Here is a 93,024-nt window from a genome sequence, read left to right as displayed (position 1 = left end):
CGGAGAGCAAGGACGGGCCGGTGATCTGGGAAGACCATTTCTATCCCGAGATCATCGACCCCGACACGGGCGAGGTGCTGCCCGATGGCAGCGAGGGCGAGCTGGTCTTCACGTCGCTGTCCAAGGAAGCCATGCCCATCGTGCGATATCGCACGCGGGACCTGACGCGGCTGCTGGCGCCGACCTCGCGCAGCTTCCGGCGCATGGGCAAGATCGTGGGGCGCAGCGACGACATGATGATCATCCGCGGCGTCAACGTCTTTCCGACCCAGATCGAGGAAATCGTGCTGGCCAATGCCAGCCTCACGGGCCTGTACCAGATGCACATCAGCCGTGAAGGCCTGCTGGACACCGTCGAGGTGCACTGCGAGCTGCAGCCGCAGCGGCGCGGCCTGGGCGATGCCGAACGCAGCGAGATCGCGCAGTGGGTGCAGCAGCGCATCAAGACCCTGGTGGGCATTTCCACGGCGGTGCGCGTCTTCGATCCCGACACCATCGAGCGCACGCAGACCGGCAAGGCCCGGCGCGTGTACGACAAGCGGCCGCGCTGAGGCACCGCCGGCCGTCGTCAACCATTTCATTGAAGGAGATCGCACATGTATACCCAGGCCATGGACACCATGGGCAAGGAAGCGGGCGATGGCGGCAAGGCCGTGCGCTCGGCCGACGAAATGCGCCTGCAGCAGCGCTTCGACGAGCGCATCGATGCCGGCGAATTCATCGAGGCCAAGGACTGGATGCCCGACAACTACCGCAAGACGCTGCTGCGCCAGATCAGCCAGCACGCGCACAGCGAGATCGTCGGCATGCTGCCCGAGGGCAACTGGATCAGCCGCGCGCCCACCCTCAAGCGCAAGGCCATCCTGCTGGCCAAGGTGCAGGACGAGGGCGGCCATGGCCTGTACCTCTACGCGGCCGCCGAGACGCTGGGCAGCAGCCGCGACCAGATGCTGCACGCGCTGCACACGGGCAAGGCCAAATACAGCTCCATCTTCAACTACCCCACGCTGACCTGGGCCGACATGGGCACCATCGGCTGGCTGGTGGACGGCGCGGCCATCATGAACCAGGTGCCCATCTGCCGCTGCTCCTATGCGCCCTACGCGCGCGCCATGGTGCGCATCTGCCGCGAGGAGAGCTTTCACCAACGCCAGGGCTACGAGGCGCTGCTGACCATGATGCAGCAGGGCACCGAGGCGCAGAAGGCCATGGTGCAGGACGCCGTCAACCGCTGGTGGTGGCCGTCCATCATGATGTTCGGCCCGCCCGACGACCAGTCGCCCAACAGCGCGCAGTCCATGCGCTGGGGCATCAAGCGCATCTCCAACGACGCGCTGCGCCAGAAGTTCATCGACGCCACGGTGGACCAGGCCAAGGTGCTGGGCGTCACCCTGCCCGATCCCGACCTGAAATGGAACGAGGCCCGCCAGGCCCATGACCATGGCCCCATCGACTGGGACGAGTTCTGGCGCGTGATCGCCGGAGACGGCCCCTGCAACCGCGAGCGCCTGGGCGCACGCGTCAAGGCCTGGGACGAAGGCGCCTGGGTGCGCGAGGCCGCCCTGGCCCATGCCCGCAAGCAGACACAGAGAAACCAGACCCGCAAGGAGGCCGCATGACCGCCGTCGAACAGAACATCACCAACGAATGGCCGCTGTGGGAAGTCTTCGTCCGCAGCAAGGCCGGCCTGGACCACAAGCACTGCGGCAGCCTGCATGCGGCCGACCCGCAGATGGCGCTGCAGATGGCGCGCGATGTCTACACGCGGCGCCAGGAGGGCGTGAGCGTCTGGGTGGTGCGCTCGGACCAGATCGTGGCCAGCGACCCCGGCGACAAGGACATGTTCTTCGACCCGGCCCAGGACAAGGTCTACCGCCATCCGACCTTCTACCAGCTGCCGCCCTCGGTGGACCACATGTGAGCGGGGTGCAGCCATGAACGCTTCCGCCTCGGCATCCTCCATCGCCATCGACGCCCGTCCCGAGGTGCAGTACCTGCTGCGCCTGGGCGATACCTGCCTGATCCTGGCCCAGCGCCTGGGCCAGTGGTGCGGCCACGCGCCCATCCTCGAAGAGGACATCGCCATGACCAACATGGCGCTGGACCTGGTCGGCCAGGCGCGCGCGCTGCTCACGCGCGCCGGCCAGCTCGAAGGCCGCGCGCACGACGAGGACCAGCTCGCCTTCCTGCGCGACGAGCGCGACTACTTCAACGCCACGCTGGCCGAGCTGCCGCGCGGCGACTTCGCCTTCACCGTGCTGCGCAACGCCATGGCTGCCACCTGGCTGCGCCTGATGTGGGAGCGTCTGGTGCACTCCAGCGACGCCGAGCTGGCCGCCATCGCCGCCAAGGCGCTCAAGGAAGCGCGCTACCACGAGCAGCACGCGGGCGACTGGGTGGTGCGCCTGGGCGACGGCACCGAGGAATCGCGCCAGCGCATGGAGGCGGCGCTGGCCCAGCTGTGGCGCTATGCGGCTGAGCTGTTCACCGACGACGCCACGGACGCCGCCGCACGCGCCAGCGGCCTGGGCCCGGCCTGGTCCGAGCTGCGCGAGCCCTGGCAGGCCGAAATGGCCGCCCTGCTGCAGGAGGCCACGCTGGACATGCCGGCCAAATCCGCCTTCCGCAGCACGGGCCGCAACGGCGTTCACAGCGAGCACATGGGCTTCATCCTGGCCGAGATGCAGCACCTGCAGCGCGCCTATCCGGGCGGGGTGTGGTGATGGCTGCCGCACGGCTGGTGGCCGTCACATCCGCCTCGGCCGAGCGCGAGCGCCTGGCCTGGGCCGCGCTGCAGGACGTGCCTGATCCCGAGGTGCCCGTGATCTCGGTCTGCGAGCTGGGCATCGTGCGCGAGGTCCATGCCCTGCCCGAAGGCCAGGGCATGGAGATCGTGCTCACGCCCACCTACTCGGGCTGCCCGGCCACCGAGGTCATCGAGCGCAGCGTGCTCGAGGCCATCGAGGCCGCCGGCCTGGGCCCCGCGCGCGCCGTGCTGCGCCGCGCCCCCGCCTGGACCACGGACTGGATCAGCGACGACGGCCGGCGCAAGCTGCGCGAGTACGGCATCGCGCCGCCCGGGCGCTGTGGCGACGCCGGCCTGCCGGAAGGCACTTCGCCCATCCGCCTGGTGCGCCGCCGCCAGGGCATTGCCGTGCCCGAGCCCGTTGCCTGCCCGCACTGCGGCAGCGCGCACACCGAGCGGCTGTCGGCCTTCGGCGCCACGGCCTGCAAGGCCCTGCACCGCTGCCTGGACTGCCGCGAACCCTTCGAACACTTCAAGCCGATATGACCACGACCACGATGTTCCACCCGCTGCGCGTGCGCAGCATTGCGCCCGACACGGCCGAGGCCGTGGTCGTCTCCTTCGACGTGCCGCCCGCGCTGCGCGAGGTCTTCGGGTTCACCCAGGGCCAGTACCTGACGCTGCGCCACCAGATCGACGGCCAGGACCTGCGCCGCAGCTACTCCATCTGCGCAGGCGTGGATGACGGCGAGCTGCGCGTGGGCGTGCGCAAGGTGCGCGGCGGCCAGTTCTCCAACTGGATCAACGAGCATCTGCGCCCCGGCGACACGCTGCAGGTCATGGCGCCCCAGGGCCGCTTCTTCGTGCCCATCGAGCCCGGGGCCGCGCGCCACCATGTGGGCATCGCCGGCGGCAGCGGCATCACGCCCATCCTGTCCATCATGAAGACCGTGCTGGCGCGCGAGCCCGCCAGCCGCTTCACGCTGATCTACGGCAACCGCCAGCTGCAGTCCACCATGTTCAAGGAGGAGATCGAGGACCTCAAGAACCGCTACATGTCGCGGCTGTCGCTGCAGCATGTGTTCTCGGACGAGCACACCGACCTGCCGCTGAACATGGGCGTGATGGACCGAGCCAAGATCGCCGAATTCCTGCAGGGCGTGGTGCCGGCCGCGCACATCGACCATGTCTACATCTGCGGACCCTTCCAGATGAACGACGAGGCCGAGGCCGCCCTGCTGGCCGCCGGCGTGCCCGAGGAGCGCATCCACATCGAGCGCTTCGGCGTGGCCCTGCCGGCCGCAGGCCAGGGCACGGTGGGCGCCGTGGTGCACGAGGCCCAGCCCGGCGACGCCGCCACCGCCCGCATCACCCTGGTGCGCGACGGCCTCTCGCGCGAGATCCCCTTTACGCGCGGCCAGGCCAGCATCCTGGACGCGGCCTCCTCGGCCGGGCTGGAAGTGCCCTATTCCTGCACCTCGGGAGTCTGCGGCACCTGCCGCGCCAAGGTGGTCGAGGGCGAGGTGCGCATGGAGCGCAACTTTGCCCTCGACAAGAACGAGGTCGCCTGCGGCTTTGTCCTGACCTGCCAGGCGCATCCGCTGACCGAGCGCGTGGTGCTGTCGTTCGATGAGCGATGAGGGCGCCTGCGTTCTGGAGCAGGGCAGGAAGACTCAGGGAAACAGTGTCGAAAGCATGTGCTTTGGCACTGGCAGCCCATCAGATGCTTCGATGAAATGCAGACCCTTGGATGCGGGCTGTATGGACTGAAACGCGGAAGGAAAGCGCGGCAGCTGCACATGGTGCTTGCTCTTGCATTCCTCGCAGGCGTGGAACTGCGGCTGGAAGACTTTGTTTTTATGGCTTCCCACGGGACCGTTGGCATCCCAGACGGCCAGCGATGCCTCGGTGGAAACCGGCTTGCACAGGTTCTTCCAGTCCAGTGCCCCGTGCACGACCATGTAGAAGCCAATCAGGTTGGAAACGAGGTCTTCCTGGCTGAATCCACTGTCTGTGAGGAGCGACATGGATGCCTGCAGGCTCTCGAAGCCCATGGAAACCTCCATGAATATGGCCAGGGCCACGGAGCGCTTCGCTGAAAGAGACAGGCCTTTCTTGACGAGATAGAACTTGGCAAATTCCTGGGTCAGGCCAAAGCGCCCCATGGATTGCTTGTATTGAATCAGATGGCTGTCGGAGTGACCGGGAATCCCGATGCCACGCTCATGCAGTATGTCTTTCCAGAGATAGGCCGCACTGGCGTAGCGATTGCGATGGCTCTCGACCGATTGGAGGTGGCCCAGGTCAATCCATCCGCAGTTGCAGGTATAGATGAGTCTTCGGGGTATGTGGGATCTGCTGGACATGTTCAGTCGTAATGGGTGAGCGTGACCTTGCACAGGCCTGTTGCGATTGCCTGGGTGACCGCCAGTACGGCAACTTCGCCGGCCGATGACGCGTATTGCGCGTATTGGACAAGGCGCTCTCCCTCGGGGACAAACGATGCGGCGGCATTTTCGGCTTCGATGGATCTCTGGTGGAAATCCTTCTGGCGCAGGTAGCTGGTGAGGGCCGCAGTGGCCTCGGTGATGTCCTTGGCGCTGGTCTCGAAGGTCATCTCGGACTGCGGGGGCTTGTTGCCATCACCGACGGAGCCGAAGTAGGTGGGCTGCGCCATCGTCCCTGTCGCTGGCGCATTGCGTATCAGGGAAGAGATGCCTACGTAATATCTGAGCGATCCCCGCTCAGGCGAGTAGTCCTCCTGGGAGATGAGAAACCCATACACGGCCAACCAGGATGCGGATGCGGCAAAGACCAGGAGGACAAGGCCCAAGATAACGGATCTGAGTCGCATGGAAGAGATGGAACGGGTTCGGGGAGGTGACAGCGGTCCAGATCCTAAATGAGCGGGCTGAAATCTTTATTTCAAAAGAGTAACTCTTTGAAATAGAGAATTTTCTGAATGACCCATTCGATATTTGACGGATTTCTCTTTGCGAAAGAGCAGACCGCGTCTGCCCCAGGAAAGCAAGCGGTCTGCCAGCGCAGGGAAACCATGCCCGGGGCAGGTTTCCTACTCGATGCCGATATCCAGCCGCGACACCAGTGCCCGGCCGTGTTCGTTCAGGCCCGTCACCTCGACCGTGCTGCCGTGCTTGCGCAGGCGCTGGCAGACCTTATCCAGCGCATTGACGGCCGTGATGTCCCAGAAATGGGCGTTGGTCAGTTCGATGCGCACGGGCCGGCCTTCGATGTCCCGCACGTCGAAGGCATCGACCAACTGATCGGCCGAGGCAAAGAAGACCTGGCCCGAGACGCGGTAGGTCAGGCCTGCGCCGTCCTGCGTCTTCTCGACGGACAGCAGCCTTGAGACCTTGAAGGTGAAGAACACCCCGCTGAGCAGCACGCCGACGCCCACGCCGGCGGCCAGGTTGTCCGTGGCCACGGTGACCACCACGGTGGCCAGCATCACGGCGCTGGACAGCTTGGGGTGCCTGAGCAGGGCGCGGGCCGATCCCCAGTCCAGCGTGGAGGCCGACACCATCACCATGATGGCCACCAGCGCCGCCACCGGCACCTGCGACACCCAGGGCTTGAGCAGCACCATCAGGATGAGCAGGAAGGCGCCCGCGAACAGCGTGGACAGCCGGCCGCGGCCGCCGTAGCGCACATTGCCCACGGTCTGGCCGATCATGGCGCAGCCGGCAATGCCGCCGAACAGGCTGGCCGCGATGTTGGCCACGCCGATGCCGCTGCACTCGCGGTTCTTGGAGCTGGGCGTGTCCGTGAGTTCATCGACCACGCTGGCCGTCATCATGGACTCCAGCAATCCCACCATGGCGATCGCCAGCGCGGGCAGGGCGATCAGGCGCAGCGTCTCCAGCGACCACGGCACCTGCGGCAGCCCGAAGCTGGGCAGGCCGTCCGGCAGCAGGCCCAGGTCGGCGACCGTCTTCAAGGGCAGGTCCAGCCAATTCGCCGCCACTGTCAGCACCACGATGCAGACCAGGGGCGAGGGCACGACCGTGGTCAGCCGGGGCAGGCCGTAGATGATCAGCAGGCCGGCGCCCACCATGGCCCAGGTGGCGGCATTGGCGCCGATCAGGTGCGGCATCTGGGCCGAGAAGATCAGGATGGCCAGCGCATTGACGAAGCCCGTGCGCACCGAGCCCGACACATAGCGCATCAGCACGCCCAGGCGCAGCAGGCCGAACAGGATCTGCACGGCTCCCGCAAGAATGCCGGCCGCAAAAAGGTATTGCACGCCATGCGCATGCACCAGCGGAGCGGCCACCAGGGCGACCGAGCCCGCTGCCGCCGACACCATGGCCGGGCGCGCGCCGGTGAAGGCGATGACGATGCTGATGATGAAGGAGGCGAACAGGCCGACGGCAGGATCGACGCCAGCCACGAAGGAGAAGGCGATGACCTCGGGGATCAGCGCAAAGGTGGCCACGGCGCCGGCCATGAGCTCGCGCGGAATGCTGGGCGCCCACTCGGCGCGAAAGGTATGGGGGTGTTTCGACATGGAAATGGCCGGCCCCGCCGCGCTGGGTGTGACAGGGCGGGGCGGGATTTTGTAGACGGGAATGAACATGCCGGGCGTCGGGCGATGCCCGAAACCTGGCGGCTTGTACGGTTCGGCCGTGCTACGGCGGCGCCAGGCGGGTGCAGCCCGAGCGCCGGCTCTGCGAGCCGCGCGCGATGCGGGCCAGCGTGAAGCTGTGAAGGCGTGCGGCATCGCGGCTGCGCGCTTGGCGAGCCTCGGGTTGACGGTGCCGGTGGACTGAAATCACGGGCGCGATTGTACGAGGGGGTGCTGCCTGCCGCGGGATGGACCCCTGGCCGCAATCAGTCGTAGTGCGCCATGGTGGCGCGGTAGCGCACAGGGCCTTGCTCGGCCGACGAGGCCTGCACCACTTCCACGTAGACGACTTGGCCCGAAGCCGCCGTGTACCTGGCATGGCGAACGCGCCGCCCCATGCCGTAGGAGGGGCCGGGCGTTTCGTCGTCCGCACTCCGGGAATAGCCTTTGCCGAGCAGGTAGGCATCGAAGGCGTGCGTGGCGGGGCCAATGCTTGCGAACTCCACGTCATAGGACACCAGGCCGTGTGGCGGCTTGTTGCCGTCGCCCACGGTGCCGAAGTACTCCGCCTTGCCCAGCGCGCCCACCAGCGGCGCATGGCGCACCAGGGACGAGATGCCGATGTAGTAGGTGAAGCTGCCGGGCTCGGGCGTGTAGTCCTCCTGCGAGATCAGGCACAGGGCTGCAGCCAGCCAGCCGAACACGGCCAGCGGCAGGCACAGGACAAGACTCCACAACAGGGTTCTGGCACGCGGCAGGAGCATGGGATTTGTCGTCGGGCGCCTGGAAAAACAAAACCCGCTTTCCGGGGAAAGCGGGTCTGGATGCTCAAGAACCTTGATGGTCCGAATCAAAACGGAATGTCGTCATCCATGTCGTCAAAGCCCGAGGCTGCGCGCTGCGGCGGGGGAGCCATGGGTGCGGGAGCGGGGCGCTGGGCAGGGGCCTGGCGCGGTGCGGGCGCTGCCATGGGGGCAGGGGCCGGGCGGCGCTGTTGCTGCTGGGGAGGGGCGTCGTAGCCGCTGTCGCCATAGCCTTCATCGCCATAGCCGCCGCCTTGCTGGCCACCGCCGCCGCCTTGGCGGCTGCCCAGCATCTGCATGGTGTCGGCGCGGATTTCGGTGGCGTAGCGTTCCTGGCCGGAGGCCTGATCGGTCCACTTGCGCGTGCGCAGGCTGCCTTCGACATAGACCTGGCTGCCCTTGCGCAGGTACTGGCCCACGATTTCGGCCAGGCGGCCGTTGAAGACCACGCGGTGCCACTCGGTGGCTTCCTTGTTCTCGCCCGTGTTCTTGTCGCGCCAGCGGTCGGTGGTGGCGATGGTCACGTTGGCCACCTGATCGCCACTCGGGAAGGTGCGCATTTCGGGGTCGCGCCCGAGGTTGCCGACGATGATGACCTTGTTGACGGATGCCATGAGTGAAATACCTTTACAGAGAGAAGTGGCCCGGGCATAGAAGGATGGATCCCGGGCCAGACGCGCCATTGTGCCGCAAGCCGTCCGCCGTTGGCAGGGGGCGGATATGCCGGTGCAGCGGCTGGCTGCAGCAGTTTGTAACCGTCGGAAAACTGCCGTTCAGCCGTGGCGGCCCACGGGGCGCAGCGGCCAGGTGACGACCAGCCACAGCACGGCCAGGACGCTCGTCAGGGTGAACAGGCCCGGCATGCCGGCCCATTTGGCGACGGCGCCGCCCAGCGCGCCGCCTGCGAACAGGCCCAGCGATTGCAGCGTGTTGTAGGCGCCCAGCGCCGCGCCGCGCAGCGGGGCCGGCGCCATGCGCGAGACCAAGCTGGGCTGGGTGGCCTCCAGCGCGTTGAAGCCGCAGAAGAACACGAACATCAGCACGGCCATGGCCCACAGCGGCGGCTGCGTGCCGCCGGCCGCCAGCAGGCCCAGGCCGATCTGCACGAGGGTGATCAGGGCGATGGCGCCCAGCAGGGCCGCGCGCAGGCGCCCGCGCCGCTCCATGGCGAACAGGCCGCCCATGGCGGCGAAGGACAGCACCACGGCCGGCAGGTAGACATGCCAGTGCGCCTGCTTGTCCAGGCCTGCCTGCACCAGCATGGCGGGCACGGCCACCCACATGGACATCTGCACGGTGTGCAGCACGAAGACGCCCAGGTTCAGGCGCACCAGGTCGCCATGGCGCCACAGCTCGGCCATGCGGCCGCGCGGCTGGTCGGCGTGGCGCGCGGGCTCGGGCGGGACGACCCAGAGCACGACGGCAATGCCCGCCAGCGCCAGGGCGCAGGTCAGGCCGAAGATGCCGGGCAGCCCGCCCCATGCCGCCAGCAGGGGACTGAGCACCAGGGCCAGCGCGAACATGAGGCCGATGCTGCCGCCCACCATGGCCATGGCCTTGGTGCGCACGCTGTCGCGCGTGAGGTCGGCCAGCAGCGCGGTCACGGCGGCCGAGACGGCGCCCGCGCCCTGCAGGCCCCGGCCCCACATCAGGCCCAGCAGTGAGTCGGCCGTGGCCGCCAGCAGGCTGCCCGCGGCAAAGACCAGCAGCCCGGCGACGATGACGCGCTTGCGCCCGAACCGGTCCGAAGCCAGGCCCAGCGGCAGCTGGAACACGGCCTGGGTGAGCCCGTACAGGCCCATGGCCAGGCCGATCATGGCCGGATCATCCCCGCCCGGGTATTTGCGCGCCTCCAGCGCGAACACCGGCAGCACCAGGAACAGGCCCAGCATGCGCAGCGCAAAGATCAGCGCCAGGCTGGCGCTGGATCGGCGTTCCTGCGAGGTCATGCGGCCCGATGCGGCCGAGGAGGGGGCTGGCGCCTGGGCGCCGTGGACGGGTGTGGGGGAATCGAGCACGGGGTGCACTGTTGTGGGGGCAAGCAATCCGCCATTCTCGCCCATAGGCCGGCGCTGCGGGGTGGCTGGGTTATGCAAGGCAGTGCAAGACAGTTTTGTGAAGGGGCGCCGCAGAAGGCCCTGCCGCCCCGCAGACCGAGCCGCCATGCGGTGGCACGGGTTCTGACCTATCATGGCGGGTTCGCCTTCGCAGGGGTTTTCCCGATGCCTGGTTCCCACACGATTTCCGAAGACGGCGGCCTGGACCGGGCCGCCGACTCCCGCTCCCAGCCCGACGACCGCTACCTCGGCCAGGCGCTGGCGCAGTCACGCATCGCCATCCGCGGTGCGCGCACGCACAACCTCAAGAACATCGACCTGGACATTCCGCGCAACCGGCTGGTGGTGATCACCGGGCTGTCGGGCTCGGGCAAGTCCAGCCTGGCCTTCGACACCCTGTACGCCGAGGGCCAGCGCCGCTATGTGGAGAGCCTGTCGGCCTATGCGCGCCAGTTCCTGGGGCGGCTGGACAAGCCCGATGTGGACCTGATCGAGGGCCTGTCGCCCGCCATCAGCATCGAGCAGAAGGCCACCAGCCACAACCCGCGCTCCACCGTGGGCACGGTGACCGAGATCAACGACTACCTGCGCCTGCTGTTCGCACGCGCCGGCACGCCCTACTGCCCCGACCACAACCTGCCGCTGCAGTCCCAGACCATCAGCCAGATGGTGGATGCGGCCCTGGCCCTGCCCGAGGACACGCGCCTCATGGTGCTGGGGCCGCTGGCGCGCAACAAGAAGGGCGAGTTCGCCGAGCTGTTCGCGCAGATGCAGGCCCAGGGCTATGTGCGCTTTCGCATCGACGGCAAGATCCACGAGTCCCATTCCCTGCCCGCGCTGGAGAAGAACGAGCGCCACGACATCGACGTGGTGATCGACCGCCTCAAGGTGCGTGCCGACGCCCAGCAGCGCCTGGCCGAGAGCTTCGAGGCCGCCCTGCGCGCGGGCGGCGCCGACGCCGGCGGCCGCGTGATCGCCCTGGAGATGGACAGCGGCAAGGAACACCTCTTCAGCGCCAAGTTCGCCTGCCCGCTGTGCAGCTATTCGCTGCCCGAACTGGAGCCGCGCCTGTTCTCGTTCAACTCGCCCATGGGCGCCTGCCCGGGCTGCGACGGCCTGGGCTGCACGGAGTCCTTTGATCCCGAGCGCGTGGTGGCCTTTCCCACGCTGAGCCTGGCCAGCGGCGCCGTCAAGGGCTGGGACCGGCGCAACGGCTACTACTTCTCCATGCTGGAGAGCGTGGCGCGCCACTATGGCGCCGATGTGGAGCTGCCCTTCGAGGAGCTGCCCGAGAAGGTGCGCAACGTGATGCTGTGGGGCTCGGGCGAGGAGGAAATGCCCTTCACCTATGTCTTCGACAGCGGCGCGCGCAAGGGCGAGACCCTGGTCAAGAGCCATCCCTTCGAGGGCATCATCCCCAACATCACGCGGCGCTGGCGCGAGACCGAGTCCAGCGTGGTGCGCGACGACCTGGCGCGGCTGCGCAGCGTCGCCGTCTGCCCCGACTGCGGCGGCACGCGGCTGCGCCGCGAGGCGCGCTTCGTGCGCATCGGCGAGGGCGAGCAGGCCCGCGCCATCTACGAGGTGGGCCATGCCACGCTGGCCGAGGCCCATGCCTGGTGCGCGTCCCTGCAGCTGTCGGGCGCCAAGGCGGAGATCGCGGGCAAGGTGGTGCGAGAGATCGCCTCGCGCCTGCTGTTCCTCAACGACGTGGGCCTGAGCTACCTGAGCCTGGAGCGCGGGGCCGACACGCTGTCCGGCGGCGAGGCCCAGCGCATCCGCCTGGCCAGCCAGATCGGCAGCGGCCTGACGGGCGTGATGTATGTGCTGGACGAGCCCAGCATCGGATTGCACCAGCGCGACAACGACAAGCTCATCGGCACGCTGCAGCACCTGCGCGACATCGGCAACAGCGTCATCGTGGTCGAGCACGACGAGGACATGATGCGCGCGGCCGACCAGATCATCGACCTGGGGCCGGGCGCGGGCGTGCATGGCGGCCGCGTCATGGCCCAGGGCAGCTACGAAGAGGTGCGCGCCAACCCCGATTCGCCCACGGGCCGCTACCTGGCGGGCACCCAGCGCATCGAAGTGCCTGCGCGGCGCACGCCCTGGCAGCCCGTGGTCGAGGCGCCGGCCGAGGGCGAGGTCCGGTCTCCTGCCAAGGGCTTCCCCGCACGCACGGGCCAGCATCCGGCCGAGGCCGGTGCGGCTGCGCCGCAACTGCAGGCCCTGCGCGTGGTGGGGGCACGCGGCCACAACCTCAAGGGCGTGACGGCGGACTTTCCCGTGGGCCTGCTGACCTGCGTGACCGGCGTCTCGGGCTCGGGCAAGAGCACCCTGGTCAACGACACGCTCTATACCGAGGCCGCGCGCCAGATCCACCGTGCCGGCGGCGAGGCCGCGCCGCACGACGACATCATCGGCATGGGCTATTTCGACAAGGTCATCAATGTGGACCAGTCGCCCATAGGCCGCACGCCGCGCAGCAACCCGGCCACCTACACGGGCCTGTTCACGCCCATCCGCGACCTGATGGCCGAGACCAACACCGCCAAGGAGCGCGGCTACGGCCCCGGGCGCTTCTCCTTCAACGTGGCCGGCGGCCGCTGCGAGGCCTGCCAGGGCGACGGCGTGGTCAAGGTGGAGATGCACTTCCTGCCCGATGTCTACGTGCCCTGCGACATCTGCAACGGCCAGCGCTACAACCGCGAGACGCTGGAGGTGCAGTGGAAGGGCCGCAACATCTCCCAGATCCTGGAGATGACGGTGGAGGACGCCCATGCCTTCTTCAAGGACGTGCCCACCATCGCCCGCAAGCTGCAGACCCTGCTGGACGTGGGCCTGTCCTATATCCGGCTGGGCCAGAGCGCGACCACGCTGTCGGGCGGCGAGGCGCAGCGCGTCAAGCTGGCCCAGGAACTGTCCAAGCGCGACACGGGGCGCACGCTCTACATCCTGGACGAGCCCACGACGGGCCTGCACTTCGCCGACATCGCCCTGCTGCTCAAGGTGCTGCAGCAGCTGCGCGATGCGGGCAACACCATCGTGGTCATCGAACACAACCTGGACGTGATCAAGACGGCCGACTGGATCATCGACATGGGCCCCGAAGGCGGCTCGGGCGGAGGCCAGGTGGTGGCCACGGGCACGCCCGAGGACGTGGCGGCCAACCCGGCCAGCCATACGGGGCGCTACCTGCGGCCCTATCTGGAGGCAGCGTCGGTGTCGGCTCCTGCAGCGGCCAAGGCTGGTCGCCGGAAAGCACAGTGAGGCCGGCCATGGACAGCAGCATCCTTGATTTCGTGGTGGTGGGCGCGGGCATGGCCGGTGCCTCGGTGGCCTGGCAGCTGGCGCGCGATGGCGGCGCCTCGGTGCTGGTGCTGGAGCGCGAATCCCAGCCCGGTTACCACAGCACGGGCCGCTCGGCCGCGCTGTATGAGGAGCACTATGGCCCGCTGCAGGTCCAGGCGCTGACGCGCGCCAGCCGCGCCTTCTACGAGCAGCCGCCGCAGGGCTTTGTGCAGGCGCCCATCCTGGCGCCGCGCGGCGTGCTCTATGTGGGCACGGCCGCGCAGAAGGACCTGCTCGATGCCGCCCATGCCGAGGCGCTCCTGCACTCGCCCCAGGCGCGGCGCCTGGGCCCCGATGAACTCAAGGCCCTGGTGCCCTGCCTGAACACCGCGCTGCTGGTCGATGGCTTTGCGGACGACGGCGCGCGCGACATCGACGTGCATGGCCTGCACCAGGGATTCCTGCGCGGCCTGCGCCAGTGCGGCGGCGAGCTGCGCTGCAGCGCCGAGGTCCGCGCGCTGGCGCAGGACGGCGGTGTCTGGACCGTGGACCTGGCCGACGGCAGCCAGGTGCGCGCGCGCTGCGTGGTCAACGCGGCCGGCGCCTGGGCCGATGCGCTGGGCGCACTGGCGGGCGCAGCGCCCATCGGCCTGGTGCCCAAGCGGCGCAGTGCCTTCACCTTTGCCGTGCCCGAAGGCATGGACGCCGCGCACTGGCCCGCCGTGATCAGCGCCGACGAGGGCTTTTACTTCAAGCCCGATGCAGGCCAGCTGCTGGGCTCGCCCGCCAACGTCGACCCCGTGGCGCCGCAGGACGTGGCGCCCGAGGAACTGGACGTGGCCACGGGCATCTGGCGCATCGAGGAAGTGACCACGCTGCAGATTCGCCGCCCCTCCCACACCTGGGCCGGGCTGCGCAGCTTCGTGGCCGACGGCGAGATGGCCATTGGCTGGGATGCCTCCCCCGTGCCGCTGCCGGGCTTTTTCTGGGTGGCCGCCCAGGGCGGCTACGGCATACAGAGCGCCTTCGGCTACAGCCTGCTGGCGCGCAACCTGCTGCGTGGCGAGCCGCTGGATGCACGCCTGGCCGCGCAGGGCGTGCAGCCTGAACGGCTGTCGCCTGCGCGCTGCCAGCGCGGCTGAGGTTCGGTTGAAGCGTGCCGCTCAGAGCGGCGAGCGCCGAGCAAAGCGCACCACGGTCACGCCCGCGCGCGCCTGGCGCACCGAGGGCATGACCAGCACGCAGTCGCCATAGGGCGTGATCACCGGCTCGCCATCGTTGTCGCCGATCACCGTGCCGGCCTTCTCGAAGCGCTCCAGTCCCGTGAACGGCGCCGTGAAGCGAAAGCCGCTGCTCTTGGCCACCACGGGCGCCGTGACTTCCAGCGCCCACTGGGCCGGTGCGTCGGCCTGCTTCCAGCCGGGCAGGGCGGCGTGCAGCGCGCCGTTGTCGAAGATGGCGGCCACTTCGAGGAAACGCAGGCATTGGTCGTGTGCCACGTCGCGGCTGGCCAGATCGCCATGGAAGCCGCATTCGATCAGCAGCGAGCGCGAGTCGCCGGCCTCGGCGTCGGGCAGGCCGAAGCGCCCGTAGTCGCGCAGCCGCGTGCCGTCCTTGTGGCCGGCATCCACGACGATGTTCGCCGGCGCGCCCATCTGGCGTGCCAGATCGCGGTTGCGCGGCTGCATGCCGGTCAGCAGCAGCGGGGCCGAGGGCTCGTGCATGGAATGCAGGTCCAGCAGCCAGTCGGCCTGCTGCACGAAGGGGCGCAGCGCGGCGGCTCGGCGGCGTTCGCGGGTGCTGCCCTCGTCGATGCGTGCGTCTATCCACTGGCGGTTCATGTCCTCGTCCACGAAGCGCGAGGCATCGTGGCTGGCCGCGTCGAAGCGGTCGAAGGCATCGAGGTTGGCCAGCACCAGGGTCAGGCGGCCGTTGTCCAGCGCCAGGCCGTTGTGCAGGGCCTGAAGCAGCCCGGACACGGCCCAGGCGCCGCAGATCTCGTTGCCGTGCACCAGCGCGGAAATCATCACGTGGCGGCCCGGGCGTCCCGAGTCGAATTGCCACACGCCCTCGGTACCGGTATTGCCTGCGCGCCAGGCGCTCAGGTCGGGCAGGGGAAGGTCAAATCGCAAAGCGTCCATGGCTGGCTCAGTTCTCGATGTGGGCAAATTGGACGATCTTGGTGTACTTGGCGATCTCGGCGTTGATGTACTTGCCGGCATCGGTCTTGGGATCGGCCACGACCGAGCCCGACTCTTCCATCTTCTTGCGGAACTCGGGCGAGGCCATGGTCTCGTCCAGCGCCTTCTTGACCTTGGCGGCCACGGGTGCGGGCAGGCCCTTGGGCGCCATCAGCGCGAACCAGACGTTGATGTCCACGTTCTTGTACTGGGGCAGCTCGGACAGGGCCGGGATGTCGGGCGTGATGGCCGAGCGCTTGGCCTCCGTCGTGCCCAGGGCGATGACCTTGCCCGCGCGGATCTGGGGCAGTCCCGAGGACAGCACGAACATGCCGAACTCGATGTTGTTGCCCACCAGGTCCGTGGTCAGGGGCGCCACGCCACGGTAGGGGATGTGGGTCATGTGCAGCTTGCCCTGCTCCTTGACCATCTCGCCGGCCAGGTGCAGTGCCGTGCCCACGCCCGAGCTGCCGTAGCTGAACTTGCCCGGGTTCTTGGCCACCAGGGCGCTGAACTCTGCGGCTGTCTTCACGCCGGCCTTCTGCGAGGCCACCAGCACCATGGGCTGGGAGCCGATCATGCCGATGGGCGTGAAGTCGCCGATGGAGTACTTGATGCTCTTGTTGATCAGCCGGGCGATGGCCAGCTCGTTGTTGGCACCCACGAACAGCGTGTAGCCGTCGGGCGTGGCCTTGACGGCCTTTTGCGCGCCGATGGCGCCGCCGGCTCCTCCCAGGTTCTCCACCACCACGGGCTGGCCCAGGCGCGAGGCCAGGCCATCGGCCACGAAGCGGCCCACCAGGTCGGTGCTGCCGCCGGCGGGGTAGCCCACGATCATGGTGATGGCGCGGTTGGGGTAGCTGGCGGCGTCGTCGGCCAAGGCGCTGCCGGTGGCGGCGATCAGCAGGCCGCAGGCCAGGGAGGTGCGGCGCAGGAGGGAGTTGCTGGGCATGGGGTTATTCCTGAAATGTATGAGATTGATTGTGCGAAGGACTACCCAGGCATTTGGTGCTGATTCGGCACGAGGCGGAGCCGTTGCAGCACCAAAACCCGCTTGTTCCACAGCGCGGTGCGGGTTTGCACCAGGAGGGCGCATGCATGCACCCGTCAGGCGCCCGTGATGTCGCTCCAGAACTGCTCGGCCGCGGGGCCCAGGTGGCGCTTTGGACGGTACAGGCGCACGTCGAAGTGCACTTCCAGGCCCGGGTCGCCGGCCACGGCCAGGCGGCCGGCTTGGCAGTCGCCGCGCACCATGGACCACGGCATCCAGGCCAGGCCCAGGCCGCGCAGCACGTATTCGTAGTGGGCGTCGGCCGAGTCGCAGTCCACGCAGCGGCGCAGGCGCGGCGCCAGCGGATGCCGGGCCAGGTGGTCTTCCACCAGCCGGCCCAGGGCCATGCTGTGGGAGAAGGCGAGGTAGGGCACGGGAGCGACGGGCTGGTGGCTGGCCGACAGCTCGTACATCGGACGGCCCCGGGCATCGGCGCGGGCCACGGGCACCAGCCTGTCCTGCATCACCGTCAGGTAGCTGAACTGGCGGCCGTCCAGGCGCACGCCAATGGCGGCGTGGTGGTAGACCAGCGTGAAGCTGACTTCGCCGCGCTGCAGCATGGCCACGGTCTCGTCCAGCGTGCGTGTGACCACGCGCAGCTCGGCCGTCTGCAGCACGCTGCCGTGGCGCGTCAGCCAGTCGGCCACGATGGTGCGCGCCAGCGTGCGCCCCGTGGCCAGGGTGATCACGCGGGCCTGGCGCCCGGCCACGGCCTGCAGTTCGTCATGCGACTGGGCCAGCGTGCGCACCAGTTGCTCGGCCGTATCGCGGAAGGCTTCGCCGGCCGGCGTCAGCCGCACGGGGCCGCCGCCGGGCTCGACCAGGGGCGTGCCGGCCCAGGCCTCCAGCGCGCGGATGCGCCGCCCGAAGGCCGGATGGGTGACATGGCGCAGCTCGGCCGCGCGCGTGAAGCTGCGCTCCTGGGCCAGCAGCAGGAAGTCTTCCAGCCATTTGCCTTGCATGGCCGGGCTTCCCTGCCGTCTCAGGCGGCGGCTGCGTCTTGCAGCGTCTGGCGCGTGGCCTGGGCGGCGGTGCGCGCGGCGGCAGCGAAGTCGTCGCCCTGCGATGCATAGAGCACCGCACGCGAGGAATTGATGATGATGGGGCCGCCGCCGATGCGCGCCGCCTTGACCGTGGCCACGGCATCGCCCCCCTGGGCACCCACGCCGGGAATCAGCAGCGGCAGCGAGGGCGCGAATTCACGCACGCGCTCGATCTCCTGCGGGCGCGTGGCGCCCACCACCAGGCCGAGCTGGCCGTTGGTGTTCCAGGGGCCTTGCGCCAGGCGCGCCACATGCTCGAACAGGTGCGGCTGGCCCGGCAGGTCGGCCAGGCGCTGCGCCTGCAGGTCGTCGCCGCCGGGGTTGGAGGTGCGGCACAGCAGGAAGGCGCCCTTGCCCTCGTACTGCAGGTAGGGCGTGATGGAGTCGAAGCCCATGAAGGGCGACAGGGTGACGGCGTCGGCGCCGTAGCGCTCGAAGGCTTCCTTGGCGTACTGCTCGGCGGTGGAGCCGATGTCGCCGCGCTTGGCGTCCAGGATGATGGGCACATGGGGCGCGACGGCGCGCATGTGGGCCATGAGCTTTTCCAGCTGGTCTTCGGCGCGGTGGGCCGCGAAGTAGGCGATCTGGGGCTTGAAGGAGTTCACCAGGTCGGCCGTGGCCTCGACGATGGCGGCGCAGAATTCGTAGATTTTGCTTGCATCGCCGCGCATGGCCGCAGGAAAGCGGCTGGGTTCGGGGTCCAGGCCCACGCACAGCATGGATTGGTTCTGGGCGGTGGCATTGCGCAGCATGTCGAGAAAGGTCATGGGGCGCGATTTTAGCGATCGGCCCTTCCCGGGGCCTGTCGCCGGGCATCCAGCGGGTTTGGCGGCCCATGGGCACAATCGGCGGCCTATGCCTGCCTTCACCGCCCGACAAATCCTTTTGCTGATCGCGCTGACCCTGATCTGGGGCATCAACTGGCCGGTGATGAAGCTGGGCGTGCAGCATTTCCCGCCGCTGAGTTTCCGCATGGCCTCGATGTGGGTGGGGCTGCCCATCCTGGCAGCCTTCGTGGTCTGGCGCCGCCTGCCGCTGGCCGTGCCGCGCGCCTATTGGCCCCGGCTGGCGCAGCTGACGCTGTTCAACATGGTGCTGTGGAACAGCCTGATCATCATTGCCATCCCCATGCTGTCCAGCGGGCGGGCGGCCATCCTGGGCTACACCATGCCCATCTTCTCGGCCGTGCTGGGCAGCCTGTTCTTCCACGACCGGCTGGCGCCGCGTGCCTGGGCGGGTGTGGCGGCGGCCTTGGCGGGCGTGCTCCTGCTGCTGTGGCACGAGGTCGGCGCCCTGGGCAGCCGCCCCATCGGCGTGGGCCTGATGCTGGCCGCCGCGCTGAGCTGGGCCTTCGGCACGCAGAAGCTGCGCCGCGCCGAGGTGCCCGTGCCCCTGCTGACGATGACGCTGTGGATGGTGGCGCTGACCGCGCTGACGCTCACGGTGCTGGCCTTCGTCTTCGAGCGCCACCTTTGGCACTGGCCCGACGCCCAGGCCACGGGCGCCATCGTCTTCAACGGCGTGCTGGTGCTGGGCTTTGGCCAGACGGTCTGGTTCTTCCTGGCGCGCAGCCTGCCGCCCGTGGCGTCCACGCTGAGCGTGATGATGATCCCCGTGCTGGGCGTGTTCAGCGGCGCCTGGTGGCTGGGCGAGGTGCTGCACTGGCAGGACTGGACGGCCGTGGCGCTGATGGTGGTGGCCATCGCATCGGTACTGTGGCCGGCGCGCGGCCGCTGAGGGCAAGCAGGGGAAGGTCGGGAGAAGAAGACGCAGCCTGACTGCGCACACGAGCGCAGTCAGGCTGCAGGGCCTCAGCGTTGCGCCGTGGCCGGGGCGCCCAGCAGGCGCTGGATGTCGATGTTGTTGGGCAGCGCGTAGTCGTGGCTGCGCACGATGCGGCTGTCGTCGGTGCGAACCAGCTTCAGGCTCACATAGGTGTACTTGGCAGCCGCCGAGTACGTGCCCACCAGGACCAGGGCCGCATTGTGGTTGCGGGCGATGTCCTTGATCTCGCGCGACAGCAGCAGCTCGCCCGTGCCTTCCTTGACGTACACATCGCCGCGCAGCTTCAGCTCCTTGACGTTGTAGCCCTTGGCGGACAGCTGGGAGGCGTACAGCTCGCTGAGCGTGCGGCCCAGCGGGGCCGAGCGCGTCAGGTCGTTGACGTTGACCACGGTGGCCACGAGCACGGGCGCCTCGCCCAGTTCCTCGGTGTTCAGGCCCTTGACCAGCTCGTCCACAGCAGCGCGGCTGCTGGCGATGAAGGGGTTGGCTGCGGCCGACTGGTAGGTGGGCTCGCCACGGCGTGCGGCCGAGAACTCGGGCGAAGGCGCGGGGGCGGGCACGGCGCAGGCGGACAGCAGGGCTGCCGCAGCCAGCGCGGCCGGCAGGAGGGGCGTGCGCAGCGTCATTGGCCCACCACCTTCAGGTTCTTGGTGGGGAATTCGGGGCGCTCATCCTCGGCCGTGAACAGCACGGCGTCGCTCTTTTCGAGGTAGTAGACGTCGGTCTTGCGCGCCAGGTACTGGTTGTTGCGCACCACCGTCGTCGTCAGCACGAGTTCGGGGTTGGGCAGGCGCTTGCCGTGGCGCACGACCTGGGCGCCGTAGCTCACCTGCAGCTGGGCCTGGGCCGGTTGCAGCATGACGGTCACGCCGCTTTGCACGAGCTTGGTGATGATCAGCTCACGAAAGCCCTTGTCGAACGGGCTGGGCTCGGCCGGCAGGGCCACGTGGACCGGCGTGGTGCGCTCGATGCCGGTCTTTTGCAGTGTCTCCAGCGTCTTGGCGACGACATCGTTGGCCACGGAGTCCCAGTGGCCGGCAGCGCCGATCTTGGGCTGGGCCGTGGCTTCGAAGTAGCTGGTCATCGGTGCATTGACGCAGCCCGCCAGGGCCAGGCATAGGCCCGCCAGGGCCAGGCCGCTGGCGGATTTGAACGATCGCATGGATTTCTCCTCGGTGCGGGGGCGCGCTGCGGCGGATTGCTGCAGCTGCGCAAAGTGTCGATTGTGGCTTCGCCGCGAGGCACTGACAAGAAAGTGCCCCGTATCCGGATGTTGCCGTGCTCAGCCGTTGGCGCGCTTTTGCAGGATCTCGAAGGCAGGCAGGGTCTTGCCTTCCAGCACCTCCAGGAAGGCGCCGCCGCCCGTGGAGATGTAGCCGACCTTGTCCTCGATGCCGTACTTGGCGATGGCGGCCAGGGTATCGCCGCCACCGGCGATGCTGAAGGCGTCGGACTCGGCAATCGCCTGGGCCACGACCTTGGTGCCGTTGGCGAACTGGTCGAACTCGAACACGCCCATGGGGCCGTTCCAGACGATGGTGCCGGCCTTGCGCAGTTGCTCGGCCAGGCGGGCGGCGGTCTCGGGGCCGATGTCCAGGATCATGTCGTCGTCAGCCACTTCGGTGGCCTTCTTGACGGTGGCGGGCGCGTCGGCCGCAAAGGTCTTGGAGACCACCACGTCGGTGGGAATCGGCACCTCGGCGCCGCGTGCGGCCATGGCGTCGATCACGGCGCGGGCCTCGCCGACCAGGTCGGCCTCGGCCAGGCTCTTGCCGATCTTCAGGCCCGCCGCCAGCATGAAGGTGTTGGCAATGCCGCCGCCCACGATGAGCTGGTCCACGTTCTTGGCCAGCGACTGCAGGATGGTCAGCTTGGTCGACACCTTGGAGCCGGCCACGATGGCGGCCAGCGGGCGGCGCGGGTTGGCCAGGGCCTTGGTGATGGCGTCGATCTCGGCCGACAGCAGCGGTCCCGCGCAGGCAATGGGCGCGAACTGGGCGATGCCGTAGGTGGTTCCCTCGGCACGGTGGGCAGTGCCGAAGGCGTCGTGCACGAAGATGTCGCACAGCGCGGCCAGCTTGCGGGCCAGTTCTTCCTTGTTCTTCTTCTCGCCCACGTTCACGCGGCAGTTCTCCAGCAGCACGACCTGGCCGGGCGCCACCTGCACGCCGTCCACCCAGTCGGCGACCAGGGGCACTTCGCGGCCCAGCAGCTCGCCCAGGCGGCGGGCGACGGGCGCCAGCGAATCGGCGGGCTTGAACTCGCCTTCGGTGGGACGGCCCAGGTGGCTGGTCACCATCACGGCGGCGCCGGCCTTCAGTGCCATCTCGATGGCGGGCACGGAGGCGCGCACGCGCGTGTCCTCGGTGATCTCGCCAGCATCGTTCAGGGGCACGTTGAGGTCGGCGCGGATGAAGACGCGCTGGCCCTGGGCCTTGCCCTGGGCGCACAGATCGGAGAAGCGGAGAATGTTCATGACGGCGGCGTTGCGATCGGTGGCGATCGCCATGGAATTGAAACGAAAAAGAGGTAAAGCGCGGCCATTGTAGGCGGCGTGCCCGCCCCGGCAGCGGGCGGGCGCACCGGCGATCCGGGGCATCGGGAGCGCCTGTAATCCGGTTTCAGCCGGGCAGCCGGGCGCTCTCGGTCGCTCTCGGCCGCGCTGCGCCTACCAGCCCAGGCCGATATGCAGTGGCAGATAGACCGCCATGCCAAGCGCGATCGTTCCCATGATGCTGCGCTTGTAAAAAAAATACATGACCGCGCAAGCCAGGGCCGGCAGGCGCGCATCGACCACGGTGGAGATCAGCCGGCCGTTGGTCATCACGATCTCGGGCGCAATCACGGCCGCCAGGGCCGCCAGCGGCGCGTACTTGAGGCCGCGCTTGAGCCATTGCGGCAGGGGCACCTCGCGCTCTGGAATCAGGAAGAAGGCGCGTGTGAACAGCGTGATGGCCGCCAGGCCCACGCAGGCCAGCCAGGGCCACAGCCAGGACAGATCCATCAGAGCGTTTCCTTTTCCTTGGTTGTTTCCACGGGTCGGACGTCTTCGTCCAGCGGCAGCCGGGCATGGCGCTCGCCATGGGCTGTATCGGGCGGGAGAATCACCGGGCCCGACTCCCCTTTTTCAGGCGCCTGCAGGGCGCGCAGGCGCTGCTGCAGCGTTTCCGCCAGCAGGCCTGCGGCCACGGCTGCAGCGATGGCCACGAGGATATTGAGCTTGAGCGGCAGCGCAAAGGCCGCCACGGCCGCGCTGGCCGCAACCACGCCTGCCACCCAGGTGGCCCGGTCGTTGAGCATGGACAGCAGCACGCCCATCAGGGCCAGCACGCCCGCAAAGCCCAGTCCCCAGGACAGCGGCACCTGGTCGGCCAGCAGGATGCCCAGCGTGGACGGGATCTGCCAGGCCAGCCAGTTGGTCGAGGCGGCACCCCAGAAATAGGGCAGCTGCTCGGGCTGGGGCCGGGCATCGGGGTAGCGCTTCATGAAGCCCACGAAGATCACGTCGCCGCTGAAATAGGCGATGGCCAGGCGGTGGCGCAGGCGCAGGTGGGCAAAGTAGCTGCGCCACATGCTGCTGAGGATGACGAAGCGCAGGTTCACGCAGATGGCCGTGAACCAGACCACCCACATGGGCGCGCCCACGGCCATCAGCGGCAGCACGGCCAGCTGGGCACTGCCGGCATAGACCAGCAGGCCCATGAACAGCGCCAGGGGCAGGGACATGCCGCTCTTGATCATGGCCACGCCCGTGACCAGGCCCCAGGCGCCTATGCCCAGCGCGGTGCCCGACATGTCGCGCACGCCGGTCATGAAGGCGGGATCGCGCGCAATGCCGCGTGCGCGCTCCACCAGGGGCTGCAGGTTCATGGCGTGCCGCCGCTGGCAGCACCGTCCAGAACGGCTCCTTCAGGCAGATCGAAGCCGCGCAGGAAATCGCCGGCCGCCAGCCGCTTGCCGCCCGCGCGCTGCAGCAGCGTCATGCACAGCACGCCATGGCCGCAGGCCACGCGCACGCCGTCGGCGCCTGCGGACAGCACGGTGCCGGGGGCTGCCGTCCCCACGGCGATGGCGGGGTCGGCGTGAGCCTCCCAGACCTTGATGGATTCATCGCCGTACTGCGTGGCGCCGCCCGGGAAGGGGTTGAAGGCGCGCAGGCGCCGGGCAATGGCCTCGGCATCCTGGTGCCAGTCGATCTGGCTTTCGGCCTTTTCGATCTTGTGCGCGTAGTTCACGCCCTCGGCGGGCTGGGGCGTGCGCGGCAGGCCGCCGCAGGCGCTCATCTCCAGTGCCTCGACGATGAGGCGCCCGCCCAGGTCGGCCAGCTTGTCGTGCAGGCTGGCCGTGGTGTCGTCGGCGGTGATGGGCAGGCGCTCGACCAGGCACATGTCGCCCGTGTCCAGGCCCGCGTCCATCTGCATGATGGTGACGCCGGTCTCGGCATCGCCGGCCTCGATGGCGCGGTGGATGGGGGCGGCGCCGCGCCAGCGCGGCAGCAGGCTGGCGTGGATGTTCAGGCAGCCGCGCGGGGGCGTATCGAGCACCCACTGCGGCAGGATCAGCCCGTAGGCGGCCACGACCATGACATCGGCCTGGGCCGCTTCGATGGCGGCGCGGGCGGCGGCGGCCTCTTCGGGGTATTTGCCGTCCAGGCGCAGGCTGCGCGGCTGGGCCACGGCAATGCCATGCTCCAGCGCGCACTGCTTGACGGGCGAGGCCTGCAGCTTCATGCCACGCCCGGCGGGACGGTCGGGCTGGGTCAGCACCAGGGGAACGGTGAAGCCCGCGGCGAGCAGGCGTTCAAGGGCAACGCGCGCGAACTCGGGCGTGCCGGCAAAAATGACTCTCATGCAATCCAGTAGGGACGGTGGGGACGGTGTGCAGGCTCAACGCCGATCGTCGTCATTGAACACTTCGTCGGTGAACATCACGCGGCGCACCACGCCGGCGGGGTCGATATGCACATGGGCCTGGCGGCGAATGCCATTTTCCAGGATACGGTAGGTCCAGATGTCGCCGTTGAAACTGTAGACCCTCTCGATCAGCGCAGGCGGGCCGAAGAGCTGGCGTACGCTTTCCCGGGTGTCCTCGCCATTGCGCAGGGCGTGGAAGCGTTCGATGGTGAGCGCCTGCTCCACGCGCACCAGGCGCTGGCTGGCGTCGAAATCCATGTGATAGACCTGCTGGCCTGCAGGCTGCCAGCTGTAGACCAGGCGCGTGCCTCCGCCGTCCAGCGGCAGGCTCAGGGTCGGGCGGCCCATGGAGCGCTCGATGTCGGCCCGTGGCGTGCCGGGCTTTTGCCACTCGGGTACGGTGCAGCCGACCAGCAGCAGGGACAGGGCCAGCAGCGCCCAGGCAACGAGGCCCGCGCCGTCCATCTTCCAGCGCGGCATGAAGCGAGGCGCTGGCAGGCGGGTCATGCGCGTTCTGCCTGTTTCTGCTGCTTGAGCAGCTTGGTCTTGATGCGGTTGCGCTTGAGCGGCGACAGGTATTCGACGAAGACCTTGCCCATCAGGTGGTCCATCTCGTGCTGGATGCAGATGGCCTTGAAGCCTTCGGCCTCGATGATGCGTTCGTTGCCGTTCTCGTCCAGCGCCTTGATCTTGATGGCCGTGGAGCGTTCGACACCGTCGTAGATGCCGGGCACGGACAGACAGCCTTCCTCGCCCAATTGCTTCTCGTCGCTGGCCCAGAGCAGCTCGGGGTTGATCAGCGCAAAGGGCTCGTCGCGGCCTTCGGAGACATCGACCACGACCACGCGTTCATGCACATTCACCTGGGTGGCGGCCAACCCCACGCCCTGGGCGTCATACATGGTGGCGTACATGTCCTGGACCAGTTGGCGAATGCGGTCATCGACCTTGGCGACCGGCTTGGCGACGGTGTGCAGGCGGGGGTCGGGATAGCAAAGAATGGGCAGAATGGACATGGCGTGGTCGGTGAATGTCGTTATTTTCGCCACTTTTCTGCCTGGGCGCAGCGGGACGACGCAATAAGCGTTGCCCTCTCATGGCCTTGCACGCAGAATCTTTGCTGATTTGTAAGACCTGTATGGCCGTTCATGACAAGATCGGCCGTGCCGCAGTGCCTAGGAGGGACGCTGTGTCAGACACAAGAAGAGGAATTCCATGACTGCATTCGCCACAGCTCGTACCTGGACTGTTGCCTCGGCCCTGATCGCCGCGTGTGCGGCGGCCCACGCGCAGCAGTATCCGGTGACGCCATCGCAGCGCTCGGCAGCCCAGCAGGTGGCGCAGCAGGGCGTTCCCGTGGGTGAGCTGGCGCCCGATGCGCCCGACAGCTACACCGTCAAGCGTGGCGACACGCTGTGGGGCATCTCCGGCATGTTCCTGCGCCGTCCCTGGCGCTGGCCCGAGCTGTGGGGCATGAACATGCAGGCCATCGCCAACCCCCATCTCATCTATCCGGGCCAGGTGCTGTACCTGGACAAGCGTGACGGCTACGCCCGCCTGAGCACGGCCCGCCCCATGGGCGATGGCGGAGAGCCCGGCGTGGTCCGCATCACTCCGAGCACGCGCAGCGAATCCCTGGCCCAGGCGGCCCTGCCCACGCTGCAGCCCCATCTGATCGAGCCCTTCCTGGCCGAGCCCCTGGTCGTCGATGCCGAAACGCTGCTGCGCGCGCCACGCCTGATCGCCACCACAGACGAGCGCGTGCTCATGGCCAGCGGCGACCGCGCCTATGCACGCGGCACGGCCGAGGCGCCGCTGCGCAAGGGGGACGGCCTGCCGCGCCAGTACCGCGTCTTCCGCGATGCCGTGGCGCTCAAGGACCCCATCTCCGGCGAGGTGCTGGGCTATGAGGCCAAGTACCTGGGCCTGGCCGATCTCATCGAGGGCGAGACCACGCTGGAGATCGTCGACAGCAAGGGCGAAAAGCACCAGCAGAACTCTCCCGCCACGGTGGACCTGTCGCGTTCCAAGACCGAAATGCGCGCCGGCGACCGCCTGCTGCCCGCGCCCGAGCGCACCTACATGAACTACGCGCCCCACGCGCCGCAACAGGCAGTGAAGGCCCATGTGGTTTCCCTGTACGGTGATCAGGCCGTGCGCTGGGCGGCCAACAACCAGGTCATTGCCATCAACAAGGGCACGCAGGACGGCATGGACGTGGGCACGGTGCTGGAGCTGATACGCCGCGGCGCACGCATCGTGGACAAGACGGGCGAGAAAAAGGAAGAGGTGCAACTGCCCGACGAACACAACGGCCATGCCATGGTGTTCCGGACCTTCGATCGCGTCTCCTACGCGCTGATCCTGGAGGCGCGGCGCGGTGTCGAGGTCGGCGACAGCCTGACCTCGCCGGCTCCTTGAGCCACCACGGCCTGCCGGCAGCGTCATGGCGGCCGCCCTGCAGTCCACGGACCGGTTGGCTCCTGACGAACTCTCTGCCTGGCTCCGGCTGCTGCTGACGCCCGGAGTGGGCCGCACCACGGCCCGGCGTCTGTTGGCGGCCTGCGGTGGTGCGCAGGACATCTGGAGCGGCCCGCCGTCCGCCTGGCACGGACTGGTGACCGCCGCTCAGGCCCATGCCCTGCAGACCGTGCCCCAGCGCCTGGAGCAGCTTGTGGCGGCCACGGCGCAATGGCTGGACCAGCCCGCTTCCGGGCAGTTGCATGCCGTGCTTGCGCTGGGCCATCCCCAGTATCCGCAGGCGCTGCTGCAGACCGAAGATCCGCCGCTGCTGCTGCATGTGCAGGGCAGCGAGCGCTGCATGACAGGTTCTGGCCCCTGGTTCCCCTATCCACAGTCCCTGGCCATGGTCGGCAGCCGCGGGCCGACGGTCCAGGGCGCGGCCAACGCGCGTGCCATGGCGCAGGCGCTGGCCGAGGCCGGCCTGTGCATCGTCTCCGGACTGGCGCAGGGCGTGGATGGCGCGGCCCATGAAGGCGCGCTGCGCGCGGCGCCACGCCTGGGCGGGCTGGGTGCTCCCATCACCATTGCCGTCGTCGGCACGGGCCTGGACCAGGTCTACCCGCGGCGCCATGCCGCCCTGGCCCGCGAAGTGGCCAGCCACGGGCTGATCGTCAGCGAATATCCGCTGGGCACCGGCCCCATGGCCGCGCACTTTCCGCAGCGCAACCGCATCATCGCGGGCCTGTCCCAGGGCACGCTGGTGGTCGAGGCGGCCCTGCAGTCGGGCTCGCTGATCACGGCCAGGCTGGCCAGCGAACAGGGCCGCGAAGTCTTTGCCATTCCTGGCTCCATCCACGCGCCCCAGTCGCGCGGCTGCCATGCGCTGTTGCGCCAGGGCGCCAAGCTCGTGGAAACGGCGCAGGACGTGCTCGATGAGCTGCAGGGCACGGCCGCGCGCCTGCCGCTTCCCAAGCCTGTATCGGCAGCGGTAGCTGTCCAGTCCGCCCAGTACCCTGAGAGCGACGCCACCCTGCGCGCCCTGGCCCACGACCCGCTGTCGCTGGACGAGCTCATGGACCGCACAGGCATGGACGCCGCAGCCCTGCAGGCCCACCTGCTGGAGCTGGAACTGGAAGGCCGCGTGGAACGCCTGCCCGGCGGCCTGTTCCAGCGCCTGGCCCAGGCCTGATCTCAAAAACTGGCGCGTCCCCAAGCGGGAGATGCCGAGCAAGAGCCGCCTCGCGGTAGGGGCGCCTAGCCGAGGGCATCGTCCCCCTCCCCCGCGAAGCGGGTAGAGAGGCGCCGTGCCCCGGGGGGAAGGCGCGTAGCGCCTCAGGGGGAGCTTAGCCTTTCAGGGTTCGCCTGAATCTTCTGCAGCGCATCCCGCGTCGCGCGCACGGTGAGCGCCTCCTCGTCATGCACGGCCAGCAGTCCGGACTGCAGGTAGGAGGCCATGCGCCGCAGCTGCAGCAGGTGGCAGGTGCCATCGAGCGCGGCGAACAGGTGCAGTTGCTTGCGGCGGCTGCGCCAGGTGTATTGCACCTGGATGCGCGCGCCGTTGTGGTCCAGGGTGAACCAGCGGCCCGTCTCCAGAGAGGCCGCCCATTCCAGCATCACCGGCTCCACGGCCGTGTTCGTGCTCGGGATGACGTTGAGGCCGGCCGTGTCCACGCCCAGGATCATCTCGATGTTCTCGGGCGACAGCGGCATGTCCTCGTCGAGCATGCCGTCTTCATTGATGTACTGCTCCAGATGGGCCAGCCGCTGCGCCATGGCCTCGATGCGGGCCGGGGCGATGGTCGCGGTCTTGGAGACAAAGGCCTCGGCCAGCGTGTCGGTGACCAGCTTGATGCGCGTGGACTGGGCGTCGCCCGTGACACCGATCAGGGCCAGTCCTTCGCGCAGGGTCTGCAAAAGCGTCGGCAGCGTCTGGATCACGCGCGAGCGTTCCTGGCGCGTGGGCTTGGCGCTGGCGGCCCAGACCAGTTCGCTGGCGGCCTGCTTGAAGCGCATGGTGCGCGCGTCCTTGGCGCCGTGGCGCACGGCGGCCAGGGCCAGCACCTCGGTCCAGGTCTTGAACAGGAACTCGCGGATCTCCTTGCGCACCGGCATGTCGGTGAGCAGGTGGCGCAGCTCGATCGTGTATTGGATGGCCAGGGTTTCCTTTTGCTCCACCTGCTGGGCCACGGTGACGATCTTGGCCTTGTCCTGCGACTGGGTCAGGTAGCGCGCCAGGAAATCCTCGAACTCGCGCAGCACCAGCACGAACACTTTCTGGCCCGTTTCGGGGTATTGCTCGATGACCTGGACGATGCGCCGGATCTCGGACTCCAGCGCGCTGCCGCTGATGCTGGAGGCGTCGAATCCCATCACGCAGGAGCCCAGGCGGTCGATCAGCAGCCGGGCCGGATGGCGCAGGTTGCTGAAGAATTCCGGCTCGGCCAGTGCCACGCGCAGCACCGGCACCTGCAGCCGGGCAAACCAGACGCGCACCGAGGGCGGGATGCGGTCCTCGGTCAGGATGGCCTGGAACATCAGGGCCACGATCTCGATGGTGGCCTTTTCGCCCGAGGTGGTGGCCTTGCGCTTGAGGTCGGCCGAACGTTCGCGCACCTGCCCGACCAGCTGGCCGATGGCAGCCGGACTGACATCGATGTGCAGCGTGGTCAGGCCCTGGGCCAGCATCTGCTGGTACTGCGTCTGGGCCACCACGCGCTGCTCCAGCAAGGCCTGGGTCAGCGCGGCCGATGCGGGCGCCTGGGGCATGCCTGCGCCCACACCGGGCACCAGGCCCTGCACGCCCACGCCCGGCTGCATGAGCAGGCGGCGCAACTGGCCCACGACTTCCTGGGCGCGGTGGCGTGCGCGCGAAAGGGTTGTCAGGCCTACGGGCATGACGGGCATCGCCGGCATCTGGCCATGGGGGGGCGCCGCAGTGTCGGGCGGGTAGGCGGCAGCGCCGGGCACGCCGCCCATCTGCGTGGGCGCATAGGCCGAGGAATGCTGTGATGCAGTGGCATGCTGCGATGCCGCAGCAGGTGGCGCGGCGGTCTGGCCCAGGCCCATGGCGCGCGTGGAGTTGCCTGCCTCGGTGCGCCGCACGCGCATGGCCACGTCCTGTGAGCGGGTGACGCCCAGGCCGTCCAGCAGCACATGGGCGGCCTGGTACTCGGTCACCAGCACGGGCGCCAGGGCCGTCTGCAGCAGGTCCAGCACGCGCTGCAGATCACCGCGCTGCAGGCCCGTGGCCAGCCATTGCTCGACCAGGTGCCGGCACACGGTTTCGGTGCGCAGGATATCGTCCGAGGGCAGCTCGCGGCCCTCGATGAACTGCATGCGCAGACGCAGCGTGTCGAAGGCCGGCGCTGCGGTCTCTCCCATGGCCAGGGCCATGCGGGAGGCCAGGATCTTGTTCTCCACCACATCGTCGCTGAGCAACTCGAACTGCAGCGCGCCGCGCTGCGGCACGGCGGCAGGCGCGGCTTTGGCCGGCTGCAGCGCGCCTTGCAGGGCCTGCATGCTGGCGTTCAGCCAGGCGTTCTGGTGCTGGCGGTAGTTGCCCCAGGCTTCACGCCGCTCCTGCATTTCGCGCTGCGTGCCCACGGCCTGGGCCTGTTGCTCCATCTGCGCCAGCAGCTGCTGGGCCACGCCGGGCAGGCCCTTGCACAGTCCTCGCACCCAATGCAAACGCGCCTGCTGGCCCAGGGAGGACTGGGGGCCAGCAGGCGCGTTGGAAGGGTGGGGCAGGGAGGGCATGCCCGGGAGTGTAAGCCGGTCCAGGGCTAAAACATCCGCTTACACGGTGGCGCCGGCGTTGGGGTCGTTGGGGTCCGAGGAAGCCTTGGGCGCCTTGATCAGATCCTCGCGCTTGACGCCCAGCCACATGGCGATGGCGGCGGCCACGAAGACCGAGGAATAGATGCCGAACAGGATGCCGATGGTCAGCGCCAGCGCGAAATAGTGCAGGCTGGGACCGCCGAAGAAGAACATGGACAGCACCATGGCCTCGGTGGAGGCGTGGGTGATGATGGTGCGGCTCATGGTGCTGGTGATGGCGTGGTCGATCACCTCGGTGGTGCTGAGCTTGCGGAACTTGCGGAAGGCTTCGCGGATACGGTCGAAGATCACGACCGACTCGTTGACCGAGTAGCCCAGCACGGCCAGCACGCCGGCCAGCACCGACAGCGAGAACTCCCATTGGAAGAACGCGAAGAAGCCCAGGATGATGATCACGTCGTGCAGGTTGGCGATCACGGCGGCCACGCCGAACTTCCACTCGAAGCGCATGGCCAGGTAGATCACGATGCCCAGCACCACGAAGCCCAGGGCCATCAGGCCGTTGTGCATGAGCTCGTCACCCACCTGCGGGCCCACGAACTCGGTGCGGCGCAGCGTGACTTCGGCGTCTTCCTTCTTGAGTGCCGTGAGTACTTGCTCGCTTTGCTGGGCCGAGGTCACGTCCTTTTGCACGGGCAGGCGGATCATCACGTCGCGCGATGTGCCGAAGTTCTGCACCGTGACATCGGCGTAGCCGAGGCCGGCGACCGTGTCGCGCACCTTGGCGATGTTGGCGGGCTGGGTATAGGCCACCTCCATCACGGTGCCGCCCGTGAATTCCACGGACAGGTGCAGGCCGCGGGTGAGCAGGAAGAACACGGCCAGCGCGAAGGTGATGAAGGACACCGCGTTGAGGATCAACGCGTACTTCATGAAGGGGATGTCTTTGCGGATGCGGAAGAACTCCATGGTCTTCCCCCTTTCAGTTGTTGGCGCCGGAATCGGCGACGCTGGATCCCTTGGCCGTCACCGAGCGCAGCTGGCTGGTGTCTTCAGGCTTCCAGACCTGGCCGATGGAAATGCTCTTGAGCTTCTTGCGGCGGCCGTACCAGAGGTTGACTAGGCCGCGCGAGAAGAACACGGCCGAGAACATGCTGGTCAGGATGCCGATGCAGTGCACCACGGCGAAGCCGCGCACCGGGCCGGAGCCGAAGGCCAGCAGCGCCAGGCCCGCGATCAGCGTGGTCACGTTCGAGTCCAGGATGGTGTGCCAGGCGTTCTCATAGCCCGCATGGATGGCCGCCTGCGGCGACGCGCCGCCGCGCAGTTCCTCGCGGATGCGCTCGTTGATCAGCACGTTGGAGTCGATGGCCACGCCCAGCGCCAGCGCCATGGCGGCGATGCCGGGCAGGGTCAGCGTGGCCTGCAGCATGGACAGGATGGCCAGCAGCAGCAGCACGTTGACCGACAGGGCCACCGTGGAGATCACGCCGAACAGCAGGTAGTACACGCACATGAAGGCCGCGATGGCCACCAGGCCCCAGACCACGGAGTGGATGCCGCGGTTGATGTTGTCGGCGCCCAGGCTGGGGCCGATGGTGTATTCCTCGATGATCTCCATGGGCGCGGCCAGCGAGCCGGCGCGCAGCAGCAGGGCCGTGTCGTTGGCTTCCGCCGTGGTCATGCGGCCCGAGATCTGCACGCGTCCGCCGCCGATCTCGGTGCGGATCACGGGAGCCGTCACGACCTCGCCCTTGCCCTTTTCGAACAGGATGATGGCCATGCGCTTGCCCACGTTCTCGCGCGTGATGTCCTTGAAGATGCGTGCGCCCTTGGCATCCAGCACCAGGTTGACCGTGGGCTCCTGGGTCTGGCTGTCGAAGCCGGGCTGTGCGTCGGTGAGGTTCTCGCCGGTCAGCACGACCTGCTTTTGCACGATCACGGCCTGGGCGTTGCGGTCCAGGTATCGCTCGGAGCCGAAGGGCACGGGGCCCGAACCCAGTTCGGCGCCGCGCGCCTCGGAGGATTCGTCGACCAGGCGCACTTCCAGCGTGGCCGTGCGGCCCAGGATGTCCTTGGCCTTGGCCGTGTCCTGCACGCCGGGCAGTTGCACGATGATGCGGTCCAGGCCCTGCTGCTGGATCACGGGCTCGGCCACGCCCAGCTCGTTGATACGGTTGTGCAGGGTGACGATGTTCTGCTTGAGCGCCTGCTCCTGCACCTTGCGCAGGGCTTCGGGCTTGATGGAGGCCAGCAGCTTGAAGCCTGCGCCATCCGGCTCGGAGGTGGCTGCCAGATCGGGGAACTGGTCGGAGACCAGGTTGCGCGCGGCCGTGAGCATGGCTTCGTCGCGCACGCGGATCTCGACGGTGTTGCCGTTGCGCGAGACGCCGCCGTGGCGGATGTTCTTGTCGCGCAGCGAGCTGCGCAGGTCGCCGGCAAAGGAGTCGGCCTTCTTGGTCAGGGCGGCGGCCATGTCCACCTGCAGCATGAAGTGCACGCCACCGCGCAGATCCAGCCCCAGGTACATGGGCTTGGCGCCGACGGCCGTGAGCCATTGCGGCGAGCGCGACACCAGGTTCAGGGCCACGATGTAGGCCGGGTCGTTGGCATCGGGGATCAGGGCCTTCTGGATCACGTCCTTGGCCTTGAGCTGCTCGTCGGGCGTGTTGAAGCGCGCGCGCACCGAGGTGCCTTCGATGGACAGGACGTCGGGCTTGACATCGGCAGCCTTCAAGGCCTCTTCGACTTTATGCAGCACGGCGTTGTCCACCTTGATGGTGGCCTTGGCCGAGGAGACCTGCACCGCAGGCGCCTCACCGAAAAAATTGGGCAGGGTGTAGAGCACCCCTACCAGCAGCGCGATCACGATGATCGCGTACTTCCAGACCGGATATCGGTTCATGATCGCGCTCTTCGCTCTTTGTAGACAGCAACGCACAAAAGGGTGTGCTGCCGCCTGCGCGGTCCGCACACCCGCAAGACAGGGACAGCGCTTACTTCAGCGTGTCCTTGGGCAGCACCTGGACGACGGCGCTGCGCTGGATCTGGACTTCCACACCCGAGGCGATCTCGATGTGCAGGAATTGCTCGGACATGCGCGTCACGCGGCCGATGATGCCGCCGGCCGTTGCCACTTCGTCACCCTTGGCCAGTGCCTCGATCATGGAGCGATGCTCCTTCTGGCGCTTCATCTGCGGACGGATCATCACGAAGTACAGCACCACGAACATCAGCGCCAGAGGCGCCATGCCCATCAACTGCGACATGAAGTCGCCACCGGAGGCTGCTGCTGCGGGTGCGGTCTGGGCAAAAGCGGAAGAAATAAACACGGGCAAGACTCCAGGATTGGAAGGTCGAAAAAGGGTCGCTGCGCACGCCGATATGCACGGGCCCGCGCAGGAGAACGGAGCATTGTATGCGTCAGCCCTGACCCACATGGGCTGCCAGGATCTGGCTGCTGCGGGTTTTTCGGCGACGATGGCTGCAACTGGCGGCCATCTGCCGTTTTTAAAGGGGCGGAGCGCGGTTTTTCGTGGTTTTTGCGCCCGGCGTGACGGCACTTGAAGCGGCCCCGGAGGCAACCGCGCCGCCCGCACCTCACGGTACGGGCGGCGGCCGCGATCTTACAGGACGCCCCTGTGGCGGGGCTGTCCGTGTGGTTTCAGGCCACGCCGACTGCGGGCTGTCCCGTGCTGCCCGCACCCCGTGACGGGGCGTTCCAGCGTGCCATCAGCGCCTTCCACTTGGTGCGGGCCGCAGCCAGGTTGCGCTCCTTGACGTGGCCGTAGCCGCGGATGTCCTCGGGAATGCTGGCGATCTCCACGGCCAGCGCCAGGCGCTCGGGCGTGAGCTCGGACAGCAGTCCTTCTATGCACTGGCGGTATTCCTGGATCAGTGCGCGCTCGGTGCGGCGCTCCTGCGTGCGGCCGAAGGGGTCCAGCGCCGTGCCGCGCAGGCCCTTCATCTTCGCCAGCACCTGCATGGCCTTGCGCATCCAGGGACCGTAGGACTTCTTGACCAGATGGCCCTGCTCGTCCTTGGCGGCCGACGACGGCGGCGCCAGGTGGTGGACCACGCGGTAGTCGCCCTCGAACATGCTGGCGATGCGCTGGCTGAAGGCCGCATCGGTGTGCAGGCGCGCGACCTCGTACTCATCCTTGTAGGCCATGAGTTTGAACAGATAGCGGGCCACTGCTTGCGACAGGCGCGTACCCGAGCCCGCCACGGCGCGCTCGGCGGCATGGACCTTGTCCACGAAGGCCTGGTACTCGGCCGCATAGGCGGCGTTCTGGTAGGCCGTGAGGAAGTCCACGCGCTTGGCCACCATCTCGGTCAGCGAAGGCTTCTTGACGAACTGGATCACCTGGGCCGTCTGGAACAGGGCGCGCACGGCAGCCAGGTCATGGGCGCAGCGGCGGCCCCACTCGAAGGCGGCCTTGTTGTTGTCGGCCTGCACGCCGTTGAGTTCGATGGCGCGCATCAGCGCCGCATGCGACAGCGGCACGCGGCCCTTTTGCCAGGCGTAGCCCAGGATCAGCGGGTTGGTGTAGATGCTGTCGCCCAGCAGTTGCACGGCCACCTGCTCGGCGTCGAAGCTGCCCAGCAGCTCGGGGCCCACGGCCTGGGCCAGGGCGCTGGCGCAGCGGTCGTCCGGTGCCTGCCAGTCAGGGTTGGTGACGAAGGCTGCCGTGGGCGAGCCGTGGCTGTTGAGCGCCACGAAGGTGCGGCCCGGCTGCATCACCGACATGGTGGTCGGCGTGGCCGTGACGATGGGGTCGCAGCCGATCACCAGGTCGGCCTTGGCCATGTCCACCTTGGTGGTGTAGATGGCTTCGGGGCGGTTGGCGATCTGGATGTGGCTCCAGGTGGAGCCGCCCTTTTGCGCCAGGCCGGCCGCATCCTGGGTGATCACGCCCTTGCCCTCCAGGTGGGCCGCCATGCCCAGCAGCGAGCCGATGGTGATCACGCCCGTGCCGCCGACACCGGCCACCACGATGCCCCAGGCCTGCTCGGCCACCGGCAGCACGGGCTCCGGGATGGCGGGCAGCATGGACAGGTCGCCCTTTTTCTCCTTCTTGGGCTTCTTGAGCTGTCCGCCTTCGATGGTGACGAAGCTGGGGCAAAAGCCCTTCACGCAGGAGTAGTCCTTGTTGCAGGTGTTCTGGTTGATGCGGCGCTTGCGGCCGAACTCGGTCTCCACCGGCTCGACCGACAGGCAGTTGGACTGCACCGAGCAGTCGCCGCAGCCCTCGCAGACCAGCTCGTTGATGACCACGGTCTTGTCGGGCGTGGCCAGCGTACCGCGTTTGCGGCGGCGGCGCTTTTCGGTGGCGCAGGTCTGGTCGTAGATGATGGCCGTGCAGCCCTTGAGGGTGCGGAACTCGCGCTGGATGCGGTCCAGCTCGTCGCGGTGGTGCACGGTCACGCCCTCGGCCAGCGGCACGCCGTCGTACTTGGCGGGTTCGTCGGTGACGATGACCAGTTTGGCCACGCCCTCGGACTTGAGGCTGTTCATGATCTGCAGCACCGAATGGCCCTCGGGCCGCTCGCCCACGCGCTGGCCGCCCGTCATGGCCACGGCGTCGTTGTACAGCAGCTTGTAGGTGATGTTCACGCCGGCCGCGATGCTCTGGCGTATCGCCAGCAGGCCGCTGTGGAAGTAGGTGCCGTCGCCCAGGTTGGCGAAGACATGGGCGTCCTTGGTGAAGGGCGCCTGGCCCACCCAGGTCACGCCCTCGCCGCCCATCTGCGTGAAGGTGCTGGTGGAGCGGTCCATCCACACCGTCATGTAGTGGCAGCCGATGCCGGCCACGGCGCGGCTGCCCTCGGGCACGCGGGTGCTGGTGTTGTGCGGGCAGCCGCTGCAAAACCATGGCACGCGGTCGCCCGTGGGCTGGCTCTGGGCCACCTTGAGCGCGGCCTCGCGGGCGTCCAGCACGGCAATGCGCTCATGCATGCGCTGGGCGATGTGTTCGGGCACGCCGATCTTGGTCAGGCGCTGGACGATGGCGCGCGCGATGAGGGCCGGCGTCAGGTCCGCATTGGGGCGCAGCAGCCAATCCTGGCTGGGATTGGGCACCGACCATTCGCCGCCGTGTTCGTCGCTGAACTTGCCGACCACGTTGGGCCGCACGTCGGAGCGCCAGTTGTACAGCTCTTCCTTGATCTGGTATTCGATGACCTGGCGCTTTTCCTCCACCACCAGGATTTCCTGCAGGCCGCGCGCGAAGTCGCGCGTGATGGTGGCCTCCAGCGGCCAGACCACGTTGACCTTGTGCACGCGTATGCCCAGCTGGCGGCAGGTGTCGTCGTCCAGGCCCAGGTCGGCCAGGGCCTGGCGCATGTCGTTGTAGGCCTTTCCGCTGGCGATCAGGCCGAAGCGGTCGTTGGGGCCCTCGATCACGTTGTGGTTGAGCCGGTTGGCGCGCACATAGGCCAGGGCCGCATACCACTTGTAGTTCATCAGCCGCTGCTCCTGCTCCAGCGGCGCATCGGGCCAGCGGATGTGCAGGCCGCCGGGCGGCATCTGGAAGTCCTCGGGCAGGATGATGTTCACGCGGTCCGGCTCCACCGAGACGCTTGCCGAGGACTCGACCACCTCCTGGATGGTCTTCATGCCCGACCACAGGCCCGAGAAGCGGCTCATGGCAAAGGCATGCAGCCCCATGTCCAGGATGTCCTGCACATTGCTGGGAAAGAACACCGGCGTGCCGCAGGCCTTGAAGATGTGGTCGCTCTGGTGGGCGGCCGTGCTGCTCTTGCTGATGTGGTCGTCGCCGGCCAGCGCGATCACGCCGCCGTGCCGGGCCGTGCCCGCCATGTTGGCGTGCTTGAACACGTCGGAGCAGCGGTCCACGCCCGGGCCCTTGCCGTACCACAGGCCGAAGACGCCGTCGAACTTCTTGGTCTCGGGATAGAGATCCAGTTGCTGCGTGCCCCAGACGGCCGTGGCGCCCAGCTCTTCATTGACGCCGGGCTGGAAGACGATGTTGTTGGATTCGAGGTGCTTTTTCGCGGCCCATAGCGCCTGGTCATAGCCGCCCAGCGGGGAGCCCCGGTAGCCGCTGATGAAGCCTGCGGTGTTCAGGCCCGCTGCAGCGTCGCGCTGGCGCTGCAGCATGGGCAGGCGTACAAGGGCCTGGACTCCGCTCATGAACGCACGGCCGTGCTGCAGAGCGTATTTGTCGTCGAGGGTGACCGTCTCCAGGGCGCGGCGCACGTCTTCGGGCAGTGGGGCATTCATGGCTTGTCTCCATCGATGGTCGGCGCCCTGTCATGTCCTGCCCGGAACGGGAAGGAGGCATGCACGGCACTCGTTGTCTGAACCAAATCGCCTTTTTTCAGTGTATTCGTGCTCGTCTGATAGGTCTTTGCTTTCTTTGCGCTGTTTCAAGTATCCTGAGCAAGGATCTTTCTTGAAAATGGTGTTTTGTGCAAACTTTGGACAAATTCGACATTGCCATCCTCGGCCACCTGCAGGCCGACGCGCGCCTGACCAATGCCGAGCTGGCCCAGCGCGTGGGCCTGTCGGCCGCGCCGTGCTGGCGCCGCGTGCGGGCGCTGGAAGAAGCGGGCTTCATCCGCGGCTACCACGCCGACATCGACCGCCACAAGATCGGCCTGGGCGTGCTGGCCTTCGTGCGGCTCGATGCCGTGCGCACGGCCGGCACGCTGACGCTGGAGATGGAGGACGCCATCCGCAAGCTGCCCGAGGTGGTCACCTGCCACTACATCAGCGGCACCGGCACCTTCGAGCTGCAGGTGGTGGCGCGCGACCTGGACAGCTTTGCGCAGTTCGCGCGCAACACGCTGCTGAACCTGCCCAACGTGAAGGATATGCAGACCAGTTTCTCGCTGGGCGAGATCAAGTCCAGCCATGCGCTGCCGCTGTCCCAACTGGGACCCATGGCGGGCCAGGGACTGCCGGGCCAGTAGCCGCAGGCCGGCGGACTGGCCTATGAAGGTCGCGCCGAAGCGACAGTGTGCTCCTGTAACAGGAGCGAAAAACGGTTGTCGTACAAGGCGGTGATCGTGGTTATTAGTAAGGCAACCATTTCTGGCGCCACCCTGCGTTTGGCCCGAGAATCGGGACACATGGCCGCAGAACAATCAACACCAGACCCCGCCCAGCCACCCGCCTCAGAAACCGAGCCTTCCACCCAGCCCCTGGCCGAGCCCTCGGGCGCGGGGGCGCCGGGCACCCTGCTCGAGGACCCGTCCGGCATGGCCGCTGCCGACAGCGCGGCCGCCGAGGCCGAAGGCCAGAAGACGGCCCAGGCCCAGCAGGGCGTCTGGGCGCCGCTGTCCGGCCCCACCTTCCGCATGCTCTGGCTGATCTGGATGGCGGCCAACACCTGCATGTGGATGAACGATGTGGCGGCGGCATGGCTCATGACCTCGCTGACCACCTCGCCCGTGCTCGTGGCCCTGGTGCAATCGGCCTCCACGCTGCCCGTCTTCCTGCTGGGCCTGCCCAGCGGTGCGCTGGCCGACATCCTGGACCGGCGCCGCTACTTCATCGTCACCCAGTTCTGGGTGGCGGCCGTGGCTCTGGTGCTGTGCCTGTTCGTGCTCTCGGGCCGGATGACGGCGCACTGGCTGCTGGTGCTGACCTTTGCCAACGGCATCGGCCTGGCCATGCGCTGGCCGGTGTTCTCGGCGCTGATTCCCGAACTCGTGCCCAAGCACCACCTGCCCTCGGCCATGGCGCTCAATGCCGTGGCCATGAACGCCTCGCGCATCATCGGCCCCCTGGTGGCAGGCGCCATCATCGCCAGCCTGGGCAGTGCCTGGGTGTTCGTGCTCAATGCCGTGCTGTCCGTCATCTCGGGCATCGTGCTGATCCGCTGGAAGCGCCGCCACGTGGCCAACCCGCTGGGCCGCGAGCGCCTGCCCTCGGCCATGCGCGTGGGCCTGCAGTTCGTGCGCGAGTCGCCGCGCATGCATGCGGTGCTGGCGCGCACGGTGTGTTTCTTCCTGCAGTGCACGGCGGTGATGGCCCTGCTGCCCCTGGTGGCCCAGCGCCTGCACGGCCCGACCGAGGGCGGGGGCGGCGCCGAGACCTTCACGCTGCTGCTGGCCTCCATGGGGGCGGGCGCCATCGTGGGCGCCATGTTCCTGCCGCGCCTGCGCCAGGCCATGTCCAAGGAAAGGCTGATCCGGTCGGGCTCTGCCGTGCATGCGCTGGCCACGCTGGCCGTGGCCTTGTCGCCCAATGTCTACATGGCGGTGCCGGCCATGATGCTGGCCGGCATGGCGCTGATCTCCACGGCCAACGTGCTGGGCGTTTCGGCCCAGATGGCCCTGCCCAACTGGGTGCGGGCGCGCGGCATGTCCATCTACCAGATGTCCATCATGGGCGGCACGGCGGCAGGCGCCGCGCTCTGGGGACAGGTGGCCAGCATGGTGGGCGTGCGCGGCAGCCTCATGGTGGCGGCCGCCAGCGGCGTGGCCTGCATGCTGCTGGTGCAGCGCCTGGTGCGCGACCGCCAGATCGAGGAGGACCTGAGCCCCTCCAAGGCTTTCCAGCGCCCCGAGGTCAACATCCCCGAAGCCGGCCGCGTGGTCGTCACCATCGAGTACCAGATCGACCCCACCCAGGCCGAGGCCTTCCGCGCCCTCATGCAGGAAAGCCGCCGCAGCCGCATGCGCCAGGGCGCGCTGGGCTGGAGCCTGCTGCACAGCATGAGCCACCCGGAGCGCTACGTGGAGCAGATCATCGACGAGTCATGGACCGAGCACCTTCGCCGCTTCGACCGCGTCACCGCCGCCGACGTGGCGCTGCGCGACCGCAAGCTGGCGTATCACAAGGGCAAGGAACCGCCGCGCGTCACGAGGTACTTCGATACCCCCTGAGGCGCTGCGCGCCTTCCCCCAGAGGGGGACGGCGCCCTCGCAGCGAGGCGGCTCTTGCTCGGCGCCCCTGGCGTTGGGCCGCGCCAGAGCGAGGGACAGTGGATAGAGGTGTGTCTGCGCTGGTCTTGTGCCATGCGGGGCGAGCCTTGGCGCAAAGGCGGCGCACCCCAAAGCGGGAGGAAGCGGCGTAGCCGCTCAGGGGGTCACCTCAAGTGCGGTGCCTGGCTCGCCAGGGCGCGCGGCCAGAAGGCCCACAGGCGCAGGTTCTGCTTGATGCGGCCTGCCAGGTCGCCGGCTTCGGGGCCCCAGCCCATGAAGTAGTCGGCGCGCACGGCGCCGACGATGGCGCTGCCCGTGTCCTGGGCGAAGACCAGGCGGTTCAGCGCCACGGTGGGCCCGGATGTGGACAGCCAGACCGGTGTGCCGTAGGGGATGCTCTGCTTGTCCACGGCGATGGAGCGGCCTGGCGTCAGGGCCACGCCCTGGGCGCCCTTGGGGCCGAACTGCAGGTCCAGGCCTTCCAGCGGCTCCTCGCGGAAGAAGACGTAGCGCGGGTTGCTCCACAGCATTTCATTGACGCGGCCGGGGTTGGCGGCCACCCAGGCGCTGATGCCGGGCCAGGTGGCGTCGCGCACCAGTCCCTGGTCCAGCAGCCAGCGGCCCACGCTCTTGTAGGGCTGGTCATTGGTGCCCGCAAAGGCGACGCGGATCGTGCGTTGCGCGCCCGTGGGCTCGGTGATGTTCAGGCGCCCCGATCCCTGGATGTGCAGCACCATCGCATCGACCGGGTCGCGCAGCCAGGCGATGGCGCGGCCTGCCAGGGCCGCCTGGGCCTCTGGCAGGGTCTCGATCTGCTGGCGCGAGAACCAGGGCTTGCGGCTGCCGAAGCCGGCGCCGGCCGGCGTCTTGTACAGCGGCACGTTGAATCCGTCGCCGGGCAGGCGCCGCGCCTCGAACAGCGGCTCGTAGTAGGCGGTCAGCATGCCGTCCGGGCCGCCGCCCAGCGCCTCGATGCGGTAGGGTTGCAGATTGGCCATGAGCCAGGCGCGCTGCTCGTCGCCCGTGGCGATGCTCAGCTGGCGCACATCGCGGCACAGGCCTGCGAAGACCGAACTGGGTCGTTCGCAGTTCTTGAGCCAGGCATTCCAGGCTTCGTGCAGCGCGTCCTCCTGCAGGCCGGGCAGTTCGCTCCAGTCGGCCGCGATCCAGCGGCTCTTGGTGGGCGTGTTGGTGACCAGCGGGGGCCTGGGCGTGACGGCGGGAGAGCCGCCCGGCTGCAGATCGGGTACGGGCGAGGGGTCGTAGACCGGCTTGGTGGTGGTCGTGCAGGCGACCAGCGTCCCTACAATCAGCGCCATCGCGGCATGGCGCAGGAGGTGGAAATTCATGGGGTTGATTTTGCTCGAAGCACTGCTGGCCTTGGTGATTCTGGTCGCTATTGTGTGGTGGACCATGTTCTCCGGACGCCGCAAGGGCGAGTTGCCCGTGGACACGCCACGGGATTCGCATCCGTCTCCAGACAAACCCTCTCCCGGGCAGGATCGCAGCGGCCCGTGACGGCCGTGGAGGCGGCCTCGCGGAGCGGGCGCCGTCCTACGGGTATGCCCTGCCCGCACTGATAGGCTGTGCGCAGCCTGCTTTCCACAATGGGGACCCTGGCGCTACCGCACGGTGCGTTCCCAAGATTCAAAAGGAGTTTCCAATGCGCAAGCACATCGTTCTGGCCGCCGCAACGGCGGCCGCACTGTTCATCTCCGGCTGCGCGAACATGAGCGACACCCAGCGCCGCACGGCCACGGGCGCTGGCGTGGGCGCTGCAGCTGGCGCCGTGCTGGGCGCCGTCACCGGCGGCAGGGCCGGCACGGGTGCCGTGATCGGCGCTGGCGTGGGTGCACTGGGTACCTACATCTGGTCGCAGAACATGGAAAAGCAAAAGCGCGAGATGGAGCAGGCCACCCAGGGTACGGGCGTGAACGTGAGCCAGACGGCCGACAACCAGCTCAAGCTCGACATTCCCAGCGACATCTCGTTCGATACCAACCGTTCCGACATCAAGGGCAACTTCGCTCCCATCCTGGACCGCTTCGCCGAGGGCCTGCGCAACAACCCCAATGCCGAGGTGCGCATCATCGGCCACACCGACAGCACCGGCTCGGATGCCATCAACAACCCGCTGTCGCTGGACCGCGCCAACAGCACGCGCAACTATCTGACCATGCGCGGCGTCTCGGGCGCCCGCATCGCCACCGAAGGCCGTGGCTCGCACCAGCCCGTGGCTTCCAACGACTCGGCCAGCGGTCGTGCCATGAACCGCCGCGTGGAAATCTTCGTGGGCGAGATCCCGCAGCAACAGCAGCAGCCCCAGTATCAACAGCAGCCGCAGTACCAGCCCCAGTACCAGCAGCCCCGCTGATCCCGGCTCTGGCCCGGATGCAACGCCCCGCAACGCGGGGCGTTTTTGCGTGGGCGGGCACCGGCATTGCCCTATGCTGGCTCCCATCCATCAATGGGGAGTCGTATGAGTGAAGCAAGCACAGCGGGCGCGGCCGACGTGGTCAGCCCGCTCGACAAGGGCCTGGGCGCGCTGTCCGCCCCCTGCACGCCGCAGGACGCTGCCGCGCAGGGCTGGAATCTGCTGCGGGAAGACTTGAGTTTGCCTGTGGCTGTGCTGTCGCAGTCGCGCCTGTCGCACAACCTGGCCTGGATGCAGCGCTTTGTGGATGCCTACGGCGCCCAGCTCGCGCCCCACGGAAAGACGACCATGGCGCCCCGCCTGTTCCGCCAGCAGATCGACGCGGGCGCCTGGGGCATCACGCTGGCCACCGCTCAGCAGACGTGCGTGGCCCATGCCCATGGCGTGCGCCGCGTGCTCATGGCCAACCAGTTGATCGGCCGGCGCAACATGGCGGCCGTGGCCGAGCTGCTGGCCGATCCCGGCTTCGAGTTCTTCTGCCTGGTCGATTGTGCCGAGCAGGTCGAGCAGCTGGCCGCCTTTTTTGGCGCAGCGGGCCGGTCCGTGCAGGTGCTGATCGAACTGGGCCCGCCCGGCGGGCGCACGGGCGTTCGCTCCGATGCGCAGATGCAGCCGCTGCTGGACGCGCTGGCCCGGGCCGGTGCCGGCGTGCGACTGGCCGGGATCGAGGTCTACGAGGGCGTCCTCAAGGAAGAAGAACCCATCCGCACCCTGCTGCGGCGCGCCGTGGACTGGCTCCAGCGGCTGGCGGGCGAGGGCCGGCTGCAGCGCAGCCCGGCCGTGCTCACTGGCGCCGGCTCGGCCTGGTATGACGTGGTGGCCCAGGAGTTCGGCAAGGCCGACATCGGCGGTCCGCTGGATCTGGTGCTGCGCCCGGGCTGCTATCTCACGCATGACGCGGGCATCTACCAGGCAGCGCAGCGGCGCATCGACCAGACCAATCCCGTGGCGCAGCAGATGCGTGCCAGCCTGCAGCCTGCGCTGCAGGTCTGGGCCTATGTGCAGTCGCTGCCCGAGCCCGGCCGCGCCATCGTGGCGCTGGGCAAGCGCGATACCGCCTTCGAGGCCGTGCCTCCCCGGCCCGCGCTGCGCTACCGCCCCGGTGATGCCGCGCCCGTGGCGGCGCCACCGCATTGGGAGGTCACGGCCATGATGGACCAGCATGCTTTCCTGAAGGTGGCCGAGGACGATGGCCTGCGCATAGGCGACATGCTGGCCTTCGACATCTCCCACCCCTGCCTGACCTTTGACAAATGGCGGCAGTTGGCCGTCGTCAATGACCGCTATGACGTGGTGGACGTGATTGCCACGTATTTCTGAAGGGGTCAGCCGTGTGTGCGCAGCAGGTTGGCCAGTTCAACGGCCGACTTGACCTGCATCTTGTCGAAGACGCGCGCGCGGTGGACCTCGACGGTGCGCACGCTGATGTCCAGCTGGTCGGCGATGAGCTTGTTGGGAATGCCCTCGACCACCAGGCGCATCACGTCGCGCTCGCGCTCCGTCAGCTCGTTGAAGCGTGCACGCACGGCTTCGCGCGCACGGGTTTCAGCCTGGTGCTGGGCCGACAGTTCCAGCGCCTGTTCGATGCGGTCCACGAGGGCATTGTCCGAGAAAGGCTTCTCGCAGAAGTCGAAGGCGCCGCGCTTGACGGTGTCCACGGCCGTGGGCACGTCGGCATGGCCGGTCAGGAAGATCACGGGCATGCCTGCGATCTGGTTGCGTTCCAGCATGAGGTTGAACAGCGCCAGCCCGCTCATGCCGCCCATGCGCATGTCCAGCAGCAGGCAGCAGGGATTGCGTGGCGGTGGGCGCGACTGCAGCATGGCGTCGAAGGCCTCTGCGCTGTCATAGCATTCGCTGAGCAGGCGGCGCGAGCGCAGCAGCCAGGCCAGCGCTTCGCGGACATCGGTGTCGTCGTCGACGATGTAGACGGTGGCGTCGGGTACAGGTTCCATGGGCCTATTGTTCCATTTGTTCCATTGGTGCCATCTATGCCTGCACCTGCGCAGGGCTGTGCGCCGGCAGCGTGAAGGCGAAGACGGTCCCGCGCGGGCTGTGGGGGCTGTGCTGCAGGTGGCCGCCATGCTGCTCGACCACGGTACGGCACAGGCTCAGGCCCAGGCCCATGCCCTCGTTGCGCGTGGTGAAAAAGGGCGTGAACAGTTGCTCCGCCACATGCTGGGGAATGCCGGTGCCGCAGTCGATGACGGCGAACTCCACCCAGCTGCGGCGCGTGCTGGCGGCCGCACGGCGCACGCGCAGCTGCAGCTCGCGCTCCATGGTCTCGGGCGAGTCCATGGCCTGCATGCCGTTGCGCGCCAGGTTGAGCAGCACCTGCTCGATCATGGTCGGATCGCACAGCACGGGCGGGAGGCCGGGCTCGATGTCGGTGGTCACGCGCACGCCCAGGTTGCGTGCCTGCAGGCTGATCAGCGGCAGCACGGCGTCTATGAGTTCGGCGGCGCCTATGACTTCGCGGGACTGGTCGCGCCGCCGCACGAAATCGCGCACGCTCTTGATCACGCGGCCTGCGCGGTCGGCCTGGAAGCTGATGCGCTCCATGGCCATGCGCAGGTCCTGCAGTTGCTGGCGCAGCCGGGCTTCATGGTCCGAGATGGCGCTGCCCGCACCTGCACCTGTGCCCGTGTCCGTGCCCGTGCCCGTGCCATCGTCGCTCCCCAGCATGTTCAGCGATCCCGTGGCGTAGCTGGAGATGGCCACCAGCGGCTGGGTGAGTTCATGGCTCAGCAGCGAGGCCATCTCGCCCACCGTGGCCAGGCGGGCCGTGGCCTGCAGGCGCTCCTGCGAGGCGCGTGAGATCTCTTCCATGCGCTTTTGCTCGCTGATGTCGATGAAGGCACTCATCCAGCCGGTGTGCTGGCCCTGGGCATTGATCAGCGGCGCCTCGAAGATCAACACCGGAAAGCGCGTTCCGTCCTTGCGCATGAAGATGCTTTCATGGCCCTCGCGCGGCGGCGGGGCGTTGCCGGACAGGCGGCTGTCGCGCCGGCGCGCGTAGATCTCGGCGCGCTCGGGCGGCCAGTAGGGCGCAATGCTCAGTCCCAGCAGTTCCTCGGCCGTGAAGCCCACCATGCTGCAGAAGGCCGGGTTCACATAGCTGATGCGGCCCTGCAGATCGCGCGCGCGCAGGCCCGTGACCAGCGAGTCCTCCATGGCCTTGCGAAAGGCCAGCGCATCGCCCAGATCGCGCTCGGCGCGCAGGCGTCGGCGGTTGTCGCGCACCAGCACGGCGACCACGGACACCAGGGCGATGGACATCAGCGTCACCAGGGCCGTGAGCACGTTGGGGAATACGCTGGGCGCGCGGTGCCAGCTGTCCATGCGCAGCACCAGGGTGCTGCCCGGCAGGTCCAGCAGCTGCTGCGCCGTGAACATGCGCGTGCCGCGCCAGGAGGCGCCCAGCAGGGCCAGGCGCGTGCCGTCCGGCTCGGTGAAGGACACTTCCTGGGTGCGCGGCAGGTTCTTGCTGACCTGGGTGATCAGCAGGCTTTGCAGGCTGTAGGTGCCGATGACAAAGCCGATGATGTGGCCGCTTTGCGTCAATGGCAGGCAGACCTCCATCATCTCCGTGCCCAGGCCTTCGGCCAGCAGCTGGAAGTAGCTGGGCGAGTAGGCCGGGCCGTTGAGGCGGCGCGCGTGGGTGCAGGTCAGCACGGCCTCCGGATGGGTGTTTTGCGTGCGCAGCTGGTCTTCCCACTGCACGTTGCGGTAGGGCGTCTCGGCATGGGAGCGGATCTGCAGGCCCGCATCGCGCCATTCGATGCGCATCAGCTCGCGGCGCACCTGCAGCAGCTCGGCGGCGCGGGTCTTCCACTCGGCAGGGTCGTTGTCGGGCGCGTTCAGCGCCTGCAGGTCCTGCAGGTTGCGGTTGAGGGCGGCGCGTATGTCGGCCACGGCATTGGCGGTGTCGCGCTCCAGCTTGTCCTGGACCTGGGAGGCCTCATAGCGTCCGGCCAGCCAGACCATGGTGATGAGCATGCTGGCCACCAAAGCGACCAGCAGGCTCCACAGCGACCAGCGCCGCCAGGCAGTGCGCCAGCGGCGCCAGGGCCAGCGGCCTTCGGCAGGGGCGGGCGTGGACAGGTGCAGCGGATTCACAGGACGCGGTGCTCCAGGGCCGGCAACTGGCGGCGCACATGCGCCAGGCGCTCGCGCTTGATCTCGCCCAGCACCACGCCTGCACCCTCGGCCTGCTGCGCCAGCACCATGCCCCAGGGGTCGGCCAGCAGGCTGTGGCCCCAGGTGCGGCGGCCGTTCTCATGGTGGCCGCCCTGGGCGGGCGCCAGCAGGTAGGCCTGGTTTTCGATGGCGCGGGCGCGCAGCAGCACCTCCCAGTGGGCCAGGCCCGTGATGTGGGTGAAGGCGGCGGGCACCAGCAGCAGGTCGGCACCCTGCTCGGCCAGTCGGCGGTACAGCTCGGGAAAGCGCAGGTCGTAGCACACGCTCAGGCCCAGGCGCCAGGACTCGCCCTCGCGCGAGGTGATGTCGCAGGTCACGGGCGTGTGGCCGGCCTGGACCACGGCGGCCTCCGTGTAGCGCTCGCGGCCGTTGTCGTAGTGGAACAGGTGGATCTTGTCGTAGCGCGCCACGCATTCGCCCTGGGGCGAGAACACCAGCGAGCTGTTGAGCACGTGGGCATCGTCATCGGCCACCAGGGGCAGGGTGCCGCCGACGATCCACAGCTGCAGCTCGCGCGCGGCGCGGCCCAGGAAGTCCTGGATGGGGCCTTGGCCGAAGCTCTCGCGATAGGCCAGCTTGTCGGTATCGCGCAGGCCCATGGCACAGAAGTATTCGGGCAGGGCCGCGAGTTCGGCGCCCTGCTCGCGCGCCTGGCGCAGCAGGGCCATGGCCTGGTCGAGGTTGGCGCGCACATCGGGTTCCGACACCATTTGCAGGGCTGCGATTTTCATGGGTTCTCTCCTGAAGGGGCTGACTCGGTGGCGGTGGAGGGCGTGCGCGACGGTGTGTCAGAGGGCGTTGCGGCCCGGCGGCGCGGCAAGGCAGTGACCTGGGGATCATCCCAGCTGCCGTCGATGCGGAATTCCTTGGTGGCTGCCGCAATCAGCGGGCCCCGCAGCAGCACCTGCGCCAGAAAGCTGCCCAGGCCGATCACGGGGTTGATGGCCGTGGCCACCAGGGAGGCGGTCATCGCGTTGATCTCGGGCACCACCACCACGTGCAGATTCTGCGTCTCCTGGACCAGGTCTGCCGTGCCTTCCATCAGCACGGCGGCGTTGACGCCCTTCATCTGCATGTTGTTGGTGCGCGCCACGCCATCGGTGATCTGCACATCACCGCGCATGAAGTCGAAGGCAAAGCCGTTGCTGAAGACATCGCGGAAATCCAGCGTCAGCCGGCGTGGCAGCGCCTGCAGGCTGAGCACGCTCAGCAGCTTGGCCAGGCCCGGTTCGGCCTTGAGGAACTGGCCGGTCTGCACATCCAGGTGCATGGAGCCCGAGAGGCTGCGGAAATCGGGCGTGATGGGCGAGCCCGTCCATCCCGCCGAGCCCTGCAGGCTCCCCTTGCCATTGCCCACCACGCCGGGCATGTCAAAGCGCGTGAGCAGCTTGCCCACGTCGCGCAGGTCCAGCTGGAACTGCAGCTGGCTGCGCCCCGGATGCTCGGACTGCCCCTGGGGCAGGCGCCACTGGCCGTTGGCCGTCAGCGTGGCCTCGGGCGTGGAAATGTTGAAGCGCGACAGCTGCCATTCGCGTGCCGCCGCGTTGCCGGGCACGGGGCGGTTGCGGGCCTCGACCTCCAGGCGGCCCAGCGCATGGCCCGACAGGTGCATGTCGTCCACCACGATCTGCAGCGCCGGCAGCTGGCGCGGCCCTTCGTTGAACAGGGCGTCCACGCGTTCGGACTTGGCCTCCGGCACCGTCAGGCGGGACAGCCGGGCGACCAGTTGCCCTTCGGGCTGGGCGTCCGTGCCTTCGCGAAAGCCCACATAGCCATCCAGCTCCTGGGAAGTGAGGTTGCTGTGCCACGAGCCGCCATCGCGCGAAATGCCCGCCACCACATCGTGCAGCTGCCGCCCCTTGGCCTGCAGCTGCTTGACGCGCAGGCTCAGCCGATCGGGAAGGTATTCGCGCGCAGGGTCCGTGGCGGCGTCGGCGGGCTCTGGCCTGGTGCCGCTGGACTGCGGCGCCAGCGCCAGCCAGTCGTCGATATTGAAGAGCGGCAACTGCACATGGGCCTGCACGCCCTGGCCCGAAGTGGGGGCCGTGACCGCTTCCTGGCCGATGAGGATGCTGCCGTGCAGCACGCGGCTGTGCTTGCCACTGATGTCGCGCTCATAGAAGACCGAGCCCGTGTCGCCCAGTTGCACGCTGATCTGGTCGCGCAGCGGGGCATCGGGCGCGGCGAAGCTGGCGGGCGCGGCGAAGCTGGCGGGCGCGAGCTGGTGGCTCACGGCCAACGGCTGGATGGACTCGGCGGCCTTGCCCAGCGGAGCCGGCAGGTTGATGCGCATGCCCTGCAGGCTGGACTGGACCTGGATTTCGGGCGTGCCACGGCGCACCTTCAGCAGCAGGGAATAGGGCGACTGGCCCTCGGCATGGCGGGCCAGGTCGGCCACCCAGCCCAGTTCCCTGGCATCGCGCAGCCCCTGTGCCGTGGCCGTGCCCTGCACCCGCACCTTGACGGACGATTCGGTGGCTGGCGCATTGCGCGCCAGCGCCTGCATGCCGCCATCGGCACGCAGCTCACCGCCCAGGGCCCGCGCCTGCAAGCCGACCAGCGAGAAGCCGGTGTCGGAGAATTTGACGGCGCCACGCAGCTGGCTCAGGTGCGGTGTCTCGTCATCGAGCTGCAGCGAGTTGCCCGCCAGCGTGACCTGCCCGGACACCTTGCTGCGGTCCAGATGGTCGATGGGCAATTGCAGTTGCAGGGCCAGTTGCGCGGCGCCCGTGGCCTCGCTGCCGTCCAGCACGTGCCCGGTCAGCGCCGACAGGGCCGAGGTCTTGACCACCCCCAGCATGTCGGCCAGCGGGCCCTGGCCCTTGGCGGTGACGGCCACCTCGGTGTGGGCCAGGTTGGGAATGCTGGCCTGGATGTCGCGCATCTGCAGCTGCGGATAGCCGGCGAACTGGCCGCGCGCATTGCGCACGGCCATGGAGGAGCGGTCAAACACCAGCTCGCCGGACAGATCGACCAGGGCCGGCCAGGGCGCCTCGCCATGCGTGAGCAGATGGGGCGGCACATATTCATAGTGCACGTCATGCAGCTTGGCCGCGATGTGGAACTCGCCCTGGCTGGGCTTGTCGGCCGGTACGTGGTCCAGGTTGCCGCGCACCTTGAAGTTCACCGTGCTCGCGCGCCCGGCGTGTATAGCCTCGCGCACATAGTGGCGCGCGTCGGCGGGAATCTCCAGCGGCAGGTAGCGGTGCACGCGCGTGCCGTCGGCGTTGCGCAGCTGGCCCTGCAGGTCCAGCACGCCGGGAAAGCGCGGCTGCCTGTCGCTGCCGTCGCCGGTATGCCATTGCGCGCGGGCCTCGCCTTCGGTGTCGTCGTTGGCAAAGCGCAGGCTGGGCACCTGCACGCTGATGGCCTGGCCGCGCAGTTGCCAGCGCAGGCTGGCCTGCAGGCGGTGCAGCGGGATCTCGGGCTCCTCGAACACGCCGGGGAACGACAGCGACGCCGGCCGCTGCTCTGTGCCCTCCATCTCCAGCTGGGCCTGGCCGCCGTCCTGGTCCAGCGAGAAGCGCGCGTTCAGGCCCTTGAGGCCGGGCATGCCCGGCGCCGCGGGGCCTTCGGACGATGCCACGCCGTTGATCGACAGTTGCTGCAGTTCGCCACTGGCCTTGTACTGCTGCAAGGACTCCAGCGGGCCGCGCCAGCTTCCCTGGAACTGGTGCAGGCGGCCGGCCGGTGCCAGATCGGCCAGGTGCTGCTGCACCTGCTCTGGAAGCGGCAGGCGCTGGCCCAGCTGGGCGAGGATGGCCAGGTCAATGCCATCGGCCTGGAACTCGCCGTGCTCACCCAGCGCCCCCTGCGTGCTGGCGCCGGCGGGGTTGTAGCGCGCGCGCAGATTGCCAGCCGGCCAGTGCAGGCCGTCGCCCGTGGAAAATTCCAGGTTCTGCGCAGCGAAGCGCCAGCCGTCCTGGTGTTGTACGCTCAGCCTGCCCGTCAGGGCCTGCAGCTTCAGCGGCTGCAGGTCTTCGCGCCACTGCAGCTGCAGCGCGTTCACGGCCACGTCGGCCATGGCGCCCACGGGCTGGCCCTGGCGCAGGTCTATCCAGGCGCGCAGCGCGCCCCGGCCCTGCTGCAGGCGCAAGCCAGAGGTGTCTATGTACTGGCCGAGCTGGGACAGGTCGATCCGCGTGAACATCGCATGGGCCTGGCCGCTCCAGCGGCGCCAGTTGCCCTCGTGCGTGGACAGCAGCGGCTCGCGGAACAGGCCGGTCAGCATGAAGCGCTTGCCCCAGCCTTCGGGCGGCGTGGCATCCAGGCGCAGTCCGTGGCCCCAGCCCTTGTTGCGCAGCACCAGGTCCACATCGCGCAAGGCCAGCGGCGGAGCCTGGCGCAGTTCGTCCAACCACAGCAGGCTGCCGCCGCGCAGCGCCAGTTCGGTCTGCGAAAACAGCCAGTCGGCGGCGGCATTGTCCCCGCCGGCCGAAGGGCTGATCTCGATGCCGGCCACGAAGACTCGGCCATCGGCCGCGCGGCGCACCACGAGTTCAGGACGGTCTATGTAGATCTGTTCCACGCCCAGGCGCATCAGCGAGCGTGCCGAAACGGCGACCACCACGCTGGGCAGGCGCAGGGCGTCTGCCGAATGTTCGGGGTCTTGCACCACCACGTCGCCCAGCTCGAAGCGGGGGACCAATCCCTCGCTGCGGGCCGTGATGCTGCCTATGCGAACCGGTAGGCCCAGCGTGCGTGAGGCCAGGGATTCCAGCTGAGGACGCCATTCGCCGATTCGCGGCACAATCCAGCCATGGAGCACCCCCCACACGGAGGCGAGGACCAGCCAGAAGGCCAGGACCAGCCCCAGTGACCACCGCGCAAGGCCGGCCATCCAACGGGTCAGGCGTGTGGGGTGCGGTTTCGGTTCGATCATCGGCGGCATCAGCTATGACGGGAATTATGACCGGCGCCCTCAGGGCCTGGGCGGTAACCAAGGGTTGCTGCAATCCCTCTGCGCGTGAGTGGCCGCTTCTTTCGCGTTCCGTATGCAATCCTCAGTTCACGCAATGGCAGGTACGGCCTTGAATGTCCCCGCACAGGCCGCCTATTCCCGTTTTCACCAACGGCTGCACCGTCGCTATGGCGACGAGCTGAGCCTTTTGCCGCCGGGTCCGCCCGAGCGCGCGTCCATGGAGCAGGCCCTGGTGGCACTGCTGGAGCGTGGCCTGGACCTGTCGGCTGCGCTGCGTGTGCTGCGCCAGCTGGTCATGGAGCGCACCATGGTGCTCGACTGCGAGCAGCAGGCGCCGCTGGCCGTAGTCACGCGCGCCGTGACCGAGCTGGCCGAGCTGGCGCTGGAGCGCGCCTGCATCCAGGCGCGCGCCGAGCTCGACGCGCGCCATGGCGCGCCCCAAGGCCCCGACGGCCGGCCAGTGCAGCTGTGGATCATCGGCATGGGCAAGCTGGGCGCACGCGAGCTCAACGTCTCCAGCGACATCGACCTGATCTACGTCTACGAGCAGGACGGCGACACCGCCGGCCTGCCCGATGGGCGCGGGGTGATCTCCAACCACGAGTACTTCGCGCGCGTGGTCAAGGGCATCTACGGCCTGATCGGCGACACCACCGAGCACGGCTTTGTCTTCCGCGTGGACCTGGCGCTGCGTCCCAACGGGAACTCGGGGCCTTCGGCCGTCTCGCTGGCCTCGCTGGAGGAGTATCTGCAGACCCATGGACGCGAGTGGGAGCGCTTTGCCTGGCTCAAGAGCCGCGTCGTGGCGCCCATGGACTGCGTGCGCTCCCAGCAGGTGCAGGCGCTGCGTGCCGTGGTCCTGCCCTTTGTCTTTCGCCGCTACCTGGACTACGCGGTCTTTGATGCGCTGCGCTCGCTGCACCGCCAGATCCGCGAGCATGCGGCGCGGCGCAGCGCGGGCCATCCGGGCCGCTCCAATGACGTCAAGCTCTCGCGCGGCGGCATCCGCGAGATCGAATTCACCGTGCAGCTGCTGCAGGTGGTGCGTGGCGGCCAGTTCCCCGAACTGCGCTGCCGCCCCACGCTGGAGGCGCTGGGCCGCCTGGCGCGCGCCGGCCTCATGAGCCAGGAAGTGGCCGACGCCCTGGGCTCGGCCTACACCTTTTTGCGCCGTGTCGAGCACCGTATCCAGTACCTGGACGACCAGCAGACCCATGTGCTGCCCACCCGCGACGATGACCTGGAATGGATTGCGCGCACCATGGGCTTTGCCGATGCCTGCGCCTTTTTGCACCAGCTCGATGCCCATCGTGAAAAGGTGGCCGAGGAATTCGACACCCTGCTGGGCGGCTCGGCCCAGCCCCAGTGCGGCTCGGGCCGTTGCAACGGCGCGCGCAGCCCCGCCCAGGGCACGCCGCGCGAGATAGACGGCCTCATGGAGCAGTTGCCGCCAGCCCTGGCCGCCCATGTGGCCGACTGGCGCGGCAATGCCCGCATCGCCAACCTGCGCGACGAGGCGCGCGGCCGGCTGTTTCGACTCGTGCAGCGCACGGCGCAATGGGTGGCCGAGCGCAGCGTGCCCGAAGACGCCGCGCTGCGCTTTCTGAACTGGCTGGAGCCGCTGCTGCGCCGTGAAAGCTATCTGGCCCTGCTGCTGGAGCGCCCCGCCGTGCACGAGCGGCTGCTGGACCTGCTGGGCGCGGCACGCTGGCCCGCGCGCTACCTGCAGCAGCACCCGGGCGTGATCGACGAGCTGGCCAACGAAGCCATGCTGGGCGAGCGTTTCTCGCCCATGGACTTCGAGCATGAGCTGGCCCTGCGCCTGGCCGCGCTGCAGGCCACGGGCGAGGACGATGACGAAACCCTGCTGAACCTGCTGCGCCGCGCCCACCATGCCGAGGTCTTTCGCACGCTGGCGCGCGATATCGAAGGCCGCATCACGGTCGAGCAGGTGGCGGACGATCTCAGCGCACTGGCCGACTGCGTGCTGCGGGTGACGGCCAGCTGGTGCTGGAGCCGGCTCAAGAACCGCCACCGCGAGTCGCCGCAGTTCGCCATCATCGGCTACGGCAAGCTGGGCGGAAAGGAGCTGGGCTACGGCAGCGACCTGGACATCGTCTTCGTCTTCGATGACGAAGACGAACACGCCTCCGAGATCTATGCCGCCTTTGTGCGCAAGCTTATCAACTGGCTGGCCGTCAAGACGGGCGAGGGCGACCTGTTCGAGATCGACACCGCGCTGCGCCCCAACGGCAACTCGGGCCTGCTGGTGACCAGCTTCGCCTCCTATGCCAACTACCAGCAGCAGCGCGGCAGCAACACGGCGTGGACCTGGGAGCACCAGGCCATGACGCGGGCGCGCTTCGTGCTGGGCAGTGACGATCTGCAGGCCCGCTTCGATGCCGTGCGCGAGGCTGTGATCACCGCGCCTCGCGACCCCTCGGCGCTGCGCGACGAAATCGTCGCCATGCGCGAACGCGTGCGCGGCGCCCATCCGGTGCGCGGCGGCCTGTTCGATGTCAAGCACAGCCCGGGCGGCATGGTCGATGTGGAATTCGCGGTCCAGTACCTCGTGCTCTCGCAATCGGCCTCGTACCCGGAACTGATGGCCAACCTCGGCAATATCGCGTTGCTGCAGCGCGCCGAACAGGCAGGATTGATCCCGGCCGGCGTAGGCCAGCAGGCGGCCCGGGCCTACCGCGAGCTGCGCCGCCTGCAGCACGTGGCACGGCTGGATGAGCGCTCGGCACAGCTGGTGCCAGGGCAGGCCGAGCCGCTGAGTGCGCCCGTCAAGGCCTTGTGGGATGCGGTTTTCGCCAACGCCGTTGCGGCTTGACGATGTGAACGCAAAGAAGGCGGCTTGCGGCTGCGAACGCCTTCACTTCAGCATCCGTGGAAATTGGCCTACAGCAGGATCGCGGGCATCCTCAAAATGTTACATTTTTCCTGCCCACGACCCCTGGAACTTCTGCAAAAGTAGCTCATCTATTGAACAGCTTGTTGAGAGAGAGTATCCAGACCGAATTTCACGTTGCGAAGCCTCTGGGGCCACAGTCCTGAACTGTTCCGCCCGAAGCGCTTCTCCTCCCTCCCTCTCTTTATTCGTTTCGGGATGCTTCGCAACTTTTTTATGCCAGCAAAAAGGCCACCCATCGGGTGGCCTTTTTGCTTTCCCGGGCTGGTGCGGCGTCAGGGCTGGGGAGGGCGCGTGGCTGCAAAACTGGCACGCTCTGCCAGCTTGGCTTGCAGCGTGGCCAGATTGGGGTGGTCGGTGCGCCAGTCCAGCTCGGGAAAGCGAAAGTCCAGCCAGCCCAGGGCGCAGCCCACGCACACGTCGGCCAGGGTGAAGTGGATGCCGCAGCAATACGGCTTGTCGCCCAGGCCCTGGGACATCACGTTCAGTGCAGCCCGGACCTTGGCAAGCTGGCGGTCTATCCATGCCTGGCAGCGCTGTTCTTCGCTGCGGCCATCCCAGGTGGCTTCGAGGCGGGCCAGCGCCCCGGCATCCAGCAGGCCATCGGCCAGTGCTTCCCAGGTCTTGATCTCGGCGCGCTCGCGCCCCGTGCCGGGGATCAGCTTGCCTACCGGGGAAAGTGTGTCCAGATATTCGACGATCACGCGCGAGTCGAACATGGCATCGCTGCCGTCCATGACCAGGCGCGGCACCTTGCCCAGCGGGTTGCCGGTGCCGGGCGACAGCTCGCGGCTCCAGGGGTTTTCCTCGACGAACTGATAGTCGAGCCTTTTCTCTGCCAGTACGACGCGTACCTTGCGTACGTAGGCGCTGGTGGAGGAACCTATCAGTTTCATGGCAATTTTCCGTGGCGAAGAGGCGGCCCATGGGCGGGCAGCAGATTCTATGCGCTGCCCGGCGATCTCCCCCTCGGCCCCCGTTTTTGCCGCGCGCACCTACAATCACGGCCCATGAATCTGCCGCACATCTCCGCCCTGTCCCCGCTCGACGGCCGCTACGCCGCCAAACTGTCTCCTCTGCGCCCGATCATGAGCGAGATGGGATACATGCACCGCCGCGTGCAGGTGGAGGTCACCTGGTTCATCGCCCTGTCGGATGCCGGCTTTGCCGAGTTCAAGCCCCTGTCCGAAGGCGCGCGCGTCTATCTGCAGGACCTGGTGAAGAACTTCTCCGAGGCCGATGCCGTGGCCATCAAGGACATCGAAAAGACCACCAACCACGACGTCAAGGCCGTGGAGTACTGGATCAAGGGCAAGTTCGACGGCCGTCCCGAGCTGCTCAAGGCCGCCGAATTCGTGCACTTTGCATGCACCAGCGAAGACATCAACAACACCAGCCACGCGCTGCAACTGCGCGCCGGCCGCGACAGCGTGCTGCTGCCTGCAATCTCCGGCATCACGGCCAAGCTGCGCGAGATGGCCCATGCCTATGCTGCCGTGCCCATGCTCAGCCGCACGCACGGCCAGACCGCCAGCCCCACCACCGTGGGCAAGGAAATCGCCAACGTGCTGGTGCGCCTGGAAAAGGCAGCCGCGCGCATTGCCGAGGTCAAGCTCCTGGCCAAGATGAACGGCGCCGTCGGCAACTACAACGCCCACCTTTCCGCCTGGCCCGAGTTCGACTGGGAAGCCTTCAGCAAGAACGTGATCGAGTCGCCGGAACCCCAGGGTCTGGGCCTGAGCTTCCAGCCCTACTCGATCCAGATCGAGCCGCATGACTACATGGCCGAGCTGTTCGACGCCATCGCGCGCGCCAACACCATCCTCATCGACTTCTCGCGCGATGTCTGGGGCTATGTGTCCCTGGGCTACTTCAAGCAGCGCCTGAAGGCCGGCGAGATCGGCTCCTCGACCATGCCGCACAAGGTCAACCCCATCGACTTCGAGAATGCCGAAGGCAACCTGGGCCTGGCCAACGCCCTGCTCAAGCACCTGGCCGAAAAGCTGCCCATCTCGCGCTGGCAGCGTGACCTGACCGATTCGACCGTGCTGCGCAACATCGGCGTGGCCATGGGCTATGCCACGTTGGCCTACAGCTCGCTGATGACCGGCCTGAACAAGCTCGAACTCAACGAAGAGCGCCTGCAGGAAGACCTGGACAACGCCTGGGAAGTCCTGGCCGAGCCCATCCAGACCGTGATGCGCCGCTACGGCGTGCAGGGCGCCTACGAAAAGCTCAAGGAAGTCACGCGCGGCAAGACCGTGCAGGCCGAAGACCTGCACCGCCTGATCAACGGCCTGGAAATCCCCCAGGCCGACAAGGACCGCCTGCTGGCCATGACGCCTGCCTCCTATGTGGGCAAGGCGGCCGAGCTGGCGCGCCGCGTCTGAGTTGATGCAGGCCCATGGTGCCGGCACTTCGGCGCGATCCAACAATTTCGACGCGCTGAGACTGCTGGCCGCACTGCTGGTCATCTGGAGCCATCAGTTCGCGGTCATGGGCTTGCCGGTTCCCCAGCTCCTGCACAACGAGCCCGGGGCGCTGGGCGTGGTCATCTTCTTTGCCATCAGTGGCTATCTCGTCACCTTGTCCTGGCTGGCTGACCCGCATCTGGGGCGCTTTGCGGCGCGCCGGGCACTGCGTATCTGGCCCGGCCTCATCGCAGCCGTCCTGCTCTGCGCTTTCGTGCTCGGGCCCTTGGTCACCACCTTGCCCTTGAAGGCCTATCTCGCGCATCCATTGACGTGGGACTATCTGCGCAACCTGTGGCTGGACACACAGTTTGCGCTGCCGGGCGTATTTGATGGCAACGTGCTGGCTTCATCGGTCAATGGCCCCTTGTGGACCATCCCGCTGGAAGTGGGCTGCTATGCCTTCCTTGCTGCAGCCGGAGCCCTGGGTGTGATGCGCTGGCCCTGGGTTGCTCCCCTGGCATTTCTTGCGCTGCTTTTGGGCATGCAGTGGCACTACAGCCCAGCGCCGGGTGCTGCCATGCCTGCCTGGTCGTTCGGACTGCAATACGGCATGGTGTTCGCGCTGGGCGCGACGCTGGCCTGCTGGCGCCATCTGTGGATAGAGCGCCGCCCGTTGGCGATGACTGCAATGCTGCTGCTGCTTGCCGTCCTCTACTTCAAAGGCCCGGCGATCATTGCGGGCCAGGCACCCTTGCTGGCGCTTGCAGTTTTTTCCGTGGTGGCAGGATCGGCATCCACGCCCCTTCTCAAGCATGCAGGGCATTTCGGCGATTTCTCTTACGGCCTGTACATTTACGCCTTTCCCGTGCAGCAGCTGGTGGTCTGGCATTTCGCGGACCGGCTCGGCTATGGCGCAGCTCTGGCCTGCACCGTGGCCGGCACGGGCCTGCTGGCCGTGCTGTCCTGGCATTTGCTGGAAAAGCAGGCACTGACCTTCAAGCCTGCCCGGCCCGCTTCGGGTGCTCCCAAAATCCCTTCGTCGCATGTGACGGGCTGACCCTCACCTGCCGAACTACCTGTCTCATGGCCCTCAAATCCACCATCTTCAAGGCGAACCTGTCCATCGCCGACATTGACCACGGCTACTACGCCGACCATGCGCTGACCCTGGCTCGCCATCCCAGCGAAACGGACGAGCGCATGATGGTGCGCCTTGTGGCCCTGGCCCTCAATGCCCACCAGCTCAGCGACATGTGCAACGGCGACGGCACGCTGGCCTTTGGCGCGGGCCTGTCCGATCCCGAGGATCCCGATGTCTCGCTGACCGACTTCACGGGAGCCAAGCGCCTGTGGATCGAGGTCGGCCAGCCCGAGGAAAAGCCCATCGCCAAGGCATGCAACAAGTCCGATGCCGTAGTGCTCTACGCCTTCCACCATGCGGCGGAAGTCTGGTGGAAAGGCCTGGAAGGCAAGCTGGCACGACTGAACAAGCTGCAGGTCTGGCGGATTCCCTCCGAAACCTCCCAGTCGCTGGCGGAGCTGGCCGAGCGCAGCATGCAACTGCAGGCCACCATCCAGGAAGGCGCATTGACGCTCAGCAGCAATCTGGGCACGGTCTTCATCGAGCCGCTGCGCTGGAAGTAGCCGGGCACTGGCCCAAGCAAGCCACTGTCTCAGTCAGGCACCTGCATCCGGACGGCCTGGGCGAAGGACTTCACCGTCCAGCCCGCGCCCAGCAGCATGCGGCGAGTGGACAGCCGGTCCATGACATCGTCGGGCACATTGCAGCCCAGATGGATCAGCGACTTGCTCTCCGTGATGCCCACATAGCGGCCGTCATAGCTGCGCGCCAGATGGTTCCACAGGCCGTGTGCACCCGGCGACTGGCGTGCGCCGCTGACGAGGCAGGTGCCCGTATCGAGCACGCTGCGGTAGACGGCGCTGGCGATGCCGCGCCGCTGGTAGTCCGGCGCAAAGCGCGAATGGGGCGAGCGCACGCGGCGGTCGGTGCGCTTGTCCACTTCGACCAGGCGATTGAACACCGTGTAGCCGGCCAGGCAGCGCCGCTCCATATCCTCCACGTAGGCAAACCATTCGCCGTCGGCCTCCCGCCAGTGCAGCTGGAACTGCGGATCGTGAAGCGGACGTCGCTCCAGGCCGTGCAGCTTGTTGCCGGGCTGGTACAGGCGCTCATGAATGGCTTCGAGCTCGCCCTCCACCAGCGGCTGCATCACGTCGATGCGCAGTTCGGTGACGTGGTGCGGCCGCAAGCGGGCCGAGGCGCGATGCGCCGCGGCATCACGCAGATGGCGCCAGAGGGAGGAAAACGAGGGCCCGGCTGGGGCAAAGGCTAGACAGGTCACGGCAAAGCTCGCTTTGTCGGCAGGCCTTGTGGCCCGGCAGACGCGTGAAAACCCAACCGTCTTCAGTTTCAAGGTGAAGGCGGCGCAAGAAGAGCGGATTCAGTGAAGCGACGCTGCCCGGTTCCGCGCAGGGCAGCGCATCAAGACCGTGCGGCCTGTCTGGGGCCGATGTTCAGCCGCGCTGCATCGCGCTCGCGCAGGCGAGCGGCCGTGGCAGGCCAGGCCTTGCTGGCCGGCACGCGCGTGCTCCCCGCATCACTTGCCGTGAGGCGCATGCAGGGGCGGGGGCGGCGGTGGCTGGAAGCAGCGGTCTGCAGCATGGGGACTGATGTTAGGCCGCCTGCAACATCGCACTGGTTCGGTGCGATATACGGCAATCAGCCGGGTTTGCGCGATATGTCCGCGCGCTCGGCCGCACGCTCTGCATAGCGGGTAAAGCGCCAGGAGTCGCCTTCTGTCGTGATCCTGCGCCATACGGCGCGCTTCTGTGGTGGCTCCATGGCGGTCCACATCTGCACTTCGTCGAAGCTGCGGCCACAACCCTTGCATTTCTCGTCGCCCTGGCTGGTGGAGCAGATGGCGATGCAGGGCGTATCGGGGGTCGTGTCGTACCAGGCCAGCCAGGCTGCCATGGCGTGCGAGGGAAAGCCCTCAACCTGCACTTCGGTCTCATGCCAGAAGATCATCAGCGCGTACACCTCGGCCAGGGCCCGTACTTCGGGCTGCAGCAGCACACCATCCGGGGACGGGTGGCGCTCTCGCCAGTAGTTGATGGCGGCTTCGATATCGGTGATGTGCAGTGCGGTCATGGACGGGCAAGGGGAAGGGACAGCGATGATAAGGCGCATGCCAGTCCTCGGCCGGGCACTGCTGCAACACTCCATCAGCTTCAGGGTTGCTATGAATAGTGAAGCGTTGGGGGCAGATGTATAAAAGGAGTGCGGGATGTGTTGCTTGTGCTTTCCGTGGAATTGAAGGGTTTTTTTACTTGCGTGCCGCAGCGGCTTTGTGTTGCAATCCGCAGGTTCGAAGGGGAGTAGCTCTCTGCCGGCAGGGGTGGTTGCAAAGCCACCGCGCCGGCATCGGAATGGTCGTCAATACGAAGCGCAAGCTTCCGGCCTTCCGGGCTGCGGTGCATACCGCAGCCGAGCAAGACCTTTGATGGACCTGATGACGGTCGATCAAGGTGTTCTCCCCTGAGCCAGGCATGTCCTTGCCCGGGTAGGCGCTGTGTCGTCGCATCGGTCTTTCTGTGCTGGTGGGTGTTTCTCCAGGAGGGAGGAGTTCTCGCCGGCCGTACTCAACAGCGAGGACCTTATGGACTTGGACTTTCTGACTCACGCCCCGTTCTGGGTGGCCCTGGGCCAAATCATCATCATCGACATCCTGCTGGGCGGGGACAACGCGGTCGTGATCGCGCTGGCCTGCCGCAAGCTGCCGCCCGCGCAGCGCAAGAAGGGCATCATCTGGGGCACGGCTGGCGCCATCATCCTGCGCGTCATCCTGATCGCCTTCGCGATGACGCTGCTGGCGCTGCCCTTCCTGAAGTTTGTCGGCGCACTGCTGCTGGTGTGGATCGGTATCAAGCTGATTGCGCCTGATGAAGATGGCCATGACAACATCCAGGGCAGCGACAAGCTGCTGGCGGCCATCAAGACCATCATCGTCGCCGACTTGGTGATGAGCGTGGACAACGTGATCGCCATCGCCGGCGCCGCACAGAGCTCGGGCGAACACCAACTGCTGCTGGTCGTGCTGGGTCTGTTGATCTCCATCCCCATCATCGTCTGGGGCTCGCAGCTCGTGATCAAGCTGATGGAGCGCTTCCCCATCATCATCGTGGCCGGCGGCATGCTGCTGGGCTGGATTGCCGGCGGCATGCTGGTCACCGACCCCGTCTTCGCCAATACGGAGAAGTGGGACTGGATGGTCAAGCTGCCCCAGACCGACATGCTCAAGTACGGTGCCAGCGTGTTCGGAGCCCTGCTGGTGCTGGCACTGGGCAAGTACATCGCTTCGCGCCGTCCTGCTCCCAAGGCGGATGCCCACGGAGCTTGATTTCCTGAAAAGTTGAGGTTGGCGCCGGGTTGGCCTGTCTGGCCTCCCGCGCCGATTCGCGACAATCCAGTGCAAGGGCGGCTTTGACCGCCCGCCTGTCCCACCCCGCAAACCCAGTTCGACAAGGACTTGCTTTGAACCCCATCATCGTCTACGTGGATGACGCTTCCTACGCCCTGCCTCTGGTCCAGGCCCTGGCCGCCTCGCCGCAGGCCCAGTCCTCGCACTGGTTGCTGGTGGCCTGCGCACCGCGCATAACCCACCGTGTCAGCAAATGGGTGAGCCACAGCGCACGCGAAAGCTGGCGCGGCAAGTGGGCCGACAAGCTGTTTGCCCAGTTGCTGCCGGTGTTCGGTGACAGTGCAGGCCGAATCACGCCGGTGCTGGCCAAGGGGCCGCTGGCCGAACTGGTGGCCCAGCTCCAGCAGGAGCATGGCGCGGCCCAGATCGTCGATGCGCGCCGCCCCAAGCAGGAAGCCACGGCCCCAGCCGTGGCGCCTGCAGCCCCGCTGGGCCGGCGCTGGAATCTTCCGGGAACGCTGGCGGCCATCGGCGCGCTGATGGGCCTGGTGTTCGAGGAAGCGATGGTCTAAAGGCTGGCATCTGCCTGGCTGCTCTGGTCAGGCGATCACTGTCAGGACGGCATCCCGGAAAACGGGATGCCGTTTTTCATGGAGTTCTCCGGTCCACGGTTCCCAGTGCGCCGCCTCAACCCGGATCTGCCGGCTGCTGCTATGCTGCCCGCATGAAAATCCTGATCAAATGGCTGCTCAGCGCCGGTGCCCTGCTGGTCGTGGCCTATCTCTATGGCGGCGTGCAGGTCAACAGCTTCAGTTCGGCCATGATCGCGGCGCTGGTCATCGGCCTGCTCAACGCGGTGCTGCGGCCCATCCTCGTGGTGCTGACGCTGCCCGTGACCATCGTGACGGTCGGGCTGTTTCTCTTCGTGGTCAACGGACTGATGTTCTGGGCAGCCTCGGGCCTGCTCAGCGGCTTTCATGTCGCGGGCTTCTGGGCGGCCATGCTGGGCGCGCTCATCTACTCGCTGCTGGGCCTGGCCATCGAGTCACTTCTCGCGCGCCTGTTCCCTTAGCAGCTCCTCCACGGCACGCAGCCGCGTGTCCACGATGGAGGCTTCAATGAAATCCACCTTGGGCCCGCCCTTGCGGGCCAGTTCCTGCGCTGCCTTGAAGCGATCCACCGCGGCCGCATAGTCGTAGTGCGCGACCTGGGCCTCGGCCTCGGCGCGCAGCGCGCGCAGCTCCTGGCCCTGAGAGCGCTGAACCTGGGCCAGCAGTTGCCAGGCGCTGGCATCGCGCGGGTGGTCCGTCACCCAGGTCTGCAGCGGGCCTGCCATGCTGGCGGCGCCCTGCTCGCGCAGCAGGATCTGTGTGCGCATCAGCAGCTCGGGCCGGCGCACCGCACGGCTTTCGACCACATTGACGGTGGCCAGGCTGGGGCCGCTTTCCGTTGTCTTGGCGGGGACGGATTCCGTGGGACTGGCCTGGGCAGGTGCGGCTGCAGGCAGGTAGAGCGGTGGCAACGCCTGCAACGCGGCGCCGGGCTTGCCGGCTGTCAGCTCCAGTTCGGCCTGCAGCAGCTTGGCCTGCCGCAGGGCGCCGGGATCGGCGGCCGTGGCCGCTTGAAGGCGCCCGGACATTTCCCGCGCCTCGGCCCAATCGCGCAATTGCACGGCGCTCAGCGTGGCGGCATACAACTGTGCCACCTGCTGGGTCGGTGTTTGGCTGCCAAAGCTGGTGGAGCGCGGCAGCTCGGCCCACTGGCGCAGCACGTCCACGCCCGGGCGCGACAGCACGCGGGCCCGTGCGGCCATCATCACGTGTTCCAGGGAAGGGGCGGGCGCGGGCGCAACGCCGCGCGGCAGGCGTGAATGCATGTCGGCCATGCGCTCCGTGGTCAGCGGATGGCTGCGCAGATAGGGCCAGCTGCCGTTGTCATTGAGCCTATTGGCCTGCTGCAGCTTGTCGAACATGGTGACAAAGCCCTGCGGCGCAAAGCCCGCAGGCGCCATCAAGCCATAACCCATGCGGTCGGCCTCGCGCTCCATGTCGCGAGAGAAGTTCAGCTGGTTCTGCACGGCCAGCGCCTGGCCGCCCATCATCATCGCCATGGCGGCATCCGGGCTGCGGCTGGCGGCCAGGGCGCCCAGGATCATCGAGCCGATCATCAGCGGCGTCTGCTTGCCCTGCTGGGCAATGAGACGCGCAATGTGGCGCTGGGTGACGTGGCTCAATTCATGCGCCAGCACCGAAGCCAGTTCGTCGCGCGTGCTGACCACGCCGATCAGTCCCAGGTGCACTCCCAGATAGCCGCCGGGCAGCGCAAAGGCGTTGACCGAGCGGTCCCGCCCCAGCAGGATCTCCCAGGCAAAGCGCTCTTCCAGCTCGTCCGACAGCTCGCCCCGCGTGCGCGCCGCATCGACCAGGTGCTGCCAGATGCCTTCCACATACTCCTGCAGTACCGCATCGTCGATGTAGTCCGGATCGCGGTACAGCGAGCGGATGATGCGGTCACCCAGGCGCCGCTCGTCACTGGTAGTCGTGGCTGCGCCATCGCCCAAGGTGGGCAGGCGCAACTGGGCCTGTGCGGGTGCATGCGTTGCGATGGTGAGAGAGGCCGCCAGCAGCTGCAGGCCAACGGCGATACGTGTCTTCAGGCGTGATGGGCGCATGGGCAGGTAAGAACCAAGGGGCCGGGCCCGTGCATAGTCACGGGGCGGTGGAACACCCCACTATGATGCCTCGGTTCGCCGAACGTTCATGGCAGGACTGACCAGCGTGTCAGGACTGGCGTAGACCGGCCCGTGCATTTTCAGGAGCTTCCATGTCTTCCCTCACCCACTTCGATGCCCAGGGCCAGGCCCACATGGTCGACGTCGGCGCCAAGCCCGCAACCCACCGCATCGCGGTCGCCGAGGGCCGCATCACCATGCAGCCCGAAACCCTGGCCATCATCCAGAGCGGCACGGCCAAGAAGGGCGACGTGCTGGGCATTGCACGCATCGCCGGCATCATGGCTGCCAAGAAGACCAGTGACCTGATTCCTCTGTGCCATCCGCTGGCGTTGACGCGGGTGGCTGTGGAGTTTGAGTTGCTGCCCGAAACGTCTTCCGTCCGCTGTCTTGCCACCGTGGAGACCATTGGTCCGACCGGGGTGGAGATGGAGGCGCTCACGGCCGTGCAGGTGGCCCTGCTCACGGTCTATGACATGTGCAAGGCGGTGGACAAATCCATGGTGATGGAGGAAGTGAGGGTGGTGGAGAAGCGGGGGGGGAAGTCGGATTCATCCCGGCAATGATTGGTATGCGTTGATGCCGTTGGTACGGGTTTGGGTGCCAATTTTATTTAGCCGCGGATGCAACCTTATTAAAATAGGGGTTCAGAGATGCTAAAGTTTTTTCAGACAAAACATGTAAAGATGTTTGGTAAGTATTTGGCGGGCTTCATCATGGGGGAGCTCAATTCTTCCCATATGAAGAAAGATGCTAAGTTCATGGAGAAAGCACAAAAGACCTTAGTCAAGGCAGATCGATTGGTGCAGAAATTCAAGCTGGAAAACAAGCTGAATTTCTATCAGCGCAGTCAACTTGCCAATAGTTTTTTGTGGAGCCTGCGTGATGAGGGCTGCCCGGAAGCATATGCCAGCCAGTTGACGGACTGGTTAGTGATGCAGATGCAATAATCTGATCTGGAAGCGATATGAAGAAGATTCTTGCCTTGCTTTTTGGTAGATCTAAAAATGAAGGAAAGGTAGCAGATGTACAGGTTGAGACTACCGTTGTATCTCGAAATTTTCGTCTGCAAGCCAATCAAGCCGTCGCACAAGAGCGTTGGGATGTTGCTGCGCAACTGTATGAGAAAGCCATTGCAGAAAGCCCCACTGAGGCTTCATTATTGGTGGGCCTTGGATTCAGTAATCTGGAGGCCGGCAGACCCAAGCAAGCGTTGGCCGGCTTATCGCAGGCTACACGGCTGCTGCCGCATAGCCATGATGCCTGGTTTCTGATGGGCAAAGCACAGATGGTGCTGGGTCTTGAGGAGGAAGCGGCGACGAGTTGGAGCAGGCTGCTGGAGGTTAATCCGGATTTTTTACCGGTCTATCCGGATTTTCTGCAGTTGCTTCTTCGCTTGGGACGGCCTCGGGAGGCCATGGATATCATGCTGAACGCCGTGGAGCGAGCACCTGAATGCTTTGAATACCAGCTATACCTTGCCAACCTTTTATTCTGCTCTCACCAGAGTGAAGCAGCAATTCCTCACTATCTGGCAGCGTTGAAAATCAAGCCTGGATCTGCCGCAATTATCGCCAATCTTGGAGTCACTTATCGACAAAGTGGAGATTTGGAGAATGCCCTGATTTACGCGCGTCAAGCCATTGAAGTCGATTCCGGTGTTCCGGAGTTTTTTAGTAACTATTTATTTTTGCTTCAATCGGCATCAAGTATTGATGTTGAGGAAAAGTTTCTTGAACATAGGCGCTATGCAAGTATATTCGAGGATCCGCACAAAGATTCTTGGCCTGTGCACCAAAATCTGCGTGATTGCGCAAGAATTTTGAGAATAGGCTATGTGTCCGGTGATTTCTGCGATCATGCCTTGAGATTTTTTATTGAGCCTGTGCTGAAAAACCATGATCATGATAGTTTTGAGATTCACTGCTACTATACCAATCCTATCGGGGATGAGCATACCGAGAGGCTAAAGACACATGCAGATCGTTGGGTAGATTGCGGGGGATGGAGTGACGATGATTTGTTCAGTGATATTTTCGAGCATCGTATCGATATATTGCTGGATCTGTCTGGGCATACGGCCAACAATCGGTTGCCAGTGTTCGCAAGAAGACCTGCCCCTATACAGATGACATGGTTGGGATACCAGTCGACCACGGGTCTTACCGCGATCGACTGGCGTATCACCGACCATAGTTTGGATCCGGAGGGGGTGACTGATAGATTCAATAGCGAGCGCTTGTTGCGCCTGCCTGCTGCAGGAGTTTTCGCGATGGATGATCGTCGGCCGGTATTTCAAGAGCTACCTTGCCTTAAGGGAGAGCCATTTACCTTCGGTTGTCTGCACAACCCTTCCAAAGTCAGTCTGAGCGTGCTGGATGCCTGGGCAGAGATTCTCGTGCGGGCATCGACAGCCCGTCTGTTGCTAGGGAACTCAACGTCCCTATATGCTGAAAAGGTCCGCCTGCATATGCAGGCGCGAGGCGTGGATACCGATCGGTTGATATTTGTGGAGCGTTTGCCATTGCAGGGCTATTTGGAATTGCATGGGCGCATTGACTTGATGCTAGATACCTTTCCTTATAATGGTGGAACCACTACCTTGCATGCAGTTGGGATGGGAGTGCCAACGATCGTGCTAACCAGTAATAGTGCCATATCGCGTGTTGGAGATTCCATAATGCGAGGTTATGGGTTATTCGATTTTTGTTGTCAAGATATCGACGATTACATCGCAAAGGCTGTTCAATGGAGTGAAAATCTGGAGGAATTGGCTTGTATCCGAAAAGTGTTGCCGGCTAAGGTTGATAAGGCGAATAAGGAAATGGCGCTGATTTTAACTCGCAGCCTGGAGGCATCTTGGCGAGAGATATGGTGCAAGTGGTGTCTATCTCTCGAGTCTTCAGTTAAATAACTCGCCGAATTTTAAGACTGGCTAACTCCACCGATCCACGAAGTGCACATAGATCATCGCCGCTGCCAGTTTCAGCAGCGCTTCGTGGATATCCAGTCGTCTTTCAAAGCGGATTCGCAGCTTGCCAAAGTCTGCAAACCAGCTGTGTGTCCTCTCCACCACCCACCGGTGCTTGCCCAGCCAGCCGCTCACTGCTCTCAATGCCTCGCTGCCTTAGGTGGGCTCGGCAACGCTTGAAGTCGTAGCATTTGTTGGCGTGTGGCTTGGCTGGTCTTTTACGGGGACGCCCTGGCAAGCCTGTAATCGCAGGAATCGCGTCCACGCACTTCTCGAACATCTTGGAGCCTTGCCTATTCGCACCGCTGACCAAGATCACTAGAGGAATGCCCCTGGCATCTACGACGATGTGTCGTTTGGAGCCGAGCTTGCCTCTGTCCGTGGGGTTGGGGCCCGATTCCTGGCCCTCTGGGACTTGGTACCGAGGAGCCATCAATGCTGGCCCGGCTCCAGTCGATCTGCTCATGTTCACGCAAGCGAGTCAGCATGGCTTGGTGCAACTGCTCCCATAAACCAGCGGCATTTCAGTCGTGCAGGCGTCTCCAGCAGGTCATGCCGCTGCCGTACCCAAGAGATTGGGGAAGGTCTTCCCATGGAACGCCTGTTTGCAGCACGAACAAGATGCCGTTGAGGGCTGCCTCATCGCTGACTGCGAGCTTGCGCGCACCGCCTTTGGCAGAAGGGAATGAGGGACTGTAGCTGCCGCCACAGTTCTTTGCTTACGGAACGTCGTGCCATGAGGGCAGCGAGCATAATCGTTCTGAGGGGCCTCTGGGGAAGTGGTGTTAGCCACTTTAAATAAGAAGCGGTTGTTAAGCGAAAAAAGGCAATACGCGAGAGCGTATTGCCTTTTTTATTTACTTACGGACTTGGCGTCTGCGAAAGATGCTAGGGATTAGCGGCATTCGGCAGGAGCGTACTTAGCTTTGATAGTACCAGCTTGACCGACTCCAGTAGAATCTGCTGCACGGCAGTTCCAGCTAATGGAGCCGCTAGTGGGAATATTGGAGGCAGTGGAAGTTCCGCCAGAGAAAGCTGTACCACCAATTTTTGGTCCATCGATGGGGTTCAGAATAAGAGTGCCGCCACCAGCCACGCCTGACGCGTAAGTGATAGTGATATAACCCGCACCTTCATTGATTTCGACCTTCTCGACGTTGTTCGTCTTATTAGGAGCGATCCAGCCGGCAGCGTACGGCTTACCATTTGCTGCGTTTTCCGCTACGGCAACTTTGGCTGCAGATGCAAGGGATAAGCCTTCCGTTGCCTTTGCCCGAGTCGTGTAATCCTGATAAGCCGGCAGCGCCACGGCTGCCAAAATGCCGATGATCGCCACAACGATCATCAATTCGATCAAGGTAAAACCTTGCTGGATGGAACGCTTCATGAACTTCTCCTCATAGGGGTTGATTGCATGCTCTACTGAGCAAGAGCCGTGCCAGTCGCTCCAGGGGGCCAAGGTCCACGTCTATGTATGGTTTGGTTGCAACTGACACGGTTGGACGCCATTCTCTGACAAATTGATCCACTTGTTGTGACGTTTTTGTCAGAGATCGTGCGCTTGCTACAGACGTCACGCCAAGCTTGTCGGCGGGGTCGAGCTGGTTCCTTACGCCACCAGGAACTGCATCTGCGTGCCTGCCAGCTCCACCGTGTCTCCGTGCTGCAGTGGCATGGGGCGGCGGCCGATTTCCTGGCCGTTGAGCTTGAGGCTGAGGGCGTCACCTTCCAGCTGGGCGAGCACGAAGCCGTGGTGCTTCTGGGTGATGGAGGCGACCGCCACGCCGGGCTTGCCCAGGGTGGTGACGACTTTGACCAGCGGGACTTCGCGGCCAGCGGCGTTGCCGTTGAGCATGCGGATGGCAGCCTGGCGCGTGGCCAGGCCGGCCATCGAAGGCGGCAGGGTGTGATCGAAGCCTGAGGGGGTCTGGGTGCTGAACTGTGATGGCAGGTCTTCCGCCAAGGGGGCTGGGCGGGTTGCCTCCACTGCTGCGGCAATGGCCGCCAGTGCCGAGCGCGAGGAGGCGCTGACCTGCTGCTGCACGAAGCGGATCTTGTACTTGCCGATGTCCAGCAGGTCGCCGTGGTTCAGGGTCTGGCGCAGTATGGGCTGGCCGTTGACATAGGTGCCGTTGGTGCTGCGCAGGTCTTCGATGATGACGGTGCCGTCGACGATGCTGAGAACGGCGTGCTCGCCGCTGACGGCGAGGTTGTCGATCACGATGTCGTTGTAGGGGCGGCGTCCCAGCGTGGTGCGCTCCTTGGTCAGCTGCACTTCCTTGATGACGGCGCCGTCGATGGAGATGACCAGGGTCGGCATGCTCAAAATTCCTTTGTTATGCCCGGCTTGCACTGCACTGGGTGATCCGGAGCTGGGGTCTATCCAACTATTATGTCTGCGGCCCGGGCACGCCGGAGTCCGTCATCGTATTTGATACAGGCTATGGCTTGTCTTTGACCGATTGTTGGGTGCGCAATCATTTTTGACAATTGGAACCTGGGGTTTCTGCGCACGCAAGCGCGTCCATCGGATGGGTTCTGCCGTCGATCCCTGCGCTCTGTCTGGGCTCAATCGATGGCAGCGCAGGCGGCAGAGGGCGGGTTGCCCTGGAGTTCGATGAGCGCTGCGCTGATGTTGTCGTTTCCGCCTGCTTCATTGGCGGCCGTGAGCAGCGAGGTCAGCAGCACGGGCAGCGGGCTGGACTGCTTGAACAGTGCGGCAATGGCGTCGTCATCGAGCATGTCGGTAAGGCCGTCGGAGCACAGCAGGATGCGGTCGCCAGGCTGCAGCGGCCATTCATTGAAGTCGGGTGTGACGTCCTGGGTCACGCCCAGGGCCTGGGTGAGCAGGTGGCCCAGGCCGGACTGCCGGGCTTCGTGGTCCTGGATGCGGCCTGCATCGATTTCTTCCTGGAGCCAGGTGTGGTCCCGGGTCAGGCGCAGCAGTTGGCCATCGCGCCATCCATAGGCCCGCGAGTCGCCGAGGTGGGCCAGCATCAGCAGGCCGGGCAGCAAAGCGGCTGCGATGACGGTGGTGCCCATGCCGCGGCAGCCGGGTGTTTCCTGGGCGGCGGTGAGGATGGCGGCGTTGGCCAGGTTCAGGGCATTGGCAAGTGACTGCTGCAATTCCTGGCGGGCCTGCGGCGTGTTGGCCACGGGCGCCTCGGTGGTGGTGCTTTGCAGCGCCACGGATACCAGGCTGATGGCCATGGCGCTGGCGACTTCGCCGGCGTTGTAGCCGCCCATGCCATCGGCCAGCACGGCAATGGGCCAGGGCTGGGCGCTGGGGTGGATGGTGACGGCGTCCTCGTTGTTGTCACGGCGCCGGCCCACATCGGTGCGTGCAACCATGGCGCAGTACTGGGCAGGAGCTTGCTGCCGGGTGGGTTGGTCCGGGATTTTGGGGGCGCTGGGCATGGTGGCAAAGGACGGATTCGGCGGTGGTGCCATCAGTCCCTGGTGTGCAGATGCAATGGTGAAGACCGGTGCACAGCGTAAATGAAAACAGTGCGCGCAAGTGCCCGGAATGCGCGGGCGCAACGGCTCGTCAGCTTGACGCCACATCAAGATGGGTCCTCACAAAGCAAAAACGCACTGCCGGGGCAGTGCGTTCGTGATGCGGCGAAGGTGCTGCCTGCGGCAGCGTCAGGCCTGGGCTGCGTGCTTTGCGCCTGAGCGCGCCTGCAGGAACTTGCCAATGCCCACGACCAGCACGGCGCCGGCTGCGGCCGCCACATAGTGCAGCCAGGGGTGGCTGATGGCGTAGCCGTGCAGCAGGCGGTCGTTGACGATGGTTTCTCCGCCGACCCAGCCGATCAGTGCGGCGCCCAGCGTGATGATGACGGGGAAGCGCTCCATGAGCTTGATCATCAGCGTGGAGCCGAAGATCACCAGCGGGATGCTGATGGCCAGGCCCAGGATCAGCAGGACCATGTTGCCCTGCGCAGTGGCGGCCACGGCGATCACGTTGTCCAGGCTCATCACCAGGTCGGCGATCAGGATGGTGCGGATGGCGACCATCATGCTGCCATGGCCCTTGGATTCGCCTTCATCATCTTCTTCGCCGGTCAGCAGCTGCAGGCCGATCCACAGCAGCAGGCAGCCGCCCACGATCTGCAGGAACGACAGCTCCAGCAGCTTTGCCGCGACCACGGTCAGGATGATCCGCAGCACCACGGCGGCGCCGGAGCCGAACATGACGGCTTTCTTTTGCTGTGCGGGAGGCAGCGAGCGTGCTGCGAGGGCGATGACGACGGCGTTGTCGCCAGACAGGATGATGTTGATCCAGACGATCTTCAACAGGCCGATCCAGAAATCGGCGCTTTGCAGGTATTCCATGGTTTCTCCGCTGTTATGAGTTGAAAAGCGCCAGGGCGGTAGCCTCTGGCGCTTTTTCTTTTTTGGAGTCGTCAGTGTAGGGCGGACTTGCCGCCTTACCGATTCGTAATTCTGCGTAATTTCTTCCTGGAGCGAACCCTGGATGTCACGCAGAACCGGTGCCGCTTAGATCAGGCCCTTGAGCAGGCGGCCCATTTCGGAGGGATTGCGGGTGATGACGAAACCGCACTCTTCCATGATGGCCAGCTTGGCGTCGGCCGTGTCGGCACCGCCGGAGATCAGCGCGCCGGCGTGGCCCATGCGCTTGCCGGGAGGGGCGGTGACACCCGCGATGAAGCCGACGATCGGCTTCTTCATGTTGTCCTTGCACCAGCGGGCAGCTTCGGCTTCGTCGGGACCGCCGATTTCGCCGATCATGATGACGGCGTCGGTGTCGGGATCGTCGTTGAAGGCCTTCATCACGTCGATGTGCTTGAGGCCGTTGATCGGGTCACCGCCGATGCCCACGGCCGACGACTGGCCAATGCCCAGTTCGGTCAGCTGTGCCACGGCTTCGTAGGTCAGTGTGCCGGAGCGGCTGACCACGCCGACGCGGCCCTTCTTGTGGATGTGGCCGGGCATGATGCCGATCTTGATCTCGTCGGGCGTGATCAGGCCGGGGCAGTTGGGGCCCAGCAGCAGGGTGCGCTTGCCGCCTGCAGCTTCCTTGGCGCGCATCTTGTTGCGCACTTCCAGCATGTCACGGACGGGGATGCCTTCGGTGATGCAGATGGCCAGGTCCAGGTCGGCTTCCACGGCTTCCCAGATCGCGGCGGCAGCGCCTGCGGGGGGAACGTAGATCACGGAGACCGTGGCGCCCGTGCCTTGTGCGGCTTCCTTGACGGAGGCGTAGATTGGCACGTCGAAGATCTTTTCGCCGGCCTTCTTGGGGTTCACACCGGCCACGAAGCAGTTCTTGCCGTTCGCGTACTCGATGCATTTTTCCGTGTGGAACTGGCCCGTCTTGCCCGTGATGCCTTGGGTGATGACCTTGGTGTCTTTATTGATGTAGATAGACATGGTGTGTTCTCCGGGCCTGCTTACTTGACGGCTTCGACGATCTTCGTGGCCGCTTCGGCCATGGTGTCGGCGCTGATGATGGGCAGGCCGGACTCGGCCAGCATCTTCTTGCCCAGTTCTTCGTTCGTGCCCTTCATGCGCACGACCAGGGGCACTTGCAGGTTCACGGCCTTGCAGGCAGTGATCACGCCGGTGGCGATGGTGTCGCACTTCATGATGCCGCCGAAGATGTTGACCAGAATGCCTTCGACCTTGGGGTTCTTCAGCATGATCTTGAAGGCTTCGGTGACCTTCTCGGGGGTGGCGCCGCCGCCCACGTCCAGGAAGTTGGCCGGCTCGCCGCCGAACAGCTTGATGGTGTCCATGGTGGCCATGGCCAGGCCGGCACCGTTGACCAGGCAGCCGATGTTGCCGTCCAGCGAGATGTAGGCCAGATCGAACTTGGAGGCTTCGACTTCGGCGGGATCTTCTTCGTCCAGGTCGCGCAGTGCCACGATTTCGGGCAGGCGGAACAGGGCGTTGGCGTCGAAGTTGAACTTGGCGTCCAGGGCAATGACATTGCCCTTGCTGTCACGGTTCAGGGGGTTGATCTCGACCAGCGAGGCATCCGTGTCCATGTAGCACTTGTAGAGCTTCTGGCAGATGTCGATGAACTGGGCAGTGGAGTCGGCAGGCATGCCGATGCCCTTGGCCAGCTCTTCGCCCTGGGCCTGGGTCAGACCGACCAGGGGATCGACGAAGATGGTGATGATCTTCTCGGGCGTGGAGTGGGCCACTTCCTCGATGTCCATGCCGCCTTCGCTGGAAGCGATGAAGGCCACCTTCTGCGTGGCGCGATCGGTCACGCACGACAGGTAGTATTCCTTCTGGATGTCGGCGCCGTCTTCGATGTACAGGCGGCGGACCTTCTGGCCTTCGGGGCCGGTCTGGTGCGTGACCAGCTGCATGCCCAGGATCTGGCCAGCCAGTGCCTTGACGTCGTCGATGCTCTTGGCAACCTTCACGCCGCCGCCCTTGCCGCGACCACCAGCGTGGATCTGGGCCTTCACGACCCACACGGGGCCGCCGAGCTTCTGGGCGGCCTCGACGGCCTCTTGCACTGTGAACGCAGGGATACCGCGAGGTACAGGCACACCAAACTGACGCAAGATGTCCTTGCCTTGGTATTCATGAATCTTCATGATGTCTCTCTCAAACAAATAGGGGGGGATTGACCCGGTAGCCCTGGGGTGCTGCCTCAAGGCGGAGTGACCTGGCAATCGCCGAATGTACCATGCTGCACTGCGCCATCCGACACGCCCCCATGCGCAGAATCCACAATTTCCTGCGGGCCAAGCAGCATGCCAGGAACTGTGCAATGCATTGATATGTCAGGGAAAAGACGGTTTCCCGACATTTCCTCCAGACGCCACAGCTCTTTTGTCTTATAGAGGATCTGCAGGCGGCCCTGCCCGCCGTTTGTAACAGGCGCATGTCAGCGGCCCTGGATCGCCGCTGCCAACCGTTTTGCGACAACGGGCGCAGGGGGGCCCGGTTTCGGTGAGAATCCGCAGCTGGAACGCGGCAATGGTGCCGCAGCGGCTCCAGGAGGGCCGCGCAGCAGGAGAAATACAGCGATGGCAAAAGTCTTTATCGATGGCGAAGCAGGCACGACAGGGCTGCAGATCCGTGAGCGTCTGGTCGATCTGTCCGGCGTGGAGCTGGTCAGCATTGCGCCCGAGCTGCGAAAGGATCCTGCTGCCAAGCGTGCGCTGATCGCCGGCGTGGACCTGGTCATCCTGTGCCTGCATGACGACGCTGCGCGCGAAACCGTGGCCATGGTCGACGCCATCGAGGCCGAGACCGGCCGCGCCATCAAGATCATCGATGCCTCCACCGCCCACCGCGTGGCGCCGGGCTGGGTCTACGGCTTTCCCGAGCTGCGCAAGGGCCAGCTGGACGCCGTCAAGGCTGCCACGCGCGTGGCCAACCCCGGCTGCTATGCCACGGGCGCCATCGCACTGCTGCACCCGCTGGTGGCGGCAGGCCTCATTCCAGCCGACTACGCGCTGAGCCTGCCCTCGGTGTCCGGCTACTCGGGCGGCGGCCGCAGCATGATCGAAGCCTACGAGGCCGGCACGGCCGCGCCTTACGAGGCCTATGCGCTGGGCCTGTCGCACAAGCACATTCCCGAAATCCTGCACTACACGGGCATGACGCGCCGCCCGGTCTTCATTCCTGCCGTGGGCAATTTCCGCCAGGGCATGCTGGTGCAACTGCCCCTGCATCTGGACCTGCTGCCGGGCGCGCCCAAGGCCGCCGATCTGCACGATGCGCTGGCCGCCCACTACGCGGCGACCAACACGCCCGAGCAATGGGTGTCGGTGCTGCCGCCCACCGAAGACATGAAGCTGGCTGCCGATACGCTGACCGACACGAACAGGCTGGAGTTGCGTGTATTCGCCAATGAGCAGTACCGCCAGGCCGTGCTGATCGCCCGTCTGGACAACCTGGGCAAGGGCGCCAGCGGCGCCGCCGTGCAGAACCTGCAGATCATGCTGGGCCTGTGAGGCCCCCCGCGCCCCCGTCCTTGCCGGGCCGGCGCGGTCCGGTCTGGGGCCATGTCCTGGCCCTGGCCGTGCTGTGTCTGCTGATCGTTGTGTTCGCCTGGAAGCTGCGGCCGGCATTGCCTTCCTCATCGCGCCTGCTGCTGAGTCCGCTGCTGGGCAATATGGAAGCCTGCTTGGTGCAGGACGGGCTGCGCGAGGATTTTCCCAAGGAATTCCAGCAGGTGCCTGCCAGTTGCCTGGGCCCTCAGGGCTCAGCCGCGGAAATGGTGAAAGCCACGCTGCAGCGCTTGGGCCGGCCGCAGGGCGAGGGGCTGGAGCTGGGCTATACGCTCAGCGTGCCTCTGCTGCGCTATGTGCAGTGGAACGGCCGGGCCTGGGAAGTCCGGGGCGAGGCGCTGGACCGCGTGGTGCGCACGGTGGCGCAGGCGCAGCGGCCCGTGGTGCTCTACCTGTTCGCCACGCATTTCGAGGTCCACTCCCAGGCCGAGGAGCGCCTGGCCGCCGATCCCGCCAATCTGGCCTGGACGCCCAAGGGACCGCTGCCGCTGGACACCTATCTGGGCGCGCGCATCTTCCCGTGGTCGGTTGCGCGGCAGGACAATGAAATCACGCGCGTGCGCAAGCTGGTGGTTGATGCCCTGGCCGAGCGCATGTGCGCTGCGGGCGATGCCGCCATGCATCCGCTGCGTGCGCTCACCGTGCTGGGCGAGACGCACCAGCTGTTCCCGGGTTTCGAGGCCGGCATGGGGTTCGCGGCCGAAGGCTATGCGGTCACCGACTACAGCCCTGCATCCGTGGCGGGCTTCCATGCATTCCTGCGCCAGCGCTATGGCGACATTGCGCGGCTCAATGCCCATCTGAAGTCGGAGTTCGCCAGCTTCGATGCGGTGGAGCCTCCGTCGCGCAACATCCGCAGCGAGCCGCTGCAGAACTTCTTCCAGCACATCGACAGCTATGCGGCTGGCACGGTCCCGGTGTCCGGCTGGGTCCACTCGCCCGACGCGAAGCTGCAAAAGCAACTGGCCGTGGCCGTCTTCGTGGACGGGCGCCCTTACTCGCACGCCCCCGTGCACATGCACCGCCAGGATGTGGCCCAGGCCAAGCCTGATTTCCTCACGCCCGATGTGGGTTGGCGTGCCGACATCCGCTATCCGGCGCTGGGCGAGGGCCTGCACCGCATCGACGTGGTGCTGCAGGCCGGCGGGCGCAGCCTGGGCCTGCTGGCCACGCGCCAGATCGCCGTGATGGACCGCCACCAGGGCGAGCCCAGGCCCCATGCCGCCGAGGCCTTGCCTGACTTCGGCAAGCTGCCCGATGGTGTGGAGTTCTGGGTGGACAGCCCGCAGGACCGGCTGGCGCTGTTCTACAACCCGCTGGCGACGGACTGGAACGATTTTCGCGAGCAGCAGGTGGCCGACTACATCCAGGGCTTTTCCGAGCACATCGGGCACGGCTGCCTGGGCCGGGTGCCTCGCTTTGCCCACCAGCTCAACCCCCATGCGAATCCGAGCTGGGACGCCAGCCGCTACGCCGTGGAGCGCAGCCTGCAACGCATGCCGGGGCTGTCCCTGGGTGTCAGCCTGTATGGCGAAGACACCTATGGGCCGCTGGTCGGCCAGATGCTGCGCCGCTATGGCCACACCGCCTATGGCGTGACGGAGTTCCATCCGCTGGTGGCACTGTCGCCGCAGCGGCTGGAGAAAGTGCTGACCATGCACCGCCGCCAGGGCGCGCGCTTCCTGTCCTTCTTCATGGAGGCGCGTCCCGAGGACGCGACCGGCACGCAGTCCAGCAACGAGTTCTCCTTCGATGCGGACAACCGCGCGCACGGCTCGGACGCGCTTTACCGCTCGCTGCGCCAGGTGCTGCAGCCGCACTGACCTGCCGCGCGCAGCCTTTCCCATGTCTTCCGCGCACAGCAGTTCCCCTGCAGCCGCAGGCCGGGCCACCGCCATCGGCCTGCTGGCCGTGGTGGGCTGGAGCTGCACCGTGGGCCTGATGCGCTCAGTGGCCGAGCCGCTGGGCGCCGTGGGCGGCGCTGCCATGCTCTATACGGTCAGCGCCCTGTGCGTGGCCGCCGTGCGCGGCCTGCCCAGGCCTTCGCAATGGCGAACCATGCACCCGGCCTATTTCTGGGGCTGCGGGCTGCTGTTTGCGGTCTATGAAATCTGTCTGTCGCTGGCGATCGGTCTGGCGCAGGACCGCGCCCAGGCGCTGGAGCTGGGGCTGATCAACTACCTGTGGCCCAGCCTGACCATCGTCTTGGCGGTGCTGCTGCGCCAGCAGCATGCGCGCTGGTGGCTGTGGCCCGGCGTGCTGCTGTGCCTGTGGGGGCTGACGCGCGTGCTGGGCGGCGACTCGCTGCAACTGCGGGGCATTGCGGACCACATGCTGGCCAATCCGCTGGCCTATGGACTCGCCTTTGGCGCGGCCCTGCTGTGGCCCTGCTATTCGCTGGCTGCTCGGCGCTGGGGTGGGGGGCACAATGCCGTGGGGTTGTTCCTGATCTGGACTGCGCTGGCGCTGTGGATCAAGTGGTTGTGGCTGGGTGGCGAAGGCGGCATGCACTGGTCAGGCACCGTGGTGCTGCAGCTGCTGGCCGTGGGCGGGCTCACGGCCATGGGCTACAGCTGCTGGGAGCACGGCATACAGCACGGGCATCTGGCCGTGATGGCGGCGGCCTCGTACTTCACGCCCGTGTTCTCTGCCTTGCTGGCCAGTGCCTGGCTGCAGGTGCAGCCGGGCTGGGGCTTCTGGCAGGGCGTGGCGCTGGTGACCGTGGGGTCGCTGGTGTGCTGGGGCGCAACCCGGCGCGTGGATTAGTTGCCTTCGTCTGCAGCTTCGTCATCCCAGTCTTCGCTGCGCCCGCGCAGCACCTTGCTCGCTATTTCTCCGCCAAAGCCGCGCGCGGCCAGAAAGCGCATCTGCTTGAGGCGTTCCTGCGGGGTGGCCGGCGGTGCGCCGAAGCGCTGGCGCCATACGGCATGGGCGCGCTGCAGTTCGGTGGCGCGCAATTGTTCTGCGGCGGCGCGCACCAGGCCATCGTCCAGCCCCTTGCTGCGCAGCTCCTGCACCACGCGCGATGTGCCAAAGCGCGCGGCCTTGCGATGCAGCACGGACTCGGCCACGCGCTCGGCGCTGATGAAGCCGCGCTGCTCCAGCGCGTCGAGCATGGCGCCCAGGTCCTCGCCTTCCTCCACATGGGGGGCGAGCTTGCGTTCCAGCTCCAGCCGTGAATGTTCGCGCTGGCCCAGCAGCTTGAGCGCCCGGCCCTTGAGCGACAGCTTGGCGAATCCCATGCGGCAATGTCTCCTGAATCATCCCGAATAAAAAAGGCCCCCACGCTCCCCTTGCTGCGCAAGGTCCGCTGCCCCCCAAGGGGGCCGCTTTTTTGCCTTGGGGCGTCCCGGCGATAAAAAAGGCGCAGACGTGAGCCTGCGCCAAGATGGCAAACACAGTGTGCGCAGGCGCTGCGGCGCCTGCTGTGAGGGGGCTGGGCGCTCAGGCTTCGATCACGCCGTCCTTGTCGGCCTTGGCCTTGGCGCCCTTGGCGGCCTTGGCTTCGGGCGCATCGCCGCCGGCCGTGGGCAGCAGGGCAATGCCCAGGCTGTCGCGCACCTTGTTCTCGATCTCCACGGCCAGGCCGCTGTTCTCGCGCAGGAATTCGCGGGCGTTGTCGCGACCCTGGCCGATCTTCTCGCCGTTGTAGGCGTACCAGGCCCCCGACTTGTCGAGGATCTTGGCGTTGACGCCCATGTCCAGGATTTCACCTTCGCGCGAGATGCCTTCGCCGAAGAGGATGTCGAACTCGGCGGTCTTGAACGGGGGCGAGACCTTGTTCTTGACGACCTTGACCTTGGTTTCGTTGCCGATGGCTTCGTCGCCCTTCTTGATGGTGCCGGTGCGGCGGATGTCCAGGCGGACCGAGGCGTAGAACTTCAGCGCATTGCCGCCCGTGGTGGTTTCGGGGCTGCCGAACATCACGCCGATCTTCATGCGGATCTGGTTGATGAAGATGACCATGCAATTGGTCTTCTTGATGGTGGAGGTCAGCTTGCGCAGCGCCTGGCTCATCAGGCGGGCCTGCAGGCCGGGCAGCTGGTCGCCCATCTCGCCTTCGATTTCGGCGCGGGGGGTCAGTGCGGCCACCGAGTCCACGACGATCATGTCCACGGCGCCCGAGCGCACCAGGCTGTCCACGATTTCCAGGGCCTGCTCGCCGGTGTCGGGCTGGCTGATCAGCACTTCGTTGAGGTTCACGCCCAGCTTCTGGGCATAGCTGGTGTCCAGCGCGTGTTCTGCGTCGATGAAGGCGCAGGTGCCGCCCTGCTTTTGCATTTCGGCGATGACCTGCAGCGTCAGCGTGGTCTTGCCCGAGGATTCAGGGCCGTAGATCTCGATCACGCGGCCACGGGGCAGGCCGCCCACACCCAGGGCGATGTCCAGGCCCAGCGAGCCGGTGGAGACGACCTGGATGTCCTGGATGGCTTCGCCTTCACCCAGGCGCATGATCGTGCCCTTGCCGAACTGCTTTTCGATCTGGGCGAGTGCGGCCTGCAGGGCCTTGGCTTTTTCACTGTTGGCGGTGGTGACGGCGGTGTTCATGCGGACTCCTGGGTTGGGTATGGATTCAGCTCTGTATTTGCATTCAGGCTGGATGCTTGAACAGTAGTTTATGGGCTTGCTGTCTTGATTTGTTGGTGTTTTTGGTCAGTTTCCCTGACTTGTTGGATTTGCCTCCACAATGCATCCATGAGTGAGCTTTCCCCTGTCACGCCGCCCGCCGACGCCTGGCGCCAGACCCACCTGGGCCGCCTGCTCGGCCATGCCATGCGGCGGTTCGACGCGCGTGTGCTGCAGCTCATGGCGCGCGATGTGGAGGTGCCGCTGGCACTGTCCAACCTCGCTGCGCGCGACAAGGTGGGGGCGGCCCATATCCACATCACGCGGCATCTGTCGCTGGCTGGCGACCGGCTGACGGACCTGGCAGAGCGCGCAGGCATGACCAAGCAGTCCATGGGCGACCTGGTGACCCAGTGCGAGGCCTGGGGCCTGGTCACGCGCGAGAGCGACGAGCGCGATGCGCGCGCGCGCCGCATCCGCTTCACGCCAGCGGGACTGGCCTGGCTGCAGGCTTTCCATGACGCCGTATCCCAGGCCGAGGCCGAATTCCGCGAGGAAGTCGGCGACGACATCGCCACTGTGGTGGCGCTGGGGCTGGAGGCCTACGCGGGCGGCGGCTCACTCGGGTAAGGTCCCTGCCCGCGCTGCGGGGCGCATCCTAGAATCCTGGGAATTAAAGGCGCGCATTTCCAACTCCCAGAGCGCGCCTGCATTACAGGAGACATCCCCCATGCGCATTCTGATTGCCGAAGACGACCAGGTCCTGGCCGATGGCCTGCTGCGCAGCCTGCGCGGCTCGGGCGCCGTGGTCAGCCATGTGGCCAATGGTAGCGAGGCCGACACCGCGCTGATGACCAGCAGCGAATTCGATTTGCTGATCCTGGACCTGGGCCTGCCCAAGATGCACGGTCTCGAAGTGCTCAAGAAGCTGCGCGGCCGCGGCGATGCGCTGCCGGTGCTCATCCTCACGGCGGCCGACAGCGTGGAGGAGCGCGTGCAGGGGCTGGACTACGGTGCCGACGACTACATGGCCAAGCCGTTTGCGCTGTCCGAGCTGGAGGCGCGCGTGCGCGCCCTCACGCGGCGCGGCATGGGCGGCGCCAGCAGCACCATCAAGCACGGCCCGCTGGTCTACGACCAGGCCGGCCGCGTGGCCACCATCGACGGCAAGATGGTCGAGCTGTCGGCGCGCGAGCTGGGCCTGCTGGAAGTGCTGCTGCAGCGGGCCGGCCGGCTGGTCAGCAAGGACCAGTTGGTCGAGCGCCTGTGCGAGTGGGGCGACGAAGTCAGCAACAACGCCATCGAGGTCTACATCCACCGGCTGCGCAAGAAGATAGAGCGCGGCCCCATCCGCATCGCCACCGTGCGCGGCCTGGGCTACTGCCTTGAGAAGATCGCGTCCTGAGGCCGCTGCCGTGGCTGTCAGGCCCGGGTTGGCTTGCCTGCGCATAGTGGTGGTTGCCGCGGGGCCGTGAACCCGTCGTAAGGGGCTGCCCGCCGATGAAAATCTTCCAGCGTGAACAGCGCTCCCTGTTCGGCGAGATCCTTGACTGGATGCTCACGCCGCTGCTGCTGCTGTGGCCCGTGAGCCTGGCGCTGACCTGGCTGGTGGCCCAGGGCCTGGCCAACAAACCCTTCGACCGCGCGCTGGAATACAACGCCCAGGCGCTGGCCCAGCTGGTGATGGTGCAGCACGGCAAGGTGCTGTTCAACCTGCCGCAGTCGGCCAGCGAGATCCTGCGTGCCGACGAGTCGGACACCGTGTATTTCCAGGTGCTGGGCGTGAAGGGCGAATACCTGGCCGGCGAGCGCGACCTGCCGCCGCCGCCCGAGCCCGACGAGGCTCTGACTGGCGCGGCGCCTCCAGGCTTGCCGGCCGGCGGCACCGTGCAGCTGCGCGATGCGGAATTTCGCGGCATCGATCTGCGCGTGGCCCATGTCTGGGTGCGCATGCCCCTGCCGGGCGAACCGCAGGCCCTGGTCCAGGTGGCCGAGACGCGCGAAAAGCGCAGCGTGCTGGCCACGGAAATCATCAAGGGCGTGATGCTGCCGCAGTTCGTCATCCTGCCGCTGGCCGCGCTGCTGGTGTGGCTGGCGCTGGCGCGCGGCATCAAGCCGCTGCACCGGCTGGAGGAGCGCATCCGCGCGCGCCGGCCCGAGGACCTTTCGCCCATCAACCACAAGGACGTGCCGCTGGAAGTCGTGCCGCTGGTGGATTCGGTCAATGACCTGCTGGGCCGCCTGGGCGACTCGCTGGCCACGCAAAAGCGCTTCCTGGCCGACGCGGCCCACCAGCTCAAGACGCCGCTGGCCGGGCTGCGCATGCAGGCCGAACTGGCCCAGCGTGAGGGCGTGAGTACGGGCGAGCTGCGGCAGTCCCTGGCCCAGATCGCGCGCTCCAGCATCCGTGCCACGCACACCGTCAACCAGTTGCTGGCGCTGGCGCGTGCCGAGAGCGCGGGCCTGGGGCGGGGCCTGGCCATGCAGCCGTGCAACCTGGTGCGCATCGTCACCGACGTGGTGCGCGACTGCCTGCCGCGCGCCATGGACAAGCATGTGGACCTGGGCTATGACGGCGCCGAGTCCTCGGCCGCCGGCGTCTGGCTGCAGGGCAATGCCACGCTGCTGACCGAGCTGGTACGCAACCTCGTGGACAACGCCATCAACTACACGCCTTCCACCAGCAGCCGGCCGGGCATGGTCACCGTGCGTGTGCTGGCCGATCCTTTTGGTCAGGTCCTGCTGCTGCAGGTGGAGGATTCGGGGCCGGGCGTGCCCGAGGCCGAGCGCGAGCTGGTGTTCCAGCCGTTCTACCGCGTGCTGGGCTCGGAGGCCGATGGCTCGGGCCTGGGCCTGCCCATCGTGCTGGAGATTGCGCGCCAGCATGGCGGGCAGGTGGTGCTGGAGGATGCGCATCCGGGCCAGCAGCCACCGGGCGCACGCTTCAGCGTGCGCTTCACGGCACTGCGCTCGCCGCCGCCGCCTAAGCCTGAGGCATAGGTGGCGCCTGACCGGCTGCCGCAGGGGCATCGGGGGCTACAGGGGCCATCGCCACCCGTCCCGGTGTCTGCGCCGCATGGTCCACCAACCAGTTGCGGAAGATGCCCAGCGTGCCATGGTTGGCACGGTCGGCCGGATAGCACAGCCAGTAGCCCAGGGCGCTCTGGTAGCCGTGCTGGGGCAGGGGCTCGTTCACCAGGCCGGCGGCAAGCTCGTCAAGCACCAGGCAGCGTGGCACCAGGGCGATGCCCATGCCCGCCATCACGGCGCGAATGATGGTCTGGAACTGGTCGAACTGCGGGCCCGCCAGCGGGCTGATGCCGTGGATGCCGTGGGCCTCGCTCCAGCGCGCCCAGGCGTCGGCAATGGTCACGTGGCGCAGCCGCGTGCAGCGCGCCACGTCCTGGGGCGTGGTGATGCGCGCCTCGGGGCCCGTGCCATGTGGCGGTGCGATCAGCGCCACCTGGCGGCCCACCAGATAGTGGGCGTGCGCGCCGCTCCAATGCCCGTCCCCGAACAAAATCGCGCAGTCCAGACCCGGACTGTCAAATTGGTAGCTGTGTACGTAGGGTACAAAGTGCAGCGTGATCTGTGGATAGCGCTGCTGAAACTGGGGCAGCCTGGGGATCAGCCACTTGGCCGCGAAAGTCGGCAGCGATGACAGGTGCAGCGCGCCTCGGCTGTCATCGCTGGTGATGAGTTCGAGGGTGGCCGCCTCCAGCTGGCCCAGCAGGGCGCGCACGGCGCGCTCGTAGCGTTCGCCCGCAGGCGTCAGGCTCAAGCGCTTGCGCTCGCGTTCGAACAGCGGCACGCCCACCCACTTCTCCAGCTCCTGGATCTGCTTGCTGACTGCGCTTTGCGTCAAGTGCAAGGCTTCGGCCGCGCGCGAGACACCTCCGAAGCGCACCACGGTGGAGAAGGCGCGCAGCAGATGTATGGGCGGGTTGAGGCGGCGCAAACTCATGACAGGGATATGATGAAACTATTCCTGTTCGGAATATTAACAGGCACAGTATTTGCTTTTTTTGTGAGCAGATTTCTTTTAATCTGACCTTGTTTGTAAGAAAGATCCTATGCAACGACGCCATTTCCTTGCTTCCATCGCCGCTTCTTCTGTCGTTCCTGGAATGTCCTTCGCCCAGGAAACCACCCGTCCCCTGCGCATCGTCGTTCCGTTCCCTGCTGGTGGCTCCACCGACATGGTCCCGCGCAACATGCAGGACGTGCTGCCCAAGTTGCTGGGCGGCCAGGCGGTGGTGATCGAGAACAAGGCCGGCGCCGGCGGCTCCATCGGCATGGCCGAAGTGGCACGTGCCACCGACGGCGTGACCTTCGGCATTGCCACGCTGTCCACCCACGGCGTGAACCCTGCCGTGTTCAAGAAGCTGCCCTATGACGCCATCAACGACTTCGTCGGCGTGACCGAGATCGTCAAGGCGCCCGGCGTGATCGTGATCAACCCCAAGCTGGTGCCTGCCAACAACTTTGCCGAGTTCGTGAAGTACCTGAAGGCCAACCCCGGCAAGGTCAGCTTCGCCACGCCCGGCAACGGCACCATCGGCCACATGTGGGGCGCCCAGTTCATGAAGAGCACGGGCACCGAGATGCAGCACATTCCCTACCGTGGTGCAGGCCCGGCCATCAACGACGTGCTCGGCGGCCAGGTGCCCGTGTATTTCGACCAGGTCGCGTCCTCGCTGCCCCACATCAAGGGCGGCAAGGTCAAGGCCCTGGCCGTGTCCTGGCATGAGCGCCTGGACGTGCTGCCCGATGTGCAGACCTATGCCGAAGCCGGCCACGCCGACCTGAACGATCCTTCCTGGTTCGGCCTCGTGGCCCCCAAGAGCACGCCGCCCGAGCAGATCGCCCGCGTGCAAAAGGCCATCGCGGCCGCGCTCAAGGACCCGGCCGTGCAAAAGCGCATGGCTGCCCAGGGCCTGTACATCTCCGGCACCAGCAGCGATGCTTTCACCAAGCAGATCGCCAGCGAAGTGGCCAAGATGAAGAAGATTGCCGCCACGGCCCAGATCCAGCTGGATTAAAGGCTCCCCCTGAGGCGCTTCGCGCCTTCCCCCTCTCTCGCTTCGCGGGAGGGGGACGACGCCCTCGCTGCGGGGCGGCCCTTGCTCGGCGTCCCTGGCCTGGGACGCGCCAGTTTCATGGCGGGCTGGCCGCAGCGCAGCGGTGCAATGCGTAACCGAGATAGACCACTTCCTCATGCATCCCGTCCTGCGACTGATCAGTCAGAACTTCCTGCAATCCCTGCCCGGCGCGGCAGGCTCCGGCGCGGCCGATGCCGCGCAGCCCATGGTGACCAGCGTGGCCGGCACCAGCGCCGTGGTGCTGGACTCGCCGCACAGCGGCACGGTCTACCCGCAGGACTTCGGCTCCTGCCTGCCGCTGGCCACGCTGCGCCAGGCCGAGGACACGCATGTGGAGAAGATCTATGCCTTTGCGCCAGGCATGGGCGTGGGCTGGGTGGAGGCGCATTTCCCGCGCATCTACCTGGATGCCAACCGCGACACCACCGAGATCGACACCACCATGATCGAAGGCGACTGGCCGCTGCCCGTCACCACCGACCAGGTCGTGCTGCAGAAGGTCCGCCTGGGCAAGGGCCTGATCTGGAAGTTCACCGACGAGGGCGTGCCCATCTACGACCGCCAGTTGCCGGCCTCCGAGCTGCTGCAGCGCATCGAGCGCTGCTGGAAGCCCTACCACGCCGCCGTGGAGCGCGCCATTGACGCCGCCCATGCGCGCCATGGCTACAGCATCCACATCAACTGCCATTCCATGCCTTCCATCGCCGCCAGCCATGCCACGCTGCACCCGGGCCTGGTGCATGCCGACTTCGTCATCGGCGACCGCGACGGCAGCACGGCCAGCCCCGCGCTGTCCGAGCGCATCTGCGCCTTCCTGCGCGAGCGCGGCTACAGCGTGGACTACAACCATCCCTACAAGGGCGTGGAGCTGGTGCGCCGCTACGGCAAGCCTGCCGAGCACCGCCACAGCATCCAGATCGAGATCAACCGCAAGCTCTACATGAACGAGCAGACCCTGGAACTGGACCAGGCCGGCTACCTGCGCCTGACCACCGATCTGAAGGTCTTGGTCGAGCAGCTCATGGCCACCGACCCGCGCGCGCTCTGACCCGCGGCGGCTGAAATGAAAAAGGCCCGCGATCCTGTGATCGCGGGCCTTTTCGCATGGCGTGCCCAACGGGTTCAGCAGGGTTTGAACGGCTTGCCCTCGAAGGCCTTGCCGCCCATGGCCTCGACCTGGCTGCGCAGTGCGGCCGTGGCCTGGGGCAGGCGCAGGGTGTAGAGCGTGATGTCGGGGCGCTCCTGCACCACGCGGGCCGTGCGCACGCCCTGGCGCGCGAAGTTGGTCAGCTCGCGCGTGGCCGCCTCCTCGGTGGAAAAGCGGCCCAGCGACAGGCCCGGCTCCAGCGCACCGCCCGCACGGTCGAAATCGATCTTGCGGGCGCGCAGTTCGGCGCGCTTGCGTTCCAGGAATTCGGCGTCGGGGAACTTGCCCATGTAGACCATCCAGCGGCCCGGCTGGTGCGTGCTGCTCAGGTCCCATTGGTCGCTGGCGACCTGGGCGATGAGGCCGCGGCGCAGCGCCTCGGCATGGCGGTCTTCGATGCCCGTGGCCACCAGGCAGCTGGTGGGCTGGCCTGCAGCCTGGGCGGGCCTGGGTGCAGGGGCGGGCTCCTCGCCGCCTGCCGGGGTGGAGGCCGGCGCTGGCGTGGACGGGGCGGCGGCCGGCGAGGGCGTGGTGGATGCGTTGTCCACGCTCAGCAGGCTCAGCGCCTCGGGGCGCACCTGCTGGGCCAGGCGCTCGGGCTCGGTCGTGGACGGGGGTGCCAGGCCCAGGGCCTGGAGCTGGCCGTGGCTCCAGAGGTAGTAGCCGGCATTGGCCAGCACCAGCAGCAGAAAGGCAATTCGCAGCATGTCGTTTCTCGGCGGGCCTAGTGCATCAATCGCTCTAGCCTACAGCAGCCGGCCGCACGCTGATTTCCGAGCTGGTGATGGCCTGCAGGCCGCGCGCCGTGCGCACCAGCAGCGCGCCATCGCGGCCCACGCCTTCGGCCATGCCGCTTTCGCCGTCGCTGAGATTGACGGCGCGCCCGCGCAGCAGGTCGCGCTGGGCAAAGCGGTCCACCAGCGGCGCAAAGCCCTGGGCGGCAAAGGCCTGGATGTCGGACACCAGTCCCGGCAGCACGCAGGCCAGGGCGGTGGGCGCGTCCAGGCGCTCGTCCAGTTCCAGCAGGCTGGCCGGCGGCGTGCGCATGCCGTCGCCGGGGCGGGGGCGCACATTCAGGCCGATGCCCACGACCACGTAGCGCGGCGTGCCGGGCTCATGCGCGGCGCTGCCGACAAAGCTGGCGGTCTCGATCAGGATGCCGCCGAGCTTGCGGTCGCCGTCGATCCACAGGTCGTTGGGCCATTTGAGGCCGATGCGCGGGCGCTGCGAGCCCGGGGCGGGCAATTGCGGCTGCAGGCTTTGCGCCACGCTCAGGCCCACGGCCAGCGACAGGCCGGACCAGTCGGCAGGCGCCAGCGGCATGCCCAGCGAGAAGGTCAGCGAATCGCCCACGCCGCTGGTCCACTGGCGGCCCAGCCGGCCCCGGCCGGCGGTCTGCACTTCGGTCACCAGCAGCACGGGTTCGTTGCGGCCATCGCGGGCGCGTGCCATCAGCTCGGTATTGGTCGAGCCGATGCTGGGCACGATCTCCACGGAAAAGCCCGGCAGTTGCGGCTCGATGGCCTGCCACAGCGACTCCGCAGGCCAGTGGATGGGGGACGAAGCCATCATGCGCCCGCCTTTGTCGAGGATGTGCCGGATTTCTTCTTCGGCTTTTGGGTGGGTTTGCCCAAAGGCTTTGGCGCTTGGGCCTGCTGTTTTTGGGGCCGCTTTGCCTTTTCAGACTTTTCCGATTTCGGCTTTGCGCCGGCCGGCAACGCATCGCCGGGCATGGGCGGACGCCAGCCGCGCTTGGGCGCCAGCAGCGTGCCGCGGCAGGTGGCCGCACCGCACCAGCAGGGATACTCGGCCTTCAGCTTCCTGGTGTAGGGTTCGTCGATGATCAGGCCGTAGTCGTAGCTCAGCTCCTCGCCGGCGGCGATGTTGCGCAGTGCGACGATGAAGATGCGGCCATCGCGCTCGTCGGTGTAGCAGTTGGGCGCGCAGCTGTGGTTGATCCAGCGCGAGGAATTGCCGCCGTAGTTGGCATCGATCACGCGGTCTTCGTCGATGTGGAAGTAGAAGGTATGGTTGGGCTGGCTGGGGTCGTGCGGGTGCCTGTCCTGGGCTTCCTGCCAGCTGACGATTTCCCCTACGTACTCGACAAGGACCTCGCCTTCGGCAAGATCCTGCACGGCGAAGACGCCCTTGCCATGGACACCCGAGCGGCGGGTCTGGATACGGCGGCCGCCGGAAGGGGCCAAAGCTGTGCGGGGCATGTTTTCTCTGATAACTTGAATAGGCACACATGCGCGTGCGCGTACACGTACGTACACGCGTGAGCCATGGATTGTAGAAGCGCAGGCATGCGACATGCAGCTCCTGCGGGGAATGACGAGTACACACAATGACAAAGACCCTGGTGATTGCTGAGAAGCCTTCGGTCGCGCAGGACATCGTCCGCGCGTTGACTCCGGTGGCGGGCAAATTCGACAAGCACGATGAATACTTCGAGAGCGAGCACTACGTCGTGACCAGCGCCGTGGGCCACCTGGTGGAAATCCAGGCGCCCGAGGAATTCGACGTCAAGCGCGGCAAATGGAGTTTTGCCAACCTGCCGGTGATTCCGCCGTATTTCGACCTCAAGCCCGTGGACAAGACCAAGAGCCGGCTCAATGCCGTGGTCAAGCTGGCCAAGCGCAAGGACGTCACCGAACTCATCAACGCCTGCGACGCGGGCCGCGAGGGTGAGCTGATCTTCCGCCTGATCGAGCAGTACGCTGCAGGTGCCAAGCCGGACGGCAAGGGCCTGGGCAAGCCGGTCAAGCGCCTGTGGCTGCAGTCCATGACGCCGCAGGCCATCCGCGACGGCTTCCAGAACCTGCGCAGCGACAGCCAGATGCAGGGCCTTGCCAGCGCGGCGCGCAGCCGCTCCGAGGCCGACTGGCTGGTGGGCATCAACGGCACGCGCGCCATGACGGCCTTCAATTCGCGCGACGGCGGCTTCTTCCTGACCACCGTGGGCCGCGTGCAGACGCCCACGCTGTCCCTGGTGGTGGAGCGCGAGGAAAAGATCCGCAAGTTCGTCAGCCGCGACTACTGGGAAGTGCATGCCGCCTTCGACGCGCAGGCCGGCCAGTACCTGGGCAAGTGGTTCGATCCCCAATGGAAGAAGAGCGAGGATGCGGAAGCCCGCGCCGACCGCATCTGGAACCAGCGCGACGCCCAGGCTATCGCCGACGCCGTGCGCGGCAAGCCGGCCCAGGTCACCGAGGAGTCCAAGCCCACGTCCCAGGCCAGCCCGCTGCTGTTCGACCTGACCAGCCTGCAGCGCGAGGCCAACGGCAAGTTCGGCTTCTCGGCCAAGACCACGCTGGCGCTGGCGCAAAGCCTGTACGAGCGCCACAAGGCCCTGACCTACCCGCGTACCGACTCGCGCGCCCTGCCCGAGGACTACGTGCCCGTGGCGCACCAGACCTTCGCCATGCTGGCCGGCAGCGGCATGCGCCACCTGGCGCCCTTTGCCCAGCAGGCGCTGGACGAGAACTATGTGCGCCCGACCAAGCGCATCTTCGACAACAGCAAGGTGTCGGATCACTTTGCCATCATCCCGACCACGCAGGCGCCCAGCGGCCTGTCCGAGGCCGAGCAAAAGCTCTATGACCTCGTCGTGCGCCGCTTCATGGCCGTGTTCTTCCCGAGTGCCGAGCACCAGGTGACCACGCGCATCAGCAAGGTCGAGCAGCACAGCTTCAAGACCGAAGGCAAGATCCTGGTCAAGCCCGGTTGGCTGGCCATCTACGGCAAGGAGGCCGCCAACGAGGTCGAAGGCGGCAAGGACGGCGACAAGGGCCAGCCCCTGGTCGCGGTGCAGCCCGGCGAGCAGCCGCGCGCCGGCCAGGTCGATCCCAAGGGCCTCAAGACCAAGCCGCCCGCGCGCTACTCCGAAGCCACGCTGCTGGGCGCCATGGAAAGCGCGGGCAAGCAGGTGGAGGACGACGAGCTGCGCGAGGCCATGCAGGAAAAGGGCCTGGGCACGCCTGCCACGCGCGCGGCCATCATCGAAGGCCTGCTGACCGAAAAGTACATGCTGCGCGAAGGCCGCGAGCTGATTCCCACGGCCAAGGCCTTCCAGCTCATGACGCTGCTGCGCGGCCTGGGCGTGGAAGAGCTCTCGCGCGCCGACCTCACCGGTGAATGGGAATACAAGCTGGCCCAGATGGAAAAGGGCCAGCTCTCGCGCGATGCCTTCATGCAGCAGATCCAGTCCATGACGGAAAAGCTGGTCAAGAAGGCCAAGGAATACGACCGAGACACCGTGCCCGGCGACTACGCCACCCTGTCCACGCCTTGCCCCAACTGCGGCGGCGTGGTCAAGGAGAACTACCGCCGCTACGGCTGCACGGGCAGCGACGGCCAGGGCGCGGGCTGCGGCTTCTCGTTCACCAAGTCGCCTGCAGGCCGCACCTTCGAGACGGCCGAGGCCGAGCAACTGCTGCGCGACCGCCGCCTGGGCCCGCTGGACGGCTTTCGCTCCAAGGCAGGCTGGCCCTTCGTGGCCGAGGTCACCATCGTGCGCGATGAGGAAGGCGGCAACTACAAGCTCGAGTTCGACTTTGGCGACGACGCCGCCTCCGAAGACACGGGCGAGCTGGTGGACTTCGCCAGCCAGCAATCGCTGGGCCCCTGCCCCAAGTGCGGCGCGCCCGTCTTCGAGCACGGCAGCAACTACGTCTGCGCCAAGGCCGTGCCCACGCTGGCCCAGGCCACGCCCAGCTGCGACTTCAAGAGCGGCCAGATCATCCTGCAGCAGCCCATAGAGCGCGAGCAGATGCAAAAGCTGCTGCAGACCGGCAAGACCGACCTGCTGGACAAGTTCGTCTCCAACCGCACGCGCCGCAGCTTCAAGGCCTTCCTGGTGTGGGATGGCGCGGCCGGCAAGGTGAACTTCGAGTTCGAGCAGCGCGACAGCAAATACCCGCCGCGCAAGACGGCGGCCGCCAAGAGCGCGCCGGCCAAGAAGGCACCTGCCAAGAAGGCCGCGGCCAAGACCACGGCAAAGACCGCCACCAAGACTGCGCGCAAGCCGGCCGCCGGCACGCTGCAGCCCAGCGCGGCCCTGGCCGCCGTCATCGGCGAAGGCACGGTGGCGCGTACCGAAGTGGTCAAGAAGCTGTGGGAATACGTCAAGGCCCAGAACCTGCAGGACCCCAAGGACAAGCGCGTCATCCGCGCCGATGACAAGCTGCGGCCCGTCTTCGGCAAGGACAGCGTGAACATGTTCGAGCTGGCCGGCATCGTGGGGAAACATCTCACCCCCTGAGGCGCTTACGCGCCTTCCCCCTCTCTACTCGCTCCGCGAGGGAGGGGGACGACACCCTCGGTGCGGGGCGGCGCGGCCGGCTTAGGCCCTTCTTCGGTGTCCCTGGCTTTGGGGCGCGCCAGTTTTGAGGGCAGTGTTTGAGCTCTACGCCAGCGGGTCGCCGGCCTGACATGGGGGCAACACATGCTTGGGCTAATCTAGCGGGCATGGATACCGAAATGCTCACCCCGGCAGCGGCTGCCGCCGCTGCTTCCTCCCCGGCGCCCTCGCGCTCCATCCGCCTGGACGGCGCCTCCAACTTCCGAGACCTCGGTGGCTACGCGGGCCTGGATGGCCGGCGCGTGCGCTGGCGCACGCTGTTCCGTGCCGACCACCTGGCCGGCCTCAGCGCAGCGGACCTGGACGTGCTGCAGGGCCTGAAGCTCGCGCGCAGCGCGGACTTCCGGGGCAAGATGGAAAGCGCCCACCTGGCCTACGAATGGCCGGGCATTGCCCGCCATGCGCTCATCGTCGAGCCCACCGTGGTGCAGCGCGCCAGTGCCCTGATCGCCGCAGGCAACGACCTCACGGCCGCCCATGCCGAGGAGCTGATGCAGGACACCTACCGCAGCTTCGTGCACGCCTACGCACCGCGCTTTGCACAGTTGTTCCAGCTGCTGCTGGACAGCCAGGATCCGCTGGTCTTCCACTGCACGGCCGGCAAGGACCGCACGGGCTGGGCTGCCGCCCTGCTGCTCACCGCGCTGGGCGTGGACGAGGACACCGTGATGCAGGACTACCTGCTGACCAACCAGCTCTACCAGCGGCCCGCCACCACCTTCGCCCCCATGCCAGCCGAAGTGATGGATGTGCTGTGGCGCGTGCAGGCCTCCTACCTTGCGGCCGCCACCGACATGGTGCGGGCCGACTTCGGGGGGATGGAAGGGTATCTGCGGGATGCGCTGGGCATCGACAGTGCGGCACGCGAGCGGCTGGCCGCGCTTTACCTCGAAGGGTGATTACCTTCGCTCACGGGGCGGCAGGGTGGCGCGGCTAACATGGGCTGTGCCGGTCGGTTGCGCCGGAGTTCAAGGAGATTGCGATGAAATACGGCATGCGTGAGCTGGCCGCGATGGTGCTGGTGGCCCTGAGTGTGGGGCTGGCTGGCTGTGCGGGCGGGGTGCCTGGGGATGTTTCGGGGAGCCAGGCGTCCAGTGCCAGTGGGGTGACGGTGTTTGGGACTGTGGATGCCAATGTGAGTCATACGCGGACTTCGCGGTGACTCTTTGTGCTTTGGTTCTTTCGCTGGATTTGTCCCTGCCGGGTGGTTGTTTTTCGAGGCC

80 protein-coding genes and 2 pseudogenes are annotated in these 93,024 nt (G+C 66.7%); 36 read left to right on the top strand and 46 right to left on the bottom strand.

The window, feature by feature from the left end; all coding sequences use genetic code 11:
* The 6 genes and pseudogenes from DTS01S_RS21985 to paaE form a co-directional block, all read left to right on the top strand.
* Positions 1-551 (top strand): annotated as a pseudogene (locus DTS01S_RS21985) (phenylacetate--CoA ligase); the annotation flags it as partial.
* A 45-nt stretch (positions 552-596) separates the two neighbouring features.
* The gene (gene paaA, locus DTS01S_RS21980; RefSeq protein ID WP_012202742.1) at positions 597-1,619 is read left to right on the top strand and encodes a 1,2-phenylacetyl-CoA epoxidase subunit PaaA; all 1,023 of its coding nucleotides are present in this window, start codon (positions 597-599) and stop codon (positions 1,617-1,619) included.
* Positions 1,616-1,921 (top strand): 1,2-phenylacetyl-CoA epoxidase subunit PaaB, encoded by a 306-nt coding sequence (paaB, locus tag DTS01S_RS21975; protein ID WP_012202743.1) that lies wholly within the window; start codon positions 1,616-1,618, stop codon positions 1,919-1,921. The genes paaA and paaB overlap by 4 nt, the downstream gene beginning before the upstream one ends.
* A 13-nt stretch (positions 1,922-1,934) precedes the next feature.
* Positions 1,935-2,723: a 1,2-phenylacetyl-CoA epoxidase subunit PaaC gene (gene paaC / locus DTS01S_RS21970; RefSeq protein WP_061288774.1), complete on the top strand. Its 789-nt coding sequence runs from the start codon at positions 1,935-1,937 to the stop codon at positions 2,721-2,723.
* Entirely contained in the window at positions 2,723-3,292 is a 570-nt protein-coding gene (gene paaD / locus DTS01S_RS21965; RefSeq protein ID WP_016449340.1) for a 1,2-phenylacetyl-CoA epoxidase subunit PaaD, read from the top strand. Before paaC ends, paaD begins: the two co-directional genes overlap by 1 nt.
* Positions 3,289-4,386: a 1,2-phenylacetyl-CoA epoxidase subunit PaaE gene (gene paaE, locus DTS01S_RS21960; RefSeq protein ID WP_016449341.1), complete on the top strand. Its 1,098-nt coding sequence runs from the start codon at positions 3,289-3,291 to the stop codon at positions 4,384-4,386. Before paaD ends, paaE begins: the two co-directional genes overlap by 4 nt.
* 33 nt (positions 4,387-4,419) lie before the next feature.
* Here paaE and DTS01S_RS21955 read toward each other — a convergent pair whose 3' ends face one another.
* From DTS01S_RS21955 to DTS01S_RS21930, 6 genes are all read right to left on the bottom strand, one after another.
* On the bottom strand, positions 4,420-5,112 hold the full coding sequence (locus DTS01S_RS21955) for a hypothetical protein (RefSeq protein ID WP_016449342.1): 693 nt from the start codon (positions 5,110-5,112) through the stop codon (positions 4,420-4,422).
* Positions 5,113-5,114: 2 nt separating this feature from the next.
* Positions 5,115-5,423: a hypothetical protein gene (locus tag DTS01S_RS31305; protein ID WP_227468506.1), complete on the bottom strand. Its 309-nt coding sequence runs from the start codon at positions 5,421-5,423 to the stop codon at positions 5,115-5,117.
* Positions 5,424-5,819: 396 nt separating this feature from the next.
* Complete coding sequence (locus DTS01S_RS21945) at positions 5,820-7,274, bottom strand: SulP family inorganic anion transporter (RefSeq protein ID WP_370671651.1); 1,455 nt, start codon at positions 7,272-7,274, stop codon at positions 5,820-5,822.
* Between the two features lie 323 nt (positions 7,275-7,597).
* Positions 7,598-8,095, bottom strand: coding sequence for a hypothetical protein (locus tag DTS01S_RS21940; RefSeq protein ID WP_016449345.1), 498 nt, complete (start codon positions 8,093-8,095; stop codon positions 7,598-7,600).
* 86 nt (positions 8,096-8,181) lie between these two features.
* Positions 8,182-8,748 (bottom strand): single-stranded DNA-binding protein, encoded by a 567-nt coding sequence (ssb, locus tag DTS01S_RS21935; protein ID WP_016449346.1) that lies wholly within the window; start codon positions 8,746-8,748, stop codon positions 8,182-8,184.
* A gap of 159 nt (positions 8,749-8,907) precedes the next feature.
* The gene (locus DTS01S_RS21930; protein ID WP_034348262.1) at positions 8,908-10,083 is read right to left on the bottom strand and encodes an MFS transporter; all 1,176 of its coding nucleotides are present in this window, start codon (positions 10,081-10,083) and stop codon (positions 8,908-8,910) included.
* Between the two features lie 273 nt (positions 10,084-10,356).
* Between DTS01S_RS21930 and uvrA the strand changes: the two genes are divergently transcribed.
* A complete protein-coding gene (gene uvrA, locus DTS01S_RS21925) occupies positions 10,357-13,464 on the top strand; it encodes an excinuclease ABC subunit UvrA (protein ID WP_061288768.1) in 3,108 nt (1,035 codons plus the stop codon).
* An 8-nt stretch (positions 13,465-13,472) separates the two neighbouring features.
* A complete protein-coding gene (locus tag DTS01S_RS21920) occupies positions 13,473-14,627 on the top strand; it encodes an NAD(P)/FAD-dependent oxidoreductase (protein ID WP_061288765.1) in 1,155 nt (384 codons plus the stop codon).
* 21 nt (positions 14,628-14,648) lie between these two features.
* On the opposite strand, the gene DTS01S_RS21915 is transcribed toward DTS01S_RS21920, so the two are convergent.
* From DTS01S_RS21915 to pyrF, 4 genes are all read right to left on the bottom strand, one after another.
* Positions 14,649-15,626: a M14 family metallopeptidase gene (locus DTS01S_RS21915; protein WP_016454260.1), complete on the bottom strand. Its 978-nt coding sequence runs from the start codon at positions 15,624-15,626 to the stop codon at positions 14,649-14,651.
* 7 nt (positions 15,627-15,633) lie between these two features.
* A complete protein-coding gene (locus tag DTS01S_RS21910) occupies positions 15,634-16,617 on the bottom strand; it encodes a Bug family tripartite tricarboxylate transporter substrate binding protein (protein WP_061288763.1) in 984 nt (327 codons plus the stop codon).
* 155 nt (positions 16,618-16,772) lie between these two features.
* Entirely contained in the window at positions 16,773-17,678 is a 906-nt protein-coding gene (locus DTS01S_RS21905) for a LysR family transcriptional regulator (protein ID WP_061288760.1), read from the bottom strand.
* Positions 17,679-17,698: 20 nt separating this feature from the next.
* On the bottom strand, positions 17,699-18,526 hold the full coding sequence (gene pyrF, locus DTS01S_RS21900) for an orotidine-5'-phosphate decarboxylase (protein WP_016449352.1): 828 nt from the start codon (positions 18,524-18,526) through the stop codon (positions 17,699-17,701).
* Between the two features lie 88 nt (positions 18,527-18,614).
* Here pyrF and DTS01S_RS21895 point away from each other — a divergent pair, with 88 nt between their 5' ends.
* Positions 18,615-19,496, top strand: coding sequence for a DMT family transporter (locus DTS01S_RS21895; RefSeq protein WP_034389732.1), 882 nt, complete (start codon positions 18,615-18,617; stop codon positions 19,494-19,496).
* Between the two features lie 74 nt (positions 19,497-19,570).
* Here DTS01S_RS21895 and DTS01S_RS21890 read toward each other — a convergent pair whose 3' ends face one another.
* From DTS01S_RS21890 to def, 8 genes are all read right to left on the bottom strand, one after another.
* A complete protein-coding gene (locus DTS01S_RS21890) occupies positions 19,571-20,170 on the bottom strand; it encodes a FlgO family outer membrane protein (RefSeq protein ID WP_017407706.1) in 600 nt (199 codons plus the stop codon).
* Positions 20,167-20,706, bottom strand: a complete 540-nt coding sequence (locus tag DTS01S_RS21885) for a hypothetical protein (protein ID WP_046985999.1) — start codon at positions 20,704-20,706, stop codon at positions 20,167-20,169. The genes DTS01S_RS21890 and DTS01S_RS21885 overlap by 4 nt, the downstream gene beginning before the upstream one ends.
* 120 nt (positions 20,707-20,826) lie before the next feature.
* Positions 20,827-22,020: a phosphoglycerate kinase gene (locus tag DTS01S_RS21880; protein WP_026062985.1), complete on the bottom strand. Its 1,194-nt coding sequence runs from the start codon at positions 22,018-22,020 to the stop codon at positions 20,827-20,829.
* 192 nt (positions 22,021-22,212) lie between these two features.
* The gene (locus DTS01S_RS21875) at positions 22,213-22,548 is read right to left on the bottom strand and encodes an AzlD domain-containing protein (RefSeq protein WP_012202761.1); all 336 of its coding nucleotides are present in this window, start codon (positions 22,546-22,548) and stop codon (positions 22,213-22,215) included.
* The gene (locus DTS01S_RS21870) at positions 22,548-23,414 is read right to left on the bottom strand and encodes an AzlC family ABC transporter permease (protein ID WP_061288759.1); all 867 of its coding nucleotides are present in this window, start codon (positions 23,412-23,414) and stop codon (positions 22,548-22,550) included. Before DTS01S_RS21870 ends, DTS01S_RS21875 begins: the two co-directional genes overlap by 1 nt.
* Positions 23,411-24,394 carry a methionyl-tRNA formyltransferase gene (gene fmt, locus DTS01S_RS21865; RefSeq protein ID WP_061288757.1) on the bottom strand — a complete coding sequence of 328 codons (984 nt, stop codon included), beginning with the start codon at positions 24,392-24,394 and terminating at the stop codon, positions 23,411-23,413. Before fmt ends, DTS01S_RS21870 begins: the two co-directional genes overlap by 4 nt.
* Before the next feature lie 36 nt (positions 24,395-24,430).
* Positions 24,431-24,964 (bottom strand): membrane protein, encoded by a 534-nt coding sequence (locus DTS01S_RS21860; RefSeq protein WP_034366210.1) that lies wholly within the window; start codon positions 24,962-24,964, stop codon positions 24,431-24,433.
* Positions 24,961-25,473 (bottom strand): peptide deformylase, encoded by a 513-nt coding sequence (gene def / locus DTS01S_RS21855; RefSeq protein ID WP_061288755.1) that lies wholly within the window; start codon positions 25,471-25,473, stop codon positions 24,961-24,963. Before def ends, DTS01S_RS21860 begins: the two co-directional genes overlap by 4 nt.
* A gap of 199 nt (positions 25,474-25,672) precedes the next feature.
* Between def and DTS01S_RS21850 the strand changes: the two genes are divergently transcribed.
* Positions 25,673-26,878, top strand: coding sequence for a LysM peptidoglycan-binding domain-containing protein (locus DTS01S_RS21850; protein WP_047218912.1), 1,206 nt, complete (start codon positions 25,673-25,675; stop codon positions 26,876-26,878).
* Between the two features lie 25 nt (positions 26,879-26,903).
* Positions 26,904-28,109: a DNA-processing protein DprA gene (dprA, locus tag DTS01S_RS21845; protein ID WP_061288753.1), complete on the top strand. Its 1,206-nt coding sequence runs from the start codon at positions 26,904-26,906 to the stop codon at positions 28,107-28,109.
* A gap of 143 nt (positions 28,110-28,252) precedes the next feature.
* Here dprA and DTS01S_RS21840 read toward each other — a convergent pair whose 3' ends face one another.
* The 5 genes from DTS01S_RS21840 to DTS01S_RS21820 all read right to left on the bottom strand — a co-directional run bounded on the left by DTS01S_RS21840 (position 28,253) and on the right by DTS01S_RS21820 (position 37,943).
* The gene (locus DTS01S_RS21840) at positions 28,253-30,676 is read right to left on the bottom strand and encodes a DUF1631 family protein (protein ID WP_061288751.1); all 2,424 of its coding nucleotides are present in this window, start codon (positions 30,674-30,676) and stop codon (positions 28,253-28,255) included.
* Positions 30,677-30,715: 39 nt separating this feature from the next.
* Positions 30,716-31,666, bottom strand: coding sequence for a protein translocase subunit SecF (gene secF / locus DTS01S_RS21835; protein WP_017404054.1), 951 nt, complete (start codon positions 31,664-31,666; stop codon positions 30,716-30,718).
* Positions 31,667-31,679: 13 nt separating this feature from the next.
* Positions 31,680-33,602: a protein translocase subunit SecD gene (gene secD, locus DTS01S_RS21830; protein ID WP_017404055.1), complete on the bottom strand. Its 1,923-nt coding sequence runs from the start codon at positions 33,600-33,602 to the stop codon at positions 31,680-31,682.
* A 91-nt stretch (positions 33,603-33,693) separates the two neighbouring features.
* Positions 33,694-34,029 carry a preprotein translocase subunit YajC gene (gene yajC, locus DTS01S_RS21825; protein WP_016449366.1) on the bottom strand — a complete coding sequence of 112 codons (336 nt, stop codon included), beginning with the start codon at positions 34,027-34,029 and terminating at the stop codon, positions 33,694-33,696.
* A 332-nt stretch (positions 34,030-34,361) separates the two neighbouring features.
* Complete coding sequence (locus DTS01S_RS21820; protein WP_017404057.1) at positions 34,362-37,943, bottom strand: indolepyruvate ferredoxin oxidoreductase family protein; 3,582 nt, start codon at positions 37,941-37,943, stop codon at positions 34,362-34,364.
* A gap of 188 nt (positions 37,944-38,131) precedes the next feature.
* Here DTS01S_RS21820 and DTS01S_RS21815 point away from each other — a divergent pair, with 188 nt between their 5' ends.
* Together DTS01S_RS21815 and DTS01S_RS21810 are read left to right on the top strand one after the other, a co-directional pair.
* Positions 38,132-38,635, top strand: coding sequence for an Lrp/AsnC family transcriptional regulator (locus tag DTS01S_RS21815; protein ID WP_016449368.1), 504 nt, complete (start codon positions 38,132-38,134; stop codon positions 38,633-38,635).
* A 159-nt stretch (positions 38,636-38,794) separates the two neighbouring features.
* Positions 38,795-40,555 carry an MFS transporter gene (locus DTS01S_RS21810; protein ID WP_370671650.1) on the top strand — a complete coding sequence of 587 codons (1,761 nt, stop codon included), beginning with the start codon at positions 38,795-38,797 and terminating at the stop codon, positions 40,553-40,555.
* Positions 40,556-40,758: 203 nt separating this feature from the next.
* Here DTS01S_RS21810 and mltA read toward each other — a convergent pair whose 3' ends face one another.
* Positions 40,759-41,943, bottom strand: coding sequence for a murein transglycosylase A (mltA, locus tag DTS01S_RS21805; RefSeq protein ID WP_017404060.1), 1,185 nt, complete (start codon positions 41,941-41,943; stop codon positions 40,759-40,761).
* On the opposite strand from mltA, the gene DTS01S_RS30935 reads away from it, so the two are divergent.
* The 3 genes from DTS01S_RS30935 (at position 41,942) to DTS01S_RS21795 (ending at position 44,348) form a co-directional block, all read left to right on the top strand.
* On the top strand, positions 41,942-42,112 hold the full coding sequence (locus DTS01S_RS30935; RefSeq protein ID WP_016449371.1) for a hypothetical protein: 171 nt from the start codon (positions 41,942-41,944) through the stop codon (positions 42,110-42,112). The two genes, mltA and DTS01S_RS30935, sit on opposite strands and share 2 nt — an antisense overlap.
* A gap of 145 nt (positions 42,113-42,257) precedes the next feature.
* Complete coding sequence (locus tag DTS01S_RS21800; RefSeq protein ID WP_017404061.1) at positions 42,258-42,968, top strand: OmpA family protein; 711 nt, start codon at positions 42,258-42,260, stop codon at positions 42,966-42,968.
* Positions 42,969-43,073: 105 nt separating this feature from the next.
* Positions 43,074-44,348 carry an amino acid deaminase gene (locus DTS01S_RS21795; RefSeq protein WP_017404062.1) on the top strand — a complete coding sequence of 425 codons (1,275 nt, stop codon included), beginning with the start codon at positions 43,074-43,076 and terminating at the stop codon, positions 44,346-44,348.
* Positions 44,349-44,353: 5 nt separating this feature from the next.
* Here DTS01S_RS21795 and DTS01S_RS21790 read toward each other — a convergent pair whose 3' ends face one another.
* From DTS01S_RS21790 to DTS01S_RS21775, 4 genes are read right to left on the bottom strand one after another with little or no spacing between them, the layout of a single operon-like run.
* The gene (locus tag DTS01S_RS21790; protein ID WP_012202778.1) at positions 44,354-44,983 is read right to left on the bottom strand and encodes a response regulator transcription factor; all 630 of its coding nucleotides are present in this window, start codon (positions 44,981-44,983) and stop codon (positions 44,354-44,356) included.
* Positions 44,984-45,017: 34 nt separating this feature from the next.
* A complete protein-coding gene (locus DTS01S_RS21785) occupies positions 45,018-47,147 on the bottom strand; it encodes a two-component system sensor histidine kinase NtrB (RefSeq protein WP_017404063.1) in 2,130 nt (709 codons plus the stop codon).
* Positions 47,144-47,959: a carbon-nitrogen hydrolase family protein gene (locus DTS01S_RS21780; RefSeq protein WP_016454246.1), complete on the bottom strand. Its 816-nt coding sequence runs from the start codon at positions 47,957-47,959 to the stop codon at positions 47,144-47,146. Before DTS01S_RS21780 ends, DTS01S_RS21785 begins: the two co-directional genes overlap by 4 nt.
* Positions 47,956-52,110 carry a YhdP family protein gene (locus DTS01S_RS21775; RefSeq protein WP_061288747.1) on the bottom strand — a complete coding sequence of 1,385 codons (4,155 nt, stop codon included), beginning with the start codon at positions 52,108-52,110 and terminating at the stop codon, positions 47,956-47,958. The genes DTS01S_RS21780 and DTS01S_RS21775 overlap by 4 nt, the downstream gene beginning before the upstream one ends.
* Positions 52,111-52,243: 133 nt before the next feature.
* Between DTS01S_RS21775 and glnE the strand changes: the two genes are divergently transcribed.
* A complete protein-coding gene (gene glnE, locus DTS01S_RS21770; RefSeq protein ID WP_026062039.1) occupies positions 52,244-54,985 on the top strand; it encodes a bifunctional [glutamate--ammonia ligase]-adenylyl-L-tyrosine phosphorylase/[glutamate--ammonia-ligase] adenylyltransferase in 2,742 nt (913 codons plus the stop codon).
* 353 nt (positions 54,986-55,338) lie between these two features.
* On the opposite strand, the gene DTS01S_RS21765 is transcribed toward glnE, so the two are convergent.
* Positions 55,339-55,959 (bottom strand): glutathione S-transferase family protein, encoded by a 621-nt coding sequence (locus tag DTS01S_RS21765; RefSeq protein WP_017404066.1) that lies wholly within the window; start codon positions 55,957-55,959, stop codon positions 55,339-55,341.
* A gap of 114 nt (positions 55,960-56,073) precedes the next feature.
* Between DTS01S_RS21765 and purB the strand changes: the two genes are divergently transcribed.
* From purB to DTS01S_RS21750, 3 genes are read left to right on the top strand one after another with little or no spacing between them, the layout of a single operon-like run.
* Complete coding sequence (purB, locus tag DTS01S_RS21760; RefSeq protein WP_017404067.1) at positions 56,074-57,453, top strand: adenylosuccinate lyase; 1,380 nt, start codon at positions 56,074-56,076, stop codon at positions 57,451-57,453.
* A gap of 4 nt (positions 57,454-57,457) precedes the next feature.
* Positions 57,458-58,534 carry an acyltransferase family protein gene (locus tag DTS01S_RS21755; protein WP_016449380.1) on the top strand — a complete coding sequence of 359 codons (1,077 nt, stop codon included), beginning with the start codon at positions 57,458-57,460 and terminating at the stop codon, positions 58,532-58,534.
* A gap of 26 nt (positions 58,535-58,560) precedes the next feature.
* The gene (locus DTS01S_RS21750) at positions 58,561-59,121 is read left to right on the top strand and encodes a YaeQ family protein (RefSeq protein ID WP_017404069.1); all 561 of its coding nucleotides are present in this window, start codon (positions 58,561-58,563) and stop codon (positions 59,119-59,121) included.
* Between the two features lie 29 nt (positions 59,122-59,150).
* Here the strand turns inward: DTS01S_RS21750 and DTS01S_RS21745 are convergent, their stop codons facing one another.
* The 3 genes from DTS01S_RS21745 to DTS01S_RS21735 all read right to left on the bottom strand — a co-directional run bounded on the left by DTS01S_RS21745 (position 59,151) and on the right by DTS01S_RS21735 (position 60,649).
* Positions 59,151-59,840 carry a hypothetical protein gene (locus DTS01S_RS21745; protein WP_026062040.1) on the bottom strand — a complete coding sequence of 230 codons (690 nt, stop codon included), beginning with the start codon at positions 59,838-59,840 and terminating at the stop codon, positions 59,151-59,153.
* 140 nt (positions 59,841-59,980) lie between these two features.
* A complete protein-coding gene (locus DTS01S_RS21740; protein ID WP_017404071.1) occupies positions 59,981-60,160 on the bottom strand; it encodes a hypothetical protein in 180 nt (59 codons plus the stop codon).
* Positions 60,161-60,217: 57 nt separating this feature from the next.
* Positions 60,218-60,649 carry a DUF3717 domain-containing protein gene (locus DTS01S_RS21735; protein WP_017404072.1) on the bottom strand — a complete coding sequence of 144 codons (432 nt, stop codon included), beginning with the start codon at positions 60,647-60,649 and terminating at the stop codon, positions 60,218-60,220.
* Between the two features lie 508 nt (positions 60,650-61,157).
* On the opposite strand from DTS01S_RS21735, the gene DTS01S_RS21730 reads away from it, so the two are divergent.
* The 3 genes from DTS01S_RS21730 to DTS01S_RS21720 all read left to right on the top strand — a co-directional run bounded on the left by DTS01S_RS21730 (position 61,158) and on the right by DTS01S_RS21720 (position 62,991).
* The gene (locus tag DTS01S_RS21730; protein WP_016449385.1) at positions 61,158-61,898 is read left to right on the top strand and encodes a TerC family protein; all 741 of its coding nucleotides are present in this window, start codon (positions 61,158-61,160) and stop codon (positions 61,896-61,898) included.
* A gap of 134 nt (positions 61,899-62,032) precedes the next feature.
* Positions 62,033-62,491: a hypothetical protein gene (locus tag DTS01S_RS21725; RefSeq protein WP_016449386.1), complete on the top strand. Its 459-nt coding sequence runs from the start codon at positions 62,033-62,035 to the stop codon at positions 62,489-62,491.
* 152 nt (positions 62,492-62,643) lie between these two features.
* Positions 62,644-62,991, top strand: a complete 348-nt coding sequence (locus tag DTS01S_RS21720) for a phage holin family protein (protein WP_012202791.1) — start codon at positions 62,644-62,646, stop codon at positions 62,989-62,991.
* Here DTS01S_RS21720 and DTS01S_RS21715 read toward each other — a convergent pair.
* Entirely contained in the window at positions 62,965-64,590 is a 1,626-nt protein-coding gene (locus tag DTS01S_RS21715; RefSeq protein ID WP_061288745.1) for a M48 family metalloprotease, read from the bottom strand. The genes DTS01S_RS21720 and DTS01S_RS21715 overlap by 27 nt on opposite strands.
* A 152-nt stretch (positions 64,591-64,742) precedes the next feature.
* Here DTS01S_RS21715 and moaC point away from each other — a divergent pair, with 152 nt between their 5' ends.
* From moaC to DTS01S_RS29925, 3 genes are all read left to right on the top strand, one after another.
* Positions 64,743-65,216: a cyclic pyranopterin monophosphate synthase MoaC gene (gene moaC, locus DTS01S_RS21710; protein ID WP_017406479.1), complete on the top strand. Its 474-nt coding sequence runs from the start codon at positions 64,743-64,745 to the stop codon at positions 65,214-65,216.
* A 120-nt stretch (positions 65,217-65,336) separates the two neighbouring features.
* A complete protein-coding gene (locus tag DTS01S_RS21705) occupies positions 65,337-65,600 on the top strand; it encodes a hypothetical protein (RefSeq protein WP_017406478.1) in 264 nt (87 codons plus the stop codon).
* Positions 65,601-65,617: 17 nt separating this feature from the next.
* On the top strand, positions 65,618-67,564 hold the full coding sequence (locus DTS01S_RS29925) for an O-linked N-acetylglucosamine transferase, SPINDLY family protein (protein WP_074932017.1): 1,947 nt from the start codon (positions 65,618-65,620) through the stop codon (positions 67,562-67,564).
* A gap of 21 nt (positions 67,565-67,585) precedes the next feature.
* Here DTS01S_RS29925 and DTS01S_RS29920 read toward each other — a convergent pair.
* The 7 genes and pseudogenes from DTS01S_RS29920 to sucC form a co-directional block, all read right to left on the bottom strand.
* Positions 67,586-68,359, bottom strand: a pseudogene (locus tag DTS01S_RS29920) (IS5 family transposase).
* Between the two features lie 157 nt (positions 68,360-68,516).
* A complete protein-coding gene (locus tag DTS01S_RS29915; RefSeq protein WP_074932015.1) occupies positions 68,517-69,008 on the bottom strand; it encodes a pilin in 492 nt (163 codons plus the stop codon).
* A gap of 222 nt (positions 69,009-69,230) precedes the next feature.
* Positions 69,231-69,941 carry an FHA domain-containing protein gene (locus tag DTS01S_RS21695; protein WP_061288743.1) on the bottom strand — a complete coding sequence of 237 codons (711 nt, stop codon included), beginning with the start codon at positions 69,939-69,941 and terminating at the stop codon, positions 69,231-69,233.
* Between the two features lie 248 nt (positions 69,942-70,189).
* On the bottom strand, positions 70,190-70,972 hold the full coding sequence (locus DTS01S_RS21690) for a PP2C family protein-serine/threonine phosphatase (protein WP_061288741.1): 783 nt from the start codon (positions 70,970-70,972) through the stop codon (positions 70,190-70,192).
* Positions 70,973-71,266: 294 nt separating this feature from the next.
* Positions 71,267-71,959, bottom strand: coding sequence for a TerC family protein (locus DTS01S_RS21685; protein ID WP_016449393.1), 693 nt, complete (start codon positions 71,957-71,959; stop codon positions 71,267-71,269).
* Positions 71,960-72,124: 165 nt separating this feature from the next.
* Entirely contained in the window at positions 72,125-73,018 is an 894-nt protein-coding gene (sucD, locus tag DTS01S_RS21680; protein ID WP_016449394.1) for a succinate--CoA ligase subunit alpha, read from the bottom strand.
* Between the two features lie 20 nt (positions 73,019-73,038).
* On the bottom strand, positions 73,039-74,199 hold the full coding sequence (gene sucC / locus DTS01S_RS21675) for an ADP-forming succinate--CoA ligase subunit beta (RefSeq protein WP_016449395.1): 1,161 nt from the start codon (positions 74,197-74,199) through the stop codon (positions 73,039-73,041).
* Positions 74,200-74,634: 435 nt separating this feature from the next.
* Between sucC and argC the strand changes: the two genes are divergently transcribed.
* The 3 genes from argC to yddG are packed head-to-tail and all read left to right on the top strand — an operon-like array spanning position 74,635 to position 78,390.
* On the top strand, positions 74,635-75,567 hold the full coding sequence (gene argC / locus DTS01S_RS21670) for an N-acetyl-gamma-glutamyl-phosphate reductase (protein ID WP_061288739.1): 933 nt from the start codon (positions 74,635-74,637) through the stop codon (positions 75,565-75,567).
* Positions 75,564-77,447: a hypothetical protein gene (locus DTS01S_RS21665; protein WP_026062307.1), complete on the top strand. Its 1,884-nt coding sequence runs from the start codon at positions 75,564-75,566 to the stop codon at positions 77,445-77,447. Before argC ends, DTS01S_RS21665 begins: the two co-directional genes overlap by 4 nt.
* A gap of 22 nt (positions 77,448-77,469) precedes the next feature.
* On the top strand, positions 77,470-78,390 hold the full coding sequence (gene yddG, locus DTS01S_RS21660; RefSeq protein WP_017405112.1) for an aromatic amino acid DMT transporter YddG: 921 nt from the start codon (positions 77,470-77,472) through the stop codon (positions 78,388-78,390).
* Here the strand turns inward: yddG and recX are convergent.
* Together recX and recA are read right to left on the bottom strand one after the other, a co-directional pair.
* Positions 78,387-78,866 carry a recombination regulator RecX gene (gene recX / locus DTS01S_RS21655; RefSeq protein ID WP_017405111.1) on the bottom strand — a complete coding sequence of 160 codons (480 nt, stop codon included), beginning with the start codon at positions 78,864-78,866 and terminating at the stop codon, positions 78,387-78,389. The genes yddG and recX overlap by 4 nt on opposite strands.
* 202 nt (positions 78,867-79,068) lie before the next feature.
* Complete coding sequence (gene recA, locus DTS01S_RS21650; RefSeq protein ID WP_016449400.1) at positions 79,069-80,172, bottom strand: recombinase RecA; 1,104 nt, start codon at positions 80,170-80,172, stop codon at positions 79,069-79,071.
* 147 nt (positions 80,173-80,319) lie between these two features.
* Here recA and DTS01S_RS21645 point away from each other — a divergent pair, with 147 nt between their 5' ends.
* From DTS01S_RS21645 to DTS01S_RS21635, 3 genes are all read left to right on the top strand, one after another.
* Positions 80,320-80,820, top strand: a complete 501-nt coding sequence (locus tag DTS01S_RS21645; protein ID WP_017407164.1) for a MarR family winged helix-turn-helix transcriptional regulator — start codon at positions 80,320-80,322, stop codon at positions 80,818-80,820.
* Positions 80,821-80,920: 100 nt separating this feature from the next.
* A complete protein-coding gene (locus DTS01S_RS21640; RefSeq protein ID WP_012202808.1) occupies positions 80,921-81,595 on the top strand; it encodes a response regulator in 675 nt (224 codons plus the stop codon).
* A gap of 95 nt (positions 81,596-81,690) precedes the next feature.
* Positions 81,691-83,190: a sensor histidine kinase gene (locus DTS01S_RS21635; RefSeq protein ID WP_061288737.1), complete on the top strand. Its 1,500-nt coding sequence runs from the start codon at positions 81,691-81,693 to the stop codon at positions 83,188-83,190.
* On the opposite strand, the gene DTS01S_RS21630 is transcribed toward DTS01S_RS21635, so the two are convergent.
* Positions 83,174-84,154: a LysR substrate-binding domain-containing protein gene (locus tag DTS01S_RS21630; protein WP_016454232.1), complete on the bottom strand. Its 981-nt coding sequence runs from the start codon at positions 84,152-84,154 to the stop codon at positions 83,174-83,176. The two genes, DTS01S_RS21635 and DTS01S_RS21630, sit on opposite strands and share 17 nt — an antisense overlap.
* A 109-nt stretch (positions 84,155-84,263) precedes the next feature.
* On the opposite strand from DTS01S_RS21630, the gene DTS01S_RS21625 reads away from it, so the two are divergent.
* On the top strand, positions 84,264-85,232 hold the full coding sequence (locus DTS01S_RS21625) for a Bug family tripartite tricarboxylate transporter substrate binding protein (protein WP_026062916.1): 969 nt from the start codon (positions 84,264-84,266) through the stop codon (positions 85,230-85,232).
* 175 nt (positions 85,233-85,407) lie between these two features.
* Entirely contained in the window at positions 85,408-86,340 is a 933-nt protein-coding gene (locus DTS01S_RS21620) for an N-formylglutamate amidohydrolase (RefSeq protein ID WP_017407048.1), read from the top strand.
* Between the two features lie 74 nt (positions 86,341-86,414).
* On the opposite strand, the gene DTS01S_RS21615 is transcribed toward DTS01S_RS21620, so the two are convergent.
* The 3 genes from DTS01S_RS21615 to DTS01S_RS21605 are packed head-to-tail and all read right to left on the bottom strand — an operon-like array spanning position 86,415 to position 88,658.
* On the bottom strand, positions 86,415-87,146 hold the full coding sequence (locus DTS01S_RS21615) for a hypothetical protein (protein WP_017407049.1): 732 nt from the start codon (positions 87,144-87,146) through the stop codon (positions 86,415-86,417).
* A gap of 34 nt (positions 87,147-87,180) precedes the next feature.
* On the bottom strand, positions 87,181-88,011 hold the full coding sequence (locus DTS01S_RS21610; RefSeq protein ID WP_016449407.1) for a biotin--[acetyl-CoA-carboxylase] ligase: 831 nt from the start codon (positions 88,009-88,011) through the stop codon (positions 87,181-87,183).
* The gene (locus DTS01S_RS21605) at positions 88,008-88,658 is read right to left on the bottom strand and encodes an SET domain-containing protein (protein ID WP_026062805.1); all 651 of its coding nucleotides are present in this window, start codon (positions 88,656-88,658) and stop codon (positions 88,008-88,010) included. The genes DTS01S_RS21610 and DTS01S_RS21605 overlap by 4 nt, the downstream gene beginning before the upstream one ends.
* Before the next feature lie 128 nt (positions 88,659-88,786).
* Between DTS01S_RS21605 and DTS01S_RS21600 the strand changes: the two genes are divergently transcribed.
* Entirely contained in the window at positions 88,787-91,702 is a 2,916-nt protein-coding gene (locus tag DTS01S_RS21600) for a DNA topoisomerase III (protein ID WP_016449409.1), read from the top strand.
* Positions 91,703-91,920: 218 nt separating this feature from the next.
* Positions 91,921-92,700 (top strand): tyrosine-protein phosphatase, encoded by a 780-nt coding sequence (locus DTS01S_RS21595; RefSeq protein ID WP_016449410.1) that lies wholly within the window; start codon positions 91,921-91,923, stop codon positions 92,698-92,700.
* Positions 92,701-93,024 lie beyond the last annotated feature (324 nt).

Origin of the sequence: Delftia tsuruhatensis NBRC 16741, assembly GCF_001571325.1 — a bacterium.
GTDB classification, from domain to species: Bacteria; Pseudomonadota; Gammaproteobacteria; order Burkholderiales; family Burkholderiaceae_C; genus Comamonas; species Comamonas tsuruhatensis.
Note: the sequence above shows the minus strand (reverse complement) of the source record. Positions and strands in the feature narration are given on the sequence as shown.

Excerpts from the sequence above, each read along its gene's own strand:
- DTS01S_RS21800 (WP_017404061.1), top strand. The coding sequence starts at position 42,258 with ATGCGCAAGCACATCGTTCTGGCCGCCGCAACGGCGGCCGCACTGTTC.
- DTS01S_RS21695 (WP_061288743.1), bottom strand. The coding sequence starts at position 69,941 with ATGCCGACCCTGGTCATCTCCATCGACGGCGCCGTCATCAAGGAAGTG.
- secD (WP_017404055.1), bottom strand. The coding sequence starts at position 33,602 with ATGAACCGATATCCGGTCTGGAAGTACGCGATCATCGTGATCGCGCTG.
- def (WP_061288755.1), bottom strand. The coding sequence starts at position 25,473 with ATGTCCATTCTGCCCATTCTTTGCTATCCCGACCCCCGCCTGCACACC.
- mltA (WP_017404060.1), bottom strand. The coding sequence starts at position 41,943 with ATGAATTTCCACCTCCTGCGCCATGCCGCGATGGCGCTGATTGTAGGG.
- dprA (WP_061288753.1), top strand. The coding sequence starts at position 26,904 with ATGGCGGCCGCCCTGCAGTCCACGGACCGGTTGGCTCCTGACGAACTC.
- DTS01S_RS21595 (WP_016449410.1), top strand. The coding sequence starts at position 91,921 with ATGCTCACCCCGGCAGCGGCTGCCGCCGCTGCTTCCTCCCCGGCGCCC.
- DTS01S_RS21620 (WP_017407048.1), top strand. The coding sequence starts at position 85,408 with ATGCATCCCGTCCTGCGACTGATCAGTCAGAACTTCCTGCAATCCCTG.
- DTS01S_RS21890 (WP_017407706.1), bottom strand. The coding sequence starts at position 20,170 with ATGACGCTGCGCACGCCCCTCCTGCCGGCCGCGCTGGCTGCGGCAGCC.
- DTS01S_RS21910 (WP_061288763.1), bottom strand. The coding sequence starts at position 16,617 with ATGCCCAGCAACTCCCTCCTGCGCCGCACCTCCCTGGCCTGCGGCCTG.
- purB (WP_017404067.1), top strand. The coding sequence starts at position 56,074 with ATGAATCTGCCGCACATCTCCGCCCTGTCCCCGCTCGACGGCCGCTAC.
- DTS01S_RS29915 (WP_074932015.1), bottom strand. The coding sequence starts at position 69,008 with ATGAAGCGTTCCATCCAGCAAGGTTTTACCTTGATCGAATTGATGATC.
- DTS01S_RS21945 (WP_370671651.1), bottom strand. The coding sequence starts at position 7,274 with ATGTCGAAACACCCCCATACCTTTCGCGCCGAGTGGGCGCCCAGCATT.
- sucC (WP_016449395.1), bottom strand. The coding sequence starts at position 74,199 with ATGAAGATTCATGAATACCAAGGCAAGGACATCTTGCGTCAGTTTGGT.
- yddG (WP_017405112.1), top strand. The coding sequence starts at position 77,470 with ATGTCTTCCGCGCACAGCAGTTCCCCTGCAGCCGCAGGCCGGGCCACC.
- DTS01S_RS21775 (WP_061288747.1), bottom strand. The coding sequence starts at position 52,110 with ATGATCGAACCGAAACCGCACCCCACACGCCTGACCCGTTGGATGGCC.
- DTS01S_RS21740 (WP_017404071.1), bottom strand. The coding sequence starts at position 60,160 with ATGCTGCAGACCGCTGCTTCCAGCCACCGCCGCCCCCGCCCCTGCATG.
- DTS01S_RS21810 (WP_370671650.1), top strand. The coding sequence starts at position 38,795 with ATGGCCGCAGAACAATCAACACCAGACCCCGCCCAGCCACCCGCCTCA.
- DTS01S_RS21720 (WP_012202791.1), top strand. The coding sequence starts at position 62,644 with ATGAAAATCCTGATCAAATGGCTGCTCAGCGCCGGTGCCCTGCTGGTC.
- DTS01S_RS21860 (WP_034366210.1), bottom strand. The coding sequence starts at position 24,964 with ATGACCCGCCTGCCAGCGCCTCGCTTCATGCCGCGCTGGAAGATGGAC.
- paaE (WP_016449341.1), top strand. The coding sequence starts at position 3,289 with ATGACCACGACCACGATGTTCCACCCGCTGCGCGTGCGCAGCATTGCG.
- DTS01S_RS21905 (WP_061288760.1), bottom strand. The coding sequence starts at position 17,678 with ATGCAAGGCAAATGGCTGGAAGACTTCCTGCTGCTGGCCCAGGAGCGC.
- DTS01S_RS21630 (WP_016454232.1), bottom strand. The coding sequence starts at position 84,154 with ATGAGTTTGCGCCGCCTCAACCCGCCCATACATCTGCTGCGCGCCTTC.
- DTS01S_RS21765 (WP_017404066.1), bottom strand. The coding sequence starts at position 55,959 with ATGAAACTGATAGGTTCCTCCACCAGCGCCTACGTACGCAAGGTACGC.
- DTS01S_RS21730 (WP_016449385.1), top strand. The coding sequence starts at position 61,158 with ATGGACTTGGACTTTCTGACTCACGCCCCGTTCTGGGTGGCCCTGGGC.
- argC (WP_061288739.1), top strand. The coding sequence starts at position 74,635 with ATGGCAAAAGTCTTTATCGATGGCGAAGCAGGCACGACAGGGCTGCAG.
- DTS01S_RS21600 (WP_016449409.1), top strand. The coding sequence starts at position 88,787 with ATGACAAAGACCCTGGTGATTGCTGAGAAGCCTTCGGTCGCGCAGGAC.
- DTS01S_RS21820 (WP_017404057.1), bottom strand. The coding sequence starts at position 37,943 with ATGAATGCCCCACTGCCCGAAGACGTGCGCCGCGCCCTGGAGACGGTC.
- glnE (WP_026062039.1), top strand. The coding sequence starts at position 52,244 with ATGGCAGGTACGGCCTTGAATGTCCCCGCACAGGCCGCCTATTCCCGT.
- DTS01S_RS21640 (WP_012202808.1), top strand. The coding sequence starts at position 80,921 with ATGCGCATTCTGATTGCCGAAGACGACCAGGTCCTGGCCGATGGCCTG.
- DTS01S_RS21920 (WP_061288765.1), top strand. The coding sequence starts at position 13,473 with ATGGACAGCAGCATCCTTGATTTCGTGGTGGTGGGCGCGGGCATGGCC.
- DTS01S_RS21870 (WP_061288759.1), bottom strand. The coding sequence starts at position 23,414 with ATGAACCTGCAGCCCCTGGTGGAGCGCGCACGCGGCATTGCGCGCGAT.
- DTS01S_RS21780 (WP_016454246.1), bottom strand. The coding sequence starts at position 47,959 with ATGAAAATCGCAGCCCTGCAAATGGTGTCGGAACCCGATGTGCGCGCC.
- DTS01S_RS21750 (WP_017404069.1), top strand. The coding sequence starts at position 58,561 with ATGGCCCTCAAATCCACCATCTTCAAGGCGAACCTGTCCATCGCCGAC.
- paaA (WP_012202742.1), top strand. The coding sequence starts at position 597 with ATGTATACCCAGGCCATGGACACCATGGGCAAGGAAGCGGGCGATGGC.
- fmt (WP_061288757.1), bottom strand. The coding sequence starts at position 24,394 with ATGAGAGTCATTTTTGCCGGCACGCCCGAGTTCGCGCGCGTTGCCCTT.
- paaC (WP_061288774.1), top strand. The coding sequence starts at position 1,935 with ATGAACGCTTCCGCCTCGGCATCCTCCATCGCCATCGACGCCCGTCCC.
- pyrF (WP_016449352.1), bottom strand. The coding sequence starts at position 18,526 with ATGACCTTTCTCGACATGCTGCGCAATGCCACCGCCCAGAACCAATCC.
- paaB (WP_012202743.1), top strand. The coding sequence starts at position 1,616 with ATGACCGCCGTCGAACAGAACATCACCAACGAATGGCCGCTGTGGGAA.
- secF (WP_017404054.1), bottom strand. The coding sequence starts at position 31,666 with ATGGAGTTCTTCCGCATCCGCAAAGACATCCCCTTCATGAAGTACGCG.
- DTS01S_RS21715 (WP_061288745.1), bottom strand. The coding sequence starts at position 64,590 with ATGCGCCCATCACGCCTGAAGACACGTATCGCCGTTGGCCTGCAGCTG.
- DTS01S_RS21885 (WP_046985999.1), bottom strand. The coding sequence starts at position 20,706 with ATGCGATCGTTCAAATCCGCCAGCGGCCTGGCCCTGGCGGGCCTATGC.
- DTS01S_RS21875 (WP_012202761.1), bottom strand. The coding sequence starts at position 22,548 with ATGGATCTGTCCTGGCTGTGGCCCTGGCTGGCCTGCGTGGGCCTGGCG.
- DTS01S_RS21605 (WP_026062805.1), bottom strand. The coding sequence starts at position 88,658 with ATGCCCCGCACAGCTTTGGCCCCTTCCGGCGGCCGCCGTATCCAGACC.
- DTS01S_RS21895 (WP_034389732.1), top strand. The coding sequence starts at position 18,615 with ATGCCTGCCTTCACCGCCCGACAAATCCTTTTGCTGATCGCGCTGACC.
- DTS01S_RS21915 (WP_016454260.1), bottom strand. The coding sequence starts at position 15,626 with ATGGACGCTTTGCGATTTGACCTTCCCCTGCCCGACCTGAGCGCCTGG.
- moaC (WP_017406479.1), top strand. The coding sequence starts at position 64,743 with ATGTCTTCCCTCACCCACTTCGATGCCCAGGGCCAGGCCCACATGGTC.
- DTS01S_RS21610 (WP_016449407.1), bottom strand. The coding sequence starts at position 88,011 with ATGATGGCTTCGTCCCCCATCCACTGGCCTGCGGAGTCGCTGTGGCAG.
- DTS01S_RS21850 (WP_047218912.1), top strand. The coding sequence starts at position 25,673 with ATGACTGCATTCGCCACAGCTCGTACCTGGACTGTTGCCTCGGCCCTG.
- DTS01S_RS21735 (WP_017404072.1), bottom strand. The coding sequence starts at position 60,649 with ATGACCGCACTGCACATCACCGATATCGAAGCCGCCATCAACTACTGG.
- DTS01S_RS21940 (WP_016449345.1), bottom strand. The coding sequence starts at position 8,095 with ATGCTCCTGCCGCGTGCCAGAACCCTGTTGTGGAGTCTTGTCCTGTGC.
- DTS01S_RS21685 (WP_016449393.1), bottom strand. The coding sequence starts at position 71,959 with ATGGAATACCTGCAAAGCGCCGATTTCTGGATCGGCCTGTTGAAGATC.
- DTS01S_RS21645 (WP_017407164.1), top strand. The coding sequence starts at position 80,320 with ATGAGTGAGCTTTCCCCTGTCACGCCGCCCGCCGACGCCTGGCGCCAG.
- ssb (WP_016449346.1), bottom strand. The coding sequence starts at position 8,748 with ATGGCATCCGTCAACAAGGTCATCATCGTCGGCAACCTCGGGCGCGAC.
- paaD (WP_016449340.1), top strand. The coding sequence starts at position 2,723 with ATGGCTGCCGCACGGCTGGTGGCCGTCACATCCGCCTCGGCCGAGCGC.
- DTS01S_RS21625 (WP_026062916.1), top strand. The coding sequence starts at position 84,264 with ATGCAACGACGCCATTTCCTTGCTTCCATCGCCGCTTCTTCTGTCGTT.
- DTS01S_RS21880 (WP_026062985.1), bottom strand. The coding sequence starts at position 22,020 with ATGAACATTCTCCGCTTCTCCGATCTGTGCGCCCAGGGCAAGGCCCAG.
- DTS01S_RS21690 (WP_061288741.1), bottom strand. The coding sequence starts at position 70,972 with ATGGTTGCACGCACCGATGTGGGCCGGCGCCGTGACAACAACGAGGAC.
- DTS01S_RS21615 (WP_017407049.1), bottom strand. The coding sequence starts at position 87,146 with ATGCTGCGAATTGCCTTTCTGCTGCTGGTGCTGGCCAATGCCGGCTAC.
- DTS01S_RS31305 (WP_227468506.1), bottom strand. The coding sequence starts at position 5,423 with ATGGCGCAGCCCACCTACTTCGGCTCCGTCGGTGATGGCAACAAGCCC.
- DTS01S_RS21955 (WP_016449342.1), bottom strand. The coding sequence starts at position 5,112 with ATGTCCAGCAGATCCCACATACCCCGAAGACTCATCTATACCTGCAAC.
- DTS01S_RS29925 (WP_074932017.1), top strand. The coding sequence starts at position 65,618 with ATGAAGAAGATTCTTGCCTTGCTTTTTGGTAGATCTAAAAATGAAGGA.
- DTS01S_RS21840 (WP_061288751.1), bottom strand. The coding sequence starts at position 30,676 with ATGCCCTCCCTGCCCCACCCTTCCAACGCGCCTGCTGGCCCCCAGTCC.
- DTS01S_RS21930 (WP_034348262.1), bottom strand. The coding sequence starts at position 10,083 with ATGACCTCGCAGGAACGCCGATCCAGCGCCAGCCTGGCGCTGATCTTT.
- DTS01S_RS21705 (WP_017406478.1), top strand. The coding sequence starts at position 65,337 with ATGTTTGGTAAGTATTTGGCGGGCTTCATCATGGGGGAGCTCAATTCT.
- recA (WP_016449400.1), bottom strand. The coding sequence starts at position 80,172 with ATGAACACCGCCGTCACCACCGCCAACAGTGAAAAAGCCAAGGCCCTG.
- recX (WP_017405111.1), bottom strand. The coding sequence starts at position 78,866 with ATGGGATTCGCCAAGCTGTCGCTCAAGGGCCGGGCGCTCAAGCTGCTG.
- DTS01S_RS21755 (WP_016449380.1), top strand. The coding sequence starts at position 57,458 with ATGCAGGCCCATGGTGCCGGCACTTCGGCGCGATCCAACAATTTCGAC.
- sucD (WP_016449394.1), bottom strand. The coding sequence starts at position 73,018 with ATGTCTATCTACATCAATAAAGACACCAAGGTCATCACCCAAGGCATC.
- DTS01S_RS21790 (WP_012202778.1), bottom strand. The coding sequence starts at position 44,983 with ATGGAACCTGTACCCGACGCCACCGTCTACATCGTCGACGACGACACC.
- uvrA (WP_061288768.1), top strand. The coding sequence starts at position 10,357 with ATGCCTGGTTCCCACACGATTTCCGAAGACGGCGGCCTGGACCGGGCC.
- DTS01S_RS21635 (WP_061288737.1), top strand. The coding sequence starts at position 81,691 with ATGAAAATCTTCCAGCGTGAACAGCGCTCCCTGTTCGGCGAGATCCTT.
- DTS01S_RS21795 (WP_017404062.1), top strand. The coding sequence starts at position 43,074 with ATGAGTGAAGCAAGCACAGCGGGCGCGGCCGACGTGGTCAGCCCGCTC.
- DTS01S_RS30935 (WP_016449371.1), top strand. The coding sequence starts at position 41,942 with ATGGGGTTGATTTTGCTCGAAGCACTGCTGGCCTTGGTGATTCTGGTC.